The 112,779-nt window shown below is 60.8% G+C and carries 106 protein-coding genes and 13 pseudogenes (1 of these 119 only partly in view); 55 read left to right on the top strand and 64 right to left on the bottom strand.

Features of this window, described 5'->3' with window-relative positions; all coding sequences use genetic code 11:
• From NKJ89_RS19035 to NKJ89_RS19010, 6 genes are all read left to right on the top strand, one after another.
• On the top strand, positions 1-159 hold the 3' portion of the coding sequence (locus NKJ89_RS19035) for a branched-chain amino acid ABC transporter permease (protein WP_023759953.1). Its footprint begins 708 nt before the window's first position; only the last 159 of its 867 coding nucleotides appear in the window; its start codon lies beyond the left edge, outside the window; the stop codon is at positions 157-159.
• A 5-nt stretch (positions 160-164) separates the two neighbouring features.
• On the top strand, positions 165-1,139 hold the full coding sequence (locus NKJ89_RS19030; protein WP_023759954.1) for a branched-chain amino acid ABC transporter permease: 975 nt from the start codon (positions 165-167) through the stop codon (positions 1,137-1,139).
• Positions 1,140-1,143: 4 nt separating this feature from the next.
• Complete coding sequence (locus NKJ89_RS19025; RefSeq protein ID WP_352604662.1) at positions 1,144-1,923, top strand: ABC transporter ATP-binding protein; 780 nt, start codon at positions 1,144-1,146, stop codon at positions 1,921-1,923.
• Between the two features lie 2 nt (positions 1,924-1,925).
• Complete coding sequence (locus NKJ89_RS19020; protein ID WP_352604660.1) at positions 1,926-2,648, top strand: ABC transporter ATP-binding protein; 723 nt, start codon at positions 1,926-1,928, stop codon at positions 2,646-2,648.
• A gap of 8 nt (positions 2,649-2,656) precedes the next feature.
• Positions 2,657-3,397, top strand: coding sequence for an aspartate/glutamate racemase family protein (locus tag NKJ89_RS19015; RefSeq protein WP_023759957.1), 741 nt, complete (start codon positions 2,657-2,659; stop codon positions 3,395-3,397).
• Between the two features lie 102 nt (positions 3,398-3,499).
• The gene (locus NKJ89_RS19010) at positions 3,500-4,204 is read left to right on the top strand and encodes a GntR family transcriptional regulator (protein ID WP_352604680.1); all 705 of its coding nucleotides are present in this window, start codon (positions 3,500-3,502) and stop codon (positions 4,202-4,204) included.
• A gap of 121 nt (positions 4,205-4,325) precedes the next feature.
• On the opposite strand, the pseudogene NKJ89_RS19005 reads toward NKJ89_RS19010, so the two are convergent.
• Positions 4,326-4,486 (bottom strand): annotated as a pseudogene (locus tag NKJ89_RS19005) (integrase); the annotation flags it as partial.
• Positions 4,487-4,678: 192 nt separating this feature from the next.
• The gene (locus tag NKJ89_RS19000) at positions 4,679-6,532 is read right to left on the bottom strand and encodes an adenylate/guanylate cyclase domain-containing protein (RefSeq protein WP_352604658.1); all 1,854 of its coding nucleotides are present in this window, start codon (positions 6,530-6,532) and stop codon (positions 4,679-4,681) included.
• Between the two features lie 351 nt (positions 6,533-6,883).
• On the opposite strand from NKJ89_RS19000, the gene NKJ89_RS18995 reads away from it, so the two are divergent.
• A complete protein-coding gene (locus tag NKJ89_RS18995) occupies positions 6,884-9,061 on the top strand; it encodes a tetratricopeptide repeat protein (protein WP_352604656.1) in 2,178 nt (725 codons plus the stop codon).
• An 11-nt stretch (positions 9,062-9,072) separates the two neighbouring features.
• On the opposite strand, the gene NKJ89_RS18990 is transcribed toward NKJ89_RS18995, so the two are convergent.
• The 8 genes and pseudogenes from NKJ89_RS18990 to NKJ89_RS18955 all read right to left on the bottom strand — a co-directional run bounded on the left by NKJ89_RS18990 (position 9,073) and on the right by NKJ89_RS18955 (position 12,616).
• Complete coding sequence (locus NKJ89_RS18990; RefSeq protein ID WP_352604654.1) at positions 9,073-9,600, bottom strand: YHS domain-containing (seleno)protein; 528 nt, start codon at positions 9,598-9,600, stop codon at positions 9,073-9,075.
• 13 nt (positions 9,601-9,613) lie between these two features.
• Entirely contained in the window at positions 9,614-10,210 is a 597-nt protein-coding gene (locus tag NKJ89_RS18985) for an ankyrin repeat domain-containing protein (protein WP_352604652.1), read from the bottom strand.
• Between the two features lie 176 nt (positions 10,211-10,386).
• A pseudogene (locus tag NKJ89_RS18980) lies at positions 10,387-11,019 on the bottom strand (tyrosine-type recombinase/integrase).
• A gap of 322 nt (positions 11,020-11,341) precedes the next feature.
• Positions 11,342-11,662, bottom strand: a complete 321-nt coding sequence (locus NKJ89_RS18975) for a hypothetical protein (RefSeq protein WP_352604650.1) — start codon at positions 11,660-11,662, stop codon at positions 11,342-11,344.
• Positions 11,659-11,901: a hypothetical protein gene (locus NKJ89_RS18970; protein ID WP_352604648.1), complete on the bottom strand. Its 243-nt coding sequence runs from the start codon at positions 11,899-11,901 to the stop codon at positions 11,659-11,661. Before NKJ89_RS18970 ends, NKJ89_RS18975 begins: the two co-directional genes overlap by 4 nt.
• A gap of 25 nt (positions 11,902-11,926) precedes the next feature.
• Positions 11,927-12,070, bottom strand: coding sequence for a hypothetical protein (locus NKJ89_RS18965; RefSeq protein WP_352604646.1), 144 nt, complete (start codon positions 12,068-12,070; stop codon positions 11,927-11,929).
• Complete coding sequence (locus tag NKJ89_RS18960) at positions 12,045-12,356, bottom strand: hypothetical protein (RefSeq protein WP_352604644.1); 312 nt, start codon at positions 12,354-12,356, stop codon at positions 12,045-12,047. Before NKJ89_RS18960 ends, NKJ89_RS18965 begins: the two co-directional genes overlap by 26 nt.
• Positions 12,353-12,616: a hypothetical protein gene (locus NKJ89_RS18955; RefSeq protein WP_352604678.1), complete on the bottom strand. Its 264-nt coding sequence runs from the start codon at positions 12,614-12,616 to the stop codon at positions 12,353-12,355. The genes NKJ89_RS18960 and NKJ89_RS18955 overlap by 4 nt, the downstream gene beginning before the upstream one ends.
• Positions 12,617-13,111: 495 nt before the next feature.
• Here NKJ89_RS18955 and NKJ89_RS18950 point away from each other — a divergent pair, with 495 nt between their 5' ends.
• From NKJ89_RS18950 to NKJ89_RS18925, 6 genes are all read left to right on the top strand, one after another.
• Positions 13,112-13,426 (top strand): co-chaperone GroES, encoded by a 315-nt coding sequence (locus tag NKJ89_RS18950; RefSeq protein ID WP_352604642.1) that lies wholly within the window; start codon positions 13,112-13,114, stop codon positions 13,424-13,426.
• Between the two features lie 123 nt (positions 13,427-13,549).
• Entirely contained in the window at positions 13,550-15,175 is a 1,626-nt protein-coding gene (gene groL / locus NKJ89_RS18945; protein WP_352604640.1) for a chaperonin GroEL, read from the top strand.
• 24 nt (positions 15,176-15,199) lie between these two features.
• On the top strand, positions 15,200-15,409 hold the full coding sequence (locus NKJ89_RS18940; protein ID WP_352604638.1) for a hypothetical protein: 210 nt from the start codon (positions 15,200-15,202) through the stop codon (positions 15,407-15,409).
• A 47-nt stretch (positions 15,410-15,456) separates the two neighbouring features.
• Complete coding sequence (locus NKJ89_RS18935) at positions 15,457-15,642, top strand: hypothetical protein (protein WP_352604637.1); 186 nt, start codon at positions 15,457-15,459, stop codon at positions 15,640-15,642.
• A gap of 146 nt (positions 15,643-15,788) precedes the next feature.
• Positions 15,789-15,983 carry a hypothetical protein gene (locus NKJ89_RS18930; RefSeq protein WP_352604635.1) on the top strand — a complete coding sequence of 65 codons (195 nt, stop codon included), beginning with the start codon at positions 15,789-15,791 and terminating at the stop codon, positions 15,981-15,983.
• A gap of 76 nt (positions 15,984-16,059) precedes the next feature.
• Positions 16,060-16,242: a hypothetical protein gene (locus NKJ89_RS18925; protein ID WP_352604633.1), complete on the top strand. Its 183-nt coding sequence runs from the start codon at positions 16,060-16,062 to the stop codon at positions 16,240-16,242.
• A gap of 197 nt (positions 16,243-16,439) precedes the next feature.
• Here the strand turns inward: NKJ89_RS18925 and NKJ89_RS18920 are convergent, their stop codons facing one another.
• Genes NKJ89_RS18920 through NKJ89_RS18910 form a run of 3 tightly spaced genes read right to left on the bottom strand, consistent with a single transcriptional unit; the run spans position 16,440 to position 20,234 of the window.
• Positions 16,440-18,692 carry a xanthine dehydrogenase family protein molybdopterin-binding subunit gene (locus NKJ89_RS18920; protein WP_352604631.1) on the bottom strand — a complete coding sequence of 751 codons (2,253 nt, stop codon included), beginning with the start codon at positions 18,690-18,692 and terminating at the stop codon, positions 16,440-16,442.
• Positions 18,685-19,743 carry an FAD binding domain-containing protein gene (locus NKJ89_RS18915; RefSeq protein WP_352604629.1) on the bottom strand — a complete coding sequence of 353 codons (1,059 nt, stop codon included), beginning with the start codon at positions 19,741-19,743 and terminating at the stop codon, positions 18,685-18,687. The genes NKJ89_RS18920 and NKJ89_RS18915 overlap by 8 nt, the downstream gene beginning before the upstream one ends.
• Positions 19,740-20,234 (bottom strand): (2Fe-2S)-binding protein, encoded by a 495-nt coding sequence (locus NKJ89_RS18910; RefSeq protein ID WP_352604627.1) that lies wholly within the window; start codon positions 20,232-20,234, stop codon positions 19,740-19,742. The genes NKJ89_RS18915 and NKJ89_RS18910 overlap by 4 nt, the downstream gene beginning before the upstream one ends.
• A 185-nt stretch (positions 20,235-20,419) precedes the next feature.
• Between NKJ89_RS18910 and NKJ89_RS18905 the strand changes: the two genes are divergently transcribed.
• From NKJ89_RS18905 to NKJ89_RS18870, 8 genes and pseudogenes are all read left to right on the top strand, one after another.
• A complete protein-coding gene (locus tag NKJ89_RS18905) occupies positions 20,420-21,013 on the top strand; it encodes a TetR/AcrR family transcriptional regulator (RefSeq protein WP_352604625.1) in 594 nt (197 codons plus the stop codon).
• 347 nt (positions 21,014-21,360) lie between these two features.
• Positions 21,361-23,097, top strand: coding sequence for an adenylate/guanylate cyclase domain-containing protein (locus NKJ89_RS18900; protein ID WP_352604623.1), 1,737 nt, complete (start codon positions 21,361-21,363; stop codon positions 23,095-23,097).
• Between the two features lie 495 nt (positions 23,098-23,592).
• Positions 23,593-25,071 (top strand): DUF6600 domain-containing protein, encoded by a 1,479-nt coding sequence (locus NKJ89_RS18895; protein ID WP_352604621.1) that lies wholly within the window; start codon positions 23,593-23,595, stop codon positions 25,069-25,071.
• 260 nt (positions 25,072-25,331) lie between these two features.
• Positions 25,332-25,556: a hypothetical protein gene (locus NKJ89_RS18890; protein ID WP_352604619.1), complete on the top strand. Its 225-nt coding sequence runs from the start codon at positions 25,332-25,334 to the stop codon at positions 25,554-25,556.
• Between the two features lie 189 nt (positions 25,557-25,745).
• Positions 25,746-26,801, top strand: a complete 1,056-nt coding sequence (locus NKJ89_RS18885; RefSeq protein ID WP_352604617.1) for a glycosyltransferase family 2 protein — start codon at positions 25,746-25,748, stop codon at positions 26,799-26,801.
• Positions 26,776-27,468, top strand: coding sequence for a class I SAM-dependent methyltransferase (locus NKJ89_RS18880; protein ID WP_352604615.1), 693 nt, complete (start codon positions 26,776-26,778; stop codon positions 27,466-27,468). The genes NKJ89_RS18885 and NKJ89_RS18880 overlap by 26 nt, the downstream gene beginning before the upstream one ends.
• Positions 27,434-27,895 (top strand): GtrA family protein, encoded by a 462-nt coding sequence (locus tag NKJ89_RS18875; RefSeq protein WP_352604613.1) that lies wholly within the window; start codon positions 27,434-27,436, stop codon positions 27,893-27,895. Before NKJ89_RS18880 ends, NKJ89_RS18875 begins: the two co-directional genes overlap by 35 nt.
• A gap of 320 nt (positions 27,896-28,215) precedes the next feature.
• Positions 28,216-28,853, top strand: a pseudogene (locus tag NKJ89_RS18870) (AraC family transcriptional regulator); the annotation flags it as partial.
• Positions 28,854-28,950: 97 nt separating this feature from the next.
• Here the strand turns inward: NKJ89_RS18870 and NKJ89_RS18865 are convergent.
• The 10 genes from NKJ89_RS18865 to NKJ89_RS18820 form a co-directional block, all read right to left on the bottom strand.
• The gene (locus tag NKJ89_RS18865; protein ID WP_023759965.1) at positions 28,951-29,574 is read right to left on the bottom strand and encodes a hypothetical protein; all 624 of its coding nucleotides are present in this window, start codon (positions 29,572-29,574) and stop codon (positions 28,951-28,953) included.
• Positions 29,561-30,799, bottom strand: a complete 1,239-nt coding sequence (locus NKJ89_RS18860) for a putative hexosyltransferase (protein ID WP_352604611.1) — start codon at positions 30,797-30,799, stop codon at positions 29,561-29,563. The genes NKJ89_RS18865 and NKJ89_RS18860 overlap by 14 nt, the downstream gene beginning before the upstream one ends.
• 542 nt (positions 30,800-31,341) lie before the next feature.
• A complete protein-coding gene (locus NKJ89_RS18855) occupies positions 31,342-31,491 on the bottom strand; it encodes a hypothetical protein (RefSeq protein WP_023759968.1) in 150 nt (49 codons plus the stop codon).
• A gap of 65 nt (positions 31,492-31,556) precedes the next feature.
• On the bottom strand, positions 31,557-32,504 hold the full coding sequence (locus tag NKJ89_RS18850) for an MBL fold metallo-hydrolase (protein WP_352604609.1): 948 nt from the start codon (positions 32,502-32,504) through the stop codon (positions 31,557-31,559).
• A 93-nt stretch (positions 32,505-32,597) separates the two neighbouring features.
• Positions 32,598-33,257: a redoxin domain-containing protein gene (locus NKJ89_RS18845; RefSeq protein ID WP_352604607.1), complete on the bottom strand. Its 660-nt coding sequence runs from the start codon at positions 33,255-33,257 to the stop codon at positions 32,598-32,600.
• 82 nt (positions 33,258-33,339) lie between these two features.
• Positions 33,340-33,480, bottom strand: coding sequence for a hypothetical protein (locus tag NKJ89_RS18840; protein ID WP_352604605.1), 141 nt, complete (start codon positions 33,478-33,480; stop codon positions 33,340-33,342).
• A gap of 14 nt (positions 33,481-33,494) precedes the next feature.
• Complete coding sequence (locus tag NKJ89_RS18835) at positions 33,495-34,628, bottom strand: DUF3182 family protein (protein ID WP_352604676.1); 1,134 nt, start codon at positions 34,626-34,628, stop codon at positions 33,495-33,497.
• A 764-nt stretch (positions 34,629-35,392) separates the two neighbouring features.
• The gene (locus NKJ89_RS18830) at positions 35,393-35,515 is read right to left on the bottom strand and encodes a hypothetical protein (protein ID WP_352604603.1); all 123 of its coding nucleotides are present in this window, start codon (positions 35,513-35,515) and stop codon (positions 35,393-35,395) included.
• 271 nt (positions 35,516-35,786) lie between these two features.
• Positions 35,787-36,737 carry a PfkB family carbohydrate kinase gene (locus NKJ89_RS18825; RefSeq protein WP_352604601.1) on the bottom strand — a complete coding sequence of 317 codons (951 nt, stop codon included), beginning with the start codon at positions 36,735-36,737 and terminating at the stop codon, positions 35,787-35,789.
• 385 nt (positions 36,738-37,122) lie between these two features.
• Positions 37,123-38,220, bottom strand: a complete 1,098-nt coding sequence (locus NKJ89_RS18820; protein WP_352604599.1) for an FAD-dependent oxidoreductase — start codon at positions 38,218-38,220, stop codon at positions 37,123-37,125.
• Between the two features lie 236 nt (positions 38,221-38,456).
• Between NKJ89_RS18820 and NKJ89_RS18815 the strand changes: the two genes are divergently transcribed.
• Complete coding sequence (locus NKJ89_RS18815) at positions 38,457-38,609, top strand: hypothetical protein (protein WP_352604597.1); 153 nt, start codon at positions 38,457-38,459, stop codon at positions 38,607-38,609.
• Positions 38,610-38,656: 47 nt separating this feature from the next.
• On the opposite strand, the gene NKJ89_RS18810 is transcribed toward NKJ89_RS18815, so the two are convergent.
• Positions 38,657-38,959, bottom strand: coding sequence for a DUF1330 domain-containing protein (locus NKJ89_RS18810; RefSeq protein WP_023759977.1), 303 nt, complete (start codon positions 38,957-38,959; stop codon positions 38,657-38,659).
• A 217-nt stretch (positions 38,960-39,176) separates the two neighbouring features.
• The gene (locus NKJ89_RS18805) at positions 39,177-39,425 is read right to left on the bottom strand and encodes a hypothetical protein (protein ID WP_023759978.1); all 249 of its coding nucleotides are present in this window, start codon (positions 39,423-39,425) and stop codon (positions 39,177-39,179) included.
• A gap of 135 nt (positions 39,426-39,560) precedes the next feature.
• On the opposite strand from NKJ89_RS18805, the gene NKJ89_RS18800 reads away from it, so the two are divergent.
• On the top strand, positions 39,561-40,052 hold the full coding sequence (locus tag NKJ89_RS18800; RefSeq protein WP_245266666.1) for a GFA family protein: 492 nt from the start codon (positions 39,561-39,563) through the stop codon (positions 40,050-40,052).
• Positions 40,053-40,057: 5 nt separating this feature from the next.
• On the opposite strand, the gene NKJ89_RS18795 is transcribed toward NKJ89_RS18800, so the two are convergent.
• Positions 40,058-40,339, bottom strand: coding sequence for a hypothetical protein (locus tag NKJ89_RS18795; RefSeq protein ID WP_502904141.1), 282 nt, complete (start codon positions 40,337-40,339; stop codon positions 40,058-40,060).
• 306 nt (positions 40,340-40,645) lie between these two features.
• Here NKJ89_RS18795 and NKJ89_RS18790 point away from each other — a divergent pair, with 306 nt between their 5' ends.
• Complete coding sequence (locus tag NKJ89_RS18790) at positions 40,646-41,821, top strand: acyltransferase family protein (RefSeq protein ID WP_352604592.1); 1,176 nt, start codon at positions 40,646-40,648, stop codon at positions 41,819-41,821.
• Positions 41,822-41,898: 77 nt separating this feature from the next.
• On the opposite strand, the gene NKJ89_RS18785 is transcribed toward NKJ89_RS18790, so the two are convergent.
• The gene (locus NKJ89_RS18785; protein ID WP_352604590.1) at positions 41,899-43,014 is read right to left on the bottom strand and encodes an acyltransferase family protein; all 1,116 of its coding nucleotides are present in this window, start codon (positions 43,012-43,014) and stop codon (positions 41,899-41,901) included.
• Positions 43,015-43,256: 242 nt separating this feature from the next.
• On the opposite strand from NKJ89_RS18785, the gene NKJ89_RS18780 reads away from it, so the two are divergent.
• Entirely contained in the window at positions 43,257-43,541 is a 285-nt protein-coding gene (locus tag NKJ89_RS18780) for a hypothetical protein (protein ID WP_352604588.1), read from the top strand.
• Positions 43,542-43,929: 388 nt separating this feature from the next.
• On the opposite strand, the gene NKJ89_RS18775 is transcribed toward NKJ89_RS18780, so the two are convergent.
• The 8 genes and pseudogenes from NKJ89_RS18775 to NKJ89_RS18740 form a co-directional block, all read right to left on the bottom strand.
• Positions 43,930-45,249, bottom strand: coding sequence for an HlyD family type I secretion periplasmic adaptor subunit (locus NKJ89_RS18775; RefSeq protein ID WP_352604586.1), 1,320 nt, complete (start codon positions 45,247-45,249; stop codon positions 43,930-43,932).
• Entirely contained in the window at positions 45,246-47,009 is a 1,764-nt protein-coding gene (locus NKJ89_RS18770; RefSeq protein ID WP_352604584.1) for a type I secretion system permease/ATPase, read from the bottom strand. Before NKJ89_RS18770 ends, NKJ89_RS18775 begins: the two co-directional genes overlap by 4 nt.
• 48 nt (positions 47,010-47,057) lie before the next feature.
• Positions 47,058-48,563 (bottom strand): endo-1,3-1,4-beta-glycanase EglC, encoded by a 1,506-nt coding sequence (gene eglC / locus NKJ89_RS18765; RefSeq protein WP_352604582.1) that lies wholly within the window; start codon positions 48,561-48,563, stop codon positions 47,058-47,060.
• A 561-nt stretch (positions 48,564-49,124) separates the two neighbouring features.
• Positions 49,125-49,414, bottom strand: a pseudogene (locus tag NKJ89_RS18760) (pyrroline-5-carboxylate reductase family protein); the annotation flags it as partial.
• Between the two features lie 332 nt (positions 49,415-49,746).
• Positions 49,747-50,061 carry a YMGG-like glycine zipper-containing protein gene (locus NKJ89_RS18755; protein WP_023759992.1) on the bottom strand — a complete coding sequence of 105 codons (315 nt, stop codon included), beginning with the start codon at positions 50,059-50,061 and terminating at the stop codon, positions 49,747-49,749.
• 635 nt (positions 50,062-50,696) lie between these two features.
• A complete protein-coding gene (locus NKJ89_RS18750) occupies positions 50,697-51,065 on the bottom strand; it encodes a hypothetical protein (protein ID WP_352604580.1) in 369 nt (122 codons plus the stop codon).
• A gap of 1,307 nt (positions 51,066-52,372) precedes the next feature.
• Positions 52,373-52,603, bottom strand: coding sequence for a hypothetical protein (locus NKJ89_RS18745; protein ID WP_031260381.1), 231 nt, complete (start codon positions 52,601-52,603; stop codon positions 52,373-52,375).
• A gap of 118 nt (positions 52,604-52,721) precedes the next feature.
• Complete coding sequence (locus NKJ89_RS18740) at positions 52,722-53,024, bottom strand: hypothetical protein (protein WP_352604578.1); 303 nt, start codon at positions 53,022-53,024, stop codon at positions 52,722-52,724.
• Between the two features lie 784 nt (positions 53,025-53,808).
• Here NKJ89_RS18740 and NKJ89_RS18730 point away from each other — a divergent pair.
• The gene (locus NKJ89_RS18730; protein ID WP_352604576.1) at positions 53,809-54,726 is read left to right on the top strand and encodes an NADP-dependent oxidoreductase; all 918 of its coding nucleotides are present in this window, start codon (positions 53,809-53,811) and stop codon (positions 54,724-54,726) included.
• Positions 54,727-55,172: 446 nt separating this feature from the next.
• On the opposite strand, the gene NKJ89_RS18725 is transcribed toward NKJ89_RS18730, so the two are convergent.
• Positions 55,173-56,174, bottom strand: a complete 1,002-nt coding sequence (locus tag NKJ89_RS18725; protein WP_352604575.1) for a DUF1236 domain-containing protein — start codon at positions 56,172-56,174, stop codon at positions 55,173-55,175.
• A gap of 145 nt (positions 56,175-56,319) precedes the next feature.
• Between NKJ89_RS18725 and NKJ89_RS18720 the strand changes: the two genes are divergently transcribed.
• The 8 genes and pseudogenes from NKJ89_RS18720 to NKJ89_RS18685 form a co-directional block, all read left to right on the top strand.
• Positions 56,320-56,571 (top strand): hypothetical protein, encoded by a 252-nt coding sequence (locus NKJ89_RS18720; RefSeq protein ID WP_352604573.1) that lies wholly within the window; start codon positions 56,320-56,322, stop codon positions 56,569-56,571.
• Between the two features lie 352 nt (positions 56,572-56,923).
• A complete protein-coding gene (locus NKJ89_RS18715; protein WP_352604571.1) occupies positions 56,924-57,922 on the top strand; it encodes a LacI family DNA-binding transcriptional regulator in 999 nt (332 codons plus the stop codon).
• Entirely contained in the window at positions 57,919-59,436 is a 1,518-nt protein-coding gene (locus tag NKJ89_RS18710; RefSeq protein WP_352604569.1) for a sugar ABC transporter ATP-binding protein, read from the top strand. Before NKJ89_RS18715 ends, NKJ89_RS18710 begins: the two co-directional genes overlap by 4 nt.
• On the top strand, positions 59,436-60,491 hold the full coding sequence (locus NKJ89_RS18705; RefSeq protein ID WP_352604567.1) for an ABC transporter permease: 1,056 nt from the start codon (positions 59,436-59,438) through the stop codon (positions 60,489-60,491). The genes NKJ89_RS18710 and NKJ89_RS18705 overlap by 1 nt, the downstream gene beginning before the upstream one ends.
• A 72-nt stretch (positions 60,492-60,563) precedes the next feature.
• Positions 60,564-61,547 carry a substrate-binding domain-containing protein gene (locus tag NKJ89_RS18700; protein ID WP_352604565.1) on the top strand — a complete coding sequence of 328 codons (984 nt, stop codon included), beginning with the start codon at positions 60,564-60,566 and terminating at the stop codon, positions 61,545-61,547.
• A 404-nt stretch (positions 61,548-61,951) separates the two neighbouring features.
• The gene (locus NKJ89_RS18695; RefSeq protein WP_352604563.1) at positions 61,952-62,140 is read left to right on the top strand and encodes a hypothetical protein; all 189 of its coding nucleotides are present in this window, start codon (positions 61,952-61,954) and stop codon (positions 62,138-62,140) included.
• A gap of 1,475 nt (positions 62,141-63,615) precedes the next feature.
• Positions 63,616-63,936, top strand: a pseudogene (locus NKJ89_RS18690) (PAS-domain containing protein); the annotation flags it as partial.
• A 37-nt stretch (positions 63,937-63,973) separates the two neighbouring features.
• Positions 63,974-64,120: pseudogene (locus tag NKJ89_RS18685) on the top strand (PAS-domain containing protein); the annotation flags it as partial.
• Positions 64,121-64,475: 355 nt separating this feature from the next.
• Here the strand turns inward: NKJ89_RS18685 and NKJ89_RS18680 are convergent.
• The 5 genes from NKJ89_RS18680 to NKJ89_RS18660 all read right to left on the bottom strand — a co-directional run bounded on the left by NKJ89_RS18680 (position 64,476) and on the right by NKJ89_RS18660 (position 70,760).
• Positions 64,476-65,711, bottom strand: coding sequence for a GGDEF domain-containing protein (locus tag NKJ89_RS18680; RefSeq protein WP_352604561.1), 1,236 nt, complete (start codon positions 65,709-65,711; stop codon positions 64,476-64,478).
• A 471-nt stretch (positions 65,712-66,182) separates the two neighbouring features.
• Positions 66,183-67,091 (bottom strand): Csu type fimbrial protein, encoded by a 909-nt coding sequence (locus tag NKJ89_RS18675; RefSeq protein ID WP_352604674.1) that lies wholly within the window; start codon positions 67,089-67,091, stop codon positions 66,183-66,185.
• Positions 67,092-67,129: 38 nt separating this feature from the next.
• Positions 67,130-69,550 carry a fimbria/pilus outer membrane usher protein gene (locus tag NKJ89_RS18670; protein WP_352604559.1) on the bottom strand — a complete coding sequence of 807 codons (2,421 nt, stop codon included), beginning with the start codon at positions 69,548-69,550 and terminating at the stop codon, positions 67,130-67,132.
• Positions 69,522-70,241: a fimbrial biogenesis chaperone gene (locus tag NKJ89_RS18665; RefSeq protein WP_352604557.1), complete on the bottom strand. Its 720-nt coding sequence runs from the start codon at positions 70,239-70,241 to the stop codon at positions 69,522-69,524. The genes NKJ89_RS18670 and NKJ89_RS18665 overlap by 29 nt, the downstream gene beginning before the upstream one ends.
• Positions 70,242-70,262: 21 nt before the next feature.
• Positions 70,263-70,760: a Csu type fimbrial protein gene (locus NKJ89_RS18660; protein WP_352604555.1), complete on the bottom strand. Its 498-nt coding sequence runs from the start codon at positions 70,758-70,760 to the stop codon at positions 70,263-70,265.
• Positions 70,761-71,224: 464 nt separating this feature from the next.
• Between NKJ89_RS18660 and NKJ89_RS18655 the strand changes: the two genes are divergently transcribed.
• The gene (locus NKJ89_RS18655; protein WP_352604553.1) at positions 71,225-71,818 is read left to right on the top strand and encodes a hypothetical protein; all 594 of its coding nucleotides are present in this window, start codon (positions 71,225-71,227) and stop codon (positions 71,816-71,818) included.
• 621 nt (positions 71,819-72,439) lie between these two features.
• A complete protein-coding gene (locus NKJ89_RS18650) occupies positions 72,440-72,739 on the top strand; it encodes a hypothetical protein (RefSeq protein WP_352604551.1) in 300 nt (99 codons plus the stop codon).
• A gap of 134 nt (positions 72,740-72,873) precedes the next feature.
• Here NKJ89_RS18650 and NKJ89_RS18645 read toward each other — a convergent pair.
• From NKJ89_RS18645 to NKJ89_RS18635, 3 genes and pseudogenes are all read right to left on the bottom strand, one after another.
• Positions 72,874-73,299: pseudogene (locus tag NKJ89_RS18645) on the bottom strand (DUF899 family protein); the annotation flags it as partial.
• Positions 73,300-73,401: 102 nt separating this feature from the next.
• Positions 73,402-73,602: a hypothetical protein gene (locus NKJ89_RS18640; RefSeq protein WP_023761775.1), complete on the bottom strand. Its 201-nt coding sequence runs from the start codon at positions 73,600-73,602 to the stop codon at positions 73,402-73,404.
• Between the two features lie 173 nt (positions 73,603-73,775).
• Positions 73,776-73,967: pseudogene (locus NKJ89_RS18635) on the bottom strand (Arm DNA-binding domain-containing protein); the annotation flags it as partial.
• Between the two features lie 604 nt (positions 73,968-74,571).
• Here NKJ89_RS18635 and NKJ89_RS18630 point away from each other — a divergent pair.
• Complete coding sequence (locus NKJ89_RS18630) at positions 74,572-74,871, top strand: DUF1236 domain-containing protein (RefSeq protein WP_352604549.1); 300 nt, start codon at positions 74,572-74,574, stop codon at positions 74,869-74,871.
• A 288-nt stretch (positions 74,872-75,159) separates the two neighbouring features.
• Positions 75,160-75,549 carry a hypothetical protein gene (locus NKJ89_RS18625; protein ID WP_352604547.1) on the top strand — a complete coding sequence of 130 codons (390 nt, stop codon included), beginning with the start codon at positions 75,160-75,162 and terminating at the stop codon, positions 75,547-75,549.
• Between the two features lie 252 nt (positions 75,550-75,801).
• On the opposite strand, the gene NKJ89_RS18620 is transcribed toward NKJ89_RS18625, so the two are convergent.
• The 9 genes and pseudogenes from NKJ89_RS18620 to NKJ89_RS18580 form a co-directional block, all read right to left on the bottom strand.
• Positions 75,802-76,020 (bottom strand): hypothetical protein, encoded by a 219-nt coding sequence (locus NKJ89_RS18620; protein WP_352486264.1) that lies wholly within the window; start codon positions 76,018-76,020, stop codon positions 75,802-75,804.
• A gap of 192 nt (positions 76,021-76,212) precedes the next feature.
• Positions 76,213-76,455 (bottom strand): DUF982 domain-containing protein, encoded by a 243-nt coding sequence (locus NKJ89_RS18615; RefSeq protein ID WP_352604545.1) that lies wholly within the window; start codon positions 76,453-76,455, stop codon positions 76,213-76,215.
• Positions 76,456-79,179: 2,724 nt separating this feature from the next.
• Complete coding sequence (locus NKJ89_RS18610; protein WP_352604543.1) at positions 79,180-79,929, bottom strand: SDR family oxidoreductase; 750 nt, start codon at positions 79,927-79,929, stop codon at positions 79,180-79,182.
• A 338-nt stretch (positions 79,930-80,267) separates the two neighbouring features.
• Positions 80,268-80,474, bottom strand: a pseudogene (locus NKJ89_RS18605) (ABC transporter ATP-binding protein); the annotation flags it as partial.
• A gap of 137 nt (positions 80,475-80,611) precedes the next feature.
• Positions 80,612-81,784 carry an MFS transporter gene (locus NKJ89_RS18600; protein ID WP_352604541.1) on the bottom strand — a complete coding sequence of 391 codons (1,173 nt, stop codon included), beginning with the start codon at positions 81,782-81,784 and terminating at the stop codon, positions 80,612-80,614.
• A gap of 379 nt (positions 81,785-82,163) precedes the next feature.
• Entirely contained in the window at positions 82,164-83,057 is an 894-nt protein-coding gene (locus tag NKJ89_RS18595) for a carbohydrate ABC transporter permease (protein WP_023761782.1), read from the bottom strand.
• A gap of 1 nt (position 83,058) precedes the next feature.
• Positions 83,059-83,997 (bottom strand): carbohydrate ABC transporter permease, encoded by a 939-nt coding sequence (locus NKJ89_RS18590; RefSeq protein WP_023761783.1) that lies wholly within the window; start codon positions 83,995-83,997, stop codon positions 83,059-83,061.
• A 93-nt stretch (positions 83,998-84,090) separates the two neighbouring features.
• On the bottom strand, positions 84,091-85,416 hold the full coding sequence (locus NKJ89_RS18585) for an ABC transporter substrate-binding protein (RefSeq protein ID WP_352486269.1): 1,326 nt from the start codon (positions 85,414-85,416) through the stop codon (positions 84,091-84,093).
• Between the two features lie 36 nt (positions 85,417-85,452).
• Positions 85,453-86,535, bottom strand: coding sequence for an ABC transporter ATP-binding protein (locus tag NKJ89_RS18580; protein WP_352604539.1), 1,083 nt, complete (start codon positions 86,533-86,535; stop codon positions 85,453-85,455).
• Between the two features lie 944 nt (positions 86,536-87,479).
• On the opposite strand from NKJ89_RS18580, the pseudogene NKJ89_RS18570 reads away from it, so the two are divergent.
• Positions 87,480-87,818: pseudogene (locus NKJ89_RS18570) on the top strand (hypothetical protein); the annotation flags it as partial.
• Positions 87,819-88,181: 363 nt separating this feature from the next.
• Positions 88,182-90,332, top strand: coding sequence for a ParB/RepB/Spo0J family partition protein (locus NKJ89_RS18565; RefSeq protein ID WP_352604537.1), 2,151 nt, complete (start codon positions 88,182-88,184; stop codon positions 90,330-90,332).
• 364 nt (positions 90,333-90,696) lie between these two features.
• Here the strand turns inward: NKJ89_RS18565 and NKJ89_RS18560 are convergent, their stop codons facing one another.
• Positions 90,697-91,155 carry a DUF1173 family protein gene (locus tag NKJ89_RS18560; protein ID WP_084025635.1) on the bottom strand — a complete coding sequence of 153 codons (459 nt, stop codon included), beginning with the start codon at positions 91,153-91,155 and terminating at the stop codon, positions 90,697-90,699.
• A gap of 50 nt (positions 91,156-91,205) precedes the next feature.
• Here NKJ89_RS18560 and NKJ89_RS18555 point away from each other — a divergent pair, with 50 nt between their 5' ends.
• The 5 genes from NKJ89_RS18555 to NKJ89_RS18535 all read left to right on the top strand — a co-directional run bounded on the left by NKJ89_RS18555 (position 91,206) and on the right by NKJ89_RS18535 (position 93,104).
• Complete coding sequence (locus tag NKJ89_RS18555) at positions 91,206-91,418, top strand: hypothetical protein (protein WP_352486273.1); 213 nt, start codon at positions 91,206-91,208, stop codon at positions 91,416-91,418.
• 46 nt (positions 91,419-91,464) lie between these two features.
• Positions 91,465-91,836 carry a hypothetical protein gene (locus tag NKJ89_RS18550; protein WP_352604535.1) on the top strand — a complete coding sequence of 124 codons (372 nt, stop codon included), beginning with the start codon at positions 91,465-91,467 and terminating at the stop codon, positions 91,834-91,836.
• A 9-nt stretch (positions 91,837-91,845) separates the two neighbouring features.
• Positions 91,846-92,415, top strand: coding sequence for a helix-turn-helix domain-containing protein (locus NKJ89_RS18545; protein WP_352604533.1), 570 nt, complete (start codon positions 91,846-91,848; stop codon positions 92,413-92,415).
• A gap of 324 nt (positions 92,416-92,739) precedes the next feature.
• Positions 92,740-92,925: a DUF3606 domain-containing protein gene (locus NKJ89_RS18540; RefSeq protein WP_023761792.1), complete on the top strand. Its 186-nt coding sequence runs from the start codon at positions 92,740-92,742 to the stop codon at positions 92,923-92,925.
• The gene (locus NKJ89_RS18535; RefSeq protein ID WP_023761793.1) at positions 92,922-93,104 is read left to right on the top strand and encodes a hypothetical protein; all 183 of its coding nucleotides are present in this window, start codon (positions 92,922-92,924) and stop codon (positions 93,102-93,104) included. Before NKJ89_RS18540 ends, NKJ89_RS18535 begins: the two co-directional genes overlap by 4 nt.
• Before the next feature lie 3 nt (positions 93,105-93,107).
• Here the strand turns inward: NKJ89_RS18535 and NKJ89_RS18530 are convergent, their stop codons facing one another.
• Positions 93,108-93,323, bottom strand: coding sequence for a KTSC domain-containing protein (locus NKJ89_RS18530; protein WP_023761794.1), 216 nt, complete (start codon positions 93,321-93,323; stop codon positions 93,108-93,110).
• A gap of 77 nt (positions 93,324-93,400) precedes the next feature.
• Between NKJ89_RS18530 and NKJ89_RS18525 the strand changes: the two genes are divergently transcribed.
• Positions 93,401-93,754: a hypothetical protein gene (locus tag NKJ89_RS18525; RefSeq protein ID WP_352604531.1), complete on the top strand. Its 354-nt coding sequence runs from the start codon at positions 93,401-93,403 to the stop codon at positions 93,752-93,754.
• Between the two features lie 288 nt (positions 93,755-94,042).
• Here the strand turns inward: NKJ89_RS18525 and NKJ89_RS18520 are convergent, their stop codons facing one another.
• Entirely contained in the window at positions 94,043-95,236 is a 1,194-nt protein-coding gene (locus tag NKJ89_RS18520) for a DUF1173 domain-containing protein (RefSeq protein ID WP_352604529.1), read from the bottom strand.
• A gap of 185 nt (positions 95,237-95,421) precedes the next feature.
• On the opposite strand from NKJ89_RS18520, the gene NKJ89_RS18515 reads away from it, so the two are divergent.
• The 4 genes and pseudogenes from NKJ89_RS18515 to NKJ89_RS18500 all read left to right on the top strand — a co-directional run bounded on the left by NKJ89_RS18515 (position 95,422) and on the right by NKJ89_RS18500 (position 97,571).
• Entirely contained in the window at positions 95,422-96,054 is a 633-nt protein-coding gene (locus NKJ89_RS18515) for a hypothetical protein (protein ID WP_502904140.1), read from the top strand.
• Positions 96,055-96,066: 12 nt separating this feature from the next.
• Positions 96,067-96,561 (top strand): annotated as a pseudogene (locus tag NKJ89_RS18510) (DUF7146 domain-containing protein); the annotation flags it as partial.
• Positions 96,562-96,815: 254 nt separating this feature from the next.
• The gene (locus tag NKJ89_RS18505; protein ID WP_352604670.1) at positions 96,816-97,061 is read left to right on the top strand and encodes a type II toxin-antitoxin system TacA family antitoxin; all 246 of its coding nucleotides are present in this window, start codon (positions 96,816-96,818) and stop codon (positions 97,059-97,061) included.
• Between the two features lie 132 nt (positions 97,062-97,193).
• Entirely contained in the window at positions 97,194-97,571 is a 378-nt protein-coding gene (locus NKJ89_RS18500) for a GNAT family N-acetyltransferase (protein WP_352604668.1), read from the top strand.
• Between the two features lie 219 nt (positions 97,572-97,790).
• Here the strand turns inward: NKJ89_RS18500 and NKJ89_RS18495 are convergent, their stop codons facing one another.
• On the bottom strand, positions 97,791-97,934 hold the full coding sequence (locus tag NKJ89_RS18495; protein ID WP_352486280.1) for a hypothetical protein: 144 nt from the start codon (positions 97,932-97,934) through the stop codon (positions 97,791-97,793).
• A 119-nt stretch (positions 97,935-98,053) separates the two neighbouring features.
• Between NKJ89_RS18495 and NKJ89_RS18490 the strand changes: the two genes are divergently transcribed.
• The 3 genes and pseudogenes from NKJ89_RS18490 (at position 98,054) to NKJ89_RS18480 (ending at position 99,685) form a co-directional block, all read left to right on the top strand.
• Positions 98,054-98,299 (top strand): hypothetical protein, encoded by a 246-nt coding sequence (locus NKJ89_RS18490; protein ID WP_352604527.1) that lies wholly within the window; start codon positions 98,054-98,056, stop codon positions 98,297-98,299.
• A gap of 713 nt (positions 98,300-99,012) precedes the next feature.
• Positions 99,013-99,331, top strand: a pseudogene (locus NKJ89_RS18485) (DUF736 domain-containing protein).
• 57 nt (positions 99,332-99,388) lie between these two features.
• On the top strand, positions 99,389-99,685 hold the full coding sequence (locus NKJ89_RS18480) for a hypothetical protein (protein WP_352604525.1): 297 nt from the start codon (positions 99,389-99,391) through the stop codon (positions 99,683-99,685).
• 399 nt (positions 99,686-100,084) lie between these two features.
• Here NKJ89_RS18480 and NKJ89_RS18475 read toward each other — a convergent pair whose 3' ends face one another.
• The 5 genes from NKJ89_RS18475 to NKJ89_RS18455 are packed head-to-tail and all read right to left on the bottom strand — an operon-like array spanning position 100,085 to position 104,976.
• Positions 100,085-100,882 (bottom strand): hypothetical protein, encoded by a 798-nt coding sequence (locus NKJ89_RS18475; protein WP_352486284.1) that lies wholly within the window; start codon positions 100,880-100,882, stop codon positions 100,085-100,087.
• Complete coding sequence (locus NKJ89_RS18470) at positions 100,879-101,298, bottom strand: hypothetical protein (protein WP_352486285.1); 420 nt, start codon at positions 101,296-101,298, stop codon at positions 100,879-100,881. Before NKJ89_RS18470 ends, NKJ89_RS18475 begins: the two co-directional genes overlap by 4 nt.
• Positions 101,295-102,377 carry an AAA family ATPase gene (locus tag NKJ89_RS18465; protein WP_352604523.1) on the bottom strand — a complete coding sequence of 361 codons (1,083 nt, stop codon included), beginning with the start codon at positions 102,375-102,377 and terminating at the stop codon, positions 101,295-101,297. Before NKJ89_RS18465 ends, NKJ89_RS18470 begins: the two co-directional genes overlap by 4 nt.
• Positions 102,378-102,384: 7 nt before the next feature.
• Entirely contained in the window at positions 102,385-104,433 is a 2,049-nt protein-coding gene (locus tag NKJ89_RS18460; protein ID WP_352604521.1) for a type IV secretory system conjugative DNA transfer family protein, read from the bottom strand.
• A 21-nt stretch (positions 104,434-104,454) separates the two neighbouring features.
• A complete protein-coding gene (locus tag NKJ89_RS18455; RefSeq protein WP_352604519.1) occupies positions 104,455-104,976 on the bottom strand; it encodes a conjugal transfer protein TraD in 522 nt (173 codons plus the stop codon).
• A 247-nt stretch (positions 104,977-105,223) separates the two neighbouring features.
• Here NKJ89_RS18455 and NKJ89_RS18450 point away from each other — a divergent pair, with 247 nt between their 5' ends.
• On the top strand, positions 105,224-108,664 hold the full coding sequence (locus NKJ89_RS18450; protein WP_352604517.1) for an AAA family ATPase: 3,441 nt from the start codon (positions 105,224-105,226) through the stop codon (positions 108,662-108,664).
• A 399-nt stretch (positions 108,665-109,063) separates the two neighbouring features.
• Here NKJ89_RS18450 and NKJ89_RS18445 read toward each other — a convergent pair whose 3' ends face one another.
• Positions 109,064-110,092, bottom strand: coding sequence for an alpha/beta hydrolase family protein (locus NKJ89_RS18445; protein WP_352486290.1), 1,029 nt, complete (start codon positions 110,090-110,092; stop codon positions 109,064-109,066).
• A 70-nt stretch (positions 110,093-110,162) separates the two neighbouring features.
• The gene (locus NKJ89_RS18440) at positions 110,163-110,741 is read right to left on the bottom strand and encodes a recombinase family protein (RefSeq protein ID WP_352486291.1); all 579 of its coding nucleotides are present in this window, start codon (positions 110,739-110,741) and stop codon (positions 110,163-110,165) included.
• 518 nt (positions 110,742-111,259) lie between these two features.
• Between NKJ89_RS18440 and NKJ89_RS18435 the strand changes: the two are divergent.
• Positions 111,260-112,635, top strand: a pseudogene (locus NKJ89_RS18435) (ISNCY family transposase).
• Positions 112,636-112,779 lie beyond the last annotated feature (144 nt).

Here is a 112,779-nt window from a genome sequence, read left to right as displayed (position 1 = left end):
GGAGCGATCGCCGGCGGCTTCATCCTCGGCATGATGGAATCGGTCGGCCTGACGGTGCTACGCCACTATGGCGACGTCACCTATCTCGTCATCTTCGCCGCGCTGATGGTCTTTCTCAGCATCCGCCCCAACGGGCTCATGGGCAAACCGTGGGGATGATCGACATGAAGCGTACACGCAACATCTTCGCCGTCGCTGTCTTCCTGCTGGTCGTACTCATCGGCGTGCCCTGGCTGATCGAGGCGACCGGTCGGCTCGACCTCTACTACACGCTGACCTCGGTCGCTTTGCTGAGCATCGCCAGCGCCGGCGTGTGGGTGACCTTCTACATCGGCCGCATCAATATCGGCCAGGGTGCCTTCGCGCTTATGGGCGGCTATGTTTCGGCCATCCTTGTCGTCCAGCACGGTTTGTCGTTCTGGCTGACACTGCCGCTGGCCGGGCTGTTCTGCGCCGCTGCAAGCGTGCTGATCGGACTGCCCATCCTGAGGCTCCGCGGCGTTTATTTCGCGATGGTCACGCTGGTGTTGACCGAAGTGGCGCGGCTGCTGGCGCTGGCGCTGCCGATCACCAACGGCGCCAAGGGCATGGTGAGCATTCCGCTCCCCGGCGGCATTTCGATCTTCGGCCTGACCATCCTTCCCGATTTCGCAACGCTCGCCAATCCACGCCCGGCGTTCTATCTCGTTTCGGTGGTGCTGATGGTGCTGTGCTTTGCCGGGCTTTACCGCCTTGTCCATTCGCGCATCGGCAAGCTCTGCCAGTCGCTGCAGCAGAACGAGGAACTGGCCTCCTCGATCGGCGTCAACATCGCCTATCTGCGCGTCATCGCCTACGCCATCTCCTCGTTCCTCGGCGGTCTCGGCGGCGCAATGTTTGTTGCCATTTCGCAGTCGATTTATCCGTCCAGCTTCACCGTCACCGACTCGGTGAACTTCATGCTGAACTGCTTCCTCGGCGGGCTCAGCTACGTCTTCGGGCCGATGATCGGCACCTTCGTGCTCTATTTCGGCTGGGATTTCCTGTTCGAGACCGGCGAGTTCCAGTTGCTGATCTTCTCGTCGGTGCTGATCGCGCTGATGCTGTTCCTTCCCAACGGCCTGCTCAGCCTGCGGCTGTTCGGCAAGAAGCAGGGCTAGGACCATGACCGAACTTCTCCAGATCAAGGCAGTGACCAAACGCTTCGGCGGGCTGGTCGCGGTCAACAACGTTTCCTTCGCGGTCCGCGAACGCGAAATCCTCTCCGTGATCGGTCCCAACGGCGCCGGCAAATCGACGCTGTTCAAGCTGATTTCCTCTTTCCTCAGTCCGAGCTCGGGCGAGGTGCTGTTTCGCGGACAGCGGATTTCCGGCCTGGCGCCGCATATCGTCGCCCGGAAGGGCGTCGTCCGCACATTCCAGGAGACGACGATCTTCAAGGGCATGACCGTGCGCGACAACGTCATCATCGCACATCACCTGCGTTCCAATGCCACCCTTGCCGGCTTCTATCTTGGCACGATTACAGCGCGGCGCGATGAGGCCGAATTCGGACGATCCGCCGACGAGATCATCGATTTCCTCGATCTCGGCGCGCAACGGCATGAGATCGCGAGCACGCTGCCGCACGGGCATCTGCGCGCGCTGGGGATTGCCATCGGCCTCGCCACCAACCCGACCGTGCTCCTGCTCGACGAACCCTTTGCCGGCATGAACCACGAGGAAACCGTGCGTGCGGTGAAAATGGTGCGCGGCGTACGCAAACGCGGCGTGACCGTGCTACTCGTCGAGCACGACATGCCCGCGGTGATGAACATTTCCGACCGTATCGTCGTCCTGAACTTCGGCGTGAAAATCGCCGAGGGAACGCCGAAAGAAATCCAAGAGAACGAAAAGGTCATCGAAGCCTATCTCGGCGCCGAAGACGAGACGATCGGATTTTAGCCATGAGCGAACTGCTGAGCGTCTCCAATGTCGAACTCTACTACGACCACGTCTATGCGCTGAAGGGCGTGTCGCTGAGCGTCAACGAGGGCGAGACGGTAGCGCTGATCGGCGCGAATGGTGCGGGCAAATCGTCAATCCTGCGCGCCATTACCGGCCTGAAAAAAGTCATTAGCGGCGAGATTCATTTCCAGGGCCGCCGCATCGACCAAACGCGGCCTGACGAGCTGGTCAGGATGGGCATCGCTATGGTGCCGGAGGGCCGGCGCGTCTTTTCCTACATGACCGTGCGCGACAATCTGATGATGGGCGCATTCACCCGCACCAACAAGGCCGACATCGCCACGACGCTGGAGATGGTGCTCGGGCGTTTTCCGCGCCTGAAGGAACGCTATTCGCAGACCGCGGGCACGATGAGCGGCGGCGAACAGCAGATGCTGGTGATCGGGCGGGCGCTGATGGCCAAGCCGAAGCTGCTCTTGCTCGACGAACCCTCGCTCGGCGTCGCGCCGAAGCTCGTGCAGGACATCGCCCGCTCGATCGTCGCGATCAACCGCGACGAAAAGGTCAGCGTGCTGCTGGTCGAGCAGAATTCGCGCATGGCGCTGCGCATCTCGCAGCGCGCCTACGCACTGACGACCGGAACGATCGCGCTGGCCGGAGATTCGGCTGAGCTGCTTGCCGACGATCGGGTCAAGAAACTCTATCTCGGCGGCGAAATATGAAGGCGCAAATGGACATACTCGTCGTCAATCCCAACACCACTGCGTCCATGACCGAGAAGATCGGCGAGGCGGCACGCGGCGCGGCTTCGGCCGGCACCAGGATCATCGCGACCAATCCGAAGGATGGGCCGCCGAGCATCGAAGGCTATTTCGACGAGGTCTTCGCCATCCCGGGAATGATCGGCGAGATCCAGAGACATCCGGCGTCGAGCGCCTGCGTCATCGCTTGCTTCGACGACACCGGCCTCGACGCAGTACGCTGCGTTGGCGAGATGCCGGTGATCGGCATCGGCGAAGCGGCGTTTCACATGGCGAGCCTGATTGCCGGCAAGTTCAGCGTGGTGACGACGCTGTCGCGTTCGGTGCCGGCGATCGAGCACAATCTAGTGCGCTACGGCCTCGCCAGCCGCTGCGCCAGGGTACGAGCCAGCGACGTTCCCGTTCTGGAGCTCGAAGTGCCCGGCTCCAACGCCCGCCATCGAATTTCGGAGGAGATCGAGCGCGCCATCCGCGACGACCGGGCCGAAGCGATTGTGCTGGGATGCGCCGGCATGGCCGACCTCGCTGCCGCGCTCAGCCGCGAACATAGCCTTCCCGTGATCGACGGCGTCGCCTGCGCAGTAAAACTCTGCGAGAGCCTCGTCGGCCTTGGCCTGTCGACCTCAAAGCGCGGCGGCTACCAGGTTCCACTCGAAAAATCCTTCGCCGGAATCTTTGCGCCCTTTTCGCCCACCGGCCGTGCATCCTGATGCGTGCAAAATTGTTGACATTCCCACACAGGATGTTTGATGTGCGGCCGGAAACGCGGTGTTCGCGCCGCTATGCGATCCGGCCGCCGGGACAATGAGACGATGGACCTGCTTGGGCCAAAGCCACGGGATGGCGACAAGCCGACGATGCGCTGGTTTCCGGTCTATGCCGGCCTGCGCGACGCCATCGTCAGCCACCGCATCGCACCGGGCACAAAACTACCCGAGGACGAACTCGCCTCGATCTATTCGGTGAGCCGCGCGGTGATACGCGCGGCGCTGCAGGCGCTGTCGCATGACCGCTTGGCTAGGCTCGAGCCGAACCGCGGCGCGTTCGTCGCCCAGCCGACCAAGCAGGAAGCACGCGAGGTGTTCGAAGCGCGGGCGCTGATCGAGCCCAAGGTCGCGGCGCTTGCCGCCGAAGTGGCAAAGCCGGACGAGATCGCGCAACTGCGGCTTCATCTCGAAAAGGAGCACGAGGCCCTGCATGCCGGCCGCGACAGCGACGCCATTATGCTGTCGGCAAAATTCCATGTCGGCATCGCCGAAATCGCCGGCCATTCTATCCTGACCAGTTTCGTCAAAGACCTGCTGTCGCGGTCGTCGCTGATCATCGCGCTCTACTGGCGCCGCCGCGACACCACCTGCGAAAGCCACGCCCATCACGCCCTCGTCGATGCCATCGAAAAGCACGACGCACAAAACGCGTCCGACCTGATGCGAAGCCATCTCGTCGAACTTCTGTCGGGCCTTGATCTGTCGCTTGGCGAGAAGAAGCCCGAGAGCCTGTCGGACATCTTGCGCTGATCTGCGCTGTCAAACTCTTCGCCAAGCTTCGCATTGCAGGTGTCGTCGCGAAGCTGGGCGAATATCGGATCACCCGCAACCGAGGGGCCAACGAAGGTCGCGCGTAAGTGGCCGCGCTGTCTAGATCGAAGAGGGCTCGATCGCGCAATCGCCGCTCTCGATCGAGAAAGAATCGGATCGCCCATATCTGTCGAGGTTTGAGCGGGCGTTTCGTTCCGACCTGCTTGCCGCGTTCCACGCGCGGCGATCCGGAGCGGTGGGGTCATAGTAAGAATGTCCCATTTCGTTTCTCCTTCGGCCATGATTGGCCACGGGAGGAACGCCCAGGTACTGTCTCGGTTGGGATGGGGCCGGAATTGGCCTGGCAGCTTGTCAGCAGCGGAGGGTCCAAAGCTGACATTCAAAGCGGTGCATCCTGAGGGTAACTGACGAGGCGGGGAAGGATGCTGCCCATACACCGGCCTCCAACCGAAACTACTTCATTGGCACTCCCGCGGCCACCAGGTCGGCCACCTGTCGATCAATCACTGCAGGATTGATATGGAACGTCATATCGCGCCATCGCGTCGCCTTAAGCCACGGCTGCATGGCAAGCGCCTTGAGGACTTCGCTGCGTGCAGCGACAGTTTTTCCAAGATGGACATCGTTGATGGCACGTAGCAGCGGAACAGTGATCAGGAAGTCTGACGCCTTCGTGATCAGGGCATCAGATTCGGCGTACTTTTCGATATCAGTCAGGGCATTCGCCTTCATCACCAGATAATAATCGGCGAAGTTTGGATCGTTCCTGAGCCCGTATTCTGCTCGCTCAATCGCCTTGTCAGTCAGGCCGCTGAAGCGGGCTGCTGATGAAAGGTCGCCGATGAGAAACGCGTCTCCGGGCGAAAGCGCGATCACCTCGTCGGCCCTGCGCAGAGACAGATCAAATTTCCCCTGATAAGCAGTGACGTAGACGGATGACCACAAGCAGCTTTTTCTTGCGTCGGGTCCGAGGTTAGCCCGTGGAAGAATCCTTGCTTCCAGTTCAGACGCCATGCGCCAATGCTCTTCAGGCTTATCGTCAAAAGCGAGGCCAGCCGCCAAGACGTGATCCCAGGCCAGTCCGCACGATAACAGCGACGAATCGGGAAATTTGGCCAAGCCCTCAAGAATTATGTCCTTCGCCTTTAGCAGACTCTCGGGCGTAAACTGCCCAAAAAAGAAATTGGATCGAAGGAAGAAGTCGTACTCTTCAAGATCCGGTGTGTCCTTTTGCCAGACCTTCTTGTACTCCATGTCGTACATTTTTCCGCGCTGGCCACCAAGCGTGCCAATGATTCGTTCGATCGCCTCGTCCTGAATCACAAGGGGATTGCTTCCAGAGCGATCGAACTTTTCCGCCCAGAGATTTTCGCCTGTGCGCGCGTCGATCAGCTGTGCAGTGATCCGCACCCGGTCCGTCTCTTTCCAGATACTGCCCTCAATCACGTAGGCCACGTTCAACTCTTGGCCGATTTGGCGGACATCGGTTGGCTTGTCCTTATAGACGAAGCTCGAACTATGCGAGAGTACCTTGAGTTCGGTGACGCCTGCCAGCATCGAGATCAAATCGTCCGTCATGCCGTCGCTAAAATAATCTAGCGTCGTGTCGCCGCTCATGTTCTTGAATGGCAAAACTGCCACGGTCGGGATGCCACCATGGCCTATCTCGCGCTTTATTCCATAGAACTGCCACCACGCCAGGACCGCTGTGACTGTTAAGACCAGCACTAGGAAGGTCGCTACGACTGGCAGCCACGACCGGCTGCGGCTTGTGCGCATGGGCTTGGCCTTGCCGTCGGTCGTGACACGGTATGCCTCAACCGGCTCCGCGATGTTCTTGACCTTCCGCGGGCCCATCGACTGAAAGCCGAAAGCCAGCTTCTTCTCAACCTCGCGCGCCACCTTCGCCGAAACCCAGATACCGCCAGGCTCAGCAAGTTGTTCTAGTCGCGCCGCGATATTTACGCCCTCGCCAAACCGATCGTCACCCTCGACAATCACCTCGCCAAGATTGACGCCGATGCGCACTTCCACGCGCTGGTCTTTCGGCAACGAGGCGTTTCGCTCGGCCAGCCCACGTTGCAACGAAACCGCGCATTCCATCGCCTCGACGACGGAAGAAAACTCCGCCAACAGACCGTCGCCCATCAGCTTGAAGATAGTGCCATGATGACGCGTTACTGTCGGCTCGAAAAGTTCCTTATGACCGGCGCGCACCCGTTGATGCGTACCCGCCTCGTCGCGCTCCATCATGGTAGAATATCCGACGACGTCAGCAGCAAGGATGGCGGCGAGCTTGCGGTCCATTGCGGAGCACTCTGTCGGCGGCCAACCTCGGAGGCGAGGTGGCAAACCCTGCCGGGCTCCGATCAGTTTCGCCTATCAGGACCTTACCCGCAAGCGACTTGATGTGGGCCGGGACCAGCAAATCCGCTTGTGGCCGGTGAAGAACGATAGCGGACCTTCAGCCGATATCGTGACTTGACCCACGCCAGCCATGCGGCAACATCCGGTTTCGCTCATAAAGTACCCATGTGGGCAATGTGTTCAAAAACGACGTGGTTGCATTATCCGTGTCCAGTAAGCCAAGCACGCTCGCATTCGAAACCTCAGTCGAATAGGCTCGTCGGCGAAGCTTGGGAGGCAGGACACCAACACATGGAGCGACGGCTTACCGCAATCCTTGCCGCCGACGTGGTCGGATACAGCACGCTCATGGGCGAAGATGAGGTTGGCACGCTCGAGCGGTTGAAGAGTTGCCGTCGCGAACTGATCGACCCTGCAATCAAGGAATTCCGCGGCCGCATGATCAAACTCATGGGCGACGGGGCGCTGGTCGAATTCGCGAGTGTCGTCGATGCCGTCCAGTGCGCTGCCGCGATTCAGCGCCGGATGGCTGTCCGAGATCAGGACACCTCCGACTCCCGCCACATCCGGTTTCGCATCGGCGTCAATCTTGGCGATGTCATTGTCGAGGAAAATGATATCTACGGCGATGGCGTTAATATCGCCGCGCGCCTGGAGTCGATGGCCGAGCCGGGGGGTGTATGTATCTCGGGCACGGCGTTCGATCACGCGGTGCACAAGGTTGATGTGGGCTTTGCCAGTCTTGGCGGGCAGCGCCTCAAGAACATCGCCGATCCGGTTCGCGCGTATCGGCTACTGCTGGATCCCGCAGCCTCGGGCAAGGTCGTGGACGCGCCACACCGGCCGGGCTCGCGCGTCATGATCCTGGCGAGTGTCGCGGCTCTGGCATTTGCCGTGCTTGCCGGCATTTTTGCGTGGCACAAGTTCTCAGCGCCATTGCGGCCATCCGTTGCCGTGCTGCCGTTTGCAAACCTCGGCGGCGATCCAGGCCAGGACTATTTCGCTGACGGCATCACCGAAGATCTGATCACCGACCTCACCAAGCTGTCCGGTCTAGACGTCATCGCGCGCAACTCGGTATTCGCCTACAAGGACAAGCCTGCAGCGCTGGCGGACGTCGCGAGCGACCTTGGCGTCCGCTTCGTTGTCGAGGGGAGCGTTCGTCGCACCGGCGAGCAGATCCGCCTCAATGCCCAGCTCATCGATACGGCAACGGGCGACAATCTGTGGGCCAACCGGTTCGACCGTGGCATGGCCGGCGTGTTTGCCGTCCAGGACGAGATGAGCGGGGAGATCGCCAAGGCGCTTGGCATGCAACCTTCGGCAGCGGAAAGTGAGCACATGGCGCGCCCGCCGACCGAAAACCTTGAAGCCTACGACTTCTACCTTCGGGCCGAGCAGACAGCACGGACCGGCCGGCGCGACGGGCTACGGGAGGCGCTCACGCTTTACGACAAGACAGAGGAACTCGACCCTGCTTTCGCCGAAGCTTTCGCGGCCGATGCGGCTACGACCGTCTACATCTGGCGAGCGTCGTTCAACGACATCTTGCAGAGCGCGCCGGCACGCAAGCGCGCCTATGAGAAGGCAAGCCGCGCCTTACAGCTCGATCCGGACCTGTCCTCGCCCTACGCTATTCTCGGGGTCATGCAAGTCGTGGATCGGCGCTACGAAGAAGCCATCGCCTCGGCCGAGCAAGCCGTCGCACTCGGGCCCGGGGACGCCGAGACGCAGATAGCGTTGGGATATGTTCAGCTGTATGCCGGCAATCACGCCGAGGCAGCCGCGGCCGTCGACATGGCGCTGAGGCTCGATCCCAGCCTTTCGGCCGTCAATCGGGAAGTCGCCGGACTCGTCTTTCTCGTCCAGGGCAACAACGGCAAAGCGGTCGCGACGCTCGAGCGCGCTTGCGACGATGCGCCGGCCGTCGGCGATTTCAGGATCACGCTCGCGGCCGCCTATGCCCGCGCCGGCCGTTTGCCGGATGCGAAGGCAGCAATCATCGAGGGCCTTCGCCTGATGCCGACACCAGGGTACGATTCGCTGTCTTCGTGGCGGCTCGCCGGTGCCCAATATCGTAACGCCCGGGATTCGGGCCTTATCATCGACGCGCTGCAGCAGGCTGGCTTGCCGGAATGGCCGTTCGGCTTCACCGGAGACGAACGCAACCGCTTGAAGGGCCAGGAGATCGTTTCGCTGGTGCTGGGCCATACGCTGCAAGGGCAGCTTGAACCCGGCCACCAGCCGGCTATTCTGCAGATCGGCAAGGACGGCAAGGCAGCCTTCCGCTCGACCACGCGGCTGGTTACTGAAACCGTCTATGTCAATCGCGATCTCCTGTGCGAGCAGAGCGAGAATATGTTCGGGCGCCCCGACTGCGGGCCCGTCTACAAACGCAGCGACGACGCAAGTAACGGCTATTCGTTCGCCAATTCAAGCAAGGTGTTTCACTTTGCCGTGGTCAAGTAGGCTCGCCCATCTCACTGGGCATTGATCAATTTCCAATTCGGCTGATCAACCTCCAACTCGGCCTTAACGATCGGCCAATTGATGTCGCCCGTTCGGACGAGATCGCTCGCGCCTTCAGCGAAAGAGTTGGCATTGCCGGCGTCGTAAATCAGGTAGAGCTTCCCGTCGATGATCTTGAATGCTTCCGGATCGACATTGACCGTAACCGATCCGGAGCCGGCGACTTCCGCAGCGCAGTAACCACCATATTGAGGAGCATACTTGACCGGGTCGCTCACGAACATTTGCTGATGTTTCTTCGTTGCGAAATGCCACGGCGTCCCCAGCCAGTCAGTGGAGAACTCTTCGGAGCCTTTTACCGCCTTGCCGTCGGTGAAATAGGCGACCGTGTCGTAGCCCATGATCGCCACGCCGCCGAAGTAGCCGGTATTCACGGAATCGTCGGCACAAGCCAATCCCGTGCCGGCAGTTGCGGCCACCGCGAATATCGCTGCCGGCACCAAATTCCGAACCAGTCTCGACTTGATCGCGTTGTTCATCTGGGCCCTCCATTCAATCGTGAATCGCCATACACTTCGTAACGTTCGCCTCGCTGCCCAGGACATTGGCCCCCTGACAGGTCGCGCCATGGCGCCTGAACAATCGTATGATATCCGTGTTTCCCTTCCAGAAAGCGCGGGTGATTGGCATAAAGCCATGACCCTCAGCGTGGTCGACGTCCGCACCTTTCGCAATGAGGAATTCTGCCAATTCAACGTGGTTCTCCTCGCCGGCCACCATCATTGGCGTGACGCCAGCCTTGTTGGCGGCATCGTCAAGCACCGCGCCTTTTTCCAGCAGCAGCTTGGCGATCGGCAGGCTACCCGAGAAGGCCGCCGCATGAAGCGGGGTGAAGCCGCCCGAGTTACGCGCCATGACGTCGGCACCCTTGCCCAGCAGGAATTCGGCGATTTCCGGCTGGTTGTCGAGCGCTGCAGCGATGAGGAGGGTTGCCTGGTCGCGTGCCCGGCTGTCAGCGTCGACACCACCTGCCAAAGCTTGCTCCACGGCAGTCTTGTCGCCGGCAGCGATGGCGTCGAACAACAGCTCACCTGCGGCCGCTGTTGTAGCCGCCAGTACCAGCATACCAAGTGCCAGCAGTCCGCGCATGACGCAGGGGTAGCATATTAGCTTGGAGTCATACAAGCGGCGTTGGGCTTACCGGGGCGGATGCCGGCGCACGACGCGGCCGGATGTCCCCTTTTGGGATGGGGCCATGGCTGCTCAACGGCCGACATCAGGCGCGTTGCATCCACGGCTCCACTCGGAAATGGAGCCGCATCTGGTTAGACTTCCGTGGCCTCGGCGAGTTCGAGGGCATCTTCTACGTCGACGCCGAGATACCTCACTTTGTTCTCGATTTTGGTGTGGCCCAGCAGAATCTGGACAGCGCGGAGGTTACCTGTCGTCTTGTAAATGGTCGACCCTTTGGTACGCCGCAGCGAATGCGTGCCGTATTCTTGGGGTCGAAGTCCGATCGCCACAATCCATTCGTCCACGAGGCGGGCATACTGCCTCTTGCTCATGTGACGCTTTAGGTCGATCCTGCTCGGGAATGCATAGTCGTTGACCGTGCCGCCGCGCCGTTCCAGCCATGCGAGAAGACTGGAGCGTGCGTCGCTCATCAACTCGAACTGAACAGGTCGGCCCGTCTTCTATTGCACGACCATCGCGCGGGTTCGAATTTCCGGCCCGAGAACCAAGGTGCCGATCTTGATACTGACGAGATCGCAGCCGCGCAACTTGCTGTCGATTGCTAGATCGAAGAGGGCTCGATCGCGCAACCGCCGCTCTCGATCGAGAAAGAATCGGATCGCCCATATCTGTCGAGGTTTGAGCGGGCGCTTCGTTCCGACCTTCTTGCCCGCCTTCCAGGCGCGGCGATCGGGAGCGGTGGGGTCATAGTGTGAATGTCCCATTTCGTTTCTCCTTCGGCCATGATTGGCCACCGGAGGAACGCCCGGGTACTGACTCGGTTGGGATTGGGGCCGGAAACAGACGGTCGGGTCTGGAAGCCAGAAAGGCGCCATTCCGCTGGCGACCTCCATCTTGGCCGCAACGACGCTGCTAGCTATTACTCGACTGTGGCACCGCGTGCCCGCTTGCTCCAGTGTGGCACCGCGTGCCCGCTCGCTCCAGGAGGCGACATGCCGGTCCTACCAGAACGTTCGTGATACGGTGCCTACATACTGAAAATCGCGCACTTCATCGAATCTGCGGTTGGGGTTGGGAAAGGAGACGTCATGATTGGCCCGCCGCTGCCTCGGGTGGGACAATTGGCGGCGCCGCAAGCCGCGCCCTCCGGCGCGCGGCATTGCGGTGGTTGAGGGACAACATGCTGCGCGTCGCATCCGACCGGCTGAGGCCGGTCATCGCACCACCGTCGATCAGCGCCGGAATTCCGCTGAAGACATGATAGACGGTCCAGGACCGATCCGCTTCGACGCGGCGGCCATACTGACGGTCCGCGAAGTCGCGTGCCGATGCGCCACCCTCATTTTCCCAGGCCGCAAGCCCGGCGGTGTTGCGCTGCCGATCGGTTTCGTTGCTATAGGCATTCATGGTGTTGGCCTTTCCTCATTAATCGCTTCCTTGGCCAGAACGCCGGAATAGAGCGTCGCGCCATTCGCGTCGACGATGGTCATGGCGTCCGGCTGCTGCGGCATGTTCAGGGTTTTTGCCAAAAGCCTGGCGACCTCGATCGCATGGTCGAGGTTGGCCGCTTGCGCCGTCTCGCGCCCGACTACGGCATGCGCGTCGTCCGAGTTTCGGGTGCGATAGAATTCGATCACGATCTTCATCGTCATCCGTGCCCGTGTCGCGACGTCAGTTCTTGCCCTTGCCGCGCACGGCACTGATGTTGGCGGCAAGTCTGGTCTGGGCGCCGAATACGCTTTCAGCCTTGGGCGGGACCTTTTCCAGCTTCGGCTTCCTGATCTCCCGGCTAGATCGTTTCTGTCCCTTTGACATGTTCGAAGATCCTTTCGCTTAGCGTTATGCCCGGCGACGTGTCGACCGGTTCGAGACTGTCCTGCGTCGCCACCCGTTCATGAGGTTCGACGTCGCTGCAGATGCGGTACTGCAGCGAATTTCCGCTCGGCGGGAGCGTTGCTGTGACGCGGTAGATTTCCGCGGCCTTTGGAAACGTGCCGATGCCGCTCTTCAGCCGGATAGCCTGTCCGACGGCGAAGAGATGCGTTGCGGCTTCGCGGCGGACCGGGCGTGCGTTGCGTTGCATCAGGGTTGTGGTTCTCATGATTGTCTCTCGTCCAGCTCCAGCGAGGCTTGAAGCAATGCCGGTTCGATCGGCACCATTTGCTGCGTAGCACCGCTCGCGGTGATCGCCGGCAGGTGAATGAAGGTGGCCACGCGGCGCCATGCGATCTGGGAAGTCCCTTCGAGGGCCTCCTCGTCATGGTCGACCCGATACTCTCCGGGCGGTTGCGGTTGATCAAAGCCGGGCAGCGGAAACGCCGACTTGAAGCGAACGACTGTATTTGTGGTGCGGCTGGTCATGAATTGCGATTTTCCGCGGAAACGGGCGGCTGCGCTTTTCCGTATCATTCCTACTCGAACCGCTGGGACGATGCCCGACGCTGCCAGTGCATCCGTGGTCAGCATCGGTTTCATTCCAGGGTCCGAACGGAACTAAATGTGCGCCGGACCGGCGCATGCACTCGTTTTCGAGAATTCGGTGGTGAATGGCGAGGGCTCTGACATAAAGCCAACTCGATCCAAATCAACGAATTTTGCATATGCGCCTCAATTGAGTTCCAAACAAGGTCGCGGCCATCCTCTGTTTGATCTTTGAAATAATAACTTGCATCCGCGAAATTCAATCCGGCAAAAGGTTTTCCTCCCATCCGAACGAATTTCTGCGCGTCTCGAATTATATCATTCAAATTCTTGGCCGTTGGCGAGAAATAATTCTGGCACTTCTATCTATCGAGTGCCAAGACGCCTATATCAGGAGGAGCGGCCGCCCATGCCGGCCCCAGAAAGAAAGTTCCCATGAAATTTCGGCCACTCCACGACCGCGTCGTCATTCGTCGCGCCGAAGGCGATATCAAGTCCAAGGGCGGTATCATCATTCCCGACAATGCCAAGGAGAAACCGCAGGAAGGGGAAGTGATCGCTGTCGGCCCGAGCGCACGCGACGAAAACGGCGTGCTTGTTCCACTCGACGTCAAGGCAGGCGACTTCATCCTGTTCGGCAAATGGTCGGGCACCGAGGTCAAGATCGACGGCGAGGACCTTCTGATCATGAAGGAAGCCGACATCATGGGCGTCATCGACAAAGCCGTCGAAGCCAAGAAGGCCGCCTGACTGGAGCGGCGCGTGCGGCGCGTTTCCCTCAGGGCGCGCAAAGGTCGCTCCAGTACTTGAAGAACAAGCGCAGCGCGTTCCGCGCGGCGACCGTTCCACTCCAAATTCGACGGGATAAAAATCATGTCTGCCAAGGAAATCAAATTCTCCACCGATGCGCGCGACCGCATGCTGCGCGGCGTCGAGATCCTCAACAATGCTGTGAAGGTCACGCTCGGTCCCAAGGGCCGCAACGTCATCCTCGACAAGGCCTATGGCGCGCCGCGCATCACCAAGGACGGCGTCACCGTCGCCAAGGAAATCGAGCTTGCCGACAAGTTCGAGAACATGGGCGCGCAGATGGTGCGCGAAGTCGCCTCGAAGACCAACGATCTGGCCGGTGATGGCACCACCACCGCTACGGTGCTGGCCGCCTCGATCCTGCGCGAAGGCGCCAAGCTGGTCGCCGCCGGCATGAACCCGATGGACCTCAAGCGCGGCATCGACCAGGCGGTTTCCGCCGTGGTCAAGGAAATTCAGGCCCGCGCCAAGAAGGTCAAGTCGTCGGCCGAAATCGCCCAGGTCGGCACCATCGCCGCCAACGGCGATGCCAGCGTCGGCGAGATGATCGCCAAGGCGATGGACAAGGTCGGCAATGACGGCGTCATCACCGTCGAGGAAGCCAAGACCGCCGACACCGAGCTCGACGTCGTCGAAGGCATGCAGTTCGACCGCGGTTATCTCTCGCCCTATTTCGTCACCAATGCCGACAAGATGCGAGCCGAGCTGGAAGAGCCCTACATCCTCATCCACGAGAAGAAGCTCGGCAATCTGCAGGCGATGCTGCCGATCCTCGAAGCGGTGGTGCAGAGCGGCAGGCCGCTGCTGATCATCTCCGAAGACGTCGAAGGCGAGGCACTCGCCACGCTTGTCGTCAACAAATTGCGCGGTGGCCTGAAGGTCGCGGCCGTCAAGGCGCCGGGTTTCGGCGACCGCCGCAAGGCGATGCTGGAAGACATCGCCGTGCTGACATCGGGCCAGATGATCTCTGAGGATCTCGGCATCAAGCTCGAAAACGTCACTGTCGAGATGCTCGGCCGCGCCAAGCGCGTGCTGATCGAGAAAGACACCACCACGATCATCGACGGCGCCGGCACCAAGGCGACCATCCAGGCGCGCGTCGCCCAGATCAAGGGCCAGATCGAGGAGACGACCTCCGACTACGATAAGGAAAAGCTGCAGGAGCGGCTGGCCAAACTCTCCGGCGGTGTTGCCGTCATCCGCGTCGGCGGCGCCACCGAGTCGGAAGTCAAGGAAAAGAAGGACCGCATCGACGATGCGTTGAACGCAACGCGCGCCGCGGTTGAAGAAGGCATCGTGCCGGGCGGCGGGGTGGCACTGCTGCGTGCCAGGTCGGCACTGGCCGGCTTGAATGGCGCCAATGCCGATGTCACCGCGGGCATCTCGATCGTGCTTCGGGCGCTCGAAGCGCCGATCCGCCAGATCGCCGAGAATTCCGGCGTCGAAGGCTCGATCGTCGTCGGCAAGCTGATCGACAGCAAGGACCACAATCAGGGCTTCGACGCCCAGAACGAGGTCTATGTCGACATGATCAAGGCGGGCATCGTCGACCCGGCGAAAGTGGTGCGCACCGCGCTGCAGGATGCCGGCTCGATCGCAGCCCTTCTGATCACCGCCGAAGCGATGATCACCGACATTCCGGCCAAGGATGCCGCACCTGCGGGTGGCGGCAGCGGTGGCATGGGATAGAGACCTTGGCGTCTGGAGAAGTCCGTGCGTGAGCCGACGCTGCTTCCGGTATTCGGCAGGCTTGCGGTCAAGCCGCCGGTCGCCGTTGCGGCCGCGCCGGGCAGGAGAATGAAGAACGGGGTAGCCCGCATGCGGCAGGGCATCTCGTCGCACGGGGGCCTGGCCTTGAAGGTGTGCGTGGCGCTGTGGACAGTCGTTGTCCTGGCGGCAGTGTTTTTCATTCTGCAGGCCTGAACCGATCGACACACATTGGTGCCGGCGAAAATGAATAGGACGCGAGTATGGCAAACCGCTACGCGCTTCGCATGGACCGCCCGGACAGCTGGACCGTTTTCGACGTTTTCACCGGCCAGCCCGCCGAGTCCAACAATAGGGTCATGGTCGGCATCAATGCCGGCGAAGCGGACGAGATGGTGGGCCGGCTGAACGATCAAGACGCCAAGCGGCGGGAACAGGCCGGCCGCTGAGCTAGCTGCTCCGCCAAGCAAATTCGCCGGAATGATTCGCTAAGCACCTGTGGGGGCGCACAGTACCCCTTCGTCGCCGGCCAGAACATGGGCACGGGCGCTCGAGAGCGTCCATCATACTCCCGCCCTTCGAGGGGAGCTGCATCATGGACAATGATCAATCGGCCGAAGCGATTTCGATTTTTGACCGCAATATCCTGCGCGACGCCTTCAGAACATCGGTCATTGAAAAGCAGACCCCCGAGGATCAGTGGCAGGCATATGCCGCGCTTTTGATCCGCGACTATACCGGCAACTCGGATTTTGATCCGGCGTTGCTGGCCTGGATCGTGCGACTGTAATCTTATCGCCGTGCAAGGTGCCGGGGCGGACAGCCGCTCCGCGCTCTCTTTCATTTTTGCCAAAAGGACAATAAGCATGAGGGATATGAAAACCCCGGACGCGCCAGCCACACCTGTCAAGCCGATCGTCGAAGCCGGAAAAATCCTGTCGAAGCGGCTGACGATCAGAAGCGACGAAGCAACAAGACGAAAGTCCGCCGACACCGACGGCACGGTGCGGCGGGCGCGTCAAATTGCGGAAAGCAACCGCCTGATTTGATGCCCCTATGTCCCCTTTAGGCAAAGCTCGGCGTTCGATTCCTCGATTTCCCATCTGGGACCAGCACTCCCCCACTGGCGGCAAAGCGGCGAAAGCGGCCGCCATGCCGGGCGCGGCGGCGGTTGCCAGCGCCGTCACGACCTTGACCAGGCCCCGGCCGTAGCTTGACCTGGGCCGGGCCTTAGCAGCGAACCTCCTCAGCAGACAATGTCCTCGATGCGGATCGGAAAGCGGCGCGCCCTTACACCCGTCGCGTGCCAGATGGCGTTGGCGATGGCGCCGACCGTGCCGGTGATGCCGATCTCACCGACGCCCTTGATGCCGAGCGCGTTGACATATGGGTCGTCCTCGTCGATCAGCAGCGCTTGCATATCGGGAATGTCGGCATGGACCGGGATGTGATAGCTGGCAAGGTCGGCGTTCATCGGCCGGCCGCTGCGTCGGTCGTGGACCGCCTCTTCATGCAGTGCGAAGGAAAGGCCCCAGATCATGCCGCCATAGAGCTGGCTTTTCGCCAGCTTCGGGTTGATGATGCGCCCGGCGGCAAAGGCACCGACAAGCCGCGTCACCTTCACCTGGCCGAGATCGGCGTCGACCTTGACCTCGGCGAACACCGCGCCGTGCGAGAACATCGCCCGCGCCTCTGCGTCCGCTGGATCACGCCCGCCGGCGCCCATGCCTTCCAGGGTCTTCAGGCCGGCCCGCGCCAGAATGTCGGCAAAGCTTTCGCTGCGGGTTTCGTCGGCGCGATGATGGAGCCGCCCGCCGCGCGCCTCGACGCCGGCATTGCCGGCACCAAACAAAGGCGAGTCCGGGGCGTTGACGGCAAGTTCCGCCAGCTTGGCGATGACGTCGGTGCCGGCGTTGTGGAGCGCGGTGCCCGCCGTGGCGGTATGACCCGAGCCGCCGGCGACGCCGCCGTCGGGAAGCTCCGAATTGCCTGAGCGGAATTCGATTTGATCGATACTCAGGCCGAGCCCGTCGGCGGCGATCTGGGCCAGCGCCGTCCACGCGCCCTGGCCCATGTCGGCCCCGGCGGTCTCGACCAGCGCTGTGCCGTCGGCGCGCAGCGTGGCACGCGCCTCGGCCTGGAACATCGGTGCGTGGAACAGCGCCGTGCCCACGCCCCAGCCGACAAGGTTTCCGCCCTTGTCGCGCATCCGCCTGGGCTCAATCGGACGCCCGGCCCAGCCGAATTTCTCCGCGCCCCGCGCATAGCATTCGCGCAGCGACTTGGCCGAGAACGGCTTGCCGGAGGCCGGATCGGTCTCGGCATAGTTGCGCAGGCGGAATTCCAGCGGGTCGAGCCCGCAGGCAAGTGCTGCCTCGTCGATGGCGCATTCCAGCGCCGCCGAGCCGGTGGCCTCGCCCGGCGCCCGCATCGGCCCCGGCGTGCCAATATCGACGCGCACCGCCGAATGCCGGGTCGAGATTGCCGGGCTGGCATAAAGGTTCAGCGAGGCGTTGGACGCCGGTTCGATAAAATCGTCGAAGCTGCTGGTCATTGCCACCGTGCGGTGTTCCAGCGCGGCCAGACGCCCTTGCGCATCCATGCCAAGGCGGAGCTGTTGACGCGTCGCGCCGCGATGCCCGACCGGCCCGAACATCTGGTCGCGTGGCAGCGCCAGCTTGACCGGGCGCCCGAGCATGCGCGCGGCCAGGATGGCCAGAATGTAGTGGCCGTTCATGATCGCCTTGGAGCCGAAGCCGCCGCCGAGGAAGGGGCTGCGCAGCAACACGTTCTCGGCCGGGATGCCGAAATAGCCGGCAAAAGCCGCGCGCGACATGACGATGGCCTGATTCGGCGTGTCAATGGTCAGCCGGTCGCCATTCCATTCGGCGACGATGGCGTGCGGTTCCATGGCGTTGTGATATTGCGGCGGCGTCTCAAAATCAGTGTCGATCCTGTGGGCCGCCGCGGCATGACCGGCGGCGATATCGCCCTTGTCGAAGTTCGGCGGGCTGCCGATTCCCACCGCCGGCGGATCGTAGGGCTCACCGTCGTCGAAGCCGACATGCGCGGTCTCAGCCTCATAGGTCGGCGCGAGCAGCCGCGCGCCTTCGGCCGCGGCCTCCAGCGTCCCGGCGACGACCAGCGCAATCGGCTGCTTGGCATAGCGCACGCGGTCGTTCTGCAAGGCGTCGAAGCGGTAGTCGAACAGCGAGTGTTTGTCTTCCGGGTCAAGCGCCAGCGGCGGGCAATTGGCCGGCGTGATCACCTCGACGACGCCGGGATGGGCTTTCGCCGCCGCCACGTCGAGCGAGGCGACGCGGCCGCGCGCGATGGTGCTGACCGCGACCACGGCATGCAGCAGGTTTTCAGGATGGTTGTCGGCGGCGAAGGTCGCGGCGCCAGTGACCTTGAGCACGCCGTCGCGGCGGCTTAGCGGCTGGCCGCTCGAAGACCCCATGCGGACATGGGGGGCGGAAAAGGGAATGGTCTCAGGCATGGGAGGCAACTCCGGTGTCGGAAGCAAAGACGGATCCGGGCAGCGCCGGCATGCGGACCGGCGTTCCGGCCGCCGCAAGCAGCAGTGCGCGTTTGACCACCCCCTTCGCCAGTTCGATCTTGTAGGCGTTGTCACCTGAAGGTCTTGCGTCGGCCAGCGCGGCCGCAGCCGCCTTTGCAAAGGCGTCACCGTCCGGCGCGGCCCCCACCAGCAGCGCCTCCGCCGCGCGGGCGCGCCACGGTTTCGCAGCAACGCCGCCAAGCGCCAGGCGGGCCTCACTGATCCTGCCATTCTCGATCCGCAAGGCTGCGGCGGCCGAGACCAGCGCGAAGGCAAACGAAGTGCGCTCGCGCAGTTTCAGATAGCGTGAGTACGCACGGAAACCGGCTGCCCTAGCTGGCAGGCGCAGCGCGGTGACCAGTTCGCCCGCCGCAAGGTTTGTTTCGCGCTCGGGCGTCGCGCCCGGAAGCAAATGGAAATCCTCCAAAAGCGCCTCGCGGCGGCCGTCCCGTCCCTCGATCTCGACCACGGCGTCGAGGGCGACCAGCGGCACGCAGAAATCCGACGGGTGGGTGGCGATGCAGGCGTCGGACCAGCCGAGCACGGCATGGCTGCGGTTTTCGCCGCCCAGCGCGTCGCAGCCGGCGCCGGGGTCGCGTCGATTGCAGGCGCTGGCCGCGTCATGGAAATAGGCGCAGCGCGTGCGCTGCATCACATTGCCGCCGACGGTGGCGGCATTGCGCAATTGCGGCGAGGCGCCTGAGAGCAGCGCCTCGGCAGCGGCCGGATAGGTGGCGGCGAAGGCCGGATCGCGGGCGAGATCGGCATTACGCACCATGGCACCGATGCGCAGCGATCCGTCGGCAAGCCGCTCGATGCGGTCGAGGCCGGGCAGCCTTGTGACATCGACGAGCTTTCCGGGACGCAACGCGCCGCCCTTCATCAGGTCAAGCAGATTCGTGCCGGCGGCGAGATAGGCGGCACCGGGTTCGGCGGCGGCGGCGACGGCTTCGGCCACCGAAGCCGGGCGAACGTAATCAAACAGGTTCATGCGACACTCCGTTCTTCGGTGGACAGGCGCTGCTGTGCGTCGAGCACCGCCTCGATGATGCCGGCATGGGCGCCGCAGCGGCACAGATTGCCGCTCATGCCCTCGCGGATGCGCTGCGGGTCGTTGCCGGCGTCGCCCTCGCCGATGAGGCCCACAGCGCTCATGATTTGGCCCGGCGTGCAGAAGCCGCACTGGAAGCCGTCATGTTCGATGAAAGCGGCTTGCACCGGGTCGAGCCGGTCGCCTTCGGCGAGACCTTCGATAGTCTGCACATCGGCGCCGTCGAGGCTGACCGCCAGCGCAAGACAGGCGTTGATCCGACGCCCGTCGACCAGCACCGTGCAGGCGCCGCATTGGCCGCGGTCGCAGCCTTTCTTCGTTCCGGTAAGATGAAGCCGCTCGCGCAGAAGGTCGAGCAGTGTCACTCGCGGGTCTTCCAGCGCAACGTCCTTGCGGGCGCCGTTGACAGTTAACGTGACGGACAAAGTCATGTTCGCTCCGATGGATTATGTCTCAGAAATTTATCGACGTGGCGGGTCGGCTGTGCGACGCAGACAGCAAGCCTTTCGGGAGGCAGGGCGCGAGGCTACAATCAACAATCCACACCGGTTGCCCGAGATGTGTTATACGGAGGGTGCCTCCGTTTTGCAAGCAAAAAATTGGGAATGAAAGGTAGATGGGCGAGAAAACCGAAAAGGCAAGCCGGAAACCGCGCGCCGATTCTGTCCGCAACCGGGACCGCCTGCTCGTCGCGGCGCATGACGTGTTCAGCGCCGGCGGCCCGGACGCCAGCCTGGAGGCTGTGGCCCGAACCGCCGGCGTCGGCATCGGCACGCTCTATCGCCATTTTCCGACGCGCGAGGCGCTGTTCCAGGCGGTTTACCGGCGCGAGGTCGACCAACTCGTCGATCTGGCCGTGACGCTCGCCGCCGAGGCGCCGCCGCTCGAGGCGCTGCGCCGCTGGCTGCATGCCAATGTCGGCATGGTCGCCACCAAGAAGGGCATGCTCGCCGCCCTTGCCCCGGCCGCCGGCAGTTCGACCGAGCTCTACGCCCATTCCGCCGCGCAGTCGGCCCGCTCCGTCGGCAATCTGATGGCGGCGGCGGTCGCCGCCGGCGAAATCCGCGACGACATCGCGCCGGAGGACGTCATGCGCGCGCTGATCGGCATGTGCTACACGCGCGACCAGCCCGGCTGGCAGGCCACCGTCATCCGCCTCGTCGACGTCTTCGTCGACGGCCTGCGCGTGCGCCGCGACGAAGCCAGGTGAGGGGCAGGGACGGCAATCGCATACGCCGCTGCAACGGCGGGCGAAGATCTTCATGAAGCTGAGGAACGTGCTGCTGCCAGCAAGTCGAGGAAGGGCCATGTCGCGGCGGGGGGAGCATGGCGGCTCGCAAAGCACACCGGCACGGATAAAACGCCGCTGCCGGGCGTTTATCGGGGCGACAACGGCAATTGTTAGCTGATCGCACGCCAGGGTCGCTGTCTCCGGCGTCCAGGGCGAAACACGCGCGCCAAAAACCTGCTCGACCGTCTTGAGGCAAGTTTCTGGCAGACATTTGCGCCGTGTTGTAGATTCGTTGGGGGCGATGGGACCGAAGAGGTTGGTCGGCAGTGGTTGGAAATGCTGCGCAGCGCCGTTTGGCTGCCATCCTAGTGGCCGACGTGGTTGGTTACTCCCGCCTCATGGAGGCGGATGAGCTCGGCACTCTTGGTGTGCTCAAGGAACGGCGAAGGGAGATCGTGGTGCCCGCCGTTCGAGAGCACGCAGGTCGAATTGTCAAGTTCATGGGTGACGGAATCCTGGCCGAATTTGCAAGCGCGGTAAATGCGGTGAGTTGTGCGCTTGAACTTCAGCTCCGCATGGCCAAAGCAAATGAAACGCTAGCAGATGCTAACCGGATCAGATTGCGGATAGGCATTAACCTAGGAGACATCATAGAGGACGAGTCGGATGTCTACGGTGACGGTGTTAACATCGCCGCTCGGCTTGAAACCCTGTCCGAGCCGGGAGGTATTTGCATTTCGGGCCAAATGTACGATGCGATTCAAGGAAAGCTTGAGATTTCAGTCGAGGATATTGGGGAAAGCTCCCTCAAGAATATATCCAGGACAATTCGCGCCTATCGCATCAGGCCCAGCGACGCAGAAGAAGTCCAAGAAGCCCAATCCTTAAGGGGCAACGAGCATACGACGGTGGCGGTATTGCCGTTCGCAAATATGTCTGGCGACCCAGCACAAGACTATTTCTCCGATGGAATAACCGAGGACATAATCACGGAGCTTTCCCGCTATCAACATCTGTCAGTGATTGCACGTAACACGACAGCTCTGTTTAAGGACCGGTCCGTAAACGTGGCGGAGATAGGCCGCAAGCTTCGGGCTGATTTTGTGATCGAGGGAAGCATTCGCCAGGCCGGCAACAGGGTGCGTGCTACAGTTCAACTCTTTGACGTTCAAACTGGGACTCATGCGTTCGCAGAAAAATTCGATCGGAAAATTGAAGACATATTTCAGGTTCAGGACGAGATCGTTGATGCTATTCTTGGTCGTCTTTTTTACAATCTAGATGAAGCAGCAAGCAAAGCTCGTCAGCGAAATCCGACGACAAGCACCACCGCTTATAGTTTGTGGTTGCGCGGCAGGCAGGCTTCGAGAAATGGCGATGAGGAGGATGCTATAAGCTGCCTGAATCAGGCGATCAAAGTTGATCCTCAATATGCGAGAGCGTTGGCCATGTTGAGTGGCCTGTATGGCTATAGACGATTCACCGGATCCGCACGTGACACTCATATGAAAAACGCCGAACTATCTCGCGGATACGCTGAAAGAGCTATCGCTGCCGATAAGACAGACGCCTACGTGCTTGAACAGGTAGCAGCTGCGTACCTAATGCTCGGTGATGGAGACAATGCAAGACGATACTCTGATAGTGCAAGTTTACTCAATCCGCGTGACATTTCCACAGCCGCCACACGGGCACTAGTTCTCGCCTTCGTAGGCGAACGCAATCGCGCACGGGAAATAATTGAACGCGTACATCAAGCTGAGCCACGCGCACCGCCGGGATGGACGGTTATCTTGGCAGACATACAGTATTTAATGCGTGACTTTGAAGGAGCCCTTAATACCTACAAAACAATTAACGGCGCACCTTTCTATGTAAGATTGCTTCAGTCGATGTGCCTTTCCCAACTGGGGAGGATCGATGAGGCAAAAGCAATTCTAGGCGAGGCACCGACAGGTTTCGATATTCCGGCATTCGCCCGCAATTGTGCCGGCATGTGCGCGTTGGCCGAAGATCGTGAATTGTGGCTCGAGGGGTTTCGCAAAGCAGGCGTGGACGTGTGAGCGTCGTGTTCCGTTCTCTGTTGAAGACGCTTCTTCCGCTCAAAGCTCAGACCTGTAGAGCGATCGCCACCGCGCAAGCGAAGTGCCCCAGGGTCTGCTCCCGCGCGGCTTGACGAGGTCGAACATGATCATCGGCGCGCAACCGGGGCAGCGGTTCGTTTGAAATAGTATCTCATCCCAGTGTGTGTGTGCACGCCGCGATTTGTAGGGTTTCTTCGCGGCATCGAGCGGTCCGAAAATGGCTGTCTCCTCATCTGACTTCGCGGAAACAGTTTCGTGGTTGCGAGCAGGAACATCTCCAATCTCCGGGCGCGGAATTGTGAGGGCGGTTGGTGACCTGTTGCAACTCATGAAGCAACTCTGACGTTTGATCCTTATCATTGTGCGATGCCAAAGCCGCTGCGTGAGCCAATGCGGGCGACGCTAGCAAGGTGGAACAATCCGACAGCCGGCGAGTTTCTAAGACGAAGGGCGATCTGTTTCGGAGGAAACGGGATGAAACGCGTCCTTGCCCAAAATGCGGTTCGACTGATGCTGAGCGGCGTAGCCGCCTGTCTACTCACGGTCGTCGAGATTCCAAACCCGATTACGCCATTGTTGCTTGTGTCCGAGGCAAGGGCTGCCACCGTTTCGATCAGCACATTCTACCAAGACTTGTCTCCCTATGGTGATTGGGTTTCGTACCACGGTGCGACCGTTTTCGTGCCGGTTCATGTACGTGACGATTGGCGTCCGTATACCCTTGGACACTGGGTCTATACCGAGCAGTATGGCTGGCTCTGGGTATCCGACGAGCCATTCGGTTGGGCGACGTACCATTACGGCCGGTGGGGCTATGCCGACGATATCGGTTGGTACTGGGTTCCGGGGACTCGTTGGGCGCCAGCATGGGTGAGTTGGCGTCGTGAAAGGGAGCACATCATTTGGGCTCCGCTGCCGCCGCGCCGCGATCCGGATCTGATTTCAATCGAGGTGACCTTCGACGCGACGCCGGATTTTTACTGGGTTGTGGTCCCTACCCGCGAATTCCTTGCTGCGGACATTTCTGTCGTCGTTATCCGTGATGAGCCGGAATTTGTGCGCATTGTCGAGGCGGCCGAGCCGGCCGGCGACGTGACGATCCAGAACAACGTGGTGATCAACAAAGTCGTTGATGTTGATGTGATCGAAAAGGAGACGAACCAGAAGGTGACTGCCGTCAAGGTCAGCAAGACCGAAGCACCCGAGCAGTCCGGCAAATTGGAAAACGATACGGTCGCGGTCTTTGAAGGTGAGGTGAAAGCCGACCCCAAGGCCAAACCAGCCAAGCTCAAAGACATCGAGGAGGTGAAGCAGGTTCAGGCTAGCCGGAAATCGAAGCCGACCGAAGGCGCAGCAAAGACCGAACAGGCCCAGCCGGAACAGGCGGCCAAGCCTGAGAAGCCGACAACCCAGGAGCAGCCCGCGGCCGAGCAGCAGGCCGAGCCCGGCAAGGCGGCCAAGCCTGAGAAGCCGAAGGCCAAGAAGCAGCCCGCCGCCGAGCCGCAGCAGGCCGAGCCAGAGCAAGCGGCCAAGCCTGAGAAGCCGAAGGGCAAGAAGCAGCCCGCCGCCGAGCCGCAGCAGGCCGAGCCAGAGCAAGCGGCCAAGCCTGAGAAGCCGAAAGGCAAGAAGCAGCCGGCCGCCGAGCAGCAGCAGGCCGAGCCGGAACAGGCGGCCAAGCCTGAGAAGCCGAAGGCCAAGAAGCAGCCGGCCGCCGAGCCGCAGCAGGCCGAGCCAGAGCAAGCGGCCAAGCCTGAGAAGCCGAAGGCCAAGAAGCAGCCCGCCGCCGAGCAGCAGCAGGCCGAGCCCGAACAGGCGGCCAAGCCTGAGAAGCCGAAGGGCAAGAAGCAGCCGGCCGTCGAGCAGCAGCAGGCCGAGCCCGAGCAGGCGACCAAACCCAAGCCACAGAAGCAAAAAAACAAGGCGTGCGATCCGCAGACTGACGCGAACTGCTAGCTGTGCGCGGCACCGCGATTATTCCATCGCGGTGCCGCTGAATGCGCGAAAAGCCGCGATCCTCGCCACTTTCCTTCGCTGCCGCCTGCTCTCCTCTATATCGGCTGAAAGCGCGGAACGCCCGTCAACGAACATAGGTAAGCATGCAAGCCGAAGAGGGTGAGACGTCACCTCGCGCCCGAGGCTATTTCGAAAGGCCTGACATTGTCTGTTACCCATCCTAGGTTTGTCTCGGCAGAGGTCCTTATCCAGAAACCGCCATGAGCACCCGCGGTGCCGACTTTCTATACAAATGGATTTCCGAACATATGCCGGAAGGGCCAATCGACGACCCGGGCCGGCTTGTGACCGATATGGCAGACCAGGCCCTGCGGGCGGCCGCCATCGAAGGCATCCCAATTCAGGAGATCGATGAAGAGATCGGGAGCGTCTATGAAGCGATCATTCATGCCGTTGAACATCGCGACGGCGGTCTGGCGGATTAAAGATTTTGTGGTTGCCTCAGGCGGCTCGCGTCGCGACGAGGCTGCAGATATGGACTATTGAGTTTTGAGCATGTGGCAGCAGCGCGCCTGTCTTTCCCCCCGACTCGCCATATCTAAAATTTTCTAAATTAGCTGCGTCTTATGGAACTTTGGTGCGGGCGTTTCATTTTCATCCGCATGCGAGCCCCTGTGATCCAAAGCGTCGGGACGGGAGTGAACGCGTCGCCGCGCTACTCGCTGGTCCTGCCGATATATAATGAAGAACAAGTGCTGCCGCGACTGATCGAACGGATCAGGTCACTGATCAGTCGGCTGGACGGAGAGACTGAGGCAATTTTTGTCGATGACGGTAGCCATGACGGCAGCGTCAAATACCTTCGGCAGGTGGTCACCGCCGAACCTCGCTTCCGGCTTATCGAACTTTCCCGTAATTTCGGACACCAGATTGCGATCACGGCTGGCATGGATGCTGCTGCGGGGGATGCAGTCATCGTCATGGATGCCGACCTGCAAGATCCACCGGAGGTCGTTCTTGATCTCGTGGCAAAGTGGAAGGAAGGTTTCGAGATCGTCTACGCCCGCCGTGTCAAGCGCGAGGGCGAATCCTGGTTCAAGCGGCTTAGCGCCGATCTTTTCTACCGTTTCCTCGAGAAGATGACGTCGGTCAACATCCCGCGCAACGTCGGGGACTTCCGTCTGGTCGGCCGCCATGCGCTGGACGTCTTCAAACACATGCCTGAACACGATCGCTTCGTGAGGGGCATGTTCGGCTGGATGGGATTCAAGCAAGCGGGAGTGCCATTCGAACGCCCCCCGAGGACCATCGGCCAGACCAAATACCCTTTCTGGAAGATGATGCACCTTGCTGTCCACGCCATTGTCAGCTTCTCGGAAAAGCCGCTTCACTTTGCGCTTTGGGGCGGATCGGCCATTTCTGCACTTGCGCTGGCCTTTGGCGCTTATGCCGTGTTCGCCTGGATTTTTGAAACCGGCGTCATTGCCGGCTGGACGTCCACCGTTGTGATCGTATCGTTCCTGTGCGGCATCAATCTTTTCATGACAGGCGTGGTCGGCCTCTATGTCGGTAGCATCCACGCCGAAGTGAAACGCCGCCCTCTTTACGTGATCGATCGGCTTACCGGCTTCGACGAGCCGGTGCGTGCCATCGCTGGTGGGAACCGGAGATCGTTTCGCAAGCCTAAGAACGGAGCCGCTCCCAGTGTCCGAACTCTTCGACAGCTATAGATCCAGTTATGGAGAGACGATCGATGCGTCGATCCGCTTTTCCGGACTCAAGCACGCATTCTTTTTGGTCGCAAAGGCCGACCTGCTGCGACGCCTAGTCGCCGAGCGAGGACTTCGTCGACGGGGAGCCATGCTGCGGGCGCTTGATGTGGGCTGCGGTGTCGGTTCGCTCCATCCTTATCTAGACGGGGCTTTCGAGCGCCTGGATGGCTGCGACGTCTCGCAAGAGTCGATCCAGCGCGCCAGCGAGGACAATCCGAGCGTCGTCTATAGGACATGCACCACGACGGCCCTGCCTTATGACGACTGCGTGTTCGACCTGGCTTTTGCCAGTTGTGTTGTTCATCATGTTTCGCCCGCATCCTGGCTCGTTTTTTTTCGCGAGATGCGACGCGTCGTGCGGCAAGGCGGCGTCGCCTGCATCATCGAGCACAATCCCTATAATCCGCTGACGCGCCTGGCGGTGCTCCGATGTCCGTTTGACCAAGACGCGGTCCTGCTCAACGCGGTCAAAGCAGCGGCCCTCTTTCGACAAGCAGGCTTCAGGGAGGTTCGATGCGAGCATTTCCTGCTGCTCCCGTCGGCCGGCAGATTCGCCAGAAAGGTTGAGCGTGCCCTCGCGCCGCTGCCGCTTGGCGCCCAGTATGCGTGTAGTGCCCGTGTCTGAATTTCGGCCTGCCGCTGGCACCGTCCTGAAGCTTCTGGCGCGCTTCGGCCTGGTCGGCGTCGCCGCCACAATCCTGTATGCCGCCTTGGCGGATGTCTTTGTCAAATCGGAACGGTTCGGCTTCAGCCCCGTTCAAGCGTCCCTTGCAGCATACGCAGCCGCAGCCTTGTTTTCCTATCTCGCGCACAGGTCAGTAACCTTCATGTCGCGCGGTTTGCATAGATCAGAGGCTCCGCGTTTTCTATTGCTGGCGGCGATCGGCTTGGCCATCGCCTATGGCGCGCCGGCGCTCTTGACGGCGAAGCTGGGCCTGCCGCTCATCTTTCCCATCACGATTACCTGCTTGCTTGTGCCCGCGATCAATTTCGTCGTGCTCCACCGATGGGTCTTTGCAGAACACATTCCCGATCAGTCCGGCGATGGTTGACGCGTGATCGGCCAGAAAGATTCGTTCCAAAACAGTTCACCGTTTCACGGAAACGATGAACTGCTCCAAAGCCGCTTGCTGAAGCACGGCTTCCACTTACGATTGGATGAGCCGGGCTCCGTTCAACCGTCGATCGCTTTGCCTTCAAGCCGTTGCTGGCAGCACATGTTGAAGAACCATCCAAATCGCAGGATCGGTCGAGCGCCATGCCCGGGAGGGCCTGGCTGGTGTCACCACGCAGGAAGAGAGGCAATGAAGGCGGCACTTGAAACCTGCGGGTGCTCACATTGACCAGCATCTGGACGATGAGCTGGCCTTGGCGCGCTTCGTACCGGCTCGCCGACATGGACGCCCAAAGTGTCACGGACATAGCCATGGATGCAGGTTACGATGCGCGCGATGTGTTCGCCCGCGCCTCTCGGCGACGGTTCGGGCATTCGCCTTCGTCGCTCCGAATATCTCCCAGCTGTGGGTCGTGGCTTATGGCCTTCGGGCCCCTCGACAACGCAAGCAACGAGCCCATGCAGATAATCTTTGACCACGACGATCCGTGATGTGCCGCCTACGCCGGTGGTGGTGATCGAGTATCGCGGGGACCGGGTGACGCCCGAAGACACCTTCCGGCGGTTCAGGGCCTGGCCCAAAGCGAATGGCTCGTCGCCGCTGACAAGCTCTACTTTCATGGTCTTCCGTTCCGAAAGGGAGCCGCCGTCCCAGACCGATCAGTCGATCGAGGCGAATGACGCGCTAATGAAAGCTGGCGTGATCCCGCCGCATGCTGCGCGGTGCTGCGCTAAAAACGATCTCGAGCCCGCCGCGCTCTACCTCTATCGCTTGACTATTGGCCAACTGCGGGGAGGCACGCGACTTCCCGATCTATTGCCAACGCCGGCTCTCCTCCATCCCGGAGGTGCAGGCGCATGAGGCGAGCACGGAACTGTTGCTGCCGCTGAACTAGGGCAACTCCAGAAAGTTGTGAAGCGGCTTTCCGTCCGGAATTGCGTCAATACAAAGAGCTAGGGCACTTCGCCGTTTCAGCGGAAAAGTGAAGTGCTCTAGCCGGCGTCCAGCCGGAACGACACCAATTTAATGGCGCGTTTGTAGATCTTGCTGGCGGCGGGGCTTGGCGGAATTCCGTCGCGATAGTCGAAGGTCACTTCGAGTACCTTTGCGCTGGCAAATGCTGCGTGCGGGATCGCGAACGAGATCGTCGTCGGGTCTTGGCTCGACAGTGTTACCTCGTGTACCCGAACTCCGTTCACCGAGATCATTACCCTTTGTATGGTTTGTGGTGGACGAATGACGGCAGACATTTGTAGCGTGGCTGTAAACCCGTCGCGAAGCGAAGGTATTTCCAGCCTCAGCCGAGAGGTCTCGCCGAGCGAATGGGTTCCGTCGGCTACCGGCCCCGACCAACCGCAGACCATCATGCCGGCTGCTTGTTTGGCACCGTCGGACCGGAAAGATACCGTCTGCCCAGGAGTGTAGCTGCCAACCGCATCGCGATTGAGGCACGTCGTCGTGCGATCAATGTAATAGGCCCGATAATCAGCGTTGACATCTGGATTGAGAGCGAGTGCGAGGATGATGATCTCGGACACGGCCAAAACCACCGCCAGCGCGTAGCCGCCAGTCGAGGCAGCACGGCCATAGGATGACAGGCCGTCAGACCAGGGCAAGATAGCCTCCAATCCACGCCACAGTCATGAAATAACATGCGCTCAGAAAAAGAGCCAAAGTCACGAGATAGGTCAGCTTCGATACCGACAGCAGCTCGGCAATCAACATCATCAGCGGTGCAAGCCCAATGACGTATCTGATCATGGAAGCCAGGTTGGTGATCAACGGCAGGATGATGCTGCTCGCACAGAAGAGCGCAGCGCCATATCGCCTGCGAGCCGCCAGAACGACCGATAGGGTCAGCCCTATAATCGCTGCGAGCGCGCTCCATTGCGGCGCCGTGGGCAGCCATCCTTTTGTCGGAACAGCAGAGAGACCGTCCCATAGAAAAAGGAGCGGATCGCCAGCAATCCGCCCAAACGCGCGCTGGACGTGCAAGAACGCAAACCCGTCCCCGACAGTGACGTACAAAAAGAGCATGTAAGCAAACAAGCCGGCGGGCGAGATGAAGATAGCTACGAGCATATCCGGACGACCAAGCACCCATCGCGGGAAAGACACCGCCGACCCGCCCTGCTGGCGGTGCTGCTCGAACATTTGGATGACTGTTGCAAACACAGCAAGGACCCCGACCACCCTCGTTGCCGACAGCAAAGCGCATGAAACGCCAGCGGCCAGGTAGTTGGAGCGCTTGAGTGCCAAAAAGACGCACGAAGTCAGGAACACGAAAAGAGGTTCGGTAAGGAACGTGGTGAAGTGGAAGGAGAACGGGCCGCTAAGCAGGAAAGCGCAATACAGCGTATAAGCGCGCATGTTCTTCTCCAGCAGTGGCCATGCCACAAGACAGGCGGCGTAGCTGCATGCCATCGAGGTGGTCGTCGCGATCAGAATCGTGGGAAAAGGGAAAGCAAACCGAAGAGTCGTCACGAGCATGGGATACAAGGGAAAAAAGCCCCAGCGTCCGACGTTGCTTTGGCCTGGAATGGGAAAACGCTCGTAGCCGTGTTCGGAAATGTCCACATACCACGCGCAGTCCCACCTGCAGAGCGCACGCGCATAAGCTTCGAAGCCTGAAACTGCCGAGACTGAATGGAATGCAGCATACCGAATGACAAGCCCGCTGATCATGAACAGGAGCGGAACCGCAACGGCGATGACACAAAGGCGACGGCCAGCGTTTGCGCGAGCCATGTCTCCAAGCGCCAGTTGTGTCTCCACAGGGGATGGCGCCAGAATCTGCGATGGCGAGCCCGGGTTCGCCGGCTCGATGGCGCTGCCAGCCATAAAATCGGTCCATCGGAAGCATCAAGATCATCAACCGACTTGAAGCCCCGTCTGCGACTTGATCTTGAGGATCAACGATGCCGCGCCGCTTCGGTTCCTTCTGCAGCAGGAGTTCGTTGGGGCCAGGTCGATCGATCACACCAGCCGAAGAAGGGAGCGATATTCGCGCTTCAACGGCACCGTTTCCTCGCAGCGGGCGGCCTTCGTCATCGCCGGTCCGGCCCGCGTCTCCCAGTCGCGCTCGCGACAACGGGTTCTTCTCGCATAGGCGGGCGCCGGTGGCGGCCCCAACCTCCAGCTCGAGCGCGCGCAGGTTCATCATGTCGTCAGTCATCGATGGTACTTCGAATCAGGTAGGTGTCAGCAACCTGACCTTACCGGCGAATTGTCGATGACCACCGCAAACCACGCTCGCTCGCTACAGCGCTATCGAGACCGCTCTCGCCAGCGGCTCCGCTGCCGCCAAGCTACACCTCCTGCGGGGACGCGAGCTGCGCCAACTCGCCGCAACGCTGCTTCCAGAAAAACGGGAACAGCGTGGTTCAATCCTTGCCGCGGCGCGGGTCTTTGCCGGCCGCCTGACTGCTTTTCTTCGGCTGTTCGTCGCGTTTGTCCTGATTGCCTGCACGGTTGCCTCCGTGCGCCCCTTGGGAAGATTTTGCGGTCTTGCCGTCTTTGAGTTTCGTTGCCATGGTTTCCTCCTGGAATCCTGATGTTTCCAGAACCGCCTCGCCGCGTGAATGTTCCGCAGCATTTACTATCTACGCGCAACCGAGCGGCCATGGAACGCAAGCTCGAATTCGGCCCGCAGTTCGTCCTCCCGTCCGAGATAGCGCGGCGAGAAATGCATCTGGTGAGCGAAGTCCACTGCCGCCAGGCGGGCGATCTCGCCCGCCTGCACTGCCGTCAGGTGCTTCTTTGAAGCGGCGAGTTCCCGATCCTCCTGCAAGAATCCACCTTCGATAAAGAGTTGATCGGCGCCGCACGCCAAGCTGCAAAGCCGGGTTATGTTCAACGAATGGAAGGCCAGGTCAGTGGCATAGGCAACGCGCTGGCCCGGCGCGCAGACGAGCGCTTGGCTTTGCAGCAGTTCTCCCAGAACTACCTTCCTGTCCTTGGTGGGCATGAACTCGGTTGCAGGCCCGGCGCCGCTGCGAACGGCCCGTTTGGCTTCGGTCAGCCAGGGACCAACTGGAAGGCAGAGCTCGTCGAGACGCGTCTTGTGAACGTTGACCCTGATTTTCTCCTGGAATGCGAAGGCCAGGCAAGGAATGCCATGATCAAGCGTGACCGCAACGACCTTGAATTCCGGATCGTCGAGCGGAAGCCGCGCTTCCGACGGCTGCTGGTTTTCGCGAACAAAAGCGTTGCGCGCCCTGAAGATGGCCTCGGTAATGAATCCTCCCTCCGCCCAGTCGGAGGCGGCAATCTCCAAATCATGGGACCGCTCGTCCAGCAGGTTCCACGTGTAAGCCCGCAACTTGGCCTCGACGGCGTCAGTCAGACCGGGCGGCCCGACGATATGGACGCGTCTGTCCCGGTAAAGCGACAGCCTGAGCAGGCGGTCGAAACCGCTGAAGTGATCCATATGCATATGCGTCACGAAGACGTGCGAGATCCGCAGGATTTCACGCGGCGAAAGGGTCGAAAGATCTCCGAGATCGAACAGCAAGGCCCTGTTGCCGAAGCGGAAATCCAGTAGCACGCCCGGATCGGAAAAGGGTCCGTTTACCAAGCGTGGCTGGACGAAAAGCGTCACTGCGAAAAGACCACCGCGAGCGATGCAGGCTTCATCCGTTCAGCGTCTCTTTGCCCGGCCGGCATATTGGTCGACCGCTCCGGCCATCTGGAGCATGAGTGTCGCCATAGAGATGGAATTCCCGCCATAGGGGTAGAAGTCGGATTTATCGCCTTTGTTCCATTTCTCCCGCAGCTCGGGTTCGGTGATGTCCCAGTCGCGGTAGGTTCTTCGCGCCAGTTCGCGCAGCTCTATGTGCAATTCGGCGGTGGAGGGGCGGCCCCAGTAGTAATAACCGTTATAGACCTTGAAGACTTCGAGGTCTCGCCCCAGCACGATGGTGTGCGGGACCATCACGTCGTGCGTGGTGTCGGTGTATTCCTTGATGTCCAGGTCCTTCTGCACGAGCCGTTCCTCGTCATACAGAAAGGGCCAAGGCGCCGAGGTCTGCTGGCGGTAATTGTTGGTCGTATGCCAATCGTCCGTGGTGATCGTGACGAGCTGGGTGTAGCCGACGACCAATTGCGGGTGAAACCGCACCAGTTCGAGCACTTGCTGCCGGTCTTTCGGGCAGAAGAATCCACGCGTCAGCATCACGATCATCAGCTGGTCGCCCTGCAGGTCCGACAGCCGCCGTGGCGTCTTGGTGTGGTCGGGTAGAACGTAGTCGGGGAACTTCGCGCCAGCCACAATATCTTGTCTCATTTTCAGTCGCTCCATCAATTCGGTTCCTGTAACTCCCGAACAAAAGACTCCTCCCCATGTTCCTTGATTCCAGGCAAGCCGAATGAGACGACCAGGTCTAAGGGCCGCCCGCCGTAGCACCGACGACCACCAGCCCATCCAACTCGACTTCGCCATCGATGATCGTCTTGCCGCCCTTTTTTCGAACCTTGAGCTTCGACGGGTTTTCGGCGGCCTGTCTTTCGAGTTCGTCAATCACTCCCGTGATCGTCGCTAAGCGGTCTTCCGTGATATCCGCGTAACCGCCGTGTAGCGCGTGATGACACCCTCATCGGGATCCTCTCCTTGAAAATGCACGGTAGCGTTGGCCGGCGGCCGACAATTTGTGCCAAAAGCTTTGACCGCCGAAGCGCATACGAACTGGACATCGGGGTGCTGTTGCATGACATTCATGGCCGCAAGTTCGGCGGTGCTGCTGCCGCCGATCCGCCAGCAGGCTTCGAGCACTCCCGACTTCCACTTCCCAGACCAGTCGGTCCCTTGGCCGATGTCATAGTTGCGCCGCGATGCGAAAAATCCGGGACACTCGATCATCGCAGCGTCATATGTTCTCGCCTGCGCGACCGCCAGCGCTGAAGCAGATGAAAGACTGAGGCCTGCGAGTGCCTCCCATCCCCCGCGTACGGCGATGATATCGGACCCGCCATAAACGGGTTGTCCCGCATTATCCGCCGTTATTCTCTGCGTGCCGACGTACGCAATGGCGATCTCGTCTACATCCGCTATTCCGACGCTTAGCGTGGCGATGTCAGCCAGATTCGTCTCCAGAACGAGTCCGTGTTTTTCTAGATCCGAAGCTTGATAGCGTTCCAGGAAAGCTTCGACTTCCGACACGGAAGAAGCGATCTGTTGTTCGCGTCCGCGCGATGCAAGTGGAGGCTTAAGACGAACTGGTCCTTGCCGCAGGAGCCGATCCGCCGCTTGCAAAGTGTCCGTTCGGGAGAACGTGCTGTAACCCGGCAAAACCGCAGCGCTGACCCGTTCAGGGAATTCCGCTGGCCAGTCATCAGGACGAAATGCGGACGCGCCGATCACGTCATGCGTGATGACTTTGGTCATTGCCAGCCGGGACGGAAGCACGCCGCCAAAAAAGTCTTTTGGACCTGCGATTCCCATTCGGCTCGCATCGGCGAGAAGCAGGCTGTCGTCCGGGACGTAGTACAAGTATTCGTCGTCCAACTTGAACGCGCTAAGATCGCCCTCGAATGCAAACCCTTTGAGTACAGCGATCTGGCGGGCGACCGCATTGATCGCGTGCCGTTCATGGGCGAAGAGAGCTTCGCTGCCTGGCGCGGAGCATGCGATCACAATTCCTTTTGGCCCGTCCGGGCATGTATTGCTTGTCACCTTCAATCCACAATCCTGTTTACGTCCATGCGGAACCGCACGTCTCCAATTGCGAAAACGGCGGGGCGGCGAAAACGTTCTGTTCCGGTTTCAGTTAGCGAGCTTCCCTGGAAGGGGAGCGTGTCGAAGCCCGCGCCATTATCCGCGTCGACGGGATTCGAAAACTGATCGAGAGATCGGTTATTGCGTGCTCGCCGCCGGGCAGGGGTCGGCACATTCGGGCGTGCCGAATGGCGGCGCTTGCGGGGCTCAGTGAGAACGCGATCTATTTTCTTACAGACGTCACAGGCCGTACCAAAAGAACTATCGAATCAAACGGGAACCGCGGAACAAGCTCAGGCCCACGATAGTTCTGGAACAAGTGCGGCGGTCGCCAGCTCTCGCGAAGCCGCGGCTCTTGCGGCTTGGCATTCGCCGCAAATGCGCGAAGGGCAACTGTACAATCGAGACGCGGTGGATCTCAGCAGGCTTCAATAGAAGGAGCCAAGATGACCAGGTCACCGAAACCACGCGAATTGCCGGGACGCCGGATGCGCTACGACATGAGATCGGCCGGATCGGTGCCGTTGGAGAGTGGCATCCATTGGTAGGCAAGGTCGAGAGCGAACGCCAGCGCGGCCATGCACGGCGGCTAAACTCGCTGCCGAGACTGGACAGGGAACAGGGAGAACGCAGGACCCGTGTTGCTGTTGTTTCTCACGATGACGGGCAGCGAAAAGAAAGGACGGTTTGTCCAAAAATTTGCTTGTTCTGCCAGGAGCCGGTCAGGCCCGCTCGAATGTGCCGACGATCCCAGCCTCTGCGAAGCTGTGCAGCTTGGCTTTCAATTCGTGGACGGCCGCTTTTTGCCCTTCTTTTTGCGGCTCGCGCGCCAGTGCCTTGCGCACCCGCTAGATCTGATCCTTATTGGTGAACGGGCTACGAACTGTCATCGGGCAAACCTATGGAGGCATCTCGCGGCCCGTCGTTAGCGCCAGTGGAAATCTTTCTGTTCCTGGCCAGGTCGCCTCCATGGAAGTTTGGAGAGAAATGGCCAAGGCCGTATCAGAGTTGTAGTGGCTCCGAAAAATCGACGCGCGGCTTTTGGCTGGAGCGTTCACAGAGCTCAGCTTCGGTCATCATCTCCTGGCAGAGCGCCAAGCCGAACAGTCCGCCATGTCACCGGCCGTTCTTCTTCAATACAGCAGCGAGCATCTGATCGAACTCCGACCGTATGGGATAAGACGCCTGCGTGCCCTTCCGACCAACCGAGAAGGTTGAAGCCGCAACGCCCCAGCAGGCGGCTTCATATGCCGATTTGTCCTCCAGGGTCGCGGCAGCGAACGCGGCAATAAAGGCATCGCCGGCCCCCGTCTTGTCCACGACATCGACAGCGGGCGCTCGTATTGCGGTCGTCTCATTCCTCTCACCGAGGATGCAGCCACCGTCGGGGAGCTTAACGCATGCAATTTCAACCCCTAGCGCGTTGAATTCGGTTGCTGCCTGGCTGGCCTGACTTTCATTGGCCACTTCAATTCCTAAAACATCCGCTGCTTCCTTTTGGTTGGGCGACACCGCATAGAAGCGTTTTAGATCGGTCTTCTCGATTTGATCGGCAAATGTTGGGTCGACGATGATCCTGAAGCCGCGCCTTTCCGCAGCTTTGAATGCGGCCTCAAGCACAATGCGAGGAACCTCGAAATCGGCGATCAGGACGGAGGATGCTGGGGCGTTGTCGATTGCCTGCACTACTTTTTCGACGGCGGGAGTTTGCCAGTTCATATTGGCGTTTGCGACTGAAAGGATTGACTTGTTGCCATCTGCTGGAACGACGACGACCGCTATGCCTGTCATCGAATTTGGAGCGACAAAGACAGCCTCCAAATCGAGATTCTCTTGCATGAACGGACCAATGGCCACCGTCGCGAGATCGTCGTCTCCGACTTGGCCGAGAAGCTTTGTTGGAAATCCGAGCCGCTGCGTAAAATAAGCCACATTGGCAGCCTTTCCGCCGCTCTTTCGAGAAAATCCGGATGCTCTGACGGTCGCGTCACTGCTGAACGGCTTGTCGACCTCGAACCTCAGGTCGGCATTAATGCTACCCAGAGATAGAACCGCCGGCTGTGCCAAACTTCAAACTCCGCTTTTCGGATTATTCGCTGGTGTGATCTGCAACCCAGCTTGCTTGGTCCCATACGCCTTGCTTCGCGGTCCGCGAGCCTCCGGGGCAATCGTCGACCGAACGCCGCAGTTTCGGACGCGTTGAACACGATAGTCGTTGCCAAAACTGGTCCGGGCAAGAATGGTTCCGGGACAAAGCTCTCGGAGATCGCTTCACATCCCAGGCGACCGTCTTATGGCCGGATTCTGGACGAGTTCGTTAGCGGGTTCAGCAGAAAGTGCTGGGGAATACGGCAGAGGCGACGAGCAAATAAACGACCATCTTCAGCATTCAAGTGGACGCAAGCGCGTCCGCGACCTGCCGATCAGGATCGAGCAGTTGCTCGTTTGAAATCTATTCCTTCAATCCGGCTACGCGCTCGAGCAGAGGCTTTTGCAGAATGGGGAAGGAACCGATCGTCAACATGACGAGGTTCCTGCATGTCTGGACGAAGCTGTTGGTCGACTGCGCCGTGGACAGAATACGTTCGCTCAAATCGATCCAGCGACCTCCCACCGGTCGACGCTCGTCCGTGTAGCCTGCAAGCCTGCCATCGTTGAAACGCCGGGCGAAGCAAGCTGCATCCTCAATACCGAGATTCATACCGCGCGCGCCAAGCGGCGAGTGCGCATGCGCGGCATCACCGCCGAGGAAGACGCGGGCGGTTTGATAGCGGGACGCCTGTTTTGCCGGAATGTGGAAATGATCGGTCCGCAGCAGCTGCGACACGCTATACCTGCCCGGCACATGCGCCAGCGCGTCAGGTGTGTTTGAGACCGCGCGAAAGCGGATTCCGCCGATCGGTATGATGAAGCCGACGTCCCCGTCTCGATGCAGGAAAGCCTGTGCCGCGTCCACCTCGTAGGGCCAGGACGCGATCTCCGCATCGGTGATGCTCCATCGCCGCCTGTGCGTGTAGCCCTCGAAGTCGATGCCCGATGATTTGCGGACCGAGCTGTCGACGCCGTCGGCGCCGAAGACGATGTCGAAGCTGTGGCTTTGCTCTTCTTCACCGTCTCTCCTGGTCCGAACCTCCACCTTGTCGGCCTGCTGGGTGAGCCCGGCCAGTTCCGTCCGCCATTCGACGTCGACGCCGAATGTCGCGACTGTCTCGGCCATGATCCTTTCGGTGTCGCGCTGCGGCAGCGACAGCAGGAAATTGTAGCGGTGCGGCAGCAGCGAAAAGTCGATTGTGACGAGCTCACGGGTTCCTGCATGGAAATGCGCGTGACGCACCTTGAGCCCCTCTGCGAGCAGCTTGCTGCTCACCCCCGACGCTTCGAGAACATCCAGGCTATGTGAACTGATGCCGACCGCCTTGCTGAGCGGCGTAGGTCCGTCCTTCTTGTCTATGACGCGGGGATGGGCGCCTCTTCGCGCAAGCTCCAGCGCCGCTGTCAGCCCCGTTGGGCCCGCGCCGACGATCAGGATCGAAGCTTCTTTTCCGGGCACGACCGCCGCCTTCTCCTAGCCTGTCCGCACCGTCGGCACTTTGTCGCAGATGGAACGCATCCCAGGAACAGAGGTTGCGCGCCAATTGAGCCACCCACTGTCAGCTCGTGCCCTCCGGTTTTCACGCACTGAGCGACATGGCCGGCACGACAGGCTCCTCATCGTCGCACATCGCAGCAGCTCGAATCTTGGTTGGGTTCACGCAACCAGAACTAGCCGAGCGATCGAAAGCCTCGGTGCTGACCATCAAACGAATGGAAGGCAGCGACGGTCCTGCAGTCAGGATGGTCAACAACGTCGAGGCCGTGTGCCGCGCCCTCGAATCCGCCGGCGTCGAGTTCATTCCCGAGAACGGTGGCGGTGCCCGAGTGAGGCTGAGGAAGAAATGACGCTGAGGATGCCCAACGGTCGTCGGGCCCGCTGGCCGCCCACATGGTCACGCCGCGGGCGTTGCAATCCCTTCTAACGCAATGATCCTGGTATTTGCGGAACGTTTGCGGATCTCGATCAGCCGGGCATATTCAGGAGAATTGTACCAGCCCATCAATGACGCCATGTCGGGGAATTCAACAATGACCAGTCGGTGTGGATCCCAATCACCTTCTAGAACCTTGGTCGCACCACCACGACCCAGATATCGCCCACCGTAGCGCTCTTCGGTGGCCGGAACGTCCCGCCGATATTCCTCGAACAAGGCAGCGTCTTTTATGTCTACATCCGCGATCAGATAGGCGGCCATTTGTGTTCCTCCCTTTGACCTAGCTCGCGCTCCTCGGCTCCGGCGTGATTTTCACGACCCGCACTTTCTTGCCGTTGTCTCTGTGCACGCAAAGCCCGCGCCACTTGCGGGAGGCGCGGGCCGATCAGGAGCCGGTGAAGGTCGTCCCGATCATCAGCAGCGATGGGGTGAGCATCGTCTGCCACAGCACAAATAGTTAGAGGTCGCTAATGTTCCGTCAAGCCGGTTTGCCCGGTGTTGGCTGCACCGGTCCTGTACCGTGCCACCTAATGAATGACGCATCCTTGCCGGTGATATCCTTGACCGTCTTCAACAGCGCCTCATGCGTGTTTTGCAGCGAGCGGTAATGCTCGCTGCTTGGCGACAGACGCGGCTGGACGATGCTCTTATGCAGCCGTTCTGCCTCGGCCAAAAAGTGGTCAATCTCAGCTTGTGAAAGGTGCTTGGATAATTTGGTCCTGGCCATTGGCGATCTCCGTTGAATGGGCGCCGCAACAGGAGGACTATATTCCTATCCGGCCAGTCGTCGCTGACCGGCGGCGTCTCGACCAGGACCGGTTCCTGCGGCTTGATGAACTTCAGCCGGCCTGCGGCGTTACGCATGCACTCGATCCTCCAACTGCCAGACAAGGCGCCCGGGCCGATTTGGTTGCATTTTAGCGAAATTGAACGTGAGAACCGTCCGATGAAGGAAACAACACGTGATAAGGTGTCATCGGGACATTGCCTATGCGGGGGCGTGCGCTACGAAATCGCAGGCGAGCTTGCCCCGCTGATAGCCTGTCACTGCTCCCAGTGCGCGCGAACAAGTGGTAATTTTGCGGCCATGGCGGCCTGCCGCTCGGCCGATCTCATGCTGCTGACCTCGTCCACGCTCAGGTGGTACCGCTCGTCGCGTTACGTCGAACGCGGCTTCTGCTCGCGCTGCGGCGGCAACCTGTTCTGGAAGGCGGCGCCTGGCCTGCAGACCTTCGTCGCGGCCGGTACTCTCGACCCGCCGACCGGCCTTCGGATTAGCAAACATATTTTCGTCGGCTCGAAATCCGACTTCTATGATCTGACTGACCGCCTTCCAAAGGAGCAGGCAGGTTAGAGGGGTTAGAGAACGCACGATGGCCCGGCCACGCTGCCGGTATGATGGCTAAAGGGCGCCAGGGATCGATGCGCCTCCGTCGTCTGGTCGCCGGCCGGAAGATCATCCTGCCAGACCTGCCTTCCGGTCTTGATGTTGAGCGCGCGCAGCTTGTTGTCGGTGGTCGCGGCGATAAAGATCAAGCCACCGGCCGTCACCAGCGGACCGCCATTGTTCGGTGTTCCGATGGCTAGCGGCAGCATGGACGGGATGCCGAACGGGCCGTTGTTGTTAGCGCTGCCGAGCAGCTCGTCCCCCAGGCTCCTGCCTGTCTTGAGGTCGATGGTGGAACCGGCTCAGGTCGTCGGTGGTGCTGTGTCCGGCGAGCGCCCGAGAAACGTCGCCAGGGCGCCGATGTCGCGGAGATAGTTGCGCTGCGTTTCCCGTGAGAAACGCCGCCTGTTCATGTCGTCGATCAGTCACTGACGAAGTGGACTTCAGTCTCCCACCCGCTTTTGCGTAACAGCGGAGAGCAATTCGTCATCTTGCGGCGGGTTGACAATCCGGCCTCGGCCGCCATGCTGCACTGCAACATTTCTATCTCGGAGTCCGCAATGACAGATATCAGGTCATCGCGCATCGAATGCCTGGACGGGCTTCGCGCGCTCGCGGCGATCTGGGTGCTTGTCGGGCATTGCCTGCTTCTGACCGGCTGGCGTGTTCCCATCGTCGGCGAGCCGGATCTCGGCGTCGATCTCTTCATCATGCTGTCCGGCTTCCTGATGGTGTTTCATTATCAGCTGCGCCAGGACAAGGAGCCCTGGCGAAGACCGGAAACGTGGCTGAAATTCTGGACGCGCCGCTACTTCAGGATCGCGCCACTGTTCTACGTCATGCTTTTGCTGGCACTCGTGCTTGGCCCCTATCTCTACGACTGCAGGATGATCATCGACGATTTCCTGTCGAGATCGCACCAGGCGCCCGAGCGCTATCTCGACGGTGGCCTGAAGAACATCGTCGTGCATCTCACGTTCCTGTTCGGCTTGGTGCCAGATTTTGCCTACCGCACGCCGCTCCCCGACTGGAGCCTGGGGCTGGAGATGCAGTTTTACGCAGCTTTCCCGGCCATCATGCTGTTGGTGCGCAGGTTCGACTGGATAAGAAGCGCCGGGCTGGTCGCCGCGGTTGGTTGCATCATCGTGTTTGCGCTGGGTCGATTGTCGATCCATTTTCCGATGCCGTCGTTCCTGGCCCTGAAGATGCAGATATTCCTGTGCGGCATGCTGCTTGCGGGCGTCGTGCATCAAAGCCAACCACGGCCGATCCTGTATCTGGCACTGGCGCTGCTTTTGGCGGCGCTGCCCTTCGGCGGCGACTACGGACTGGGCAAGCTGCTGGTGCGTGAAGCGCTGGTGGCGGGATTCTTTGCCCTGGTTCTCTACCGCATGCTGCCGGGGGCGGCGGGAACGCTGGCGAGGGCGATAGCCATGACGCTCAGCAACCGGTTCTTTCATCTCATGGGCGAGCTTTCCTTCAGCATCTACCTGATCCATCTGCTGGTGTTGCAGCCTGTCGCGGCATTCGTCATCAGCCAATATGGCCACGGGCTGGCGGCGCCGCTGCGTTTCGCGATCGTCGTTGCCGTCGTCCTGCCGACGGTGACCCTTTTGTCCTGGGTCACCTACAATCTGATCGAGGTTCCCGGCCAGAAGGCGGGCCGCTTCGTCGTCCGGTGCTTTGGCCGCAAGGGCGGCGCGCCGGCGCTGGAGAGCGTCAAGCGCAGTGCGTGATCGTGCTGCCGATCGCTAATCGCGTCGGCCAAACGGGCACGCCGCCATGACACAAACCGGCGGCGAACCAAATCCAGCTAAAACTGCGTCACGCCCTCTCGTGCGCGCCAAAGTGAAAGCCACTGCCGCAGCAGCGTCCGGATGTTCTTGTCATAGACATAATGCGCGAATGCCGAGATCGCGATGATGACCACGGATGTTCCCAGAATGAACGGCAAGCCGTGCTCGTTCCACGAGGCCCCGGTCACAGATTCGACCACGGCGTTCGAAAGGCGGATGAGTGGCGTGTGAAGAACATAGAGGGCGTAGGAGATATTGCCGGAGAAGAGCGCAATCCAGCGCCAAAACCCGGATAGCCGCAAACGGGAGGCCACCAGAACGAGCCAGGGCCAGACCAGGGCTATGATCGCCAGACTGTACAATTGCACATGTTCGACGGGTCTGAAGATCATGAGCACGCCGCATAGCGTCAGGAGAAACGGCATATAGAGATTGCCATCCCGACTCTTCCCGGTCGCATATCGATTGAGAAAGACCCCGAGGAAGAACGAGAACGCGATCCGGGCGGGAGCCGCGATCGTGTCGTCCCAATGGGCGCCGCCCCCAAGGACGAAACCCTGCCAAGCCAGAAGCACCAGGGCCAGGAAGGCAACACCGACAATGAGCGCAAGTGACCGAGCAGCCAGCCTTACGGCCAGCGCGGCAAATACGGCGTTGGCGACGAGTTCATAAAATAGCGACCACGCCGGGCCATTCAGCGGGAAAAGCACGTCGGGAAATGTCGAGAGCGACGGCGGCGTGGGTAAGAAAAGAACGGAAAAGCCAAGGCTTGCGAGCAAGTCCAGCCGCGAATACGAACTGAGCCCATGCGTTGCGACGATTGCACCCACGCCGATCACGGCCAGGCCGACCGCGGCAAAATATAGCGGGTAGAGCCTGAGGAGACGGATCTCCGCGAACTCCCAAAATGACATGCCTTTTCGGAACTTATCGTCGTAGGCATGGGCGATCACGAAGCCGCTCAACAGAAAAAACAGGTCGACGGCGAGGAACCCGGACGGCGCCAGATCATATCGCCGGCCCGTGAATTCGGTGAAGTGGCCTAGCATCACCAAAACAGCAGCGATGCCCCGGAGACCATGCAAAGCGTCGAAGTGGGCCGTTTCCGCCCTTGGTTCTGGCGTTTTGGTCATTCCGTATCCGTTACTTCGTCCATCTACGCACGGATTGCTGCAATGCACAAGATCGTTTTGCGACGCACACTCAACCCACATCCAGGAGCCAGACATGGGCATTGCAGAAGGCTCGATCAGCCGCGCCCGCGACTCCTTGTCCGCCACCCGGGGAAGCTTCTGGTGCATGAAGCTGGCGGCGGGGTTCTTTGCGCTGGTTCTGTACCGCATGCTGCCGGAAGCGGCGGACGCTGGCGAGGGCGATGGCCGTGACGCTCAGCAACCGGGTCTTTCATATAACGGGCGAGCCTTCCTTCAGCCTACCTGATTCACCTCCGGGTCTTGTCGCGGCGTTCGTCATCAGCCAATACGGCCATGGTCCGGCGGCGCCGCTGCGTTTCGCGATCGTCGTTGCCGTCGTCCTGCCGACGGTGCCCCTGCTGTCCTGGATCACCTGCAATCTGATCGAGATTCCCAGAAGGCGGGCCGCTTCGTCGTCCGGCGCTTTGGGCGGGCCGGCGCTGGAGAGCGTCAAGCGCAGCGCGTGATTGTGCGCTGCCGATCGCAATCGCGTCGGCCAAATGGGCACGCTGTCATGACACAACCGGCGGGCAACCAAATCCAGCTAAAACTGTGTCACGCCCTCTCGTGCGCGCCAAAGTGGGCGGCGTCTGGAGCTATCGACTGGATCGGCCAGGAGTTCAACCCGGCCGACTTCGATCTGCAACACGGCCAACACCGTGCTCGCCGCCCGGTTCACCAAAAAATAGTTGCCGCCTGATAAGCCATCCCCCGTCACCAAACGTTGGGACGTGAGCAATTACGCACGCTGAGGACAACGCTTACCGCTCCGCAAGGAATCGTGCATCGCATGGCGCATAATGCAGGGCCTATCGGAAATGAAATCAAAATCGGAATGTGAAGTGGCGCATGAACCTACCGCTCGGCGAATGCCCGCGCAAACGAGTCCATCATCGGCCGTGCGAGATACTCGAAGAAAGTCCGGTCGCCGGTATTGATGAAGGCTTCGACCGGCGTTCCGGGATAAAGCTGCTCGGCCTTCACGCCGGGCGGCAGGGCGTCGGCAATCTTGAGCTTGGCGCGGAAATAGGGTTCATGCGTGACTTGGTCGACCAGCCGGTCGGCGGAGATCTGTGTGACTGTGGCTGAAACCTCGGGCGTCAGGCGCATGTTGAGCGCCGACAATCTGAGTTTCGCTCGCTGGCCGACACGCACCTGATCGACATCCTTCGGCCGCAGCTTCGCATCGACGTTGAGACCCGATGCCGTGGGCAGAATCTCCATGATCTTTTCGCCGGGCGCGATCACGCTGCCCTTGGAATTATAGGTCGACGACACCACGATGCCGGCTACCGGCGCCTTGATCGTCGTGCGCTGAAGCACCGCCTCGGCCGCCCTGATCTGTTCCCCGAAATCGGCGAGGTTGGTGCGGACCTCGTTGAGCTTGGTCAGCGCCTCTTCCACGCGTTGCGAGGTCAGGCGCTCGACCTGCACCTGGGCTTCGACGATTTGGCTGTTGGCTGCGGCAAGATTTGCCTCCAGCGCGCCGGCCTGGCCGACGAGATCGGCCTCGCTGCGCAGTAGCTGCGAATATTCGGTGCGGTTGGTGAGGCCCTTGTCGAGCAGGCCGGTCTTGATGCCGAGCTCCTTTTTTACCACCTCGGACTGCTGCTCGATGGCAAGCTTCTGGGCGTTCAGGCCCACGACTGACTCGCGATGCATGGCGACCCGCTGCGCCATGATCGATTGTTCCGACCGGAACCGAGCGAGCCTTGCGTCGAACTCCTTTTGCTGTTCACGGATGAGCTTTTGGAAATCCTGCTGGAACGACGCCGGCGCTGCCTCGTTGATCGGCGCCAGCCTGTCCATCCCGTCGCGTTCGGCCTCCAGCCGCGCCATGCTCGCCTCGAGCGCGATCGACTGTCTGGTCAGCCGGTTGAGCTCGGCCTGTGCGGCTGTCTTGTCGAGGATGACAAGGTCCTGGCCCTGCTGCACGCGATCGCCCTCGTGGATCAGCAGTTGCTGGACGATGCCGCCTTCGGGCTGCTGGATGTGGATGTTGCCGCCCGTTGCGGAGATCGTGCCCTGCGTGATCACCGCGCCGGAGAGCGGCGCGGTGGCCGCCCAATAGCCGAAGCTGCCCGCCAGCAGCCCTATGGCAACGTAGCCGGTGAGGGCCACGCGCCTTATGTCGGTGCGCGGCTGGCCGTTCCTGGCAAGGCTCTTGGCCGTCATCGTGTGGGACCGAAGCGGATGTCGTGCGTGCGGATCGTCGGCGCGAAGGACCCGGTCACCACCGTGCTCGGCCGGGCCGGAACACCCTTGGCGACGCCATTGCTGACCACAGGCTGCCGCAGCACCTCGGCGCTCGGGCCGAAGGCCTCGATGATGCCGCCGCGCAAAACCATCACGCGATCGCAGGCCGTGGCGATGGACGGGCGATGCGTGATCACGATAGTCGTGACGCCCGCGGCTTTCGCCGCGACAAGCATCGCTTCGAGCGCCGTTTCGCCGCTGCCGTCGAGATTGGAGCTGGGCTCGTCGAGCACGAGGATCCGCGGGCCGCCATAGAAGGCGCGCGCCAGCCCGATCCGCTGGCGCTCGCCGCCCGAGAGCGTCCTGTCCGAAGGCCCGATCATCGTCTGGTAGCCGTCGCGCTGCGCCAGGATCAGCTCATGCGCCTCAGCGCGCCGCGCCGCCTCGACGATCGCGGCATCCGCCGCCTGCGCGTCGAAGCGGGCGACATTGTCGCCGATCGATCCGGGGAAGAGCTCCACCTCCTGGGCCAGGTAGCCGATCTGCTTTCCGAGCTGTCTTTGGTCCCAGTTCCGGAGATCGGCGCCGTCGATCCGGACCGAGCCGCCGGTCGGCTGCACAGCACCGATGAGCAATCGCGCCAGCGTCGATTTGCCGGCGCCACTCGGGCCGACGATCGCTATAGCTTCGCCGGCGCGAACCGCGAAGTTCAGCCGCTTGAGGATGGGTTCGGTGCCGGGCCGTGCATTCGGCGCCATGAAGAAAACGTCCTGCACCGAAAACCTCCCCGACGGGTCGGGCAGCGTCAGTTTGCGCGCTTCAGTCGGATGCGCCGCAAGCGCCGTCTCCAGCTGCTTCCAGGCTCGCCTGGCGTCGACGATCTGCCGCCAGGAGCCGATCAACTGGTCGAGCGGCTGCAGCGCGCGCGACGACACCAGCGAGGAGGCGAAGATCATGCCGGGCGTCATCTGCCCCTCGATCACCAGCCAGGCACCGGCGCCGAGGATCGCCAGCTGCAACATCATGCGCAGCGCCCGCGAGGCGGCGCTGAAGATCGCGTTGGCGCTCGAGGAGCGGTCATAAAGGGTGAGCGCTGCCCCGACATGCCTTCCCCAGACGCGTGCGGCATTCTCGACCATGCCCATGGCGCGCAGCGTCTCCGCATTGCGGGCAAAGACCTGCTCGGCGTGGCTGGCGAGCGCCGAACGCTCCGTGGACAGCGCATCCTTCCTGCCGATGGCAAGCTGGTTGGCCGCGACCAGCGCAACGAGCAGCGCCGTGCCGGCGAGCGTCAGCCAGAACAGGACGGGATGGATGAGATAGAGGAGCGCGAGGAACACGGGTGCAAAGGGCAGGTCAAACAGCACAGCCACACCGCGCGACCTGATGAAAGCGCAGACCGAGGCAAGCTCGCGCAGCGGCGATCGGCCGCTGGCATATTTGGGCGCCAGCGAAAGGGCGAATGTCCTCGCGCCGAGCTTCCTGTCGACGGTGGCCGCGACGCGCTGCGTGTAAACGGCACGCACTGCGTCGAGCAAGCCGAGGAAAGCAAGCGCGAGGACCGCGATGGCCGACAGATAGACAAGCGTCTCCACACTGGACGACGGCAGCACGCGGTCATAGAGCTGCAGCAAATAGAGCGGGATCACCAGAACCAGGATGTTCATCAGCAGCGAGAAGACGCCGACATCGGCGATGGCGCGCAGGAACACCGCGCGCAGGCTCGACGATCCAGTCATTTCTGCCGCCGCTGCATGATCCCGAGACATCGAACCGGTCGCCTGATCTTACACGTGGCCACCAAATTCGGAACCACCGTGGTGCAGTGTGCTGTTGCCGAAGCTGTGCGTGGCAACGCTGTGCGTGGTGGTGCTGCTGCTACTGCTGACGAGCAGGGGGTTCGCCTGCACAGCGTCCAGCGTATAGGCGTGGATGTAGTCGATCTTCATCTCGGCCGGCGTGGCGAGATGGTCCGGCGGCGCGCCGGCTTGACCGCCGATCGCAAGATCGACCAGCATGTACATGGGCTTGTTCATGTCGGACGGTGTCGCCGCTTCCGCAACCTGCACGCTATCATAGGTCCAGATAAGCTTGTCCGGTGTCCACAGCACACCATAGGTGTGGAAGCCTGCGGTATCCATGACGTTCACCGTGGTCGAGACCTTGGTGTGCGTTCCCGTCTCGTTGCTGTGCGCGGTCATCACAAGCGAGTTGGGCTTCTGCCCGTACATTTCCACCGCGTCCAATTCCGGCGGCCACGAGCCGTCTTCCGGCAGCAGCCAGAAGGCCGGCCAGGCGCCGGCGTGCTCGGGCAGGTCGGCGCGCATTTCGAAATAGCCATAAGTCTGCGAGAAGGAGTCGTGCGTCGTCAGGATGCCGGATGTGTACTCGTAATTGTTGATCAGCGGCTTGATATCCGCCGGTGTCTGCGCGGCAGTGATGGTGAGCACGCCGTTGTTCACGCTAAACGGGTGGACGGAGCTCGTCGGGACATAACTCGCGTCGATATACCACTGCAGCTCGCCATTGCCGGTCAAGGTACTGCCGTTGGGCGCTCCCCACCAGAAGTTGGTGTCCCACGTGCCGCCTTGGCTATTATGAAGGCTCAATGCGTTGAAATCGTCGTTGAAGGACAGGGTCATTCCGACCTTGTTAATCGGCAGCTCGAACTGGCTGGGCTGGAATTTGTCGATGGTCCTGTCCTTGAACTCGAGGATCTCGCCGGATCCGAGATTCAAGATCACGTTCGGTCCAGCCTGGATCATGTTCGCGTGGATGGCGTCGAAGGACATGAACCCATAGCCATCGAGACGGACGGTGTCGGTCGCGGCGAAATTGGCGATCAGGTCGCTTCCGTTGCCGTTCGCGATGATGAAAGTGTCGTAGCCGCCGCCACCGTCGATCAGAACATCATTGCCCTTGCCGCCGTCCAGCGTCTGGTGGCCGGCCTTGGCGGTGATGATGTTGTCCAATCCATTTCCGAATGCATAGTTGTTGGCGTTGGTTACGACCAGATTCTCGACGTTGCCCGGGAGCGTGTAGCTCATCCATGTGCTGATCGTGTCGATCCCTTGGCTGCCGGCCTCCGCCACCTTGTTGCCCGCCGCGTAGAGGTAGTAGATGTCGTCGCCATAGCCACCGTGCATGGTGACATTGACGCCGGATGCTCCGTAGAAGGTGTCGTTTCCGGGGGTGCCGTACAAGTCCGATCCAGCCCCTGAGGCCGAGAACCAATGACTTGAAGATCCACTGTAGGGAAGAGGAACGCCTATAGCGTTGACGATCGTCGTCATAACCCAGACCCTCCTCGTAGTGCGTGACCTTGCCTGAAACCGCCGATGCGCGTTCGACCGATCACTGCCGGACCAACTTGTTATTCAAATGATAGTTTCACGGAATAACCATGTAGTACAGAGAAAAAATCTCCACGGATCGATTAACAGGTAGAATGAGGGAATTTGCCAATACAACTTAAGCGTGAAGCCATGCCAATTTTATACAATATTGCTGAATTTCTGCCTAACTGGTTCGGCAGGCCGTCGCGGGTGAATGCATTTGTTTCAACGTCGCCGCTCTGACCTGGGCGGAGGTTCGAATCGGCCAAGCCTTCGGAAGCACCCATAGCTTTGGAAGCGGCACAACGGTGAATGCCACAGGGGTCCGTGGCTGGGGAGCCAGTTCTCATCCATGTTGCCGTTGAGGTCGGCCGCGCCGAGCCACCGCTGTGAGCCTCTCCCAGGTCATATTTAAAAAAGGAATATGCCTCGAGCGTGCCGGCAGACCAATTAGACCGCACAGGCGAGGTGTCGGCGATCGGCGCATTGCCGCCTTCGGGTCACGATGACCGGCGCCGCTCACGCCTTGCCCATCGCGATCGACTTCAGGAACGCCGCCAGTCCCCCTTCGACACCGCCGCCTCGAAGCCTGCTTCGCACATGGTTTCGATCGCGGCCGCCGTGGTGCCGCGATAGCCGAGGAAGGCTTCCGCCGTGTCGGCCGGCGAGGCGTCGTGGAGCTCCAGCAGCCGGCCGGTTCCGGTGAGCACCGTGGCGACGGCGCGGCGCGCCACGTCCGGCGCGATGCCGAAGGCAACGGCGTCGCATACCATGGCGTCGGCGAGCAGGGCAGGGAAGGCGGCGCCGCTGGCTTTCGCGATCGTCGTTGCAATCGTCCTGCCGACTGTGACCCGTTGTCTTAGTCACCTATGATCTGATCGAGGTTCCCGGCCAGAAGGCGGGCTGCTTTGTCGGCCAGCGCTTTGGCCGCAAGACCTGGCCAGCGCCCGAGAGGACGCCGGCCGAGTAAGGGCGCTGCCAATCTCCCCTTGAGGCGGAGATGTTGCCGACAGAGGCGGTCGTAGCGCCGCTTCCGGCGGCGCCGATGAGAAAGAATGCGCGACCAGCGCTTCTCGGGCTGCTTCGCCGCGCGTCCTTAACTTCCGAACCGACGACGACGACGATCAGATACCATCTCTGGTTAGTAGTCGCCGTTGTAGTACCGGTCGTCGCAAGGCGCAGTGTAGATGCGGCCGTAGCGGTCCTGGTAGCGGCAGAGCTGCTCGCCGCGGCGCTGCGGGGTGGTGGCCGAGCCGACGACCGCGCCGAGCAGGGCGCCGCTGGCAGCACCGATGACCGTGCTCTTGGTGTTGCCGCCGATGGCTTGGCCGACGAGGGCGCCGCCGGCGCCGCCGATCAGCGCGCCGGTTCCGGCCCGCTGCTGGCCCTCGGTCTGCGCGCAGCCCGCCAGTGCTGCGGTCATCAGCACGGCGGCTATGGCTTGGTGAAAGTTCATGTGAGGTCTCCCTTGAAGGCCTAAAATCCCTATGGCTCGTCCCGTGCCGCTGCATTGCGGCGGAACGGGGGCACGGGGCCTCACGAAAGAAAACATGGTTTCTCGGGCGTTGATTGAGGCTTGCCTTCGAGTTTCGAGCATCGTGCCATAGCAACAAGGCTCCATTTGACACAAAGTGTCCATGAAAATTTAACGAAATTCCAGCGCCAGTCCGTTAGATTGGCAGGTTTAGGCGAACGTTCAAACTGCCTTTTAGGCGCTGGATGATGGAACAGGTCCATGCGGCCCGTCGAGCTGCAGATGGCGCGCATTCATCATAGATCCAGCGCACTGTCTAAATTTCACCAGGTGGTCCAGGCGGGTCGTTAAATTGTTGCCTGAAAAGGTGCGCGGCAGCAGGGTGACCATTGATCTCTTGGTTTATGTACTGATCACATGTGCTGTAGGCGGCTGGGCTTATTCCAGCGGTCACAGGGCTGGCCGAGTGTCCCAATTGAGGGACGAGGTGTCGGCCTATAACAGGTGGATTGGCCTGGATAACAAGTCGAATGAGTTGGCCCAAGTCTTTCTTTGCCAGGAACTCGGCGGCACCCTCGAAGAGTGTCAGAAGATCGGCCGCTGACCTCACGCTCCCCTCAGGGTGCCGGCTCGTCTATAGCCGTTCGATTGTCTTTGTGACGCGGCGGGGCTGACAGTTTGCCCGACTGGCGCCGATCTGGCCATTTTCCCAACAGCGGAGCCGTTTCGTTTCCGCTTGCCGAGGTGCCTATGATCGGGATCAGCGATCCTTCCGTCTTGTTCGTGGTGCTCCGAGATTTCAGCTGCTTTATCTCGTCATCGCGCCGCGCGATACGGCTTTCAAGATTGGCGATGCGTTCTGTCAAAAAGTAGCGGCCCACGGCGAACCCTCCGCTGCCAAAGAGCAAGGCGAAGATTGCAAAGGGTGCGGGATTGGCGATTACCAACGTCGCATTCGCCTGGAAGAAATCGATCAAGTCATGCATGTCCAAGTCTCTCAATTTCTCGGTAACCTGTGGACTTCTAACCTCGCAGGACCGGCCCCCGGTCGCCACTGGTGCAGAAAAGCGCAAGCTGAACAGAGCCCTTTTCCATAGCGCTTGATGAGTCGGGCCGGCCTCTCACCTCAGCATCCTGTGAGCATTTTGGTACGGGGCCTGCATAGCCGTTTGCAGCGGCCCACTGTGGGCTCGCCTGGTGTCGGGATTCTTTTCCACGCCATGTCGGCTGTTGTAGTAAATCAACATCACCCTGGGTCGGCGTCGGACGACAGCGTGCAAGCGGCTGCAGACCATCGCATCCGGAGATCGGCCCCGGTTCGATGCGCGTTCCCTCCCGGCCCTAACCTCCGTTCTGAGAATGTCCTCGGCGGGTCCACATTTAGCAACGACCCTGCCTCATTTTAGGCAATGAGGGGCAGCAACGCGACAACGACGTCGCCGCGAGCCTTATCAATCGTCCACCGATCCGTGTTACCAATTCAGGCATAACCTCACCAGTCGGCGTGCCTCGGCGCTTCCGGCATAGCCTTTTCTGCTCAGATACTGCCATGAATAAGGAACACATTCCTCTCTGGTCAAGGCTTCATTTTAACTATCTGTTCACTTTTTGTTCATGTTTGCAGCGGCGATTGTCCCTTTGACCAACCCAGCCAAATCATAGGCCGGCAGATCACCAAATCGAGGAACCGCGCACAATCGCCAACCTTGGGGCGAATGGACCAAGAGACCCATACGCTTCAAAGGTCGCATGGCCTTGAACTGGCTCATAGGCCAGGCGGTGCACGAGGCGAACGCGCCGCGATACGAGAGATTATTGACGAAGGGATAGCCGGCCTAGCTGCTCAGCCGTAGGGAGCATGACCAGTGCGGCGGGACTTGTGGAGAGGGCTGCCGCACTGGTCACTCTTTCACGGGGACAACCGCAATTTAAGGGCACGTCAGCGCCCGCGCAATTTCGCCAAAAGGATTACCCAGCCGTAGGGGAATGGCTATAGCCGCAACAAAAACCCCGGATCATGCCGGGGCTCTTTGTGATCTGATCGCAATTCGGTCCAGCTTGGGAGCCTTTACAACCTTTTTCAACGCGCGGTCAAAGGCTTCCTGTGACTCGTCGGTTTACTATCCGCGAGCGGCGTCGCGAAACTTGTCCACTTGAACTCTTGCCGGTCTTTAATGATTCCGGTTTTTTCATGGGCCTTGAACTTTCTCGGATGCATGAGCTGCTTGCGGGGCGGAATGTTCCTGTCGAAGTAGGTCTACTAAAACCGCTGCGCACTTTTGGGCGACATATACTAGTGCCCGGTTCCCGCAGCCTTTTGCCGACGACACTTGACCGCCTCCAGCAGTTCGCGCTCGCCGGTGTGAACATTTTGAAAAATGGCCACGACCATCACCGCCAAGATTTCGGCGTCCGGGTCTAAAGGGTCGAGATGTTCATTCGCGCAGACCCGATCGAACACACGTTCGCAAATAGCCAGATCGTGAGGGCTGAGGCAGGAGTGATTGAAACGCCGACGCAGCATCTGTGCGAACCTTTCAGCGCCTGCCGCCCGTGCTTTGCGGCGGGCTTTTTAGTGATGAACCGCTGACACGATGGAATGCTTTGGTGGCAATATCGTCCACAGGTGTATCGGAATCAGTTTACCTGCTGACTGATGATTGCTCTGTTAAGAGTCCCAAAATCAGCGCGCACTCACGAGCTCTATATTGCCCGGCAGTCATAAGCTGGTAGTAATCTTGCTGCTTGTCTTCCGGAACGTGAAATCCGCGTCGAAATTCCGCCGCTTCTTTCGGAGTTCGTGTACAGCCGACTTTGCTGGCGGTGACTTTCAAACTTGCCAGAGAGCATCCGATCTTTGCCGCAATAGCTTTCAACGGCTCATTGTTACCGTATCCTTCAAGAATTACCTTGCGACGATCTTCGCCGTTGAGCTTTGTGTTCATTTCGACGACATCCTCAACTCACTATTTCACGATGCCAGATTTTATACGCATCAGGTTGAAGAGTGTCGTTATCTTCGCATCCAGAAACTTATCCCGGGATGCATTTCTTGCTGTAATTCAGCGTGATCGCCGTTTCGGTCGACTGGAGTTCCGCCAGCCTTGCCAGATGCCTGAAATACACCACATGATTGAAAGGGGCATGGGCATACCCGATTCGGATATGGCACCACGCGATGGACACCAAGAGGCAAGACGAGGCTCCTGCGAGGCAGCCGCGGGACCGTGACCGACGTCGTTGGTCGCGCGAAGACCAACCCCGCAACGAGGCCGCTCCATCGTTCGCGCCGGCGCTGGAACCTCTGTCCTTTTCAACGCTCGAGCTGGCGCCAGGGGATCAATTCGCCGCTTGGCAAGCGCAAATGGCGCCGCTTGTCGAGGTCAGGTTGCCGGATGACAAATCGCTGGACGATGGTTTCCCCGCCGACCACACAGCCTGGAATCTCGGTGGCGTGCTGATCGTTCAACAGCGCGCGCCGGCACATAGCTACATGCGTTCCGCCGCGAAGCTCCGATCCAGTTCGATCGATCACTGGTACACATCGTCTTGCCGCGTAGTGGCCGGTCATGGACGGAGGTCGATCGCCGCGTTGCGGAAAACCAGCCGGGCAAGTTGGAGATCAGGTCGCTTGGCTACCCGTTTCGCGGGAGGGTAACGGACTCGGAAAGCCCGCGAGACATATCTACCGACATTGCCGCGTGACAAATGACCGAGGAGACATTTCCGATGAAGGCAATCGTTGTGACGGATCAGGCTGCGGGAACGGCCGGAATGAGGCTCGTGGAGCGACCCGAGCCACAGGCAGCGATAAACGACGTCGTCGTTCAGGTTCATGCGTCAGGGTTCGTCCCGACTGAGTTGGCGTGGCCCTCAACCTGGACCGATCGCGTCGACCGTGACCGGACGCCATCGATCCCCGGGCACGAGTTGGCCGGAGCGGTCACCGCCCTCGGCTACGGCACAACGGGACTGTCGGTGGGCCAGCGGGTGTTCGGTCTCACCGATTGGTATCGTGACGGCACCCTGGCGGAGTATGTGGCCGTCGAGGCACGCAACCTCGCGCCGTTGCCAGGCGACGTCGACTTTGCGGTAGGCGCTGGTTTGCCGATCTCGGGCCTGACCGCGTGGCAGGGACTGTTTCAGCACGGCCGCCTTCAGGCGGGGCAGAGCGTCCTCGCGCACGGCGCGGCCGGCGCAGTCGGGTCGATGGTGACGCAACTCGCACGTGAGGCCGGCGCCTACGTCATCGGCACCGGACGCGCCCCCGACCGTCAGAAGGCGCTCGACTTTGGCGCGAACGAGTTCGTCGACCTTGAGAACGACGCCCTGGAAGACGTCGGCGGCGTCGATCTGGTTTTCGATGTCATCGGCGGCGACATCCAGAAGCGGTCCGCGGGCCTGATTCGAGCCGGAGGAACACTGGTGACAATCGTCGGACCGGCCGAGGCGCGGCCTGCGGACGGACTGGCGATCGACTTCGTTGTCGAGTCCGATCGTGCCCAACTGAGTGAGATCGTCCAGCGAGTGCGGGATGGGCGGCTACGGACAAACATCGGCAACGTCTCGACCCTCGATGACGCCGTCGCCGCCTTCAACTCGACCGAGCGACGGACAGGGAAGACGATCATCCGCGTTCGTCCGTGAGGCCCGGAACGGCGAGCGGTTCTGCCCTCATTAGATTCTGAACTGGCTTCCCATCCCCGCAATATTGGACAGCGAGCTGGCTTCTTCTTCTGGTACAGAACGGCTTCACGTGACCAGTCTATGGACCGCGCACCAGCAACCGCACCGGGGCTCATTCGTTGGCCTGCCGCGAACGGCAATGTCAGCTCTCGCGGTTCGATCCATGAACGGCCCTACTGGCCTGGCGATCCTGGATGACTGAAATGGGGCCGCAACCTGATCGTCCGCGATTGGGAGCCACATGGGGCTCACGCAGCTGTTCCGGCCTTTCTGTCGGTTGTGTGATTTCAATTCATGACATCTTGCGTGTCTTTCCAACGCGAGCGGACTTTCGAGGCCATAGCAAAAAGATGCTGCCGAGCCTTGCGGCACGGCAGCGTCTTTTGCTTTTCGCGATGTTGTCCCGATCAGGCCTCCAGGATAGCCACGATCTCGTAGGTATCCGGATCGACGATGACTATGCGTCCGTCGGCCAGCACGAAATATTCGTAGCGTTCATAAGCCGGGACGATCTTGACGATACGCGGTGGCAGCCGATGCAGGCGGATCTTATGCCGGGGCACCTCGACGCCGACTGAGATGTCGAAGCCGACATCGCGAACCGGCTGGACGTGGGTCTCGTGGATGATCTGCGTGATCTGCGTCTTCTGCTCGACCGTCACGTTGTTGATCGAGGCCGTCTTGTTCTGGTCGGTCTGGACGTTGGCGTTGCCCTGGGCGTTCTGCTCGGTGGTTGTACCGGTCTTACCCTGGGCATTCTGCTGGGTCGGCATCTTGGTCGTACCCTGGGCGTTCTGCTCAGTGGCGGTGCCGGTCTTGCCCTGGGCGTTCTGCTCAGTGGTTGTACCGGTCTTACCCTGGGCGTTCTGCTGGGTTTGCATCTTGGTCGTACCCTGGGCGTTCTGCTCAGTGGTGGTGCCGGTCTTGCCCTGAGCATTCTGCTCAGTGGTCTTCATCTTGGTCTTGCCTTGGGCCTGCTCATTCGTCTTCGAACCCTTCGGGCAATTGGTCATGCCGGTCTGGCACTTGGCCGTACCCTGAGCCTGCTCCTCGGTGTTGGTGCCGGCTTTGCCTTGGGCCTGCTCATCGGTCTTCACCTTGGCCTTACCCTGAGCCTGCTCCTCGGTGTTAGCGCCGGCCTTGCCTTGGGCCTGCTCATCGGTCTTCACCTTGGCCTTACCCTGGGCCTGCTCCTCGGTGTTGGCGCCGGCCTTGCCCTGGGCATTCTGCTCGGTCTGCGACTTCATCTTGCTTTGGGGCTGCTCGCCCGCCTTGCCGCCCTTCTGACAGTCGGCCTGGCCGGCGGCGCAATTGTCGCCTCCGCTCGGCTGCGCGGATTCGGTCTGCGCCATCGCGGCGCCGCAACCGACGCCGAGCGCGATCATGCTCGTGATCAGAAGATGTTTCATCTGATTTCTCCTTCGGAACTCGGTCCCTTCATTCCATAAACCGCAGGCGAAAGGCATGGTTCCGAAATTTGCCCGCAAAACCCGGTGAAGGCCGACAGCAATTTTGTCAGGAACAAGGCTCGGCCGCGCTCGATGAAGCCTGGCCATGAACGCCGGCTTCGGCGAGTACTACACGCTCGGCGGCGTCGGCGAGACGCCCGAGTGGCAAGAGGTGATGGCAAAGCGCCTGCCCTATTGGGTCGGCGATCTGCCGCGCGAAGTCCATCGGATCACATGCAGCGTGGGCGTGCAGAAGCGCTCGGTCTTCTATGGCGTCCGTGGCTCCGGCGTGCGGAATTCGTCCAATCCTATACGCCGCATTCGTGATCGCGCTGCTACGCTACTGCCAGGAGAATAACCGGCCGCATCAAGGTACCGTGATCATCGATTCCCCCCTGACGAGTTATAAGAAAGAGGGAAAAGCAGTCAGTGACGATGAGCGCGTAAACGCTGGAGTCTAAGCTGCATTCTGGGAGTCTTTCTCGGTTGGGCTCATGCGTTCCTCGCATTGACTCCGCGTTGCCGCCCCTCCACCGGTCAGTTTGATTGAAATTGTGCCGAGAGCAGATTTGGTGGAAAATGGTCATCGAAGCGATTGCGCAAACGTTTCGACAGCGCTACCGTAGTCCTAAATCCGCCAGAACCAATGAGAGCGGACCGGAAACGCATCATCAGGGAGGAGCGCTTGCCAGCAATCCAATTGAGCCGCCATGCCGACAATGGCTGAGGTCGCTCGCCGCGCCGGCGTGTCGATTTCGACCGTCTCGCATGTCATCAACCGGACCCGCTTTGTCTCGCCGGAGAAGGCGCGGCTGATCAATGACGCGATTGCCGCGATGGGCTATCAGCCCAACGAGCTGGCGCGATCGCTGAAGGTGGCCTCGACCAACAGCGTCGGCCTGGCGATCTCGGCGATTTCCAACCCCTATTTCACCGACATCATCTGCGCGGTGGAAGCCGAATGCGCGCGTCTTGGCCTCATGGTGTTCCTCTCCGACACGCAGGAGGATCCCGATCGCGAGCTGTCGGTGGTGCGCGCCTTCCATCAGCGGCGGGTCGACGGTGTTATCCTGGCACCGTCGGGCGCGCCGCAGCGCGCCATCGACTATTTGGCCGAGAAGAAGCTGCCCTGCGTGCTTATCGACCGCTTCGCCGATCAGCGCTTTGACCAGATCGGTGTCGAGAACGAAACGGCGATGCGGGCGCTCATCGACCACGTCGCCTCCTTCGGTCACAAGCGCATCGGCTATCTCGCCGGCCAGCCGGGCTTGGCGACGACGCGTGAGCGCATCGAGGCTTTTCGCGCCTCGCTTGCCGCCAATGGACTTGAATGCCTGCCGCAGTATGTCTCGTGCGAGAACGTCGACACGGTGAGCGCCACGGCGTCAACCCACGCCATTCTGTCCCTGCCGTCGTCGCCCACGGCATTGATCACCGGCAACAATATGACGACCATCGGAGCAGTACGGGCAATCCGCGAAAGGGGTCTCTCGATACCAGGGGATATCTCGCTTGCCGGTTTCGACGATTTCGAATGGGCCGATTGCTTCGAGCCGCGACTGACACTCGTCGCGCAGCCCTGCACGGAGATCGGCCGGCAGGCCGCGGCCTTGCTCTGCGCCCGCATTGCGTCGAGCGGCCTGGAGCCGCAGGCGGTCCGGCTGCAGGCGACGCTGCAGGCCCGCCAATCCTGTGCGAGGCCGGCATGAGCGCGCCGCTGCTTTCCGTCACCGGTGCGGTCAAGCGCTTCGGCGGTGTCCAGGCGCTGCGCGGCGTCGACTTCGACCTCAAGGCCGGGGAAATCCACGCACTGCTCGGCGAGAACGGCGCCGGCAAGTCGACGCTCATGAATCTCTTATCGGGCGTCTACATCCCGGACGAGGGCAGCATCCTCATCGACGGCAAGCAGGTAGCCTTCGACAATCCGCGCGAGGCGCAGGCGGCCGGCATCGCCACCATCTTTCAGGAACTCGACCTGGTGCCGACGCTCGACGTCGCGGCCAATCTGTTCCTTGGCCGCGAACTGATACGGCCGGGCGGTTTCCTCGACGTGCCGGCGATGCGGGGCGAGGCCCGCAAACGCTTGGAAGCCATCGAGCTTGCCATAGATCCGGCCAGCATGGTCGCCGATCTGTCGATCGGTCAGCGCCAGGTCGTGGCAATCGTCAAGGCGCTGTCCTACGCCTCGCGCGTTTTGATCATGGATGAACCTACGGCGGCACTGACGGTCGGCGAGGTCGAAAGACTGTTCGACATCATGCGCAAGCTCGCCGGCAGCGGTGTCGGCATCGTCTATATATCGCATCGCCTGGAAGAGGTGCCGCTGATCGCCGACCGGGTGACAGTGATGCGCGACGGCCGTGTTGCGGGCGTCACCGAGCCGCGCGCGCCGCAGGCGCAGTTGGTTCGGCTGCTGGTCGGGCGGCCGCTGGACGAGCTTTATCCCGAACGCACCAGGATCGCCGGCAAGACGCTGCTTAGCCTGCGCGACGCGAGCTTCCGGCTTGCCCATGAAAGTGCCGGATGGCAGCCGCCGACCGGCATCTCGCTCGACGTCAATGCCGGTGAGATCGTCGGGCTGGCCGGGATCATGGGGGCAGGGCGTACGGAACTGCTGAGCGCGCTCTATGGCGCCGGTCTGTCCGGCCGTTGGGAAGGCGAGGTCGCCATTGACGGCCGGCCGGTGAAATTGAATTCGATCAAGGCCGCGCGCGACGCGGGCATCGCCTTCGTCACCGACGATCGCCGAGGCAGCGGCCTGATGCTCAGAATGGCGGTAGGCCTCAACCTCGTTATGTCGGTGATCCGCCGCATCTCGCCGGCAGGCCTGATGTCGCCGCGCCGCCAGGCTGATGCGGTCAGGCAGTCATTCGGCCAGTTCGACATCAGGCCGAAGAACTCTGACATCGCCGTCGGCGCACTTTCGGGCGGCAACCAGCAGAAGGTGGTGCTGGCCAAGGAGATCCTCGGCAATCCCCGGCTGCTGCTGCTCGACGAGCCGACACGCGGCGTGGATGTCGGCGCCAAGGGCGAGATCTATGCGCGGCTGCGGCAACTCGCGGCGCAAGGGCTCGGCATCCTGGTCGCCTCCAGCGAGATGCCGGAGCTGATCGGCCTGTGCGATCGCATAGTGGTGCTGCGCCAGGGGCGCAATGTGGCGGAATTCATCGGCGGCGTCGACGAGCACACGGTGCTTGCCGCGGCAAACGGCAGGGAGGCCTGATGGCGCAGGACAAGATTTTGATCGCAGGGGCGCCTGTGGTTCCCGTGCCGGCAGCAAAGCATCGCGACCCGCTGGCCCTCATCGTGCGTTTTCAGAGCTTGATTGGACTGGTCCTGGTGGCGATCGGCGGCATCATCTTCTCGCCGCGCCGGCATGGCGAGATCCTGTTCCTCAACCCCGACAACATCGCCAACATCGTGCGCGCCGTGTCGGAAACCGGCATCATCGCCATCGGCATGACCTTCGTCATCATCACCGCCGGCATCGACCTCTCGGTCGGCGCCGTGCTTGGCCTTTCCAGCGTGGTGACCGCATCGATGATGATTTCGGGTGGCTTTGGCCTCATCCCGACCATCCTTGCCGTGCTGGTCATGGGCATCGTCTTCGGCACGATCCAGGGCACCATCTCCAGCCGCTTCCGGCTCGAGCCGTTCATCGTCACGCTGGCCGGCCTGCAGGCGGCGCGCGGCCTGGCGCTGGTGGTGTCGGGCAATCAGTACATCAACATTTCCTATGGCGACGGGCCTGGCTTGGCGCCCCCGGTGTTCGCGGTGCTTGGCGAACGCCTGTTCAGCAACACCGTTCCGGTGGCCACCATCGTGTTCATCGCCTTTGCCGCGATCGCCACGGTGGTGCTCAACACCACACGTTTCGGCCGCTATGTCTTTGCCGTCGGCGGCAATGAGCGCGCCGCGCGCATTTCCGGCGTGCCGGTGTCGATGGTGAAGATCTCGGTCTATGCCATCACCGGCTTTGCCTCCGCACTTGCCGGCATCGTGCATGCCGGCCAGTTCAATTTCGGCAGCGCCAATGACGGCATGGGCTACGAGCTCACCGCAATCGCCGCCGTGGTCATTGGCGGCACCAGCCTGTTCGGCGGTGCCGGCTCGATGGTCGGCACCGTTGCCGGCACCATCATGCTCGGCGCGCTGGCCAACATCCTTCAGCTCAACAACATCACCCCCGCCATGCAGCTGCTCGCGACCGCCGCGATCATCGTGCTGGCGGCAGTGCTTCAATCCCTCGTTCGCCGCCGCGAGGGGTTGGGCCGTTAGGACGAAGGCGGCGGCAAGTAAGAGTCAGTCAACCAAGGTCTGGCCCCCGGCCCGACGAGGAGGAGAGTGAATATGAAAACCACAAGAAAAAAGCGTGCCCTCAAGGCCGCGCTTCTGGCAGGCGCTGGCCTGTGCATGGCGGGAGCCGCCCAAGCTGCCGGCCCGATGGTCAAGGCCTGCGCCAAGGACGGTCAGTTCATCATCGGCTTTTCGCAGGCGAACAATGCAGAACCCTATCGCCAGCACGTCAATGACGAGCTGACCGCGGCTGCCAAGCAAGTGCCAGGCTTCACGCTGCAGATCGCCGACGGCGCCGGCAACGTCAACACGCAGACTTCGCAGGTCGACAACTTCATCACCCAGAAGGTCGACCTTCTGCTGATCTCGCCCTTCGAGGCGGCACCGCTGACGCCTGCCGTCAAGCGTGCCATGGATGCCGGTATCCCGGTCATCGAACTCGATCGCAAGACCGTTGGCGATCCTGGCAAGGACTACACCGCCTTTATCGGCGGCGACAACTACAAGATAGCCATGGAAGCGGGCAAATATACCGCCAAGACCTTGCTGCCGGACGGCGGTGAGGCAGCCGTGCTCGAGGGACTACCAAGCTCCACGCCGGCGGTCGAACGGCTGAACGGCTTCAAGGACGGCGTGAAGGCGAATGCCAAGATCCAGGTTGTGGCCGAGCAGGCCGCCGACTGGGTGCCGGACAAAGCCCAGACCGCCTTCGCCGCCATGCTGCAGGCGCATCCCGACATCAAGGTGCTCTACGCCTCGAATGATATGATGGCGGCGGGCGCGCTGCTTGCCGCCAAGGGCGCCGGCAAGGACGTCAAGATCATCGGCACCGATGGCTTGCCGGGACCTGCGGGCGGCATCGAAGCCGTCGCCAAGGGTGATTGGGCGGCGACCTTCACCTATCCGACCGGCGCCAAGGAAGCGATCGAAATGTCGAAGAAGATCCTGCTCGATTGCGCCTCGTCGGTGGAACCCACGGTCACCGTCGACACGACGGCGATCACGGCCGAGAACGCCAAGCAGTTGTCGGGTAAGTAGCCACGGCTGCAACTCACGCGAAGAGGGCGGGCGCGACCCCGCCCTCTTTGCGTTCGCAACTATCAAAGGCAACTCAAAAGAGGGCATCGCGCTAAAAGTATGCCAAACAACGCTAAGGCGATTACATATTTGACAGACCCGGCAAAACGGCAGGCGCGGTATTGCCGGTGAGACAACAGTGAAACCCGCGTCGGCGCTGCGGCTAGTCATAGCCGCCCCGCCAAGCTAGCGCTCGCCCGAAGCCGGGCAATCCAGGCACTTCGGTTTGGTTAAAAACGTACGGTGGAATCCCATTGTGCCTACGTCGGATGTGCTTATGAATCGAAGTCGTCACCAACTGGGTTACAGGGCGTCGGTGCTTGGGACTTCGCAAAGCTCCCGCCCTCTGATGGGGAGTTGGCATCATGGACCAGCCATGTAATCAGGTATCGCCTTTTGTCTGCGACGTTCTGCGCAGCGCCTTCATAAAACTCGTCATCGAAGAGAAAATCCCTGAAGATCGATGGCGTACGTTTGCTGAGCAGCTGATAAGCGACTTCACGGATAGCGATGACATCGATCCTGAGTTGCTGGAATGGATCATACGCAAGTAGCTGCGTAACCCGGAAACGATAAAAACCCGCCGTTGCGACGGCGGGTTTTTACCGTTCAGGCGAAGCCGTGGGGACATGCACCCATGCGGCGGCGGGGCTTTGGGGGGCACATTGTCTGCGCCGCACATGGCGCCTTTCCCCACGTAAGCCGAAGTGTAATTTTACTTCAGCGCTCACGCAATTGCGCCAAAAGGATTACCAGCCGTAGGGGAATGCAGGGGTGTTACCCTGCCAAGCGCCGCTGTCGGTCTCTACGTTCGTCTTCGATTGTAGCACGAACGACGAGAACAGATGGTGATTCTGATGGCGGCTCGATTCGCAGGGCTGCCCAGGGCCGCTTGCAATCAACGGTAGCGGCCCCTGAACGAGCAAGTAACGCCATTTCGAGACATTCGGATTTCCCACAACGGAGCATCTGCCGCTCCAAGGTCATGACGCTAGATGCTCTCTCCGCCAGATCACCTGACAAAATTGAAATTACAGCCGAAGAGGGAAAATGAAGCGCCGCACCCCACGCTTCACCCCACATTTTTCATGGACGCTACTGGACCTTGCCGGATTTCTGTAGCCTTCCCCACCGAGATAGTTCGCGACAGCGTTCTTCACGTTACTTTTCCAAAACCAATCAAGGTGGCGTCGAGAGATCCTGCCGGGTGCTGCTCTTTCTGCTGGGTGGTTGAGCGGGAACGTCTAAATTATTTTCCAACCGGAAGTTTCAGAGCTTGCCGGTTGGATTCGGGCTTCACTCCACCACGTCGCGCCGCCAGCAGTCGGCAGATCTGGTTCACCGTCTGGCGCGGCTGGAGCCGTCGTCGGAGCCATACGATCTCGTGGCGCTGATCGAGAGTGAGCCATTTCGGGACAACCCGACATTCGAGCTAAGCAGAAGCATAGTCCTCACTAGTCACGGCTATTCCTGGAATTGCGCCCACCTTCTATTGATCAAAGGCCGGACCAAAGTCTTATTCTATCGACGCAAAGGTCCGATGGAACCGCATTGGTTCCGGGAACGATCCCTGGATGTTCTGCATTGTAGCCGATACTTACTTAGAGAACCTGCGGGGACTGACTATATTTTAGCTCAGGCTAAACGATCCCGCCTTTCCCGAATTTAAGGGCGGCGATAGGAGAAATGTTGTTCAGACTTCTGCAGGTCGGCGCGCGACCATATGAGCCGGGCGGCACACGCGATGAAAAGCTACCGGCCTGCAAACGCCCCCATTTTCGCCGTTCATCGACAAACAGACATGCCCCTGGACGATCCTTGGCGGTCGAGCGCGTCATGTCGGGTGCGCTTAGCTGGTGCTGCCGGAGGAAGGCCTCGCTTGAAGGCTCACATGCACCGGATGCGGGCGTAATGGACCACATGGGGGATCTCAGCGCGGGCAGCGGCCAATCCCGAATTTGCCTAAACGCGAACTAAAGAAACATGCCGTAATGCTAATGGTTGCCGCTCAACCGTCCGTGAGAAACGTATGTCAGCTTTGCGAACCTCAAAGGCAGTCCAAGACAGCGAACCGGCAAGGGAGGAGACTGTCGGCCCGTCCGATGAGCTGTTGCGGAAAAGGATTCGACTGCTCGAGGCAGTCGTCGACAATGTTCCCAGAGGCATATCGCTCTTTGACGATGATCTGCGGATCGTTCTTTGCAATGAACAGCAAAAATCGATGCTGGACTATCCGCGGGAGCTTTTTGCAGATGGCTTTCCAAATATGGAGGACTTGTTTCGGTTCAATGCCGAAAGGGGGGAATACGGTCCGGATTGCGTAGAGACCATATCACATCGCGCCTTGAACTGGCCAAACAGCGTACGGCGCACAGCTACCTCGTACGAGGCCGAATGGCATGGGGATGGAGGTTCGTGGCGTTCCGCTCATGAGCGGCGGTTTTGTAACCACCTATCTGGACGTTACCGAGCAGCGGCGTCGCGGAGCGTTCAGCTTTTATGAAAGTGGTGCAGAACACGGCGCGGACGTATAGCACGCGGACTGAATTTTCGGGAAACTGATGGAGCGGCACTTTTGAGACGCGACGGATGTTGCGCCTCTTCAGGATTCGACATGATTTTTGTCGAGGTATCAAGCTCGCCGACCGCTACTTTATCGGGCGGGCGACGTCGTCATGTGCTGGCCGATGCGCCTCTCGGAAATCGATACTGAACGGAGCCGCCAAGCGCCGCGTTTCGCCAACCAACCAATCACGCGCTCCGCCGACCATTACGATGAGAACGACGGCGGCTCCGAGGCCGGCCTTGTCCGACACGCGTCCACAATGCACCGCGTTCGCCACGCGCTGAGTTCCTGCCTGCACCGCGCCGCCGGGATGCCCGACGGGATTACGTTGCCGAGGGAATAGCTTTGCGCTCTGAAGACTGCGCTCGGTGCAACAGTACCCGATTTCGGCCCGATTGCTTCGCCAAGTATAGTGCAGCATCCGCTTGACGCTGTAATTGCTCCGGCGAAATGGCCTCTTCAGACGCTTGAACCGCTACTCCGATGCTAAGGGTGACGCGGTGTGATAAACGTGATCCGGGGTTGGGCAAACCGGCGTCCTCAACGCTCTTGCGAATTCTCTCGGCCACGGAGACCGCCTCATCCTCACTCACTGCAGGCAGGAGCACCAGGAACTCTTCGCCGCCATAGCGGGCCACTTGATCGCGATCCCGCCTGACGTTCTCCTGGATGATGTTCGCGACCTCAACCAGACATCGGTCGCCCTCGACATGGCCGAGGTGATCATTCAGCTTCTTGAAGAACTCTATATCGCACATCAGCATTGCCGCGCCATCCAGGCACCGCTTGTCACTTCCCCACAAATGGTCAAGCGTTTCGGTCATCCAACGCCGGTTGGCGATGCCTGTGAGCGGATCGGTCTTCGCCAGGAGTTCCAGACGATCATTGGCTTTTGCCAGTTCCGCGACCCTGCGCTTGTCGCGAAGCTCAAACAGGAAAGTCTTTTGAGCCAGAATTGTCATGACGCGACGCGCGGCGACGGTTGCGAAAATGCCGCTGGCGAAAAACAGGGTCGCCGCCACGGCGCTTCCAAAGCCAATGGCCGGATTCTGCAGTTGAAAAGCCAGATAAATACTGAGCGCCAAGGCGGCAATGGTCACCGTCCAGGCCAGCGGGATGCCGAAGATGATAATGGAAGTAATCGCCACGAAGAGCATGATGTTCAAATGGCGTTCGTAGAATTCGCCGCCGGCGGTAACGCCGACCAGGGCAACCGACAACAAGATGAGGAACATGCCTGCGATCAGCGACGCCCCCTGTATCCAGGGCGTCTGCGGCTTTCGCCAGAGAAGGACGACGGCCACCGCGACAGGCGGAAGGATCACGCCAGGCAATAGCATGGAATCCGCGATAGCGGCTGGAAGCATCAGCATGTTGAGGGCCATGGTCAGCACATCCAACAAAGCTACCCAGACCATCCAGGCGCGGATGGTCTTCGCCGTCTGCGACCAGATGCGTTCTCGGAACAGGCGGTTTATCTCGCCCTTGAGGCGAATTTCGCGCGTGCGACGCGCTAGCAGGCGGTCCACTTCGCTGGTCAAGGCAGGGTCTTCCTGCATGTCAAGATTCACCAGATGTGACACAATAGTTGGGCCTAAGCTCTTCTCCTGAAAAATCCATCCGACCGGTCGCGGACGTCCGAATGAGCAAGCATGCCTGCTCATCCTGAAGATTTGATTGCTTGAGAGCGGATTTCGTAGCGCCAGGAACCATTCCGTCGGGGGTGGCTCGGCGTGTAGTCACATGCTTCGAAAACCCCGCGCACGGTCAAGGCAGAACGCTATTGCCGAAATGATGCGCGCGTTAGATCGGTGCGGAAATCCTCCGCCGGACAAGCTGCTCTGTTACGAGTGATGTACGTCGAGTCGGAAACCGTTGCCACAACATGTGATGATGACGCGCAGAAATATGCTCTCAGGTATCGGTGGTTTTGCAGCTCTGGGGTTGACCGGGGCTGCGGCCGCGCAAGCAACGTCGGCAGACAAACAAGGATGAACGGAATTGCAAATCACACGAGCCGGTCATCAGACCTAATACGTGACCGTGACCACCACTGTATCCGTATAGACGCCGGCCGAGGGCGTCGTCTGCGGAGGCACGCGGCCATAGACAGTCAGGTTCTGTACCGCACCGCTGCCGGTCCCCGCCACAGTGCTTCCCGGTGTCGCTGCGTCTCCCCAGGGCTGGGTTCGCGCAGCGTCCTTGTAAAGGCCATAGGTGACGGTTTCGGCGCCTTTCGACATCTTGCGCGCTGTTGGCGGCGATGCCGTAGTGCCACCGCTCAAGGAGACGGTATAAGTGGTAGCCGGGGTGCAGGTGACCGATACCTGGCCGCTCGAGTCGATATCTGCGTCGAGAATTCCGACAGCACCGAAATCGACGTTGTGAGTGGCGACCAGGCAGTTTGCCGCAACGGTGGCGGTCACGTTGAAACTTGGCCGCGAGATCGTGCCCGTTCCGGTGCCGCAGGAACTGGACGTGGTGTATCGGTATCGGAATTCAACATTGCTGCCGGAGAAAGCGGAGAGATAGCTTCCAGGGGGCGCTGTCGGTTGGCTGCCAAGAACGGCGCCGTATATGGTTGCGGTCCCGGTGCCGGTTCCCAATGCATTCAGCGTCAGGGCAAGTGCCGGGGCACGGTCCGGAAATCCCCAGGAGTAGGTGCCCCAAACGACGCTGCGAGCCGAATCGGAATAGAGCTGATAATTGAGGATGTTCGATCCGCTGAGCATTTGGCGCGCGGCCGCCGTCGCACCGCCGCTGCCCGCGCCCAGATTTGGACATATCAGGATGCGGGCCAACGGCGTGCCGCTGCAGGTGACGCTCATGGTCCCGGTTGAATTCGTTTGCGCGCCGGAAAGTGTGTCGATGAAACCGAAACTCTGGTCCGACACACCAAAGCTGCAGCTTTGCGACCAGGCGGTGCCGGGCAGCAGCATTAGCACCGCGACGACGAAATTCCGGAAGTTGGACAGTTTCACGAACACACGACGTTCCTGATCACGATCTGCTGGCCAGTTGCTGGTTTGAAAGTGAATTCGGCGCGGCACGTGCTGCCGTCAGCCCGCTCGACGACAACTGCGTTGTGAGAAGCAAGCCCGCGAACGTATGCCTGGCCGTCATAGCCGATCACAAATTCCTCCGAAGCACCGTCCAGCTTGCCTTTCAGACCGGCCTCGAGTGCCGCGCCGCTGCTATCGACAAAGGTGACAAGTGCTGCCGCCGGCGTCTCCGATACCCCGAATTTGACCACCACCCCGCTGCGGTCGGCTGGAACGATCGTTTCCTTGGTGGCCGGAACGTCGGCATCGACCGGCAGGTTCTTCGGATCAATCGAGATGATGTTGGCTTCATAGGAATTGAGATCGGGCACAAGAATACGGCCACGACTGTCCGTCTTGCCAACAGGCCTGTTCTGACGCGCAACCTCCACGTTCGGCGTGCCGACATCGACGACGGCAAAAGCGTCGTCGATGCGGTTGGACGCGAATACGCTGCCACCTGCCACGGCGATGGCGCCGTCCATCTGCGCAGTCGCGCGGACATCCTTGTCGTATTGTTGGACGCCGGTCTCGAAGCGCGCGAACGGAGCGCGATAGCTGACTGCGGCAGATCGATTGGGGACATCTCCTTCCGATGTCCGCGCGCGCCAGCCGATGCTGCCATTCTCAAGCCGCTCGGCCTTGGCGACGTCGGCGACGACATTCATGCCATCAGGGCCTTGTTCGACCCCGGCTGAGGCGGTGATGCCATCATCGAACGCGACCGAGATACCGGCGAACACACCAAAACTCTTGCGGTCTTCAAGATCGGTGAACGCTGTTGCGTAGAGCGTGCTGCGCTTGAATACTTGCTGGCTGTAGGAGAGGCCGACGATTTGGCTGCGTTGGCCTTCGTCGTCCTTGAGATGGGTATAGGAAAGATTGAGGCTCGACAGATCGAGCGGCATCGGCACTGACAAGGTCGCCTGATCGATCGCGCGCGGAACGCCGGGACTGAAGATCGGAAGACCATCCGGTCCCGAGAATTCGGGTTCGGCAGTGACCGACGCGATGTCCTCGTAGTCGCCGAATGCTCTCTGAACCCTGCCGTACAGCGACCAACCTTCGTAGCTGAGTTCCAGCGATGCGTTCACCAGCGACCCAGTGTCCCCGTCATGGTGGCTTCCGGCGACCGCGACCGAAGCGGCGCCATATGGTCCGAGCGGGACCGCGACACCCAAGCCGCCATTGAGAAGCTCTTGGCCGCCTTCGAAATGGCCTTCAAGGGTGAGCCAATTTGTGAGCCCGTAGCGGGCGGTGGCGACACCCATGACACGCTGGTCGTAGTCGTTGGATTCGACCCCGAAATTCCGCCTTGGCATTCCTGCCTCGGCCGAAAAATCGAGCAGGCCTTCTCGCAAGAGCATACTGGATGCGTAGAACGGAAGCGTTGCCGTGGTTTCCCGTCCGAGACTGTCTCGCAGCACCACGCGCGCCTCCCCGGCTCCGGTGAACACCGGCAGGTTGACGACCTGGAATGGCCCTGCCGCCACGTCGCCCGCATAGGTGCGTACATTCTGGGTATAGACCTCCAGGGTCGAAGGCACGGCGGCGGTGCCCTCAAACGAGGGGAGCGGAAGCGTGACCAGATCCGAACGAAGGGAAAAATTGCGCTGTGCCTGGATGCCGCCGAGATAGACAGCCCGCGTCCAGGCCAAGCCGCCAGAAACGAAATCTCCCGCCCTGTAGGTGACCAGGCGCTCGGGATCGGAATAACTCCAGGTGGTGTTCAGCCGGGTGAAGTCCTGGAGCTCCCCGTCGGAATAGCCGGTTATGAATGACTGGGCCAGCGTTCCATACGGGCTGAAGGCGCGTGCATCGAAGGCACCGGAGACGCCCTGAAACAGCTCGACGTTCTTGTCGAAGAGGGTATTCGAGCTTGCAAAGAGGGAATAGTTGAGGACGGCCCCGTAGCCAGATTGCGGCTTCAGCCGATCCTGCTTTTCCGCCGGACCGACATCGATTGTACGGGCGGCTCGGGCATCATCAATGGTGGTGACGTAGAGCCGCTGCGCCGTCTCATCGATGTGGTAGGAGACGCCCGGCAATCGATCGAGCCTGGCCAGGCCATCACCGCCGGTCGCTTCCTCGCGTGGCTTGAGGCCGACCTCTTGCAGCTCTGCCGGCGTGGCGGCAAGGCCGCCGTCAGGCAGTTCCTTGAAGTTGCCGATCAACTTGGACGAAACGTCGTTGATGAACACTTCCAGATAGAGATCGCGCTCAGGGGACCGAGCCGAATTGGAAATGTCCTTCGCCGGTTCGTCCGGTATTTCTTGCGAGTTCACCTGCGACCAACCAAAAGCCACAAGCACGGCGGCAACCGCGGCGCTAGCGACCCTGGACGGCGACTTTGGCATCGAATGGTCCAAAATCGCTCTGCGCCTTAAGCGTCACAGAGCTTCCGGCCAGCGATTTGCCGCTGCCGATCGGCCATTGCATTGATGCCCCACCCAAAACGTAGCCGACAAGTCCGCTACGACTCCCGAGTTTCTTTGCTCCCTGGTTCAGAGTGATGTTTGACAGTCTCAGTCGGCTATCACCGTCGTTGCGTGCCTTGAGGATCAGCCCACCACCGGCGCGCGAAAGACTGAACGATACGTTCGGCGTCGAAGCGTCGGGACTACGGAAGAAGACCGGGATCGAATACCGCAGGACCAGGGTCACGGTCCCAGCCTGTCGGCGCGACGGGTCCGGCAGCTCGTCGACGACAACGCGATAACTTTCCTCGGTTCGAACCGGCGCCTTGCCGACCCGCAGGACCCGAACGACGTAGTCGGCGCCGCCGCCGAGTTTGGTCGATGGCGGGCTGGCCACCACGTCCGATGTCGGCTCCAGCCGTTCGACGCCATCCACTTGCGTCCATCTGAAGACGCGGACCTGTACGTTGATCGGCCGCTTCGCGTCATTGTGGAGGTTGAGAACCGCAGCACTATCCGGTGCAATCATTTCGAGGCTGGTCGGAGCCACTCTCAACGAGGCGGCTTGTGAAAATCCGGCGCACAGCAGAACAAGGGCCGCCGCGCCAATGCTTGAAAGCATGGTTCGCATGTCGTTCTCGCTTTGCTGTTGTCAGTAGGTAACGGTGATCGCGACGGTGTCGGTATAAACGCCGGCTGCCGGTGTGGTCTGCGGCGGCACCCGCCCATAGACGGTAAGGTTCTGGACACTGCCGGTGCCGGTTCCCGTGACCGTGTCGGCGCCGATCGTAACGCCCCAGATTTGCGTGCGGGCGGTGTCGCGATAGAGCGTGTAGTTAAGAGTCGCCGCCGCCGGGCCGGTCATCTTGCGAACGGCAACCGTCGCGCCGGCGCCGCCGCCGGCACTCATGCCGACATTGTATGTCTGGCCGCTCGTGCATTGCACGCCAACCGTGCTGGTCTGGTCTACATTCGCATCAATGACGCCCCTCGTGCCGAAATCCAGATCGCTGGCAGTCTGAACTTTGCATTCGGCCTGAATCGTGATGCGAACCGTCATGTTGCCGGTTGCCGTCGCGGCGAACGCCGGACCCGGCGGCGCGACTGCGGCAAGCGCCGCAATACTCGATGCGAGAAATCTCTTAAGCATGCACGGTTCCCTTCTCCAGAGTGCCCTTAACGCATGCCATTACGCCCCTTTCACCTGTCGCGGGTGCCCCCCACGTGATGACCAAGCGCCACAAAGCATATCGGAAAGGTTGTTCAATACAACCACTTATTGAAGAGTCGGTCTAAATGGCTGCCGACGTTCCGGCGGAGTGTATCCTCCTCTAACCCAAATGACAGACCGGCCGGCGTCCAAATCTATGGCACGGTAACCAACCGAATTTCCGGAAAATGTCTCTCCGCCGAAACTTAAGCTATCTCTGCATTAGCCACGATTAAAATATTAACAAAAGAGAAATTAATTGTGAGGGATTGGGTGCAGAGATTAAGAACTGCGTTACCCGAAACAATCCATCGTTAGGAAACCGGAAGGCCTCTCGGCGCGTACTGAATGCACAACCGGCAGCTTGCTCGTTGTCGTTAGTACGCAACCACCAGGAGAGTGCCATGGCCAGATTCGAGAGAACCGCCAAAATATTGGCGAGTGGTGTGATCATTGCAGTTTTGAGCATGCCCGCAAATGCCGCCGGAATCAGCGTCGGCGCCGCGGCATCTATTGGAGGCAGTGGCGGTGTCGATGCCGGCGCGGGTGCCTCCATCGGGGGCTCGAGTGGTATCAACGCAGGGGCGGGCGCATCGATCGGCGGCAGCGGTGGCGTCAACGCTGGCCTCGGCGCCTCGGTCGGCGGTTCCAGCGGCATCAATGCTGGCGCTGGCGCAACATTGGTCGGGTCGAGCGGCGTGACCGCCGGACTGGGAGCGACAGTTGGAGACACAAGGGGGATCGGCGTCGGTGCCAAAGTGAGCGTAGGCGACGGCAAAAATACCGGTCTAGGAGTGAGCCTTGGAACGAACCCAAATAGTCTGTCCAACCCAAGCAATCCCTCCAAGGCGAGCACCGTCAGCCCGCCCAGTGTCGTCGCCGACATGTCGGGCAGCCAGCTGACGCGGATGAAGAAGCGCTGCGTCGACGTGCTCGGCAGCGCCGGCACTTATGATCGCGACCTGCGTCAGCTCTGTCTGCTGATCGCGCGCCGCTAGGCTGCTGGAGCCACCGGAGCAGAAGTGTTGAACCAGCCGTGAGGCTGCTGTAGCCAAACTCTCCTGGACACCGGCCAGTCAGAAAGCCCGCCACGGCGGGCCGAGCTTGCTGCCATATTAGCTTGCATGGCAATGTCCGCGCACCTTTGGCTTTGGTTTGGGCTTAAGGCCGCTGTGGTGCTGCTGGACTCTAGGTGAGACTCGCCCGGAAATGACTGGCTAAACCAAATGTCGGTAGCGTAAAAAGGGCAATGCCTTCCCTCCGACTCGTACTGGAATACGCTGGAATCATGGCGCTGATCGCGGCGGCGCTGTGGGTCATGGTGCGTTATTGGCCTGAATATATGTTTTGAGCGGCAGTAGCCTCAGGCTGTTAGCCGAGATCTAGAGAGCGCCTGCGGCGGGGGCCCAGGATGGGAGATAAATCCACCGATCCCGACGCCGAGGCTGGATTGAATGACGTGAAATGTATGGACCGTGCCTGGGACCGCCTGGGCTGCACCCGGTTCACCATTCTTGAACATCTTCTCTCCTAGGTTCTGCCGGTGATGGCCTTGTGCATGGTGCGTCTTCTTGCCACCGCATCTTCGGATAGCGCTGCATGACGCACCAGAAGACGCCTTGGGCGGCGTCGACCACCAGCCCGTATATCTTGGCGAAGAACTTCGGGTGGATGTCGCCGTCGAGCAGGCGCTGGGCGAAGCGCGGAAAGCCATCGGTGAGGCCGCAGCGCTTGCTGTAGAGTTTGCCGACCTTGATGACGACATCGGGAGCGTCAGTGTGGACGAAGGCCTTGGAGAAGGCGGAACGCGCCGCTGCCGATCTGGTGGCATTCTTGAGCGCGTAGTGCTGAAGGAGGCGTGGCAGCGGGCATGGTTGATCTGCTTGCGCATGGTGGTGCTCTCCAGGGTGATGAATTGAAAAGGAGTCCCTTTAGGGACGCCCTGGTGCTCCACTTCTCGCGCGAGCAGCTCGGCCGGCATTGGCTGGATCAAGTTAAGGGTCGTTACAGACCCTCATTCAGCGAGGATTGTGACCACGCGCCGCCGCCGGGATTAGCATCGAGCATCATACTCGTCATGAGGACGGACCCAATCGCCAAGCGTATGGGACGGCCCGTTTTCATTGCGGCCGAACGGGGTCAGGTCGATATAGCTGTATGTACCGATCAGGTTCTCGCCGCCACGTCATCGCACGTGGAAAGTGCAATAAATCTCGCCATCGCCATCTTTGCAGAAAACGGTCGCTCCAGCGCGATCTCTCCCTGTCATCGCGACCTCTTCAAAATTGAACAACACCTTCCCCGAGGCGATCTGATCCTCCGTGAACGATACCTGGAAGTCGAAATTGAAATCGCTGCCGAATGACGACACCCAATCGAACTGCCAATTCATCCGCGCCTTGAAATCCAGCAATTCGGTAAGAGGAGCGCGCGAGCACACGACGAGGGAGACATCGTGATGCATCAAATGCTGGTTGGCGGCCCTCGCAATCGCCCACAGTTATCTCCCGCTCGCGGCCATATCAGCTGGGACAATACGCTGCCAGTTCAACGGCGGACAGCTCGGCCGGATATGTTTTCGCTAGTCGGGCAAATCGCCTCGCTTTGGCTTTTCATTATCCAAAGCGGACAGCTTGCGCGTGGCCTCGTCAACTGCCACGCCAACCAGCGCGTCGAACTCCGGCACAGCCTCAATGTGACCGCCCGATGAGACGGACCTTCGGATCTGAAGCAGGAGAAACCTAGCATCGCGCAGGACGACGGACAGATCGTTATTGCCCATGGCTCGCCTCATCGCAGGACTAGTCGAGAGGCCGTCCGCGGGCCATCTTACCCAATGTACGCTACTTCGCAAGAGATTTGTCGGAAACGTACAGAACTCGACAAGGTACAACGAGCTTCAGTCGATTTGGTTGCAGCCGCTGATTGCCCGCCATGCGACTCAGGTGGCGAGGATCAGGTGATCCTGGCTTTCGCGTCGCTGAGGTTCTTGTTCTTGAGCATATAGAGCATGTGGTTGGCCTCCTCGAGCGCCTCCGCCAAACCGACAAGCGAGACACCTCCCAGCCCTATGTCCCGCCGCCGTCCCTGGACGACGACCCAGAGTATCCAGCGCTTGGCGCCCGATGGGTCAACAACCAGATAAAGTCCATTTCCATCAGTGTATCTGCCGGGAGATAGCTTCTGCTTGAGCTGGAGAGCGCTAAGTTGCTTTTCCTGGGTGCTGGCCCTGGGGCTTTATCGAAGATCTCGAACTCGCCCCACAACGTAGACGGATTTGGTTGAACCTCAATCGACATCGCTGGACAGTTGAAACTTCATAACCATCTGTTTTGATCGAAAAACAGGACTGTCCCTGGCCACCGCATTGGCGGGCGCTCTCTCCGTCGCTTAGCAATACCTGCTGCGCGCTGGAAAATTGGAGGCGGCTGCGGTCGACTGAAACGCGGAGATATTTAAGAGGCTTTCGACCCTTCTTAGTGCTTCCAGCGGCAAAGGCGCTCACAGCTAGCTAATTTCATCAGGTATGAAGTCGCCTGTTTGGCGTTTCCACAAGCGCGCAAACGTTTCTCCCAACAGTGCGACAAATGACGCCTCGAACTGGGCGAGGCGGTCAGAACGTCAGAACCGTTGCCGTGGCAACTCAGACCTAGGTCCAGTCATTACGTGGACTAAGGTCCAGGGGAGGAACATTTTGAATTCAATCAAGTTCGGCGGGGCGGGGCAACGCACTCCATAGGAGCATTGAAACATGAGAACCAATTTCAAGATCGCCGCTGCTGCGGTTCTGCTGCTTGCCGGCGTCGGCGCAGTTGCAGCTCAGGACGTTGTGATCACGCCTGAACAGGACACGGTCGTAAGGGAATATGTTAAGAAGCAGCCGCTCGCTTCTGTGAAGGTTCCCGGTGTCGAACTCAATGTGGGTACGGCTCTGCCCGAAACCGTCGAGGTTCACGAAATCCCCAATGTCAAATATCGCTATGCGGTGATCGACAACCGAACCGTCCTTGTGGATCCGGGAACCCGAAAAATTGTGAAGGTCTACGATTGACGAACACGTAGCGCAACGTAGCACTCCTTACCCTTCCTGATTGGCCCGTCACCGCTTCTAAGGTGGCGGGCTGCGGGCTTTGACACTCGGCCAGGACGAGGCACGCTGCAGGCGTGTTTCGACACCCCTGCAAAGTCGGCTTGACGAAACATTAGTGATCTCTAACTATTCGTGCTGCGGCAGACGATGCTAACCCCATCGTTGCTGAAGATCGGGATCTTCACCGGGCTCCCGATCGCCCGCGCTTCCTGCAAGCGGCGCGGGCTTTGCTCTCGCATAGGAGATGCGATGCCCGACAAGCCGGGTCAGTCGGACTACCCGATCTTCTTGCCTTTCAGATGCCAGGCGTCGCTTGCGACTTGGAACGATGCTTTCACTTGCTCGAACATCAGCGAAGCTAATCGTCCTGCCGGGACCGCTATTGGGCTCGGCTGGCTGAACCACCCATGTGATTTCGGCAAGCGCATCAGGCACGCAAAGCTTCAGTGCACCAAGATGACCAAGTCTGGTGGCCTACCGGCTGTCGTTGAAGTCTCACCTTTGCTGACCTACATGCGCGGTGCGTCGGATGTTTCCTCCCATCGTCCGGCGCGTTCCCCTCTGGAGGTCTTTGACCTTCATACTTGGCCGGACCTTTGGTCCGGCCTTTTTCTTGCGCGCGAGAAACGGGCAAACTGACGACTACGCCCAGCGCTGATTGGTGGGCGATCTCGCTGCCAGAATTGTGCAGTCTCGCGTTGTGCCGCTTCACCGGTGAAATGGGAACCATGATGACGGGCTGTCAAGCCCATGGCTTATCTTCGCCAGCTGGCATGCGGAAGACCGATCCATGGCCGTTTTCTCGACCTGCCATTCTTGCCGGTCATTCGAGCGCAATGACAATTCGCCGCTCGCTTTTGCCGATATTTCCAAGTGATCTGGAAGAATTGACTATGCTGGCTTGTCGAAGACCATAGGCAAACCACGTTTCGACGCCATCTCGACCACCAGTTCTTCGATTGCTTGATCGGAAAGGCGGGTCTGCAGTGTCGTACGAATCCGCTTGACCAGTTCATGTACCGGCAAAGGCGCGAGGTCCTCGGCATCATCGAGGAACCGACTGACTTCGATCACAACGTCCGCATCGATGTCGCCCGGCAAATCTCGCATATGCTATCTCCGATCAACGCATATATTGCCGTCTTCCTGACGGTTGTCGAGTCAGGCAGATGAACGTCGGGTTGTTTCCCATGGCGGCGCTCTGCTTCATCTGCACAAATCCCGGCCATCACTGTGCGACGGCGTGAGGCTTTGCTTCCCCAGTCACTCTGGGAGCCATTGAGCCTGCTATCCATTTGGCTATTAGTCGCTGCGTAGGATTTTCGCTTCTAACGCCGCTGCAACGAAGGCTCCTCTCGCTACCGGCGTCTGGGCTTCACCACGCAGAACCTGAAGACATGCATCCATAGCCAGTTTTCGCTTCTTCGTCTGATGAGGGAAACTCCGCAGCAGGATGGTGGCTGCCTCGTTCACATCGAATATGACGCGCTCACCGTCATGTCGGCCAATTTGCACCACCACGGGCCGGACAAACCTGCTCGACATGCAACCACTCTCTCAGTTCCGACCGTGACACGCTCTTCGCGTATCATGACGTTGGGTCAGTTTATACATGTATTGGCTAGGGCCGGGAAAGAACTTGCAGTTGCTCAATCTCAACACAAATTGCCTGTGCAATTCAGCAGGGTCGCCATATCTCGGTGGGTCCCGGTTTTCTTGTGCAAGAAGGCACAGCGGATTCCGGAAGGTGAAGCGGCGCTTGGTCCCGTGGGCGCACTTCCTGAAGCCCAAGCCTTCCCTGGCTGTCAGCCCTGACGTGGCCGCTGCCGCAATGCCGGAGCTTCTGGGGCACGCGATCCGAGAGAGGAAGAGTGGGTGGAGGTTCGGGAGAGAGTCTCCCGGCGCCCGTCGAGGAGTGACAGCCATGACCCCGATGGAAATTCACACGCCCAAGCTAACGAGCGGGCCGGTTACAAGGTCGACGTCGGACGCTACCGCGTAGTCGGAAGCTTTCAGACTGGCTTTTCCAGGCCATCATTGCGCTCGGTAGGCTGCTTTAGAGCGTTTCAGCCTCCAAACGGCCACAACTTGTCCCGTTCCACCGGATGAACAGCGCATTCTGCCTATGAAGTCCTTGGCCGTCTTCAAAACGCCAAAGTCTCGCAGCTAGCGTTGCAAGCTACCGCTTTCGTCGGCCCACGCTCTTCGCCAAGGGCGGTGGGGGCTCTACAGGGGAGCATGCGGGTGGTCGGCCATGTTGCCAGAGCAAATCCTGCGCAGCTTTAATCACGGCCTTTCGGTTGTTGCCGTATTTTAGGATCAACTCCCAAGCCAGGTCCGTAGTCAAACCGTTCTTTGAAGCGAAATATCCGACCTGATGGTCGTGAATGGCACCATGCCAGAGCTTGTCATCGCCCATTCGAGCCTCCACTCTGTTCTGTTTGAGCTACGAGCGCCAGGATTCGCCCCCTCGCTGCTAAGCTATCGGCATATTAGCAATAGCTCAACTAAGACTGAAGTCCTGATGTTTATGCCGCGACGAACCGCTTCATCGAGCACGGCGATTGCCTGCCAACCGGACATGGTCAGGATTGCCGTTGCATGCGGAACTCAATCGAACGGCGGAAGGATCTCCAGGCGTGGTCTCGACATCATCGATCGACAGGTCGACCTCCGCCAAGCCTGGGCAAAGCCTTGAAGCCGATCGTTGAAATCAGGCGTCGATCGTGCGCTTGCCCGCGGGCAGGTGGAGATCGGCGGCCGTCGAATCGCTTGAAACCATGGGAGATGCGGAACCTCTTGCGAAGCCGCGCCGAACGAACAGAAGCTGCTTCGCGAAGAGACCGAACTGGTCTCGCTGTCGTTGCGGCTGCTTTTACAGAACTCAGCACGCTGCCGCGCTGTGAATAATCGCGCAACGCGACTCCGTGGACCAGCGGTCGCGAAAGGCGGCTCAAGCAGCCAGACAACAAAACGCAGTCGCACCCTACGACAAAACTCGAGGTGGCCTCGAGGTTTGACTTGGTGGCGGCGCAAGATTATTGTATTAGATAATTGTAATGTTAATCGGGCGCGAGGGATGCCAGAGGGGAAAAACGGCGAAGCCCCGTTATTGCTGGCGGCCTAGCGTGTCCTCGCACCCCAAACCAGGGGATGACAACGCCGTGCCCGCTGCATGGCTGCACGCTCTACTCTATGGATCGAGGAAGCGTTGCAGGTGCGTCCAGGAGGTTAGAATCGGTAAAGTGACCCTAATGGGCAGGGGCCCTTACGAGCCGCTGTGCGACCCCAGCGGAGAATGGCTGGTTTGGGATGCCGTACGAGAGAACGTGGCCGAGTTCGACGGCTATGTTTTTCTGGGCCTCACACCGAGAGAGGCGCTGAGGTTCTCGACGGTGTTGAACAATATGATAAGGCCTTCGACCAGCGGGGGTTCACGATCCCGCCCCGCACAGCCGGCGTGAGGTGTTTGTTACCGGGCGGGATCGTGCAGAGGGCTCCGCGAACAGCGGCTCGCTCGGCATCGTCAGGTACGGAGCACGGGGGCGGCTCGAGCAATCGTCGGAAAACCGCATCCGCCGCTGTCCAGCGTCACTTCGCTAAGCCTTGCTCGCGCGTTTATGTGGCTGAAACGGCTGGTCGAATCTCACCAGCAATAATACGGCGGAAGAGCCACAGAACGCCGGCATTGTGTCAAAGACCGAGTTCCAGTTCGACCACCGTCTGACGCTATTGTCTATCGCGGACCACAAACCATTCACCGAATCCTTCGCAACATGTCTTAACGCGCGTGAGGGGGTTCGCCCGATCGGGGCTTTCATGAAGCTGGTGACGCAAGTTCGAGCCTGACGTTTAACCATCGGCTGCCGCCGCGCCTGAAATGAATGCACGTCGACTATGCGCGTCAAGATAGAGGGGCTTCGGGCCTCAGCGAATTCTTCTTGAGTAGCCTTCTTTGACCCTTTGGGTCTCGTTCTCGGCGTTGCCAATGATCGCAACGCCCAATCTCGGCCGTGTAGATCCGCTTTGCCGTTCCTGAACGCTGACGTCGCAGGCGAGCGTGTTGGAGGTCATGGTGGTGCCACTTGCGGACTCCGCCAGTGTTGGCGCGAAGGTCGCGTCTCGACCCCATCTCGGATTTGCCCGGCAGGATCGATCGGCAGGCCAGAAAGGCCGGGCATTCGAGAAGCCGTGCTCTGCCTTGGCGCCCTCTCGCCACTGCCGCGTTGGCGTGAGCCGCAGTTCGAGATCCATCGCTCGGCCGAGTTCTCACATGATGCTCATGCCGCCATCGATTAGCATTTCAGAACCGACCATGAAGCGGCATTCGTCGGATGCCAGAAACACCACCGCATTGGCAATTTCCTCGGCCGTCCCAAAACGGCCGGCCGGGACCATCCCGACGACAGCGTTCGCCCGCGCCTTCGTTTCCGCGGGACCGAGACCAAGCTTGTCGTTGAGCGGCGTGTCTATCGGGCCCGGGCTGATCACATTGGCGCGGATGCCGCGCCCTATCAGCTCACCGGAGAGCGTTCGCGCCAACGAAATCATTCCGGCTTTTGCCAACGAATAGACGTGCGTTCCAGCCATTCCCATGTGTGCGTTGACGGAGCCGCTGAGAATGATTGATGCCGGATTCGAAAAGAGCGGGACCAAGGCCTTGACCAGGAAGTAAGGTCCTTTCAGATCGATGGCAACGCTCCGGTCAAAGGCCGCCTCGCTCCAGTCGGCAAGCGGACGCAAGTCAACGATGCCAGCGTTGACGAAGACAGCATCGAGCTTGCCGAATGCCGCTCCCAGCTGTCGGGCGATATCATCCTGGGCGGCAACGCTGCCCGCATCGGCAGCGATGATGAGCACATTGTCGCCGAGAGTCTTGCGGGCTTCGTCCAGACGGCCCTCGTTGGTGCCGGTGATCGCAACGCGAGCACCCTCCTCGAGAAAGCGGCGTGCTGTTGCGAGCCCGATGCCGCTGGTGCCGCCGGTGATCAGCGTAGCTTTGTTCCGCAGTCTGGGCATGACGGAGTTCCTCATACGGTCGCCCCCCACCCGGGGGGCTTCTAAACTACAGTCGCGTTCAGCATTACGCGTTCAACAGGACAGCAGCCATCCTTGGCCAAATAAAAAATCGCGGGACCCAACGAGATGAGTGACAACATTCCAGCTGTCATGACGAGCCGGACGTCCGTGCAATATCGCTGGACGGTGCCAATTCTGAAGAGCGTCTTATGGGCTTCCCACTTCGAACCAGAGTCTGATAGGCGGCGAGCAGCGCTGCGTAGCCGCGACGAGGCGTGGGCGCCGACGCGCTGGGCCATGCCGCCGGAAAGCTGCCGGGGAAAGGCGTCGGCGAATTAGGCGAGACCGACGAGCGCGATGTAGAAGCGGGCCTTCTCCTCGGCATCCAGTTTCGCGACGCCCCGCACCTCGAGACCGAAGCCGACGTTGCCGAGTACGGTCAGCCAAGGCAACAGACGCGGTTCCTGGAAGATCACCGCCCGCTCGGCGCCGACACCATCGATCGGCTTGCTGTCGATCGCGACACGGCCACTGTCGGCGGCTTCCGATAAAGCGCGAGGGGATAACTGAGATGCCAACCCGACTGGCGCACGGGCTTAAGGTTGAACCGACCAAGAGCCGGTGTCCGCTGAAGCCGAAGGCGTGGAACAGGCCGGGCGTCGCGACCATCGTCCCATACGTGTCAATCCGATGTTGGGGGTCTTTCACGAAGTCGAGTCACCAGCGGAAGGGACAGCACACAGAGTGCCGCCATCATGAGGAACCCGGGCGGGCCATAGGCTCCGTAAAGCTGACCTGAGACCCAGACGAGACCCGCGGTGGCCAGCCCCGGGCCGATCGCGTAAACGGCCTGCGCAGTGGCGGCAAGATGTGCGGGCACGCTGCTGGCGATAACACGCATACAGGCAAGATGCAGCAGGGCGAACGTAATGCCGTGAAGCGGTTGCACGAGCGCAAGCATCCAAATCGTCGCCGTTTCTGCTTCCACGACCCAGCGAAGAATTCCGGCCACCACGGCCAGAGCAGCGGCCCCGGCCACCCCAAGCCGGCGCAGCAGGATCGGCCCGACCACAACGAACACCACCACCTCCGCTGCGACGGCTTCCGACCAAAGTATGCTGCTCGCCGCCGTACCGACCCCGGCCGCTGTCCAGCGGATGACCGAGAAGGTGTCATGCATGGCATGGCTGCCATAGATCAGCGCCGCAATCACGACGATGCGCCGGAAAATCGCAAGACCGAGCAGCTCGCGCAGCCCGCCGATTGCGCTTTGCCCGACAGGGTCCGCTGCCCGCTCGGCGCCGGTGTCTGATTCCGGCACCAGCGCGGCGGCAGCCAACGCGCCGGCGAGCAGCGCGGCGTACATCCATATGATCGCACCCAGTTCCAAAACTCCGAGCACCTGGCCTGCCACGAGAGTGCCAGCAACAAAGGCTGCTGATGCCGCACCCCGCACCCAACCATATTCAAAAACCGGCTCGCGCACCGATGCGCGCGCCGCAAGGGCGTCGGCGAGGGTCGTGATCGGTGCCAGCCCGGCTGACTGGGCCAGATAGACGACCAACAGAAGGAAGAGGCCTTGCACGGCGGCCAGCCCAAGCGTCGCCGCCACCGCGATCCCGATGCAGACCGCCAGGGTGATGCGGAGGGCGCCGAGAAGGTCTGCTATTCGATTGGCGAGCGGTCCGGCAATCAGCCGGGCTGCGTTGCCTAGCCCGAACAGAACGCCCAGCTCTTCAGGTGTTAGACCGCGCGCCTCAAAATACCGTGGCCAGAACGGGGACGCTGTCCCGAATGCAGCATACATTGCAGCATAGAGCGCTAAAAACGCCAGCAGCGGGCGAAGGCGTGCCATGCCAAAGTTCTGCCACGAACGCGCATCGCGTTACAGGGGGATTTGGGATCTGCAGAATGATGCTTCCTGTGCGAATGGGGACCTCGGCGTTGATGATCCGATCCGCGATCATCACCCGCGACAAGCGTATTGCCGCGCCCACGCTGCTTGCCGCCGCCGCCCCACCACGCTCTCTCTTAGCTCGCCTCCATGCCGTGCGCCGACATCGCCCAAATGGCAGCCGGAAATGAGGAGGGCGGTCTCCAGCACCATCGCCTCGACGCATTCCTGCTTGGGGTAGAGGTAGGAGGTGACGATTGCAATTTGGCAGGGGCATCGGCGTTGTTGCCCGGGCGACGATGGGATCATCGTCTTCGCGAGCGCTGTCGGTCGCACGACGTTATTCCTTTACCGCGCCCGTCATTGAGGAAACGTAGTACTCGACAAAGAATGAATAGAGCACCACCACTGGCAGCGAGCCGATCAGCGCACCTGCCATCAGCGCGCCCCACTCATAGACGTCGGAACGAACCAGCTCGGTGAGCACGCCGACCGGTACCGTCTTCTTTTCCGACGATTGAATGAAGGTCAGCGCGTAAATAAACTCGTTCCAGGATAGCGTGAAGGCGAAGATGCCGGCCGAAATCAGGCCGGGTACTGACAGCGGCAGCACGATCTTGGTGAGGATCTGCCAGCGGCTCGCGCCGTCGATCAGAGCGCATTCTTCCAGTTCGAACGGGATCGAGCGGAAATAGCCCATCAGCAGCCAGGTGCAGAACGGGACGAGGAAGGTGGGGTAGGTGAGGATCAACGCGAACGGTGTGTCATATAGGCCGAGGTTGAACACCATCAGCGACAACGGGATGAATAGGATCGAAGGCGGTACAAGATAGGCCAGGAACACTGCGAGGCCGACCTGGCGCGCGCCCGAAAATCTCAGGCGTTCGATCGCATAAGCCGCCAGCACCGCTGCCAACAGCGACAGGAAAGTGGCGGCGGTCGAGATGATGATCGTGTTGAGCAGCCAGCCAGGATAGGAGGTCTCGAACAGCAGATAGCGTATGTGCTGCAATGTCGGATGAACCACCCAGAACGGATTGTGGTTCGCATAGTCGGTCATCTCGGCATTCGGCTTAATCGCCGTGATCGTCATCCAGTAGAAGGGGAACAGGAGCACGATCATGAACACCAGTAGCGGCAGATAGACCGTCACCACCCGGCGCGGCAGGCTTTGCAGGTAGCCCATGCCGCCTTCGTCGGTGTCAATGCGCTCGGCTTGCTTGATCGCGGCCATGTCAGTCTCCGCCGCCTTGCTGCCATCTGCGCCGTTGCAAGCCGAAATAGCTGAACAGGATCGCCGCCAGCAGGAAGGGGATCATGGCGACGGCGATTGCCGCGCCTTCGCCGAGCTGGCCTCCGGCAATGCCGCGCTGGAAGGATAATGTCGCCATCAGATGGGTAGCATTTACCGGGCCGCCACGAGTGAGCACATAGATCAGTTGGAAATCGGTGAAGGTGAACAATACTGAGAAAGTCATAGTGATGGCGATGATCGGCGTCAGCAGCGGCAGGGTCACGTGGCGGAACAATTGCCAGCGGCTGGCGCCGTCGAGGGTGGCGGCCTCATAGAGCGATTGCGGGATGGTCTGCAGGCCGGCGAGCAGAGTGATTGCGACGAATGGAATGCCGCGCCAGACATTGGCGGCTATGACCGAGGCGCGGGCATTGGTCGGGTCGCCGAGGAAGTTGATGCGATGGTCGATCAGTCCCATCTGCTGCAGCGCCCAGGACAGGATCGAGAACTGCGAATCGTAGATCCACCAGAAGGCGATCGCCGAAAGCACCGTCGGCACCACCCAGGGCAGCAGCACCACCGCGCGAAAGAACGACTTGAAGGGAAGGTTCTGGTTGAGGATGAGCGCCAGCCAGAGCCCGAGCACGAACTTCAGGATCGAGGCGCTGACCGTGTAGAGCAGCGTGTTGAAGACCGAGAGCCAAAAGACGCTGTCGCTCCACAGATATTCATAATTCTCGATGCCTATGAAGATGCCGGGGCGGCCGATGCGCGCATCGGTGAAACCGAGCCAGACGCCGAGCCCGAGCGGGTAGGTCAGGAAAACCAGCAGCAACGCCGCCGCCGGCAGCATGAAGCCGAAGCCGAGGACATTGCGGCTTTCGGCCAGACGCGACAGGATCGACGGGCGCGGCCGAACCGCAGCGGAATTCACGGCCATGGGTGGCTCCTCGTGAAGTCTGGTTGCATGGCGGTGCAAGCCGCCGCCGAAACCGAGCCGGGCAGCGCGGTCGGCCGCCCGGCTCAGCTGTGGTCAAACGCGATAGTAGCGGTTGGCGCGCTTTTCCGCCTCTTCCATCGCTTCCTGCGGTGTGGCCTGGCCAGTCACGGCCTTGGCGAACATGTCGACCAGAACATAGTCGGCCATGGTGGCGGCCGAGGCGTAGCCGAGCGGCCCGGCATAGCCGTTGGGACGCAGCGTTTCCGAGGCTTTCGCGTAAGCCGCATTGTTCGGATCGGCCTTCCAGACGGGATTGTTGGCGAAGGCTTTGAGCGTCTGGCAACAGTAGCACGCCGAGGAGGTGATCCAGTCCGACATTTGCGGATCCTCGAACATGAACTGCAGATAGGCCTTCGCCGCGTTGGGGTAGGGCGTGTAGTTGAAAATGACGGCCGTGGTCACCTGGAACAGCTCGACGGATTTCCCGACCGGACCGATCGGCATGTTGGTTGTGCGCATGTCCTTGGCGATCTCGGTCAGCTTCGGATCCTTGTCTTTGTTGACCTTGGCGGTGTTGTAGACGGAAATCCCGTTGGCGATGACGCTCACTTCGCCGGCCAGGAAGGCGCGGTTGTTGTTGACGTCGAGCCAGCTCTCGGTCCCGGGAATGAAGGTCTTGTAAAGCTCCTGCGCATATTGGATCGCCTTGAGCGTCTCGGGGCTGTTGATCGTGACCTTGCCTTTCTCGTCAACCATCTGGCCGCCATGGCTCCACAGCAGCCAGTGCGCGTAGTTGTTGCCGTCGCCGACGCCATGGCCGTGGGTGAAGCCGGCCGGATGGCCTTTGGCCTTGAGTGCCTTGCACAGCTCGAGGAAGCCGGCCGTGTCCTTCGGAAACTCCGCGAAACCGGCCTCCTTCACCCAGCTTTCCCGGTAGACGATGGCGTTGCCGATGGTGGCCAGAGGCAGGCCGATGAACTTGCCCTCGTGCGCTGCATACTGTTTCGGCCCATCGTACCAGCCGCCATATTTCTTGCCGAGATAATCGCCCAGTTCCGTCACGTCGAGCAGCTTGTCGGGGTACTGGTGCGGATCGTCGAACCAGACAAACATCACGTCCGGACCGGAGCCGACATTGGCGGCGACCGCAGCCTTGGGGCGAATGTCTTCCCAGCTCTCCTTGTCGACGCGGACCTCCACCCCCGTCACTTCGGTAAACCGTTTGGTGTTTTTCAGCCACTGGTCCTCGTCGCCCTGCACGAAAGGCGACCAGCGCAGCAGCCTGAGCTTCGCGCCGTCCTCTGGTTTGTACTTCAAGCCCTCCTGGGCGAAGGCCGGGGAGCCGACGAACCGACTCCCCAAGGCGCCAGCGGCGGCGCCGGCGGTCGTGCGGATCACGTCGCGTCTGGTGAATTTCATGCTCGTTTCCTCCTGTCTTTCCTCGTTGCGTGTCGCTTACCGCTGCGGGGGCTGATCGATGCGCTTGCCGGTTTCGCCGTGAAAGAGATGAACGAGACCAGGCTCGACCGACAACCGGATGGTTTCTCCCGGCGCGAAGGAATGGCGTTCCCGGAAATTGGCCACGACGTCCTCGCCTCCCGCCGTCCGGCCGATGATCTGTACTTCCGAGCCGGTCGGCTCGATGACCACCACGGTGATCGGAATGCCATTGTCGTCCAGCCGCAAATGCTCGGGCCGTATCCCCAGCACGACGGGCTCGCCATTGCCGATGGAGGACAGCCCGGACAAAGGCACCGAAATCCCTCCCTCGCCCTGGAAGCGCGGCGTGCCTTCGGTCAGGATAGTTCCCTTGAGCATGTTCATGGCGGGAGAACCGATGAAGCTTGCGACGAACAGGTTGTTCGGCCGGTCGTAGAGTTCCAGCGGCGGCCCGATCTGCTCGACGATACCGTCATGCATGACCACGATCTTGTCGGCCATGGTCATGGCCTCGATCTGGTCGTGCGTGACATACACGGTCGTGGTCTTCAGCCGTTGGTGCAACTCTTTGATCTCGGCGCGCATCTGCACCCTGAGCTTGGCATCAAGATTGCTGAGCGGCTCATCAAACAGGAACACCTGCGGATCGCGCACGATCGCGCGGCCCATGGCGACGCGTTGACGTTGGCCGCCTGAAAGCTGCCGCGGATAGCGCGACAGCAGAGCAACCAGCCCGAGGATCTCGGCTGCCCGCTTGACACCTGCATCGCTATGCGTCTTCGGAACACCCTTGAGCATAAGCGAGAACGCCATGTTCTCCGCAACCGTCATATGCGGATAGAGCGCGTAATTCTGGAAGACCATGGCCACGTCGCGTTCCTTCGGAGCAACGTCATTGACGATCCGGCTGCCGATCGAGATATGGCCGCGCGAAATCTTTTCCAGGCCGGCAATCATCCGCAGAAGTGTCGATTTCCCGCAGCCGGACGGTCCGACCAGCGTGACGAACTCGCCGTCTTCTATATCGACGCTGACACCATGCAGGACCTCGGTGGCCCCGAACGATTTGTAGACATCGCCAATCGCGACAGACGCCATCGAACTCCTCCCGATGGTCCCCTGCGAATGTCACGGGGAGCCGTTTCTACCAGGCGTGGTTTGAAACGGATGCCGGCAGTGCGGCAATCCACCACTGGCGTCGGCGACGTCTGCCCCAGATCCCCCTGGGTCACGCGACCTTGAAACCGTAGCGCTACCAATTCCACCTGTAAAGCGGCCATGCACAACCGCAGAACGACGGGTCTATGCCGTAAACCCGCGGCCGAAGGGCGCGGGACACCTATGCCAACGGCGTCTGGTTCCATTTGGCTGGCGCTCGCTCGGGCTGTCCTCACGCTTATTGTATTGCAGTTGGATATTTCCTGCTGACATTCAGGCGTTTCTATAAGCGCTCCACGAAAAGCACGGGCGTAAAACGGGAGCCTGTCAATCCTACTCAGCCGCTTCGATTGAGGGGGCGCCACCATTTGCCAGCGCCTTCGCTGAGGGGTACTCTTTCACGCAAGAGCCGGCGGTAGGTGTCGTTTCAAAAAGGGCTCCATCGGGTTCAGATCGTCGACGAGGAACACAAAATCATCGCGATCAGATGCGTAGAGAGTCGTGGTGTCGCTGGAGATGTCGAAGTTCGGATTGTACCGCCCGCAACTCGAGGCGTCCGTTCTCGATATCCAGCGTCTTCATCTGCTCGCGCGATCATTAAGGAGACCCTGCTGGTATCGACGGCGCGTTGCGCGGTCAGACGTTTCCCAGTCGTCGTTGCCTCGTTCCGGCATCCGAGTTCAGGCTCCAAAGCGGGGGCAAGGCCTATAGCTTCTCGCTCGCCGACGGTGACTGGTTCTATTTCGCTGGAGTCTGGCGAAACGCAAAACTGGCTATGGATGTTTGTCTTCAGGTCCTGCGTGGTGAAGCCCAGACGCCGGTAGCGAAACGAGCCTTCGTTGCAGCGGCGTTAGAAGCGAAAATCAAATCCTACGCAGCGACTGAGGTACGTAGCCTCCCGTTTCGCTCTGGAAGCTGGACTGGCGCTGATCCAGTTTGCCGATTCCTCGCCTAGGCCGTTCGTCAACGGCATCAAGACGGCGCGGCAACGGATCGTCGCTCGGCATGATGAAGATCGCCAGAGCTTCCTGCGCAAGCGCTGCTTCTCCAAATCCGACACAGCAAGAATCATCGATACTATGCTGCTTGAGGAAGGCTGGCCGCCGAAATCAATTTTCGACTTCGTACAGGGCATCACGCGGGTCGCGCGCGACAAGTCGTATCAGGTTGATCGTTTGGAGATGGCGGGCAAGGCCAAGAAGCTTCTCGATTTCGCTGCGTGATCCTTCCGACGCCTGGCGTGGAGGACCTCCGCGCGTCGGCCGCACATCTGTCATGTCCATTAATCCCAGCTCCGTCCTCAAAAGCACGAAGACGGCGCCTTTTCTTTCCGGACGGTCATGTGCCGGGAGATGGACCACGCCAACACCCTGGGGCCCTCGGCGTCGTCGTCGCGAAGAGATCAGCAAGCCAAAACCATGGCGGGCATTATCATTTCGACCCATCAAAATCTGCGGCAGGCGGCAGGCGGCAGGCGGCCGGCGGCGGCGTGAGGCCTGGAGACAGAGGAGGGAGGGAGGGAGTTTCTAGACGGGTTTGGAGGTTCAGGGAGAGGCCCCGGGCCGCCCGTCACGGAGAACCAGACCATGGCAAAGAACGCCATTCAGAAGATCGCGATGAACGCCGCCGAGAATATTCCCTATGACAAGCTAATGCTGTCGCAGAAGAATGTTCGGCGCATCAAGGACGGCGTGTCGATCGAGCAACTGGCCGAAGACATTGGACGGCGGAAGCTGATCCAGAGCCTGAACGTTCGGCCCGTGCTCGACGGCGAGGGCGAGGAGACCGGCACGTTCGAAGTGCCCGCCGGCGGCCGGCGCTATCTCGCGCTCGGTATCCTCATCAAGCAGAAGCGCCTGGCCAAGAATGAGCTGATCCCGTGCATCGTCAACCGCAGGCACGAGACGTCGGCCGAAGAAGACTCGCTTGCAGAGAACCTGCGTCGTGCAGACCTTCATCCGCTCGACCAGTTTCGCGCGTTCAAGACACTCAGCGATCAGGGCCTCGATCCGGAAGAGATCGCCGCGCGCTTCTTCTTGTCGCCAGCCACGGTGACGCAGCGCTTGCGGCTGGCATCGGTCTCACCCAAGCTGCTCGACCTCTACGATAAGGACGAAATCCGGCTTGAACAGATCATGGCCTTCTCGATCTCGGACGATCACGCGCGCCAGGAGCAGGTCTGGGAGCGAATTGCCAGCTCGCACATGCAGGAGCCGTACTACATCAGACGCCTGCTGACGGAGACGACGGTCCGGGCCGATGATCGCCGGGCCGTCTATGTCGGTGCCGGGGCCTATGAGGCGGCCGGCGGCGTCATCCTGCGCGATCTCTTCGAGCAGGATTCCGGCGGCTGGTTCCAGGATGCGGCGCTCCTCGAGCAGCTCGTCTTCGACAAGCTGAAGATGGATGCTGAGGCGATCCGCGCCAAAGGGTGGAAATGGGTCGAGGCGGCGATCAGCTTTCCCTACGGCCATACCTCCGGCATGCGGCGCATCTATGCCGAGGCGGAGGAACTCAGCGCCGGGGAGATCGAACGCTACGATGCGCTGAAGGCCGAATACGACAAGCTGGATGCGGACTATGCCAAGGCCGACGATGCCGACGAAGCGATCGAGGCGAAGCTCGACCAGCTGGGTGCCGAGCTCGATGCGATCGATGATCGTCCCCAAAGCTACGATCCCGGCCACAAGGCCATTGCCGGTGTGTTCGTGACCCTCGCTGCGAATGGTCAGCTTCAAGTCGATGCCGGTTTCGTGCGATCGGAGGACGAGCCGCGGACCGAAACCGGCGACGTCGATGAGGGCGAGGAAGGACGCGCCGACGGCGGAACCCGATCCAGTGGCGACGACTGTGGCGATGGTGTTGTCGTCAACGGCAATCGAGTGAACGACAGCGCTAGTGACGACAGCGAGGACGATGGCATCAAGCCGCTGCCTGATCGACTCGTCTTCGACCTGACCGCGCAGCGGACGCTGGCACTGCGCAACGCACTCGCCGGTGACGTCGACATGGCCTTCGTCGCCGCACTCCACGCCTTCGTCCTGCAGGTCTTCTATCGCTTCGCGCCGGACACCTGCCTTGAGATCAGCCTGAAGAGCGGCAGCTTCAGTCAGGTCGAGGGTCTTGCTGAGACGCCCTGGGCCAAGGAGATCGCCGAGCGGCACGAAGCGTGGGATCGCGATTTGCCCGATGAGGCAGAAGGCCTGTGGGACTTCCTTCTCGGCCTCGACGAAGCAAGCCGCAAGGCGCTGTTGGCGCACTGCGTCTCGCTAACCCTCAATGCGGTGGTCGAACCCTGGAACAGGCGAGCGAAGGCGCTCCAGCATGCAGACATGCTTGGCCGCTCGCTCCAGTTCGACATGGTCAACGCCGGCTGGACGCCTTCGGTCGAGTTCCTCGGGAGGCTCACCAAAGCGCGGATTCTACAGGCTGTCAGTGAAGCTCGTGGCATAGAATCTGCGCAGCTGATCGACCACATGAAGAAGGACAGCATGGCGCGTGAGGCCGCCCGTTTTCTCGAAGGGTCCAACTGGCTTCCAGAGCCGCTGCGCGTTGAGGTCGATGAGATTGCTACCGATTCTGGCGATGCGGTCGCCGGCGACATGTCGCACGAGTCAGCTCTCGACGGCGATGCCACCGAGCTGCCGGCCTTCCTCGCCGACGATGCGGATCCGTCCCGCGATGAGCCGGTGACCATCGACGGCGACAAGGCCGACCACCTCCAGACCGCCGAATAATCGGCTTCACGCTCGCACCGGGCCCGGCATTCCGCCGGGCCTTTCCGGCTGTAACTCACTCTCAAGCCCGGGACCGCCATAGCGCGCCCGGGCCCTCCTTTCACGGAGATCGACATGTTCGACTGGAACAGAAGTTGGTCAAATGAACCATCGACCGGGGTGACGCCCCGGCGGACGCCGATGAGAAAGCCAACTCTCCAGAGTTTCGCTCGCCGATGCAACGCTGGATTCGGACAGGTCGAATGGCATACCGAGTTCAATGTTTACAACGATCAGCCGCCGACTGTGCTTACGCCGCGGATCTTCGCAAACCCGCAGCATGCTCACCGAAAAGGACGATCGCTGGTCACCCCTCACCATAGCGTCATGGTCCAAGACAGCAGCGTCCTTGTCCAATGCATTGTCTGAATCGATTGCCGGCAATCGATTCACGACATTGATGGAAATTTGAGATGCCGCACAGCCATGGAAGGGCTGAGATCTCCTCCTCACCGATCCGCCAGGTCCACTCACCCATCTCCGGTCGGTTCGCGATCATATCCTGCAACGAAACCTCCAACGCTTCGTCCGCACCGGCCGGGACGACAAAGAGCGCTATCGGCTCGTCGCTGTTCTGGAGCAGAGCGTTGGCGATCGGCTGGTCCGTCTGCAGGTCATATCGCAATCCCTTCACGGTCTTCCCGCGAAGGCGGGCGAGCGCGTCAACGAACCTCTTTTCCGGCACCGTCTCACTCGGCTGACGGGCCAACCAAGCAACCCGCGCAGGCAGCGGTCGGCCCTCGGGATCCGGCTGCCTTGACGGAACGCGATAGGCATTTCGCATATTGGCTCCGATCAGCAGTATGCTCGGCGCAAGAGGATGGGAGAAAAGTCATGTCCCGAGAGCGTGACGTGCGCATGTGGCGCGAGGCCGGGAAACTTGCGGAATCTGGCGACTACGAAGGGTGGCAGGTCATCGAATGGGAGCTTCGCAAAAGAGGATTCCCACGCGCCAAGCTATTGCTTGATAACGATCGGATCCGCGACAAATTGGATCAGCTCTGCAAGAGCGCACAGGCGAAACGCGCCTATCCCAACCGGACCTAATGGCCAGAAGCGCCCCCGCCGCTGTGACTGGCAATGCGTCCGCGGCATGCGCGTTGCGACGAGCCTAACGATCTGCGAAACCAAGAGGCGGCTCTGGTTTCGGCATCGCTTTGCTCAGATCGAAATTGCGAGGCAGCTGAACCCGGGTGTTCTCAATCGCCGTCGTGGTCGTCCTGTCAACCGGCACGATTATCACCATCCGGACCTGTTGTTCAGGCCACAGTGGTTTTCCGAAAAGGAAGAGCACAACGGTAACAACGCAGATCAGGAGAAGCGTTGCAAACGTGTTCGCGATGATCTCACCAGGCAGCATCCGACCTCCAATGAGAGCACCCGCCACTCGGGGACATACAATGACGGGCGCTCAACAACCGACGATGAAGGGACTCATGTTCGCCGGCAGGCATTCAATGAGTGACCGACCCTGATGTTTCGCGCTTGGGACTTTTGCCGTTCAGCACAGGACTTAAGTCGCAATCTCACCGACGGCATGGCTACCTCCAAACGCGATAGAGCTCTCGGATTTGCTCATTTGCTTCATCGGCGAGGACAGTTTTCCGTTGCATTAGCAGTTGATGAAATTTGTCGGAACCTTCGGCCCGTTACGCTGTTCTGCGGGAGGTCAGTGGCGGGAAGGGTCGTTGTGCAAATCCTTACATCAGAGCAGTCGCGAGCAGCACGGGCCCTCTTGAACTGGTCTCGTGCGCGACTAGCCGGCAGGTCCGATGTTAGCGAAGACACGATCCGCGAGTTTGAGAATGGCAACAGGGTTCCACGTGCCGGCAACCTCGCTCGCATTCGACGAGCTTTGGAAGCTGCAGGTGTGATCTTCACCGCTGAAGGGCGATCGCTGGCCAATCTCTCGGAAGATGCTGTTCGAGGTAATCGGTTGAAGGACGTTGGGCCGCATTCGGCAGAAGCTGTCGAGCGCAACAACCACAAGGGCGGAAGGGGAACGAGCCCTACCGATTTGCTTGATCCTTTGCCACGACGTTGAAAAGTACAAGGCTTGTCATCGGGCGGCCGATATTTCGACGTTCAGTCAATGCCGGGTCTTGCCGTCAACATCTTTGATGGCCTGGGTCCGGTGGCCGTCGAACTTCGTGGCCCCAGCCATCGCCCTTGGCTGCTCGACCAGCTCCGGCTCAATCGGACGAATGAAGGACAACCGGACGCCGCCAGCGGAGTTAGGCACGTACAAGCACTCCAGCCAACAATTTGCTGATATCGCACAGCCATAAGCGTTCCGTTAGCACTTGCTGAAAAAGCAATGCGGAACATTCCTGCCGCGTCGCTGTTTTCCTCACCAGGAGGAACAGCGATGGGCGACCACAAATACAAGCGAGATTTCCGGGACCGCGATCGCGTGTCCGCGGACGAGGATTATGAGGTCCGCTACTTCGCCAAGCAGCACCGAATTACGCCCGAACAGGTTCGGGAACTGATCGGCGAGCATGGCAACGACCGCAAAACCTTGGCGCATGAGGCCAGGAAGCTGCGAGGGTGACGAAGCTTTCCGATTTGGGGCCGCCGATCATCGGCAGTCGGCATGGGAAAGAGCCAGCCGACGAGCGCGACCATTTCCACACGTGCCCGGTGTGTGGCCAGGCGGTCGACCGGCGCGACCTCCGACAAGTGCTCTGGCACGAGCAGCCGTGGCACAAGCCGCTCGATCCAGACGCCTAGCGGTCAGCGCTCGTCGTCGCCTGAAATTCGACGATACCGGAAGTGATTTCGAATGTGGTCGTTGAAAAAGCGGCCCTTGGCGAAGGCTGCCCGGAACGCCGCAAAAGTCTCCGGCGGCACACCTTCAAACTCGTAGCGCTTGCCACTGGCGACAAACCACACGGACAAGACACGGCTCTCCGGATCATAGTCTGTTTTGCTTATCGAGGTGGAGGGCATAGACCCTTGCTCTTTTTACGAAACCACGCGCCTGTGCATCAACTTCGCGATTGCATTAACGTTCCTCGGCGCGTTGTTTGGACTACAGCGTTTGGGCGCATTCTCCCCCGGCAGAAGGGCTTGCACAGATCACGGCACGACACCCGTTCGACAAGTGGCGCAACCGCACAAGTGCCAAGCGCTTCGTGCACCCAACGATGGGTGAGCGTGCCGCCGCGGCTGATCCTCGTGACCATCGCCGCAGCCGGCGCGCTGGCCCTTCAAGCGGCCATGCAGAACGGCGACAGCCTGCCCGAGTTCAACGTGTCGAACTTGATCGGGCGAAGCCGGAACCGATCATTGGCATCGCCTCCGTCGTCGACGGCGGCTCGATCGACGTCCACGGGCAGCGCATCCGCTTCAACGGCATCGATGCGCCGGAGAGCAGGTAATACTGCCATGGCGCCTAGGAATTGAGAATAGCCGTGCGGCCGGCGATCGGTAGGAGCGGTCGACGCGTTCCGCCTCGATACCCATGCAGTGCACGTTCGTAACCCGGCCTCACTATTGCCGTTTAGTCGGAGAGTCCCGGCGCGCAGACGGGGCCAGCGGGCGGCATGGATGGTCCAGCATGGCCAGTCACTCGATTGGCACGCTATAGCCACGGCGCCTACGCGGAACAGCAGGCGAAGCCCAAGCGGCAAAGCTCGGCATTCGGATTGGGACATTCCGTCCCACGCTCAAACCGGTAGCGGCGGCATGTCGCCTTCGCCGACCCGCCACACCCAGGAGCCGATCTCAGGTCGCGCGGCCATCATTTCCTCAAGCGACGCTTCGAAGGTCTCGTGCGCTCCGGCCGGAACGACAAAGAGCGCTATCGGCTCGTCCCTGTTCTGGAGCAGTGCGTTGGCGATCGGCTGGTCGGTTTGCAGGTCGTAGCGCAATCCCTTCACGCTTTTCTCGCGAAGGCGGGCGAGCGCGTCGACGAGCCTTTTCTCCGGGATCGTCTCGTAAGGAATCCAGTTCTCGGACACCACCATCAACGCGACCTCCTCGACAATGGCGAGGCCGGCCGCGTTCAGTCCAAACGTCGCGATCGCCATCAAATGTGAACTGGAATCCGCTCCCCACAGTGACAATTCTTTCTCGAAACGTATCTGCAAACGCCGATCCAATGCATTGTCGATGTAAAAGGGAAAGCCGGGCAAATGTCTGATGACAAGTTTCTGACCGGAGCGGGCAGAAACAATCTCTTTCACCTCGCCGACCAGAACCAGTAACTTTCGTGGGCCGGATTTCGTCGGGAGCGCCATGCCGAGAGCCGCATTGCGACGATGTTCGATCGCTTGCCTGTTCTCGGCGCGAAACGGCTCGGGCACGAACAGGATATCCGCGAGGGGTCCGCCCCTCACCGTCATTTGCCCGGCAGCCTCGAGCAGATGCCAGCGGACATTCCACCAATGTCGCTTGCCGGCCCATCGGGATGTCCAGACCGTCAATTCGGCCTCGTGCCAGAGATAATGAAGGAGGCCACGCAGCGACATCCTCCTGGGATCGGCGGTTGCGCTGGCGGAACTTTGCCCTGCAGGCACGGATGCTGCGCGGCTCCCTGTCTTCGACAGGCTGAAGTCCAGTTTGAGGGCCGCTATGCCGCTTTGCGGATCGAGCTGTATCGCGCTGCCCATCAAGGCGCCCAGACCGGACATCTCGTAAGGCGATTCGTATGAATCGCAGGATGGATCATGCCCGCCGCCGCTGAGCGGCATGCGCTTGATCAGGTGAAGGCCGCCGATGCGGGCGATGTACATCGGGCAGCCCGGCTCGCGGCACAGGCATAGCGGACGCTCGGTGCGGGCATAGGCGTTCGCCAGCGCCGCCTGCAGGTCAGGTGCTCCCTCCTCGTAGACCTCACTGCCAATTCTGAACCGTCGCATCACCTCCGCAGCTCCAGGTCGTCGCCGCATCCCTGTGCGCGCATTCAAGTCATGGCTTTGCGCAGAGTGCAACCCGTTTGGTGCATCGGCGCCAGAGGCAGAAAGGAGCCGGGAGGAGTGCGGCCCGGCTGGCGCACAGAGAGTGCCGGCGCGCGCGCCACTCCCCTCTCGCGAAGGACATTTTCATGAACATTGCTTCGACCACCTCAACCGTCGCACGTATCGGCGCTTCCGTCTGCGCGCCGACGCACGCCCGCATCAACAACGCTCAGGCGATCTATCAGGCGGCAATGCGGCTTTTGCCCTTCCTCGAACACGGCAAGCCTGTCACCACCGCCGCATTGCGCACCGCCATGACGACAAGTTTTGGCGGCAGCGATGCGCAAGGGTTCTGGGTCTGGAAAGACGCCTATGAGGCGCTCGAAACCGCCCAGGTGCTGTTTCTGCGCCGGTTCGGCCCTGCGATCCTGTCCCGGTCGACCACGCCGCGTGCAACGCTGGCGATGATGAAGCGCATCGCCGAACTTCTTCCCACCCATACGCGACGCTCCGAAGAGAGCCAGGCCATGCAGCAGCTCTCTACGCCCTTGCCGCTGGCCTTCATCACGGCGCGCGCAGCGTCGATCGCATCTTGCGACCTCGTTCTCGAACCCTCGGCCGGCACCGGTCTGCTCGCCGTCCATGCCGAGATCGCGCGCGCCTCGATCACACTCAACGAGCTTGCCGCGACGCGGGCCGATCTCCTCGGCCTGCTGTTTCCCCGGTTCCCCGTCTCGCGCTACGACGCCGCCCATATCGACGATCATCTCGCGCTTTGAGGGAAGGCGATCATGACCGGCTCGGCCTCCGAGCTGGCGCGCCGCCTTGGCGAACACGCCGAGGCAGTGTGCCGCGAATATCTCTCCAACGGCCATCGCTCCGGCAATCACTGGATCGTCGGCGATGTCCGCAACACGCGCGGTCGCTCAATGCATGTGCGGCTGAGGGCAAACGCCAAGGGCCCGGCGGGTAGGTGGGTCGACGAGGCGACATCTGAATTTGGCGATCTGCTCGATGTCATCCGTGAAAGTTGCGGCCTCGTCGACTTCCGTGACATCGCGGATGAAGCGCGTCGCTTTCTCTCTATGCCGCCGCTACCGCCCCAAGCTCCTGGCGCGCAACGCCAGCCTGCCGCGGCACCCGGCTCGCCTGACGCCGCGCGTCGCCTGTTCGCCATGTCGCAGCCGATCGCCGGCACGTTGGCCGAACGATACCTCGCCGGCCGCGGCATCCTGCTTTCCGCGCATGAGCCCGCGCTGCGCTTCCATCCCGGCTGCTACTACAGGTTCATGATGAAGATCGCAGGCGCCTTTATCGAAGCGCGCAGCGAGGGCCGCCGCGTCAGCCGTCTGTATTGACGTTCCCTTTTTGCGGCAGGGAGCATACCTCGGATCAGTTCGCCATGCCTGTACGCCGGTCGCAGGAACAGGAATGGCTTCGTCGCGCAAATCCGGTGTCATGCTGCTTTGCGCCGACGTATTCAATTCCAGCACAGGAACGCACCATGGCCGCCGCCGCAAATAGGAAGATATCCGTGTCGATGCGGTTTCGTAGCGATGATCTCACCATCATCGACTGCGGTGCTGAGCTGCTCGGCCTGTCGCGCACGGAGTTCATGCGGCGCGCAGCACTCCACGAGGCTCAGGCCGTCATCCTCAACGAAACCGTCATCCGCGTGTCCCCGCAAGCCTATGACGCCTTCATGCAGGCGATCTCAGCCCCCGCCGCCGCGCCCCCGCCGAAGGCGGCCGAGCGGCTGCGTCGGTCCCCGCCCTGGGACCGCTAGGTGGCGCTTTCAGGCATCGAACTCCTCGACGACGCGCACCGCCTCGACAGCTTTGGTTGCGGCAAGCCGGCGCTCAACGCCTGGCTGGCCGGCTTCGCGTGAACGAACCAGGCCCGCGGGTTTACCCGGGTCCTGGTCGTTCACGACGAGGGAACAGTCGTCGGCTATCACGGCCTTGCGCCGGACGTGATCCAGCCAAACAGCGCGCCGCGCGCGATCCGCACCGGACGGCCGCCCGATCCGATCCCTTGCCTGCTGATCGGACAACTCGCCGTCGACCACCGCTATGCCGGACAAGGCATCGGCAGCGGCCTGGTCAAGGACGCGCTGCATCGCTGCGTCGCCGGCGCCGACATCGTCGGCGGCCGCGCGGTGGTGGTGCGGGCGATCGACGCCGAGGCCGAGCGCTACTTGCAGAGCTGGGGCTTCATTCCCGCGCGGGACAATCCGGCGGGGCTCATGCGCTCGATCCAGGACGTGAGCCTCTGGCTGGCCGACAAAGGCCACTGAGCTCCACGCGCGTAGCGCCTCGGGCAGGGTCCGGGCGCGCCGGCCTGCGGCCGGCCGGGCTCTCGTCGCGGCGTTCTTTCGCTCCCCGAGCCGGCTTCGCCGTCTCGGCCTTCGGGTGACGATCCCTCGCGCAGGGCCAGAGGCAGAGGGCGGCCGGAGCCGGGCGGGAGACGCTGGAGAGAAGGGAAAGTCACGATCTCGATGATATTCATAGGTGGATCACGCGAGATATTCGAGCTGCCGGAACCTGCCATCGCTCGCATCGGCGCAATCGTTGCTGCCGAGCACGGCGTGCTGATTGGCGACGCGCCCGGAGCCGATGCCGAGGCGCAGGGCCTGCTCGCCGGCTACGGCTACGACCATGTGGGGTCTTCCATGCGGGCAAGGAACCCCGCAACAATCTCGGCGACTGGGCAGCCTACCATATTCCTTCTCCTGAGGGTGCCGAAGGATACTGGGTCCACGCCACCAAGGACCGGGAGATGGCGCGGCGCGCCGACTTTGGCATGATGGTCTGGGACGGCGCATCGCCCGGCACGGCCGTCAACGTGCTTCGGCTCGCCATCGCGAACAAGCCGTGCGTCATCTACGATCTGGCCAGGGGCAGCATGGCGACGACGTACAATGTGGGAGACTGGTGCGCCATGCTCCGCCATGCCGGTCCAGACATTCGCCGCCAAGCCGAAGCCCGCATGATGCCGGACGAGCGTCTGGCGTTGCCAGGATGATGTACGCGCGGTCCCGCCGACAGCCCGGCGGGTCCGATCCGATCTGCTTGATCCGACCCCGCGCCGCCTACTCCACTTGTACGAAAGCCAGGGCCGGCCCTCTCGAAACCGCTCCACGCGCAGAGCCGCGGGGCATTGTGCGGATGATCATCTTGACGCTTCTCGCCTCTCAAGCGGGTGCAAGCGTGCCGGACAATATCCTGGCTTGCCGGGTCATCCAACCTGACTTCGCGGCATCGTCCGCGAGGGGCGTGAAGTTCGCTGCCAGCCGGCTCCGATCTCGAAACCGCTATGCCGCCATACCGAACATGCAAGGCGGTTACGCGCCAGGCTGCTATTCGATGTGTTGGCGGTGCCGACGACATGACCGGAGAGGCTGCAGCCTGTTCCTGCGATCCGGCAGCGTTGCGTCGGCCGTCAAGCGATGGCGGCCTGAGTTCTTGTCCATCTGCCGCATCCGGGGCCATTCCCGTTTCATGTCGCCTTTGTAGACGACCGCCTGCTTTGTGCGGTCAACCCCCGTTGGGGGTACACTCGACGAATATTCAGGAAAATTCGATTTCTGTTTTTTGTCTGCGGGCAGGCGAAGGGCCTGCCCGCTATTTTTCGGCAAATAGAATTTTCCAGAATTTTCACCGAGATGACCGCAGCAGGAGGGTCCTCTCCTTTGGCGCCATCGGGAATGGTCCCGATGCAACCGAAGGAGAACCACCATGGCCACCATGATCGCAAACCTCACCACCAAAGCCGACGGCTCGATGGAAGGCGTCTTTGCCACGCTCCGGGTCAACGCCCCGATCACCCTCATCCCGAACACCAACAAGTCGCGCGAGGACGCGCCCGACTACCGGATCGTCAACAAGCGCACGGGCTTCGAGATCGGAGCCGGCTGGCACCGCACCTCCCAGCGTTCGGGCGAGGAGTACCTTCAAGCTGGAAGCCCCCGAGATCGGCGTGATCTTCGGCAATCTCGCTCCCGCCCCGGGCGGCGAGGAAAACAAGAAGGTCATCCTCTGGAACAACCCCCAGTGAGGCATCGGTGGCCGGCCCCTTCCGGGGCCGGATCCCCACCGGCAAAAGGAGGTTGCAATGAGCCGCTACACCATCACCGTTACTGGCACCGTCAGCGGACAGGGCCGCTCGGATCCAGACACTGTCATCGGTTACGACCCGCCACTTCGAACCTACTTCCTGCAAGCGTTCCCGCACGACGTGACCGACGACCCTGCACTCTGGCTCGGCACTCACGGTCACGCGTTCGAGAGGCTTGAGGATCTTCACGACGCAGCCGTCGCTCACGGCTATGGCTTCATGCCGCTGTCGGCCGATGTCGCGGCGAAACTCATCGAAGACAAGGCGGCTATGGCTGATCGGGCGCCGCCTTAATGAGTCCGACTGGGCGAACGCGTCCCAAAAAGCCCCGCCGCGGAACGCGCCGTCGCCGGGCTTTTCTTATGCAGAGTGGCTGGAGACTAATGTCTATCAGCCAGTGCGGCCGGTCGACGGCGAAACGGAAGGGAGTGCCTGGCCGAGATTTTCAGGATTGCGGAATTGAGAACCGCCAAGCCCGCTATAATCGATAGGCGGCGGAACTGATTTCCGCCAGACTGGCGCCGATCCACTGTCAGCTGGGAGCGTCGTCATTCTGGCCTATGGCGCGGCAGCGCAGCGCGCAGGACCGATTTCAATGCCTCCAGGAGAGCGACTGGACTCGGCTCCTGCTCCTCGACGAAACCTTGTCCACGGCGTATTGGCTGTGCTCCTTTCTGGTTCGCGTCATGGCCTTTACGACCCCTGGTGCAGCAATTCGCCGCTGTCGATCATGCGCAGGTTCATATCGCTAGGCGTCTTGATGAGCAGTTGGGCGTAAAGGGCTCGCAGGTCACGCGGCTCGGTGCAGGCCAGCCAGGCGCGAAGCTTGTAGAGACCGGGCTGAAGGTCGGCGCCGAAGATGAAGGAGACGCTTTTTTGCTCCCGTGCAGGCATTGGGATTTCGCCGTGCTGGGAGCCGATCGAGCGATCTTCAAGCCAGAGCGAGGCAATGCAGCCGGGTTTGGCAAAGACGTTGTATCCGGTGGTGGCGCGGTACTCCACGGCGAGCTGCGTGCGGCCGGGCTCAGCAATCTTCAGCCAGCCTTGGAGTTCGACTGAGGTGAGGCCGGTGTAGAGCACACCGTTGCGTGACTGCTCACTGAGGGGAATGGCGCCGCCGATATAGATAAAGCTGCCGACGCTGTCGGCGGGGATCTCTGGAAGATTGTCTTTTTTGGCTGGCGCGACGCGGGCGATGGCGAGCGCGCCCCGCTGGTAACTTTGGCTCGCACCACCTTCGGTGGAAGCCTGCTTCGCGGCATCGTTGCCAGTGGCGGGCAGGCTGTCGTTGCTCTTTGCCGATGCGCCCCCCTGTCCGGTGATGCCGAGCTGCTCGATCAGCGAATCGAGTTTCCGCTCGATGCGGTCCAACTGCATCTGGGTTTCTGGCTGCCGGTCTTGCGCCAGGGCGAAGCCGGGGCCCTCAACGAAAATCAATGCTGCGATCGCAATGCCGAGCGCCAGCCCGCCCACACTTTTTCTTTGCATCATGGTGATGATCCTTCCATCGGCACGGTTCCAAAATTGTCGTGCGGCGCTGGCGCCACTTCTATCCCCTGTAGCGGCCGGCCTGGAGCGACAGCAGGCGTTTTCTCGTGCGCCGGCTCCAAGGTTGATCCAGGTGCAGGCGGTTCCGTCTGCGATCTCGCGGCCGAAGACGCATTGCCCTGTTCGAAATTATCACGACCCGTCGGCGGGGTGCTGGCGTTCTTTCCAGCGTCGGTGGGGCGATCGTCGCGCTGGCCGGCGACATCATGACCGATACTGACAGCCAGAAAGATCGAAGCCAGGACAGCGGCGATCGCGGCATAGCGGAACAGCGGATCGCGCCGGAACAGGGCGGGAACAAGTCTGAGCCAGCGTAGAAGCGTGGCTCGCACAGATGAGAAGAGCGTTTCATCCGTCATGTGGTTGACCCCTGCCGCTCGTATGTCGCCATCGCCGTCTCAATGTCTTCGGGCCCTATGGTCATGATGGCGTCGCGGCCGGCATTTCCGACACCCTTTGTCGCGAGGCGCATGGCCTGCGCCTCGCGCGTGCCTTCCCAAAGCGTGCGGATTGCGCGGGCATTGCCAAAATGGTCTCCACCTTCCGCCTCCATGCGGACGCAGGCAAGGTTGGCCTGGGCCTTGGCCCCGGCGTCGAGCACAAAACCTTCGTGGTCGGCGAGATTGCGAAAAATCCCCGCCAGCTCTTCAGCCGAATAGTCCTCGAACATGATTGTCCTGGTGAATCGGGAGCGCAGGCCGGGATTTGAATCCAGGAAGCGGCGCATTTCGCCAGTGTAGCCGGCGGCGATGACACACAATCGATCCCGATGGTCCTCCATCAGCTTCAGCAGCGTGTCGATCGCCTCGCGGCCAAAATCGTTTTTTTGTCCCTCCGGCACCAGGGCGTAGGCCTCATCGATGAACAGCACGCCATCGAGCGCTGCCTCGACGGCTTGCCGTGTCAGGATCGCGGTCTGGCCGACATAGCCGGCGACAAGCTGGCTCCGATCGGCCTCGACGACATGGCCGGATCTGAGGAGGCCGAGGGCTGCAAGTATTTCGCCCATGAGACGTGCCGCCGTAGTTTTGCCGGTCCCTGGATTGCCAAGGAAGACCAGATGCAAGCTTGGAGGTGCGGTGTTGATGCCGTGGCGCCGACGTTCCTGCTCGGCCTGCAGCACGGCGACCAATTTCCTGACCTCCGCCTTGACGGAGCGCCATCCGGTCATGGCGTCGAGTTCGGCCAGCACCTCATCGAGCGGCCGATGTTTTGACGTCCGGATGGGAAGAGCGGATTTGGTTTCAACGTCTCGCCGATCGTTCCCCTGCAAAAATTTCCGCGATGCCGGCAGGCCATATTTGTCGGCATGCGCCAGCCGCCAGCCCATGACGGTCATCGCGACGAGGAGGATGACGCCGGAATAGGCTTCCAGCAGCGCAAGCACGACGATCAGAACGGCAAGGCCAAGGATGATCGGGACCAGAACGCGCTGCATCTCTTGCTCAACCTGACTGGCTTTGGGGCGCGAAACGGTTGCTCTCGACGCGTGCGACCATTTCGGGCCGGCGAAAATAAATCGCGCGGCCGCAGCGCAGCGGTTGTCGGCCCTGGACGAAAACGAACTGCTCGTCTGCCCGGGCGTCGGCGAGAATTTCTGAGACGGTCGCCAGCCGCCGGCCGCGTTCGGATCTTTGCTCCGAGGCGCCGGTCGAGGCGGTGCCGATCTCGAGCGGCTTTGCGCTTTTGCCGCGATTCCTTGTCTCGGAGTTCAGCACGACGCCATGTTCGCCGAGCGCTTCGGACACAGCGCGAGCCTGTTCGAGCGAACCGATCGCGGCGTAGGATCGCCAGGATGCGCTTTCGAACCAGGCGCTCTTGCCGCCGTCGCTCCACTGCTCCCTGAGCTGCCCTTCGGACTGATAGAGCATGACCAGGGTGATGCCGTATTTGCGGCCGGCATCGCGGGCGCGGGCCAGGGATGTCATGTAGCCAAGACGTGCGACCTCATCGAGCAGGAAGACGACGCGTCCGCCGGGCAACACACCGTCGGCCTCATAGACGGCATTCAGCAACGATCCGACAACGACACGGGCGAGCGCCGGCGTCGATTCTAGCACCTTCATCGGGATGTTGATAAAGAGGTCGAGATTGCCGGCAACCAGATCAGCAGTGCGAAAGCTGTTGCCCGACAGCAGTTTTGCATAGGCGGGATTGGCGAGCCATTCGGTCTGCTCGCTCATGTTGCCGTAGACGCCGGAGAACGTCTCGGCGACCAGTCCCATCAACTGGCCGGCGAGATGGCGGGCGCGATGCGAGGAGGAGTGTTCAAAAATGCGCGCCAGCTCGTCCCGCATTTTTTGCTCCGGCAAGGCGAGCCGTTGCGCCAGCGTGATGAGATTGCGTTTGTCGTCGGGCAGATTTTTATCGAAAACGATGTCGGAAAGCAGGGTCTCGACGATGGCCTTGCCACGGCCCTCGAAAAAGACTTTGCCGGAGGCGCCGTGCGGCGCATCACGGGTGGCGGTGTGTTTCTCGCCGCATATCCAGTCGACGACCGAGCGGATGTCGCCGTCGATGAGCGGCGAATTTTTTGTCAGCCAGTCGAGCGCATTGAAGGCTCCGGTGCCCTTCATCGGGTCAATCGATATGACGCGCCGGGCCATGGCCGTGCGCGCGCCGGTCAGCATCGGGGCAAGCTCGGAGGAGGGATCGAGGGTGACGATCGAGCCGCGCCAGGTGAGCAGCGTCGGCACGCAGACGGACACAGTTTTGTAGGCGCCCGATCCGGCGAAGACGAGGCCATGCGTGCCGCCCCAGGAGAGGTCGAAGGTGAGCAGAGGTGACTTGCCACCCTTGCCCCAGGTTTTTTGATCGCGCGGATCGAAGTTTTGTCTGCGCCGCGCTGGCGCGTCCTGGTCAACGCGGTAGGCTTCGCCGATGACGATGCCGCCTAGATCTTTTGTGCCCGGCGACCTGTTGGCACCACCAAACAGATTTTGCGCTTCGCGAATGTCCATCCAGTCGGCGTGGCCAAAAATGTCGGAAGCGGCGCGTTCGATCGGCGCAACGGAGTGTGGGCGCAACGACCCGCCCATCAGGATTTTTGTTCCGGCAACGCTGGCGAGAAACCCGACGGCACCGGCATAGAAGACGCTCATGTCCGCCGCGTTCAAAATGGCGGACCAAGGATAGGCCGGCCGCAGTTCGAGCAGCCGTGTCGCTTCGGGCCAGACGGTGAGAATGGTTGCGGCCACCATGCCGAGGATACCAGCGGCCGACGTCGTCGGTAGCGCCAATCCGGATCGGCGTAGAAGAAGCGCTGCGCTCATGGTGGCGGCCGGACCGATGAGCGCGATCGACGGCCATGCGGAATAGGCGAAGCGGTAGAGGAGCGAGGAGGCTGACAAGCCGTCCAGATACCAACCGATCAGCAAATCGCCCCACAGGGTATGGGCATAGCGCCAAGCTGGGTACCAGATGACGAGCGGCAGGATGGCGACGGCTGCCTTGAACAGCGTCTTGGCGAGATCGTAGGATAGCCGACCGAACATTTTTGTCCCCCGGCGTCAGCGCTATGAGCGTTCAGATATTCGGCCGCGATCCCGCTCCCCATCGAACTCTGCCGTGGGATGGACGCGACGCACGGTACCGTTCTGCTCGGCGGCCAGTGCTGCGATGACGTCGTGATCGGCCAGCCCTTCCCAGTGCCGCAGGACCTTGTTCCAGCGCAGGCCGGCGCCGCGCAGGCGGGTGACGAACGGGGTCGGCAGCGGAGCGGGGAAGGTGACGGTCAACGGTTCGTTTGTTGCGTCTTTGCCAACCGTCTCCTGATCGAGCGCCGTTTTGCCGGCCTTCGTCCACTCGGCGAGTTTGGTCCTGTCGCGCACGCTCTCGGCCAGCGACAGCAGCCCGCCATAAAGGGCGGCTTCCTCGAGATCGATCAACCCTGCCCGTTCGATGAGGGTTCCGGCCTCGACGAGGCGGCGAGTGCGCTGCTTGCGCTCGTCCGCCTTGAGCCTGGCTTCCTGCTCGGCGAGCTTGGCCCGCTGCTGCTCCAGGCGGCTCATGCGTTCGGCAAGCGAGGTACGGGCCATGACGAGAATCTCCGTCTTTTCTCCGTCCACCAAGCCCGGCCGGACTTTGCCAGCCAGGGCGCGTCTCTTCAACCCCATTTTGTATATGCCGGGGGATGCAACCAAGGTCCCGGCGTGGTCCGCAGCTACGGTTCTGCCACATCGCCGAAGGTAAGTCGATACGCTGGCCGATGAATTGTTGCAGACGCAATATGCATTCTCCGAATGCTTGCTTGCACCGGCGGGTCAGTGATGGCATCCTGCGGCAATGGCTATCGCTTTCGCCCGTGCCCGCTACATCTCCCGCTCGGACGGCGGCAGTGCGGTGCGCTCGGCCGCCTATAACGGCCGCGAGGCGATCAAGGCGCAACGCACCGGCGAGGTGTTTTACTTCAAGCACCGCGAGGCGCCGGAGCATCACGAGGTGCTGTTGCCGGAAGGCGCACCGTCAGAGCTGGCGTCGAGCGATGCGCTGTGGAACGCGGCCGAGGCCATGGAAAAACGCAAGGACGCGCAGCTGGCGCGCGAGCTCGTGCTGGCCCTGCCGGCCAATGAAGAGCTTGGCCATGACGACCGGGTGGAGCTGGCAAGGTCGTTTGCGCAGGAACATTTTGTCTCGAAAGGGCTGGCGGTGCAGCTCGATGTCCATGCGCCGCATGGGGCGGAGAGCAAGGGCGAGCGGGCTAATTACCATGCGCATTTGTTGATCACGACGCGGCGTCTTGGGGAGGAGGGGTTTGCCGCCAAAAAAGCGCGCGATCTCGATCCCGTCATCAAGCGGGGCGGGGGGCGGGCCATTGTCGCTGAGGGTGAGGCCTGGGGACAATTGTGGCGCGATCATCAGAACCGCTATTTTGCCGAACAGGGGCTTTTGATCCGCGTCGATGCGACGAGCGCGGTGCCGCAGGAGCATATCGGCCCGATCCGCATGCGCACGCCGGGTGCGGAGGCCAATGTGCGGGCCGAGCATATCAGGCGAGCCAACGAAGAAGCCGCGCGCGATCCGGACCATGTGCTCGCTGTTCTGACGCGCAACCAGGCGAGCTTTTCCGAGTACGATCTGGACCGGCATCTGAAAAGGCACATTCGCGATGAGGGCGAACGGGCGGATGTGAGGGGCAAGGTGCTCGGGCGTGACGATGTGCTGGCGCTGCATGACCGGGAGACAGGCGAGAGTGCAGGACGCTGGACAACGCGGGCGGTGCGCGACCAGGAGATTTTGGCGCTTGCCGATGGTCGGCGCGTGGCCGGAGGGTCACATCGCGATGTCGGGGCAAGGGCGCGCGAGCGGCTCGTATCCGTGCAGGAACTGCGCGCGGATCAGTTGGCCGCGTTCGATCATGCGACGGAGTCCGGCGGGCTAAAGATAATCGAAGGCCGGGCCGGGACGGGAAAGAGTTTTGCACTTGGCTCCATTCGCGAGGCGCATGAGGCGGCGGGTTATCGGGTTGTCGGACTGGCGCCGACAAACGCCGTGGCGCAGACGATGAAGGAGGACGGTTTTGCGCGCTCGTCCACCGTTCATGCCGAACTGTTCCGGCTGAAGAATGGCCGTGTGCAGTGGGACCATCGCACGCTGGTTGTTGTCGACGAGGCGGCGATGATGGACGCCAAGGTGACCGGCGAGGTGTTACGCGAAGCGCGGCTGTCGGGCGCCAAGGTTGTGCTGGCAGGCGACGACCGGCAACTCGGCTCGATCGAGCGCGGCGGGCTGTTCACCGAACTGAAGAAAGAACACGGCTCGGCCGAGATCACGCAGGTGACACGCCAGAAGGTGGATTGGCAAAAAGAGGCGGCGCGCGATCTGTCGGACGGGCGCTTCGAGCAAGCCTTGCGGGCCTTCGCGCGAAACAAATCGGTGGTGTGGACGTCGAAGCAGGACGAATTGCGAGAAAAACTGGTCGAACGGTGGGCCAAGGCTGCTGCCTCCAATCCGACGGCATCGCGGTTCGTGTTCGCCTACACCAACAAGGATGTCGACGCGCTGAACAAGGATCTGCGCGCGGTTCGTCGCGAACGTGGTGAGCTCGGTGAGGACTTTGTGTTTACCACCAAGCACGGGGAGGCCGCGTTCGCGGTCGGCGACCGGGTGCAGTTCACGGATACGCTGAAGGGCGCCGGCATCTACAACGGCAATGCCGGCGTGATCACCAGCATTGACCGCAACTTTGGCCGCATAGGTGTCGTGCTCGATGCGGCGGCAGGCCGGGAAGGGCGGAAGGTCGAATGGTATGCATCGGAGTTTTCTGGATTCCGGCACGGCTATGCCGGCACGATCTACAAAGGCCAGGGCAAGACGCTCGACCATACCTATCTCATGCACACGCATCACTGGCGTGCCGCCTCGAGCTATGTTGCGCTGACGAGGCAGCGTGAGAGCGCGACAATCTTCGTGGCGACCCAGACTGCGCGGGATTTGCGGCAGCTCGCCCGCCAGATCGGCCGCAACGAGATCAAGGCGGCGTCAGTGGCTTATGCAACACGCGACGAGCTCAGCGCGGAACAACGGGCGAAGTTGGACGAGGGACGGGCGACGGAGAACGCTCGGACAGTGTTGCATGTTGGGCAAGCTCAGGATGACCGGGAACCAGAGGAGCAGCGGATGGCTTCAGTTGCCGAAGAGGCACACGCGGGCATGCGTCAGGCAGATCCGCGCACTCCGGAAATGCAGTCCGGCGCGGTTCCCAAGAACGCGGAGAGCCAGCGTCGGCCTGAGCATCGAGGCGCGACGCCTGAGCCCGTCGTGGCGCAGAAGTCAAAAAAGGCAGTAGGCAGCTATCGCCGCGGGCCAGCTGATGATCGGGTCGTGGCGAGCAAAACCGAAAATCGGCAGGCCGTTCCAGGTGCCAGAAATGAAGAGGGGTCGCCCAGCACCACCCCCGACCGGCCAGCGGACCTCAGGGTGCTGATAGCTGCATTCCAGGATGTGGCTGCTGGTGGCGTGCGCCGCGACAGCTTTGGGCGATCGATCGACGAAAAAAGCATCGCCGCTGCTGTCAGTCGCGATGCGGATGTACAGCGCGAGCGCGAGGCTCGCTCAATCTATCTGCAGACCGCCTACCGTGATCCGAAATCCGCGGCGCGGCGTCTCGACGAAATCATTGCGCGAGACGGCCCGACAAGTGCTGCTCAACGGATATCGGTTGATGCAGCACTGCTTGGCGAACTGCGGGGCAGGGAAGGGTTCTTCGCCGGCGCTAAGGCTCGTGAGGAGCGGGAAGCAGCTCATAGAGCAACCGCGGCGATCGGTCCGAACATTGTCCGGGCTGCCGAGTTCGAGAACCTGGCCGAGCAATCCTATCGCGCCGAGGCCGAAAGGCAGCTCAAGGCTGACGCGGTGGAGGTAAGGGATGTTTCGGATCGGGCGAAAGCCGCGCTCGGAAAAATTGCAATGGCCAAGGATGATCGCGAGCGAGCCGAAGCCTTCAAGGCGGTGTCAGCCGATCAGGAGGTCAGTCGGGAGATCGCCACATTCAGGAAATCGATTGAAGCCCGTTTCGGTGAAGACGGCGCTCGCGAAATCGCTCGTGCGACAGCATCGGGCAAACCGTTTGAACATCCGTCCGCACCGAAATCCGAGCAGGGCAGGTTGGGTGAGGCCGCGGCTCTCTATTCTGCGGCCCGATCTGGTGAAGTCGCGTCCAGGCGACAGGCCGAAACTGAGCGTCTTTCAGCGCGAGAATCCAAGTCGACACGGCTGAAGCAGTAGGGAAAAGGGCTGCTATGAAAGCGGCGCGTGGGCCGGCGGTCGTTTTCATCCAGCGCGGAGCCTTGATGCCCCCCATCTGCGGAGGCTGCAATCGGCCCGAAGCGTGAGCGCGCCGAGAGGACAGGTACCGGCCTGATCCGCAGGCAGCCAGGTGTCGCCCTCGAGCCAAATCAACTGCCGTCACTTCGGGCCTACCAACCAAACCTCTGTGCAGAGGTACTGGTGCCCCTGTAGAGGGTCGCGCGATGCTCCTTCAGGAGCCGGGCGACCTCGACCGCGCTCAATATCGCCGTTGATACCGTCGCGCATGGGCGAGCTCGTCGGCCGATAGGGCAGGGGAGAGACCGAACCGCATCCGGCGCGCCCTCGCCCCGATCCGGCGCGGAGACATCAAATAGCTCAAACCTCACTAAAGTCGTAGCGAAACCCCCGGACCTCCCAAAGCTCTGACAGGGTCGGGGTTTCTTTCAAAAAACGAAGAACCTTCCGAGCCGCGATCAAATTGTAGGGGAACATTCCAATTGATGAGTGCCCGCAATTCAGCCGCACGACCTCAGGCGGAAGATTGCACTTCGCCAGCAACTTAATGAGACGCTCAGAGCCTTCTGGGCGCGCAACCGTATCGTCCTTACCGAGCAAGAACATCAAATCCAGACGAGGACGGGTAAGGCCGAAAAGATGCTTCTCTAGATCGATGAGACCCCAAGCGGTTCTTAGCCCTTCCAGTGACATGGACGGTTCAATACGACCACGTAAGGCCGTCATGGTCTCCGCAGTCCAGACGAGATCAGCTGGGCTTCCCGGCGATACCATGAGAACCGCCTTATCAACCTTCTGCTCTTGGGCAGCAACGAGACCCGCAATAGTGCCACCCAAACACATCCCTACAACCGAGATTTTCTGATACCCCTGATCATAAAGCCAACGAACAATCTTACGGCCATCTAAGACAGCCTGTCTCATCGACTGGACGGTGCGCCCTAAATTCGCGTTGAAAAGTTTCTCCTCAGAATAGTCATTCGAAGCCCGCCCAAAATGATACGGAAGTGTAGCTTCAATAACCGTTATGCCCTTTCGAGCGAAGTATTTTGAAAATGCCGGATACCGACTCCGAGCATACCAATGATGAAACACAACAATCGCATGTTGTTTCAATCCGCTGTCGGCAACAACGCATTCGAACGCATTGTTCGTCAGGTCGTCAGTTGAAATATCAGATTGGAATAGAACACCATCCGCTTCTTCCCTTAACGGAACAGCTGGCAATATAGGTGCGAAAAACGCCTCGCCCTTGGAAATTTCATTGAAGACCAGTTCGTCAGAACCATCTTGAGAAAATGGAACCGCCTTATCATGAATACGCCTCTGTCGTTCTAATGATCTCAGAACGTGCTTGCGATCATAACGGCGCGCTAGATAACGGAACATTTTCTCTCCTTTCTTGCAGGTCGGAAACCTATCATCATAAAACCAATGCTGAAGTCCCGCCGTACTTCATTCACTCGACAGAGGCGGCTGGACATCCCTCCACACTGTTTAGCGCCCGATAAAGGGTTGCTCGATGCACCTTCAGGAGCCGTGCAACCTCAGTCACAGGCTTGTCTTGGGCGATGAGCTGACGGGCGTGCGTGACCTGGTCGGCCGATAGGGCAGGGGAAGGACCGAACCGCACTCCACGTGCCCTGGCCGCGATCCTGCCAGCGCTGGTGCGCTCCACAATCAAGGATCGCTCGAAATCCGCAACGCCGGCGAACACGGTCAACACCATGCGGCCGGCCGGCGTCGTCGTGTCGGCCCATGGCTCGGCCAAAGATCGCAAGCCGGCCTCGGCCTCCCTGATCCGCTCGGCAATATCGAGAAGGTCGCGCGTCGATCGGGCGAGGCGGTCTAGCCTGGTGACCGTCACCACGTCGCCGGGGCGCAAATGGTCGAGGAGCTTCACAAGCTCGGGCCGATCTCGCTTTGCCCCGGAAACCTTTTCCTCAAAGAGGCGAATGCAGCCGGCCGCGCCAAGCGCCGCGTGCTGCTGGTCGAGGTCCTGGCCCTGGGTGGAGACCCGGGCATAGCCAATCATCATCGTGGCGGGCTTCTTCGCAAGTTATGTCGCAAGGACAATTATCACTTGCGACAAAGACATGCGACACAAAAACCCCCTGACTTTCAGGGGACGGCCGATCTGTTGCAGCTTTTAGGAATTATGCGACGCAGCAACGATCTGCCGAAGAAGCTGCGCGAAATGGGTCGATATGGTCCGACCTGGAACGCCGGCCTTCGGCGTTACGGAAGAGTTCAGAGTCTCCCGTTGAGTCGTGTCAGGCGGTGAGGTGGTGCTAAGTAGCATAGATCTGTCTAACTGAAGCTTATAGGAGGAGTGCCTACTGTAACAGTTGAGAGATTTCCGGTGGGCTATCGCGAGTATGATGCCAGATGTTCACCGTGAATACTCTAAATAATTGAAGAAATATTAATTGTAAATGGTGAAAGTTGCATAATCTATCTTATGGAACTTTGACATATTGGCGCAAAGTTAAAATGTCTTGATTCTGCAAAGTAGGAATGTCGCCCTGCTCGCTGTCGAGCGAGGGAGACGGCAGAATGGGATTGATCCTCATGAGCGAGCGCGAGCTGCAACGCATTGAGGTGCTTTCGAAAGTTGTGGAGCGGCGCACGACCATGGTGTCGGCCGCACGGCTGCTGGGACTGTCGGCTCGGCAAGTTCAGCGTCTGTTGAAGACGTTCCAGGCTGAAGGCGCTGCGGCACTTCGGCACAAGGCTCGAGGACGACCATCGAACCATCGATATTTCGCCGGCGTCGGCGAGTTGGCGATCCAGTTGGTCCGAGAACATTATCTCGACTTCGGCCCGACCTTGGCGGCCGAGAAGCTGGCCGCGAACCACGGCCTGGTCGTGTCGCGCGAGACATTGCGCAAATGGATGGCGGAGGCTGGGATTTGGCTGTCGCACAAGCAGCGTCGGACATTCCATCAGCCGCGTTTGCGCCGGGAATCTTATGGCGAGCTGGTGCAGATCGACGGCAGTGATCACCGTTGGTTCGAGGAGCGCGGCGACCCATGCACCCTGCTCGTCTTCATCGATGACGCGACCGGCAAGCTCCAGCAGCTTCGCTTTGTGAAGTCGGAGAGCACGTTCAGTTACTTCGAGGCCCTGGAGCTTTATCTGAAGGCGCATGGTTGCCCGATAGCGTTCTACTCCGACAAGCACACGGTGTTTCGGGTGGCGAGGGCCGAGCCAGCGCCGGCCGCGGCATGACGCAATTCGGGCGAGCGCTTTCCGAACTCAACATCGAGATCCTGTGCGCCAATTCTAGCCAGGCCAAGGGCCGGGCTGAACGTGTCAATCGCACGCTGCAGGACCGGCTTGTGAAGGAACTGCGTCTTGCTGGCATCTCAGATATCGAAGAAGCCAACGCTTTTCTGCCGGCATTCACGACCAGCTTCAACGACAAGTTTGCGAAGATCCCTACCCGGCCGGACAATCTGCACCGTGTCTTGAACATGCCGGCTGATCGACTCCGCGACCTGCTCTGCAAACGCGAGCAGCGCTATGTCGGCCAGCAATTGTCTTTCTCCTATGAACGCAAGCAGATCATGCTGGAGAAGAATGATATCTCATGCGGCCTAGTCGGCAGATATGTCGACATTTACGAGTTCGCCGACGGTCGCCTGGATGTTCGGTGGAAGGCATGCTCCCTGCCCTACACTGTCTTCGACAAAGAGCAGCGCGTCACCCACGCCGCGGTCACCGAGAACAAGCGGCTCGGCGAAGTGCTGACCTGGATCAAGGCTCAGCAGGACGAGGCGCGGCCTCCGCCGAAGATCAAGACCAACAGCGAACAGATCGCTTACAGGAAGCGCGGAACGAAGCCGGGCCGCAGGACGGATTTCATGAATGATCCTGCGATTATCGCGCGTCGAAAACAAGCGCTGGCAAGGCTGGATGCTGCCGAGTGAATCAGCTCTCAAAGCTCACATGAGGAGTGATGCGTCAAGGCAAGTTCATTTGTCCATGGCGAAACCTTTCAGGGTGCTTCATCGGTATCCAAAGTCTGAGCCATTTCGCTCGACGCGGCACGTTTCCGTTGCCGTTTCAAACTC

This window comes from Mesorhizobium sp. M0047, from assembly GCF_040323315.1.
Taxonomy (GTDB): Bacteria; Pseudomonadota; Alphaproteobacteria; order Rhizobiales; family Rhizobiaceae; genus Mesorhizobium.
This window is presented reverse-complemented; position numbering and strand designations above follow the sequence as displayed.

Excerpts from the sequence above, each read along its gene's own strand:
- NKJ89_RS19030 (WP_023759954.1), top strand. The coding sequence starts at position 165 with ATGAAGCGTACACGCAACATCTTCGCCGTCGCTGTCTTCCTGCTGGTC.
- NKJ89_RS19025 (WP_352604662.1), top strand. The coding sequence starts at position 1,144 with ATGACCGAACTTCTCCAGATCAAGGCAGTGACCAAACGCTTCGGCGGG.
- NKJ89_RS19020 (WP_352604660.1), top strand. The coding sequence starts at position 1,926 with ATGAGCGAACTGCTGAGCGTCTCCAATGTCGAACTCTACTACGACCAC.
- NKJ89_RS19015 (WP_023759957.1), top strand. The coding sequence starts at position 2,657 with ATGGACATACTCGTCGTCAATCCCAACACCACTGCGTCCATGACCGAG.
- NKJ89_RS19010 (WP_352604680.1), top strand. The coding sequence starts at position 3,500 with ATGGACCTGCTTGGGCCAAAGCCACGGGATGGCGACAAGCCGACGATG.
- NKJ89_RS19000 (WP_352604658.1), bottom strand. The coding sequence starts at position 6,532 with ATGGACCGCAAGCTCGCCGCCATCCTTGCTGCTGACGTCGTCGGATAT.
- NKJ89_RS18995 (WP_352604656.1), top strand. The coding sequence starts at position 6,884 with ATGGAGCGACGGCTTACCGCAATCCTTGCCGCCGACGTGGTCGGATAC.
- NKJ89_RS18990 (WP_352604654.1), bottom strand. The coding sequence starts at position 9,600 with ATGAACAACGCGATCAAGTCGAGACTGGTTCGGAATTTGGTGCCGGCA.
- NKJ89_RS18985 (WP_352604652.1), bottom strand. The coding sequence starts at position 10,210 with ATGCGCGGACTGCTGGCACTTGGTATGCTGGTACTGGCGGCTACAACA.
- NKJ89_RS18975 (WP_352604650.1), bottom strand. The coding sequence starts at position 11,662 with ATGAATGCCTATAGCAACGAAACCGATCGGCAGCGCAACACCGCCGGG.
- NKJ89_RS18970 (WP_352604648.1), bottom strand. The coding sequence starts at position 11,901 with ATGAAGATCGTGATCGAATTCTATCGCACCCGAAACTCGGACGACGCG.
- NKJ89_RS18965 (WP_352604646.1), bottom strand. The coding sequence starts at position 12,070 with ATGTCAAAGGGACAGAAACGATCTAGCCGGGAGATCAGGAAGCCGAAG.
- NKJ89_RS18960 (WP_352604644.1), bottom strand. The coding sequence starts at position 12,356 with ATGAGAACCACAACCCTGATGCAACGCAACGCACGCCCGGTCCGCCGC.
- NKJ89_RS18955 (WP_352604678.1), bottom strand. The coding sequence starts at position 12,616 with ATGACCAGCCGCACCACAAATACAGTCGTTCGCTTCAAGTCGGCGTTT.
- NKJ89_RS18950 (WP_352604642.1), top strand. The coding sequence starts at position 13,112 with ATGAAATTTCGGCCACTCCACGACCGCGTCGTCATTCGTCGCGCCGAA.
- groL (WP_352604640.1), top strand. The coding sequence starts at position 13,550 with ATGTCTGCCAAGGAAATCAAATTCTCCACCGATGCGCGCGACCGCATG.
- NKJ89_RS18935 (WP_352604637.1), top strand. The coding sequence starts at position 15,457 with ATGGCAAACCGCTACGCGCTTCGCATGGACCGCCCGGACAGCTGGACC.
- NKJ89_RS18930 (WP_352604635.1), top strand. The coding sequence starts at position 15,789 with ATGGACAATGATCAATCGGCCGAAGCGATTTCGATTTTTGACCGCAAT.
- NKJ89_RS18925 (WP_352604633.1), top strand. The coding sequence starts at position 16,060 with ATGAGGGATATGAAAACCCCGGACGCGCCAGCCACACCTGTCAAGCCG.
- NKJ89_RS18920 (WP_352604631.1), bottom strand. The coding sequence starts at position 18,692 with ATGCCTGAGACCATTCCCTTTTCCGCCCCCCATGTCCGCATGGGGTCT.
- NKJ89_RS18915 (WP_352604629.1), bottom strand. The coding sequence starts at position 19,743 with ATGAACCTGTTTGATTACGTTCGCCCGGCTTCGGTGGCCGAAGCCGTC.
- NKJ89_RS18910 (WP_352604627.1), bottom strand. The coding sequence starts at position 20,234 with ATGACTTTGTCCGTCACGTTAACTGTCAACGGCGCCCGCAAGGACGTT.
- NKJ89_RS18905 (WP_352604625.1), top strand. The coding sequence starts at position 20,420 with ATGGGCGAGAAAACCGAAAAGGCAAGCCGGAAACCGCGCGCCGATTCT.
- NKJ89_RS18895 (WP_352604621.1), top strand. The coding sequence starts at position 23,593 with ATGAAACGCGTCCTTGCCCAAAATGCGGTTCGACTGATGCTGAGCGGC.
- NKJ89_RS18890 (WP_352604619.1), top strand. The coding sequence starts at position 25,332 with ATGAGCACCCGCGGTGCCGACTTTCTATACAAATGGATTTCCGAACAT.
- NKJ89_RS18860 (WP_352604611.1), bottom strand. The coding sequence starts at position 30,799 with ATGGCTGGCAGCGCCATCGAGCCGGCGAACCCGGGCTCGCCATCGCAG.
- NKJ89_RS18855 (WP_023759968.1), bottom strand. The coding sequence starts at position 31,491 with ATGGCAACGAAACTCAAAGACGGCAAGACCGCAAAATCTTCCCAAGGG.
- NKJ89_RS18845 (WP_352604607.1), bottom strand. The coding sequence starts at position 33,257 with ATGGAGCGACTGAAAATGAGACAAGATATTGTGGCTGGCGCGAAGTTC.
- NKJ89_RS18810 (WP_023759977.1), bottom strand. The coding sequence starts at position 38,959 with ATGGCCGCCTATCTGATCGCGGATGTAGACATAAAAGACGCTGCCTTG.
- NKJ89_RS18805 (WP_023759978.1), bottom strand. The coding sequence starts at position 39,425 with ATGGCCAGGACCAAATTATCCAAGCACCTTTCACAAGCTGAGATTGAC.
- NKJ89_RS18800 (WP_245266666.1), top strand. The coding sequence starts at position 39,561 with ATGCACTCGATCCTCCAACTGCCAGACAAGGCGCCCGGGCCGATTTGG.
- NKJ89_RS18790 (WP_352604592.1), top strand. The coding sequence starts at position 40,646 with ATGACAGATATCAGGTCATCGCGCATCGAATGCCTGGACGGGCTTCGC.
- NKJ89_RS18785 (WP_352604590.1), bottom strand. The coding sequence starts at position 43,014 with ATGACCAAAACGCCAGAACCAAGGGCGGAAACGGCCCACTTCGACGCT.
- NKJ89_RS18780 (WP_352604588.1), top strand. The coding sequence starts at position 43,257 with ATGGCCGTGACGCTCAGCAACCGGGTCTTTCATATAACGGGCGAGCCT.
- NKJ89_RS18775 (WP_352604586.1), bottom strand. The coding sequence starts at position 45,249 with ATGACGGCCAAGAGCCTTGCCAGGAACGGCCAGCCGCGCACCGACATA.
- NKJ89_RS18770 (WP_352604584.1), bottom strand. The coding sequence starts at position 47,009 with ATGACTGGATCGTCGAGCCTGCGCGCGGTGTTCCTGCGCGCCATCGCC.
- eglC (WP_352604582.1), bottom strand. The coding sequence starts at position 48,563 with ATGACGACGATCGTCAACGCTATAGGCGTTCCTCTTCCCTACAGTGGA.
- NKJ89_RS18755 (WP_023759992.1), bottom strand. The coding sequence starts at position 50,061 with ATGAACTTTCACCAAGCCATAGCCGCCGTGCTGATGACCGCAGCACTG.
- NKJ89_RS18750 (WP_352604580.1), bottom strand. The coding sequence starts at position 51,065 with ATGCATGACTTGATCGATTTCTTCCAGGCGAATGCGACGTTGGTAATC.
- NKJ89_RS18745 (WP_031260381.1), bottom strand. The coding sequence starts at position 52,603 with ATGCTGCGTCGGCGTTTCAATCACTCCTGCCTCAGCCCTCACGATCTG.
- NKJ89_RS18740 (WP_352604578.1), bottom strand. The coding sequence starts at position 53,024 with ATGAACACAAAGCTCAACGGCGAAGATCGTCGCAAGGTAATTCTTGAA.
- NKJ89_RS18730 (WP_352604576.1), top strand. The coding sequence starts at position 53,809 with ATGAAGGCAATCGTTGTGACGGATCAGGCTGCGGGAACGGCCGGAATG.
- NKJ89_RS18725 (WP_352604575.1), bottom strand. The coding sequence starts at position 56,174 with ATGAAACATCTTCTGATCACGAGCATGATCGCGCTCGGCGTCGGTTGC.
- NKJ89_RS18720 (WP_352604573.1), top strand. The coding sequence starts at position 56,320 with ATGAACGCCGGCTTCGGCGAGTACTACACGCTCGGCGGCGTCGGCGAG.
- NKJ89_RS18715 (WP_352604571.1), top strand. The coding sequence starts at position 56,924 with ATGCCGACAATGGCTGAGGTCGCTCGCCGCGCCGGCGTGTCGATTTCG.
- NKJ89_RS18710 (WP_352604569.1), top strand. The coding sequence starts at position 57,919 with ATGAGCGCGCCGCTGCTTTCCGTCACCGGTGCGGTCAAGCGCTTCGGC.
- NKJ89_RS18705 (WP_352604567.1), top strand. The coding sequence starts at position 59,436 with ATGGCGCAGGACAAGATTTTGATCGCAGGGGCGCCTGTGGTTCCCGTG.
- NKJ89_RS18700 (WP_352604565.1), top strand. The coding sequence starts at position 60,564 with ATGAAAACCACAAGAAAAAAGCGTGCCCTCAAGGCCGCGCTTCTGGCA.
- NKJ89_RS18695 (WP_352604563.1), top strand. The coding sequence starts at position 61,952 with ATGGACCAGCCATGTAATCAGGTATCGCCTTTTGTCTGCGACGTTCTG.
- NKJ89_RS18680 (WP_352604561.1), bottom strand. The coding sequence starts at position 65,711 with ATGCAGGAAGACCCTGCCTTGACCAGCGAAGTGGACCGCCTGCTAGCG.
- NKJ89_RS18675 (WP_352604674.1), bottom strand. The coding sequence starts at position 67,091 with ATGCTGCTGCCCGGCACCGCCTGGTCGCAAAGCTGCAGCTTTGGTGTG.
- NKJ89_RS18670 (WP_352604559.1), bottom strand. The coding sequence starts at position 69,550 with ATGCCAAAGTCGCCGTCCAGGGTCGCTAGCGCCGCGGTTGCCGCCGTG.
- NKJ89_RS18665 (WP_352604557.1), bottom strand. The coding sequence starts at position 70,241 with ATGCGAACCATGCTTTCAAGCATTGGCGCGGCGGCCCTTGTTCTGCTG.
- NKJ89_RS18660 (WP_352604555.1), bottom strand. The coding sequence starts at position 70,760 with ATGCTTAAGAGATTTCTCGCATCGAGTATTGCGGCGCTTGCCGCAGTC.
- NKJ89_RS18655 (WP_352604553.1), top strand. The coding sequence starts at position 71,225 with ATGGCCAGATTCGAGAGAACCGCCAAAATATTGGCGAGTGGTGTGATC.
- NKJ89_RS18640 (WP_023761775.1), bottom strand. The coding sequence starts at position 73,602 with ATGGGCAATAACGATCTGTCCGTCGTCCTGCGCGATGCTAGGTTTCTC.
- NKJ89_RS18630 (WP_352604549.1), top strand. The coding sequence starts at position 74,572 with ATGAGAACCAATTTCAAGATCGCCGCTGCTGCGGTTCTGCTGCTTGCC.
- NKJ89_RS18625 (WP_352604547.1), top strand. The coding sequence starts at position 75,160 with ATGCCCGACAAGCCGGGTCAGTCGGACTACCCGATCTTCTTGCCTTTC.
- NKJ89_RS18620 (WP_352486264.1), bottom strand. The coding sequence starts at position 76,020 with ATGCGAGATTTGCCGGGCGACATCGATGCGGACGTTGTGATCGAAGTC.
- NKJ89_RS18615 (WP_352604545.1), bottom strand. The coding sequence starts at position 76,455 with ATGTCGAGCAGGTTTGTCCGGCCCGTGGTGGTGCAAATTGGCCGACAT.
- NKJ89_RS18610 (WP_352604543.1), bottom strand. The coding sequence starts at position 79,929 with ATGCCCAGACTGCGGAACAAAGCTACGCTGATCACCGGCGGCACCAGC.
- NKJ89_RS18600 (WP_352604541.1), bottom strand. The coding sequence starts at position 81,784 with ATGGCACGCCTTCGCCCGCTGCTGGCGTTTTTAGCGCTCTATGCTGCA.
- NKJ89_RS18595 (WP_023761782.1), bottom strand. The coding sequence starts at position 83,057 with ATGGCCGCGATCAAGCAAGCCGAGCGCATTGACACCGACGAAGGCGGC.
- NKJ89_RS18590 (WP_023761783.1), bottom strand. The coding sequence starts at position 83,997 with ATGGCCGTGAATTCCGCTGCGGTTCGGCCGCGCCCGTCGATCCTGTCG.
- NKJ89_RS18585 (WP_352486269.1), bottom strand. The coding sequence starts at position 85,416 with ATGAAATTCACCAGACGCGACGTGATCCGCACGACCGCCGGCGCCGCC.
- NKJ89_RS18580 (WP_352604539.1), bottom strand. The coding sequence starts at position 86,535 with ATGGCGTCTGTCGCGATTGGCGATGTCTACAAATCGTTCGGGGCCACC.
- NKJ89_RS18565 (WP_352604537.1), top strand. The coding sequence starts at position 88,182 with ATGGCAAAGAACGCCATTCAGAAGATCGCGATGAACGCCGCCGAGAAT.
- NKJ89_RS18560 (WP_084025635.1), bottom strand. The coding sequence starts at position 91,155 with ATGCGAAATGCCTATCGCGTTCCGTCAAGGCAGCCGGATCCCGAGGGC.
- NKJ89_RS18555 (WP_352486273.1), top strand. The coding sequence starts at position 91,206 with ATGTCCCGAGAGCGTGACGTGCGCATGTGGCGCGAGGCCGGGAAACTT.
- NKJ89_RS18550 (WP_352604535.1), top strand. The coding sequence starts at position 91,465 with ATGCGCGTTGCGACGAGCCTAACGATCTGCGAAACCAAGAGGCGGCTC.
- NKJ89_RS18545 (WP_352604533.1), top strand. The coding sequence starts at position 91,846 with ATGTTTCGCGCTTGGGACTTTTGCCGTTCAGCACAGGACTTAAGTCGC.
- NKJ89_RS18540 (WP_023761792.1), top strand. The coding sequence starts at position 92,740 with ATGGGCGACCACAAATACAAGCGAGATTTCCGGGACCGCGATCGCGTG.
- NKJ89_RS18530 (WP_023761794.1), bottom strand. The coding sequence starts at position 93,323 with ATGCCCTCCACCTCGATAAGCAAAACAGACTATGATCCGGAGAGCCGT.
- NKJ89_RS18520 (WP_352604529.1), bottom strand. The coding sequence starts at position 95,236 with ATGCGACGGTTCAGAATTGGCAGTGAGGTCTACGAGGAGGGAGCACCT.
- NKJ89_RS18515 (WP_502904140.1), top strand. The coding sequence starts at position 95,422 with ATGAACATTGCTTCGACCACCTCAACCGTCGCACGTATCGGCGCTTCC.
- NKJ89_RS18505 (WP_352604670.1), top strand. The coding sequence starts at position 96,816 with ATGCGGTTTCGTAGCGATGATCTCACCATCATCGACTGCGGTGCTGAG.
- NKJ89_RS18495 (WP_352486280.1), bottom strand. The coding sequence starts at position 97,934 with ATGGTCGTAGCCGTAGCCGGCGAGCAGGCCCTGCGCCTCGGCATCGGC.
- NKJ89_RS18490 (WP_352604527.1), top strand. The coding sequence starts at position 98,054 with ATGGCGCGGCGCGCCGACTTTGGCATGATGGTCTGGGACGGCGCATCG.
- NKJ89_RS18480 (WP_352604525.1), top strand. The coding sequence starts at position 99,389 with ATGAGCCGCTACACCATCACCGTTACTGGCACCGTCAGCGGACAGGGC.
- NKJ89_RS18475 (WP_352486284.1), bottom strand. The coding sequence starts at position 100,882 with ATGATGCAAAGAAAAAGTGTGGGCGGGCTGGCGCTCGGCATTGCGATC.
- NKJ89_RS18470 (WP_352486285.1), bottom strand. The coding sequence starts at position 101,298 with ATGACGGATGAAACGCTCTTCTCATCTGTGCGAGCCACGCTTCTACGC.
- NKJ89_RS18465 (WP_352604523.1), bottom strand. The coding sequence starts at position 102,377 with ATGCAGCGCGTTCTGGTCCCGATCATCCTTGGCCTTGCCGTTCTGATC.
- NKJ89_RS18460 (WP_352604521.1), bottom strand. The coding sequence starts at position 104,433 with ATGTTCGGTCGGCTATCCTACGATCTCGCCAAGACGCTGTTCAAGGCA.
- NKJ89_RS18455 (WP_352604519.1), bottom strand. The coding sequence starts at position 104,976 with ATGGCCCGTACCTCGCTTGCCGAACGCATGAGCCGCCTGGAGCAGCAG.
- NKJ89_RS18450 (WP_352604517.1), top strand. The coding sequence starts at position 105,224 with ATGGCTATCGCTTTCGCCCGTGCCCGCTACATCTCCCGCTCGGACGGC.
- NKJ89_RS18445 (WP_352486290.1), bottom strand. The coding sequence starts at position 110,092 with ATGTTCCGTTATCTAGCGCGCCGTTATGATCGCAAGCACGTTCTGAGA.
- NKJ89_RS18440 (WP_352486291.1), bottom strand. The coding sequence starts at position 110,741 with ATGATGATTGGCTATGCCCGGGTCTCCACCCAGGGCCAGGACCTCGAC.